At 74.0% G+C, this 115,343-nt stretch carries 99 protein-coding genes, 1 pseudogene and 1 riboswitch (2 of these 101 running past the window's edge); of the genes and pseudogenes, 47 read left to right on the top strand and 53 right to left on the bottom strand.

Annotated features, from left to right (window positions below):
* Positions 1 to 703 carry the 5' portion of a helix-turn-helix domain-containing protein gene (locus FHX81_RS01485; protein WP_141974850.1) on the bottom strand. It extends 140 nt beyond the left edge of the window, so only the first 703 of its 843 coding nucleotides appear in the window; the start codon lies at positions 701 to 703; its stop codon lies beyond the left edge, outside the window.
* A gap of 75 nt (positions 704 to 778) precedes the next feature.
* On the opposite strand from FHX81_RS01485, the gene FHX81_RS01480 reads away from it, so the two are divergent.
* From FHX81_RS01480 to FHX81_RS01460, 5 genes are all read left to right on the top strand, one after another.
* Positions 779 to 2,098, top strand: coding sequence for a DegT/DnrJ/EryC1/StrS family aminotransferase (locus FHX81_RS01480; RefSeq protein WP_141974849.1), 1,320 nt, complete (start codon positions 779 to 781; stop codon positions 2,096 to 2,098).
* Positions 2,099 to 2,190: 92 nt separating this feature from the next.
* Positions 2,191 to 3,246, top strand: coding sequence for a winged helix DNA-binding domain-containing protein (locus FHX81_RS01475; protein ID WP_342787152.1), 1,056 nt, complete (start codon positions 2,191 to 2,193; stop codon positions 3,244 to 3,246).
* Positions 3,247 to 3,276: 30 nt separating this feature from the next.
* Positions 3,277 to 3,798: a TetR/AcrR family transcriptional regulator gene (locus tag FHX81_RS01470; RefSeq protein ID WP_141974848.1), complete on the top strand. Its 522-nt coding sequence runs from the start codon at positions 3,277 to 3,279 to the stop codon at positions 3,796 to 3,798.
* On the top strand, positions 3,795 to 4,922 hold the full coding sequence (locus tag FHX81_RS01465; RefSeq protein ID WP_141974847.1) for an FAD-dependent monooxygenase: 1,128 nt from the start codon (positions 3,795 to 3,797) through the stop codon (positions 4,920 to 4,922). Before FHX81_RS01470 ends, FHX81_RS01465 begins: the two co-directional genes overlap by 4 nt.
* A gap of 50 nt (positions 4,923 to 4,972) precedes the next feature.
* The gene (locus tag FHX81_RS01460; RefSeq protein ID WP_141974846.1) at positions 4,973 to 5,287 is read left to right on the top strand and encodes a hypothetical protein; all 315 of its coding nucleotides are present in this window, start codon (positions 4,973 to 4,975) and stop codon (positions 5,285 to 5,287) included.
* On the opposite strand, the gene FHX81_RS01455 is transcribed toward FHX81_RS01460, so the two are convergent.
* Entirely contained in the window at positions 5,277 to 6,257 is a 981-nt protein-coding gene (locus FHX81_RS01455) for a hypothetical protein (RefSeq protein WP_246107565.1), read from the bottom strand. The genes FHX81_RS01460 and FHX81_RS01455 overlap by 11 nt on opposite strands.
* Positions 6,258 to 6,721: 464 nt before the next feature.
* Between FHX81_RS01455 and FHX81_RS01450 the strand changes: the two genes are divergently transcribed.
* The 10 genes from FHX81_RS01450 (at position 6,722) to FHX81_RS01410 (ending at position 13,396) form a co-directional block, all read left to right on the top strand.
* Positions 6,722 to 7,384, top strand: coding sequence for a choice-of-anchor K domain-containing protein (locus tag FHX81_RS01450; protein ID WP_141974845.1), 663 nt, complete (start codon positions 6,722 to 6,724; stop codon positions 7,382 to 7,384).
* A gap of 5 nt (positions 7,385 to 7,389) precedes the next feature.
* Positions 7,390 to 8,046 carry a maleylpyruvate isomerase N-terminal domain-containing protein gene (locus FHX81_RS01445; protein ID WP_141974844.1) on the top strand — a complete coding sequence of 219 codons (657 nt, stop codon included), beginning with the start codon at positions 7,390 to 7,392 and terminating at the stop codon, positions 8,044 to 8,046.
* 68 nt (positions 8,047 to 8,114) lie between these two features.
* Complete coding sequence (locus FHX81_RS01440; RefSeq protein ID WP_170231880.1) at positions 8,115 to 8,564, top strand: GNAT family N-acetyltransferase; 450 nt, start codon at positions 8,115 to 8,117, stop codon at positions 8,562 to 8,564.
* 70 nt (positions 8,565 to 8,634) lie between these two features.
* Entirely contained in the window at positions 8,635 to 9,723 is a 1,089-nt protein-coding gene (locus FHX81_RS01435) for an epoxide hydrolase family protein (RefSeq protein WP_211363346.1), read from the top strand.
* Positions 9,720 to 10,808: a winged helix DNA-binding domain-containing protein gene (locus FHX81_RS01430; RefSeq protein ID WP_246107564.1), complete on the top strand. Its 1,089-nt coding sequence runs from the start codon at positions 9,720 to 9,722 to the stop codon at positions 10,806 to 10,808. Before FHX81_RS01435 ends, FHX81_RS01430 begins: the two co-directional genes overlap by 4 nt.
* Before the next feature lie 47 nt (positions 10,809 to 10,855).
* On the top strand, positions 10,856 to 11,296 hold the full coding sequence (locus tag FHX81_RS01425) for a MarR family winged helix-turn-helix transcriptional regulator (protein ID WP_141974842.1): 441 nt from the start codon (positions 10,856 to 10,858) through the stop codon (positions 11,294 to 11,296).
* The gene (locus tag FHX81_RS41700) at positions 11,293 to 11,496 is read left to right on the top strand and encodes a hypothetical protein (RefSeq protein ID WP_246107563.1); all 204 of its coding nucleotides are present in this window, start codon (positions 11,293 to 11,295) and stop codon (positions 11,494 to 11,496) included. The genes FHX81_RS01425 and FHX81_RS41700 overlap by 4 nt, the downstream gene beginning before the upstream one ends.
* Complete coding sequence (locus FHX81_RS41695; RefSeq protein ID WP_246107562.1) at positions 11,478 to 11,726, top strand: zinc-binding dehydrogenase; 249 nt, start codon at positions 11,478 to 11,480, stop codon at positions 11,724 to 11,726. The genes FHX81_RS41700 and FHX81_RS41695 overlap by 19 nt, the downstream gene beginning before the upstream one ends.
* 85 nt (positions 11,727 to 11,811) lie before the next feature.
* Positions 11,812 to 12,168, top strand: a complete 357-nt coding sequence (locus tag FHX81_RS01415; RefSeq protein WP_141974841.1) for a YciI family protein — start codon at positions 11,812 to 11,814, stop codon at positions 12,166 to 12,168.
* Between the two features lies 1 nt (position 12,169).
* Positions 12,170 to 13,396: an RNA polymerase sigma factor gene (locus FHX81_RS01410; RefSeq protein ID WP_141974840.1), complete on the top strand. Its 1,227-nt coding sequence runs from the start codon at positions 12,170 to 12,172 to the stop codon at positions 13,394 to 13,396.
* 39 nt (positions 13,397 to 13,435) lie between these two features.
* Here FHX81_RS01410 and pcaB read toward each other — a convergent pair whose 3' ends face one another.
* Both pcaB and FHX81_RS01400 read right to left on the bottom strand, forming a co-directional pair.
* Positions 13,436 to 14,791: a 3-carboxy-cis,cis-muconate cycloisomerase gene (gene pcaB / locus FHX81_RS01405; RefSeq protein WP_141974839.1), complete on the bottom strand. Its 1,356-nt coding sequence runs from the start codon at positions 14,789 to 14,791 to the stop codon at positions 13,436 to 13,438.
* Positions 14,792 to 14,886: 95 nt separating this feature from the next.
* The gene (locus FHX81_RS01400; RefSeq protein WP_281291773.1) at positions 14,887 to 16,797 is read right to left on the bottom strand and encodes an FAD/NAD(P)-binding protein; all 1,911 of its coding nucleotides are present in this window, start codon (positions 16,795 to 16,797) and stop codon (positions 14,887 to 14,889) included.
* A 741-nt stretch (positions 16,798 to 17,538) separates the two neighbouring features.
* Here FHX81_RS01400 and rox point away from each other — a divergent pair.
* Positions 17,539 to 18,960, top strand: coding sequence for a rifampin monooxygenase (gene rox / locus FHX81_RS01395; RefSeq protein WP_141974837.1), 1,422 nt, complete (start codon positions 17,539 to 17,541; stop codon positions 18,958 to 18,960).
* Positions 18,961 to 18,968: 8 nt separating this feature from the next.
* Here the strand turns inward: rox and FHX81_RS01390 are convergent, their stop codons facing one another.
* Complete coding sequence (locus FHX81_RS01390) at positions 18,969 to 20,012, bottom strand: threonine aldolase family protein (protein ID WP_141974836.1); 1,044 nt, start codon at positions 20,010 to 20,012, stop codon at positions 18,969 to 18,971.
* Between the two features lie 96 nt (positions 20,013 to 20,108).
* Here FHX81_RS01390 and FHX81_RS01385 point away from each other — a divergent pair, with 96 nt between their 5' ends.
* The 7 genes from FHX81_RS01385 to FHX81_RS01355 all read left to right on the top strand — a co-directional run bounded on the left by FHX81_RS01385 (position 20,109) and on the right by FHX81_RS01355 (position 27,888).
* The gene (locus FHX81_RS01385; protein WP_211363345.1) at positions 20,109 to 20,657 is read left to right on the top strand and encodes an antibiotic biosynthesis monooxygenase; all 549 of its coding nucleotides are present in this window, start codon (positions 20,109 to 20,111) and stop codon (positions 20,655 to 20,657) included.
* Positions 20,658 to 20,667: 10 nt separating this feature from the next.
* A complete protein-coding gene (locus FHX81_RS01380; RefSeq protein ID WP_141974834.1) occupies positions 20,668 to 21,243 on the top strand; it encodes a pyridoxamine 5'-phosphate oxidase family protein in 576 nt (191 codons plus the stop codon).
* A gap of 51 nt (positions 21,244 to 21,294) precedes the next feature.
* Positions 21,295 to 21,798 (top strand): riboflavin biosynthesis intermediates N-glycosidase, encoded by a 504-nt coding sequence (locus tag FHX81_RS01375; RefSeq protein ID WP_141974833.1) that lies wholly within the window; start codon positions 21,295 to 21,297, stop codon positions 21,796 to 21,798.
* 134 nt (positions 21,799 to 21,932) lie between these two features.
* A complete protein-coding gene (locus FHX81_RS01370) occupies positions 21,933 to 23,216 on the top strand; it encodes a hypothetical protein (protein ID WP_246107560.1) in 1,284 nt (427 codons plus the stop codon).
* On the top strand, positions 23,213 to 24,175 hold the full coding sequence (locus FHX81_RS01365) for a glutamate ABC transporter substrate-binding protein (RefSeq protein ID WP_141974832.1): 963 nt from the start codon (positions 23,213 to 23,215) through the stop codon (positions 24,173 to 24,175). The genes FHX81_RS01370 and FHX81_RS01365 overlap by 4 nt, the downstream gene beginning before the upstream one ends.
* Positions 24,176 to 24,399: 224 nt before the next feature.
* The gene (locus FHX81_RS01360) at positions 24,400 to 26,916 is read left to right on the top strand and encodes a serine/threonine-protein kinase (RefSeq protein WP_246107559.1); all 2,517 of its coding nucleotides are present in this window, start codon (positions 24,400 to 24,402) and stop codon (positions 26,914 to 26,916) included.
* A 3-nt stretch (positions 26,917 to 26,919) separates the two neighbouring features.
* Positions 26,920 to 27,888 (top strand): PP2C family protein-serine/threonine phosphatase, encoded by a 969-nt coding sequence (locus FHX81_RS01355; protein ID WP_141974831.1) that lies wholly within the window; start codon positions 26,920 to 26,922, stop codon positions 27,886 to 27,888.
* A gap of 156 nt (positions 27,889 to 28,044) precedes the next feature.
* Here FHX81_RS01355 and FHX81_RS01350 read toward each other — a convergent pair whose 3' ends face one another.
* Complete coding sequence (locus FHX81_RS01350) at positions 28,045 to 28,776, bottom strand: dienelactone hydrolase family protein (protein ID WP_141974830.1); 732 nt, start codon at positions 28,774 to 28,776, stop codon at positions 28,045 to 28,047.
* A gap of 680 nt (positions 28,777 to 29,456) precedes the next feature.
* Here FHX81_RS01350 and FHX81_RS01340 point away from each other — a divergent pair.
* Positions 29,457 to 29,942, top strand: coding sequence for a MarR family winged helix-turn-helix transcriptional regulator (locus FHX81_RS01340; protein ID WP_141974829.1), 486 nt, complete (start codon positions 29,457 to 29,459; stop codon positions 29,940 to 29,942).
* Between the two features lie 12 nt (positions 29,943 to 29,954).
* Here the strand turns inward: FHX81_RS01340 and hrpA are convergent, their stop codons facing one another.
* The 4 genes from hrpA to FHX81_RS01320 all read right to left on the bottom strand — a co-directional run bounded on the left by hrpA (position 29,955) and on the right by FHX81_RS01320 (position 36,176).
* Positions 29,955 to 33,872: an ATP-dependent RNA helicase HrpA gene (gene hrpA / locus FHX81_RS01335; RefSeq protein WP_141974828.1), complete on the bottom strand. Its 3,918-nt coding sequence runs from the start codon at positions 33,870 to 33,872 to the stop codon at positions 29,955 to 29,957.
* A gap of 41 nt (positions 33,873 to 33,913) precedes the next feature.
* Positions 33,914 to 34,729, bottom strand: coding sequence for a thioesterase family protein (locus FHX81_RS01330; protein ID WP_141974827.1), 816 nt, complete (start codon positions 34,727 to 34,729; stop codon positions 33,914 to 33,916).
* 34 nt (positions 34,730 to 34,763) lie between these two features.
* Complete coding sequence (locus tag FHX81_RS01325; protein WP_246107558.1) at positions 34,764 to 35,522, bottom strand: isocitrate lyase/PEP mutase family protein; 759 nt, start codon at positions 35,520 to 35,522, stop codon at positions 34,764 to 34,766.
* Positions 35,523 to 35,741: 219 nt separating this feature from the next.
* Complete coding sequence (locus FHX81_RS01320) at positions 35,742 to 36,176, bottom strand: YybH family protein (protein ID WP_141974826.1); 435 nt, start codon at positions 36,174 to 36,176, stop codon at positions 35,742 to 35,744.
* Between the two features lie 120 nt (positions 36,177 to 36,296).
* Here FHX81_RS01320 and FHX81_RS01315 point away from each other — a divergent pair, with 120 nt between their 5' ends.
* The 5 genes from FHX81_RS01315 to FHX81_RS01295 all read left to right on the top strand — a co-directional run bounded on the left by FHX81_RS01315 (position 36,297) and on the right by FHX81_RS01295 (position 40,154).
* On the top strand, positions 36,297 to 36,671 hold the full coding sequence (locus FHX81_RS01315) for a YciI family protein (RefSeq protein WP_141974825.1): 375 nt from the start codon (positions 36,297 to 36,299) through the stop codon (positions 36,669 to 36,671).
* A complete protein-coding gene (locus tag FHX81_RS01310) occupies positions 36,668 to 37,873 on the top strand; it encodes an RNA polymerase sigma factor (protein WP_141974824.1) in 1,206 nt (401 codons plus the stop codon). The genes FHX81_RS01315 and FHX81_RS01310 overlap by 4 nt, the downstream gene beginning before the upstream one ends.
* A 117-nt stretch (positions 37,874 to 37,990) precedes the next feature.
* Positions 37,991 to 38,962, top strand: a complete 972-nt coding sequence (locus tag FHX81_RS01305; RefSeq protein WP_141974823.1) for a hypothetical protein — start codon at positions 37,991 to 37,993, stop codon at positions 38,960 to 38,962.
* A complete protein-coding gene (locus FHX81_RS01300; RefSeq protein ID WP_141974822.1) occupies positions 38,959 to 39,675 on the top strand; it encodes an MBL fold metallo-hydrolase in 717 nt (238 codons plus the stop codon). Before FHX81_RS01305 ends, FHX81_RS01300 begins: the two co-directional genes overlap by 4 nt.
* 113 nt (positions 39,676 to 39,788) lie before the next feature.
* Complete coding sequence (locus tag FHX81_RS01295) at positions 39,789 to 40,154, top strand: VOC family protein (protein WP_141983651.1); 366 nt, start codon at positions 39,789 to 39,791, stop codon at positions 40,152 to 40,154.
* A 7-nt stretch (positions 40,155 to 40,161) separates the two neighbouring features.
* Here FHX81_RS01295 and FHX81_RS01290 read toward each other — a convergent pair whose 3' ends face one another.
* The gene (locus tag FHX81_RS01290) at positions 40,162 to 40,470 is read right to left on the bottom strand and encodes an ArsR/SmtB family transcription factor (RefSeq protein WP_141974821.1); all 309 of its coding nucleotides are present in this window, start codon (positions 40,468 to 40,470) and stop codon (positions 40,162 to 40,164) included.
* A gap of 86 nt (positions 40,471 to 40,556) precedes the next feature.
* Here FHX81_RS01290 and FHX81_RS01285 point away from each other — a divergent pair, with 86 nt between their 5' ends.
* A complete protein-coding gene (locus FHX81_RS01285) occupies positions 40,557 to 41,711 on the top strand; it encodes a site-specific integrase (RefSeq protein WP_141974820.1) in 1,155 nt (384 codons plus the stop codon).
* A 330-nt stretch (positions 41,712 to 42,041) separates the two neighbouring features.
* On the opposite strand, the gene FHX81_RS01280 is transcribed toward FHX81_RS01285, so the two are convergent.
* From FHX81_RS01280 to FHX81_RS01270, 3 genes are read right to left on the bottom strand one after another with little or no spacing between them, the layout of a single operon-like run.
* Entirely contained in the window at positions 42,042 to 42,737 is a 696-nt protein-coding gene (locus FHX81_RS01280) for a histidine phosphatase family protein (RefSeq protein WP_141974819.1), read from the bottom strand.
* Between the two features lie 10 nt (positions 42,738 to 42,747).
* Entirely contained in the window at positions 42,748 to 43,572 is an 825-nt protein-coding gene (locus FHX81_RS01275) for an undecaprenyl-diphosphate phosphatase (RefSeq protein ID WP_141974818.1), read from the bottom strand.
* Complete coding sequence (locus FHX81_RS01270; protein ID WP_141974817.1) at positions 43,569 to 44,618, bottom strand: LLM class F420-dependent oxidoreductase; 1,050 nt, start codon at positions 44,616 to 44,618, stop codon at positions 43,569 to 43,571. Before FHX81_RS01270 ends, FHX81_RS01275 begins: the two co-directional genes overlap by 4 nt.
* A gap of 130 nt (positions 44,619 to 44,748) precedes the next feature.
* On the opposite strand from FHX81_RS01270, the gene FHX81_RS01265 reads away from it, so the two are divergent.
* Complete coding sequence (locus FHX81_RS01265; RefSeq protein WP_141974816.1) at positions 44,749 to 45,714, top strand: aldo/keto reductase; 966 nt, start codon at positions 44,749 to 44,751, stop codon at positions 45,712 to 45,714.
* Positions 45,715 to 45,867: 153 nt separating this feature from the next.
* Here FHX81_RS01265 and FHX81_RS01260 read toward each other — a convergent pair whose 3' ends face one another.
* The gene (locus tag FHX81_RS01260; RefSeq protein ID WP_141974815.1) at positions 45,868 to 46,122 is read right to left on the bottom strand and encodes a hypothetical protein; all 255 of its coding nucleotides are present in this window, start codon (positions 46,120 to 46,122) and stop codon (positions 45,868 to 45,870) included.
* Between the two features lie 186 nt (positions 46,123 to 46,308).
* A complete protein-coding gene (locus FHX81_RS01255; RefSeq protein WP_141974814.1) occupies positions 46,309 to 47,376 on the bottom strand; it encodes a M48 family metalloprotease in 1,068 nt (355 codons plus the stop codon).
* 172 nt (positions 47,377 to 47,548) lie between these two features.
* Between FHX81_RS01255 and FHX81_RS01250 the strand changes: the two genes are divergently transcribed.
* Entirely contained in the window at positions 47,549 to 48,511 is a 963-nt protein-coding gene (locus tag FHX81_RS01250) for a YncE family protein (protein ID WP_211363344.1), read from the top strand.
* Positions 48,511 to 48,723 carry a DUF5703 family protein gene (locus FHX81_RS01245; protein ID WP_202918717.1) on the top strand — a complete coding sequence of 71 codons (213 nt, stop codon included), beginning with the start codon at positions 48,511 to 48,513 and terminating at the stop codon, positions 48,721 to 48,723. The genes FHX81_RS01250 and FHX81_RS01245 overlap by 1 nt, the downstream gene beginning before the upstream one ends.
* A gap of 185 nt (positions 48,724 to 48,908) precedes the next feature.
* Here FHX81_RS01245 and FHX81_RS01240 read toward each other — a convergent pair whose 3' ends face one another.
* From FHX81_RS01240 to FHX81_RS01225, 4 genes are all read right to left on the bottom strand, one after another.
* Positions 48,909 to 49,382, bottom strand: coding sequence for a hypothetical protein (locus tag FHX81_RS01240; protein ID WP_141974811.1), 474 nt, complete (start codon positions 49,380 to 49,382; stop codon positions 48,909 to 48,911).
* Between the two features lie 73 nt (positions 49,383 to 49,455).
* Positions 49,456 to 50,553, bottom strand: coding sequence for an SWIM zinc finger family protein (locus FHX81_RS01235; protein WP_141974810.1), 1,098 nt, complete (start codon positions 50,551 to 50,553; stop codon positions 49,456 to 49,458).
* Positions 50,550 to 53,297, bottom strand: a complete 2,748-nt coding sequence (locus FHX81_RS01230) for a DEAD/DEAH box helicase (protein WP_141974809.1) — start codon at positions 53,295 to 53,297, stop codon at positions 50,550 to 50,552. The genes FHX81_RS01235 and FHX81_RS01230 overlap by 4 nt, the downstream gene beginning before the upstream one ends.
* A gap of 24 nt (positions 53,298 to 53,321) precedes the next feature.
* Positions 53,322 to 53,903 (bottom strand): PadR family transcriptional regulator, encoded by a 582-nt coding sequence (locus FHX81_RS01225; protein ID WP_141974808.1) that lies wholly within the window; start codon positions 53,901 to 53,903, stop codon positions 53,322 to 53,324.
* 284 nt (positions 53,904 to 54,187) lie between these two features.
* Between FHX81_RS01225 and FHX81_RS41690 the strand changes: the two are divergent.
* Together FHX81_RS41690 and FHX81_RS01215 are read left to right on the top strand one after the other, a co-directional pair.
* A pseudogene (locus FHX81_RS41690) lies at positions 54,188 to 54,529 on the top strand (DNA glycosylase AlkZ-like family protein); the annotation flags it as partial.
* Positions 54,526 to 55,449 (top strand): GNAT family N-acetyltransferase, encoded by a 924-nt coding sequence (locus tag FHX81_RS01215; protein WP_141974806.1) that lies wholly within the window; start codon positions 54,526 to 54,528, stop codon positions 55,447 to 55,449. The pseudogene FHX81_RS41690 and the gene FHX81_RS01215, both read left to right, overlap by 4 nt.
* 15 nt (positions 55,450 to 55,464) lie before the next feature.
* Here FHX81_RS01215 and FHX81_RS01210 read toward each other — a convergent pair whose 3' ends face one another.
* Both FHX81_RS01210 and FHX81_RS01205 read right to left on the bottom strand, forming a co-directional pair.
* Complete coding sequence (locus tag FHX81_RS01210) at positions 55,465 to 56,220, bottom strand: putative protein N(5)-glutamine methyltransferase (protein WP_141974805.1); 756 nt, start codon at positions 56,218 to 56,220, stop codon at positions 55,465 to 55,467.
* Between the two features lie 142 nt (positions 56,221 to 56,362).
* On the bottom strand, positions 56,363 to 57,145 hold the full coding sequence (locus tag FHX81_RS01205) for a TetR/AcrR family transcriptional regulator (protein ID WP_141974804.1): 783 nt from the start codon (positions 57,143 to 57,145) through the stop codon (positions 56,363 to 56,365).
* A gap of 77 nt (positions 57,146 to 57,222) precedes the next feature.
* On the opposite strand from FHX81_RS01205, the gene FHX81_RS01200 reads away from it, so the two are divergent.
* A complete protein-coding gene (locus tag FHX81_RS01200) occupies positions 57,223 to 59,484 on the top strand; it encodes an ATP-binding cassette domain-containing protein (RefSeq protein ID WP_141974803.1) in 2,262 nt (753 codons plus the stop codon).
* 355 nt (positions 59,485 to 59,839) lie between these two features.
* A complete protein-coding gene (locus tag FHX81_RS01195; protein WP_342787151.1) occupies positions 59,840 to 61,720 on the top strand; it encodes a S8 family peptidase in 1,881 nt (626 codons plus the stop codon).
* 52 nt (positions 61,721 to 61,772) lie between these two features.
* Here the strand turns inward: FHX81_RS01195 and FHX81_RS01190 are convergent, their stop codons facing one another.
* The 6 genes from FHX81_RS01190 to FHX81_RS01165 all read right to left on the bottom strand — a co-directional run bounded on the left by FHX81_RS01190 (position 61,773) and on the right by FHX81_RS01165 (position 72,724).
* The gene (locus FHX81_RS01190) at positions 61,773 to 62,921 is read right to left on the bottom strand and encodes a cellulose-binding domain-containing protein (RefSeq protein WP_141974801.1); all 1,149 of its coding nucleotides are present in this window, start codon (positions 62,919 to 62,921) and stop codon (positions 61,773 to 61,775) included.
* Positions 62,922 to 63,057: 136 nt separating this feature from the next.
* Entirely contained in the window at positions 63,058 to 65,895 is a 2,838-nt protein-coding gene (locus FHX81_RS01185; protein ID WP_246107557.1) for an AfsR/SARP family transcriptional regulator, read from the bottom strand.
* 470 nt (positions 65,896 to 66,365) lie between these two features.
* Positions 66,366 to 68,747: a PEP/pyruvate-binding domain-containing protein gene (locus FHX81_RS01180; protein ID WP_141974800.1), complete on the bottom strand. Its 2,382-nt coding sequence runs from the start codon at positions 68,745 to 68,747 to the stop codon at positions 66,366 to 66,368.
* 22 nt (positions 68,748 to 68,769) lie between these two features.
* Positions 68,770 to 70,074, bottom strand: a complete 1,305-nt coding sequence (locus tag FHX81_RS01175) for an MFS transporter (protein ID WP_141974799.1) — start codon at positions 70,072 to 70,074, stop codon at positions 68,770 to 68,772.
* Positions 70,071 to 71,018: an alpha/beta hydrolase gene (locus FHX81_RS01170; protein WP_141974798.1), complete on the bottom strand. Its 948-nt coding sequence runs from the start codon at positions 71,016 to 71,018 to the stop codon at positions 70,071 to 70,073. The genes FHX81_RS01175 and FHX81_RS01170 overlap by 4 nt, the downstream gene beginning before the upstream one ends.
* A gap of 32 nt (positions 71,019 to 71,050) precedes the next feature.
* On the bottom strand, positions 71,051 to 72,724 hold the full coding sequence (locus FHX81_RS01165; protein WP_141974797.1) for a fatty acyl-AMP ligase: 1,674 nt from the start codon (positions 72,722 to 72,724) through the stop codon (positions 71,051 to 71,053).
* A 291-nt stretch (positions 72,725 to 73,015) separates the two neighbouring features.
* Here FHX81_RS01165 and FHX81_RS01160 point away from each other — a divergent pair, with 291 nt between their 5' ends.
* Positions 73,016 to 79,093, top strand: a complete 6,078-nt coding sequence (locus FHX81_RS01160; RefSeq protein WP_141974796.1) for a type I polyketide synthase — start codon at positions 73,016 to 73,018, stop codon at positions 79,091 to 79,093.
* Positions 79,094 to 79,908: 815 nt separating this feature from the next.
* Here the strand turns inward: FHX81_RS01160 and FHX81_RS01155 are convergent.
* The 3 genes from FHX81_RS01155 to FHX81_RS01145 all read right to left on the bottom strand — a co-directional run bounded on the left by FHX81_RS01155 (position 79,909) and on the right by FHX81_RS01145 (position 83,584).
* The gene (locus tag FHX81_RS01155; protein ID WP_141974795.1) at positions 79,909 to 81,090 is read right to left on the bottom strand and encodes a S8 family peptidase; all 1,182 of its coding nucleotides are present in this window, start codon (positions 81,088 to 81,090) and stop codon (positions 79,909 to 79,911) included.
* A gap of 114 nt (positions 81,091 to 81,204) precedes the next feature.
* On the bottom strand, positions 81,205 to 82,143 hold the full coding sequence (locus FHX81_RS01150) for a DMT family transporter (RefSeq protein ID WP_141983649.1): 939 nt from the start codon (positions 82,141 to 82,143) through the stop codon (positions 81,205 to 81,207).
* A gap of 181 nt (positions 82,144 to 82,324) precedes the next feature.
* On the bottom strand, positions 82,325 to 83,584 hold the full coding sequence (locus FHX81_RS01145; RefSeq protein WP_141974794.1) for a cytochrome P450: 1,260 nt from the start codon (positions 83,582 to 83,584) through the stop codon (positions 82,325 to 82,327).
* A gap of 76 nt (positions 83,585 to 83,660) precedes the next feature.
* Positions 83,661 to 83,800, top strand: a riboswitch (cobalamin riboswitch).
* A 92-nt stretch (positions 83,801 to 83,892) separates the two neighbouring features.
* On the opposite strand from FHX81_RS01145, the gene FHX81_RS01140 reads away from it, so the two are divergent.
* Genes FHX81_RS01140 through FHX81_RS01120 form a run of 5 tightly spaced genes read left to right on the top strand, consistent with a single transcriptional unit; the run spans position 83,893 to position 89,572 of the window.
* Entirely contained in the window at positions 83,893 to 85,197 is a 1,305-nt protein-coding gene (locus tag FHX81_RS01140; RefSeq protein WP_141974793.1) for a prenyltransferase/squalene oxidase repeat-containing protein, read from the top strand.
* A gap of 37 nt (positions 85,198 to 85,234) precedes the next feature.
* Positions 85,235 to 86,089, top strand: coding sequence for a hypothetical protein (locus FHX81_RS01135; RefSeq protein ID WP_141974792.1), 855 nt, complete (start codon positions 85,235 to 85,237; stop codon positions 86,087 to 86,089).
* Complete coding sequence (locus FHX81_RS01130; RefSeq protein WP_141974791.1) at positions 86,086 to 87,138, top strand: CbiQ family ECF transporter T component; 1,053 nt, start codon at positions 86,086 to 86,088, stop codon at positions 87,136 to 87,138. The genes FHX81_RS01135 and FHX81_RS01130 overlap by 4 nt, the downstream gene beginning before the upstream one ends.
* The gene (locus tag FHX81_RS01125; RefSeq protein ID WP_141974790.1) at positions 87,135 to 88,736 is read left to right on the top strand and encodes an ABC transporter ATP-binding protein; all 1,602 of its coding nucleotides are present in this window, start codon (positions 87,135 to 87,137) and stop codon (positions 88,734 to 88,736) included. Before FHX81_RS01130 ends, FHX81_RS01125 begins: the two co-directional genes overlap by 4 nt.
* A complete protein-coding gene (locus FHX81_RS01120) occupies positions 88,733 to 89,572 on the top strand; it encodes an ECF transporter S component (RefSeq protein ID WP_141974789.1) in 840 nt (279 codons plus the stop codon). Before FHX81_RS01125 ends, FHX81_RS01120 begins: the two co-directional genes overlap by 4 nt.
* Here the strand turns inward: FHX81_RS01120 and FHX81_RS01115 are convergent.
* The 3 genes from FHX81_RS01115 to FHX81_RS01105 form a co-directional block, all read right to left on the bottom strand.
* Positions 89,517 to 90,188 carry a hypothetical protein gene (locus tag FHX81_RS01115; RefSeq protein WP_141974788.1) on the bottom strand — a complete coding sequence of 224 codons (672 nt, stop codon included), beginning with the start codon at positions 90,186 to 90,188 and terminating at the stop codon, positions 89,517 to 89,519. The two genes, FHX81_RS01120 and FHX81_RS01115, sit on opposite strands and share 56 nt — an antisense overlap.
* 99 nt (positions 90,189 to 90,287) lie before the next feature.
* Positions 90,288 to 90,860 carry a hypothetical protein gene (locus FHX81_RS01110; protein ID WP_141974787.1) on the bottom strand — a complete coding sequence of 191 codons (573 nt, stop codon included), beginning with the start codon at positions 90,858 to 90,860 and terminating at the stop codon, positions 90,288 to 90,290.
* The gene (locus FHX81_RS01105; protein WP_141974786.1) at positions 90,857 to 91,987 is read right to left on the bottom strand and encodes a sugar efflux transporter; all 1,131 of its coding nucleotides are present in this window, start codon (positions 91,985 to 91,987) and stop codon (positions 90,857 to 90,859) included. The genes FHX81_RS01110 and FHX81_RS01105 overlap by 4 nt, the downstream gene beginning before the upstream one ends.
* Between FHX81_RS01105 and FHX81_RS40205 the strand changes: the two genes are divergently transcribed.
* Complete coding sequence (locus tag FHX81_RS40205; RefSeq protein WP_170231879.1) at positions 91,974 to 92,114, top strand: hypothetical protein; 141 nt, start codon at positions 91,974 to 91,976, stop codon at positions 92,112 to 92,114. The two genes, FHX81_RS01105 and FHX81_RS40205, sit on opposite strands and share 14 nt — an antisense overlap.
* A gap of 8 nt (positions 92,115 to 92,122) precedes the next feature.
* On the opposite strand, the gene FHX81_RS01100 is transcribed toward FHX81_RS40205, so the two are convergent.
* From FHX81_RS01100 to FHX81_RS01060, 9 genes are all read right to left on the bottom strand, one after another.
* Positions 92,123 to 93,706, bottom strand: coding sequence for a methyltransferase (locus tag FHX81_RS01100; protein WP_141974785.1), 1,584 nt, complete (start codon positions 93,704 to 93,706; stop codon positions 92,123 to 92,125).
* Positions 93,707 to 93,780: 74 nt separating this feature from the next.
* A complete protein-coding gene (locus FHX81_RS01095) occupies positions 93,781 to 95,157 on the bottom strand; it encodes an acyl-CoA reductase (protein ID WP_141974784.1) in 1,377 nt (458 codons plus the stop codon).
* Positions 95,154 to 96,224: an acyl-CoA reductase gene (locus FHX81_RS01090; RefSeq protein ID WP_141974783.1), complete on the bottom strand. Its 1,071-nt coding sequence runs from the start codon at positions 96,222 to 96,224 to the stop codon at positions 95,154 to 95,156. The genes FHX81_RS01095 and FHX81_RS01090 overlap by 4 nt, the downstream gene beginning before the upstream one ends.
* A gap of 865 nt (positions 96,225 to 97,089) precedes the next feature.
* Positions 97,090 to 97,446, bottom strand: coding sequence for an ArsR/SmtB family transcription factor (locus tag FHX81_RS01080; RefSeq protein ID WP_141974782.1), 357 nt, complete (start codon positions 97,444 to 97,446; stop codon positions 97,090 to 97,092).
* Entirely contained in the window at positions 97,436 to 97,867 is a 432-nt protein-coding gene (locus FHX81_RS01075) for an SRPBCC domain-containing protein (RefSeq protein ID WP_141974781.1), read from the bottom strand. Before FHX81_RS01075 ends, FHX81_RS01080 begins: the two co-directional genes overlap by 11 nt.
* A 94-nt stretch (positions 97,868 to 97,961) precedes the next feature.
* A complete protein-coding gene (locus FHX81_RS40200; RefSeq protein ID WP_170231878.1) occupies positions 97,962 to 98,306 on the bottom strand; it encodes a hypothetical protein in 345 nt (114 codons plus the stop codon).
* The gene (locus tag FHX81_RS40195; RefSeq protein ID WP_170231877.1) at positions 98,303 to 98,512 is read right to left on the bottom strand and encodes a hypothetical protein; all 210 of its coding nucleotides are present in this window, start codon (positions 98,510 to 98,512) and stop codon (positions 98,303 to 98,305) included. Before FHX81_RS40195 ends, FHX81_RS40200 begins: the two co-directional genes overlap by 4 nt.
* 316 nt (positions 98,513 to 98,828) lie before the next feature.
* The gene (locus FHX81_RS01065; protein ID WP_141974780.1) at positions 98,829 to 99,071 is read right to left on the bottom strand and encodes a hypothetical protein; all 243 of its coding nucleotides are present in this window, start codon (positions 99,069 to 99,071) and stop codon (positions 98,829 to 98,831) included.
* Positions 99,068 to 99,820, bottom strand: coding sequence for an AfsR/SARP family transcriptional regulator (locus tag FHX81_RS01060; protein ID WP_170231876.1), 753 nt, complete (start codon positions 99,818 to 99,820; stop codon positions 99,068 to 99,070). The genes FHX81_RS01065 and FHX81_RS01060 overlap by 4 nt, the downstream gene beginning before the upstream one ends.
* Positions 99,821 to 100,204: 384 nt before the next feature.
* Between FHX81_RS01060 and FHX81_RS41680 the strand changes: the two genes are divergently transcribed.
* A complete protein-coding gene (locus tag FHX81_RS41680; protein WP_246107556.1) occupies positions 100,205 to 102,007 on the top strand; it encodes a Crp/Fnr family transcriptional regulator in 1,803 nt (600 codons plus the stop codon).
* Between the two features lie 6 nt (positions 102,008 to 102,013).
* Here FHX81_RS41680 and FHX81_RS01050 read toward each other — a convergent pair whose 3' ends face one another.
* Entirely contained in the window at positions 102,014 to 103,237 is a 1,224-nt protein-coding gene (locus FHX81_RS01050) for an FAD-binding protein (RefSeq protein WP_211363342.1), read from the bottom strand.
* 89 nt (positions 103,238 to 103,326) lie between these two features.
* Between FHX81_RS01050 and FHX81_RS01045 the strand changes: the two genes are divergently transcribed.
* A complete protein-coding gene (locus FHX81_RS01045; protein ID WP_141974778.1) occupies positions 103,327 to 104,910 on the top strand; it encodes an outer membrane protein assembly factor BamB family protein in 1,584 nt (527 codons plus the stop codon).
* Here the strand turns inward: FHX81_RS01045 and FHX81_RS01040 are convergent.
* Genes FHX81_RS01040 through FHX81_RS01000 form a run of 9 tightly spaced genes read right to left on the bottom strand, consistent with a single transcriptional unit; the run spans position 104,903 to position 115,034 of the window.
* The gene (locus tag FHX81_RS01040) at positions 104,903 to 105,313 is read right to left on the bottom strand and encodes a carboxymuconolactone decarboxylase family protein (RefSeq protein ID WP_170231875.1); all 411 of its coding nucleotides are present in this window, start codon (positions 105,311 to 105,313) and stop codon (positions 104,903 to 104,905) included. The genes FHX81_RS01045 and FHX81_RS01040 overlap by 8 nt on opposite strands.
* 12 nt (positions 105,314 to 105,325) lie before the next feature.
* Positions 105,326 to 106,813, bottom strand: coding sequence for a class I adenylate-forming enzyme family protein (locus FHX81_RS01035; RefSeq protein WP_141974776.1), 1,488 nt, complete (start codon positions 106,811 to 106,813; stop codon positions 105,326 to 105,328).
* A complete protein-coding gene (locus FHX81_RS01030; RefSeq protein ID WP_141974775.1) occupies positions 106,810 to 108,207 on the bottom strand; it encodes a CoA transferase in 1,398 nt (465 codons plus the stop codon). The genes FHX81_RS01035 and FHX81_RS01030 overlap by 4 nt, the downstream gene beginning before the upstream one ends.
* Positions 108,204 to 108,971 carry a class I SAM-dependent methyltransferase gene (locus FHX81_RS01025; protein WP_342787150.1) on the bottom strand — a complete coding sequence of 256 codons (768 nt, stop codon included), beginning with the start codon at positions 108,969 to 108,971 and terminating at the stop codon, positions 108,204 to 108,206. Before FHX81_RS01025 ends, FHX81_RS01030 begins: the two co-directional genes overlap by 4 nt.
* Complete coding sequence (locus FHX81_RS01020; protein ID WP_246107555.1) at positions 108,968 to 110,521, bottom strand: class I adenylate-forming enzyme family protein; 1,554 nt, start codon at positions 110,519 to 110,521, stop codon at positions 108,968 to 108,970. The genes FHX81_RS01025 and FHX81_RS01020 overlap by 4 nt, the downstream gene beginning before the upstream one ends.
* Positions 110,518 to 111,828 carry an NAD(P)/FAD-dependent oxidoreductase gene (locus FHX81_RS01015; RefSeq protein WP_141974773.1) on the bottom strand — a complete coding sequence of 437 codons (1,311 nt, stop codon included), beginning with the start codon at positions 111,826 to 111,828 and terminating at the stop codon, positions 110,518 to 110,520. The genes FHX81_RS01020 and FHX81_RS01015 overlap by 4 nt, the downstream gene beginning before the upstream one ends.
* Positions 111,828 to 112,751, bottom strand: a complete 924-nt coding sequence (locus FHX81_RS01010; protein ID WP_141974772.1) for a UbiA family prenyltransferase — start codon at positions 112,749 to 112,751, stop codon at positions 111,828 to 111,830. Before FHX81_RS01010 ends, FHX81_RS01015 begins: the two co-directional genes overlap by 1 nt.
* A gap of 10 nt (positions 112,752 to 112,761) precedes the next feature.
* A complete protein-coding gene (locus FHX81_RS01005) occupies positions 112,762 to 113,889 on the bottom strand; it encodes a DegT/DnrJ/EryC1/StrS family aminotransferase (protein ID WP_141974771.1) in 1,128 nt (375 codons plus the stop codon).
* Complete coding sequence (locus FHX81_RS01000) at positions 113,886 to 115,034, bottom strand: DegT/DnrJ/EryC1/StrS family aminotransferase (RefSeq protein ID WP_141974770.1); 1,149 nt, start codon at positions 115,032 to 115,034, stop codon at positions 113,886 to 113,888. Before FHX81_RS01000 ends, FHX81_RS01005 begins: the two co-directional genes overlap by 4 nt.
* Positions 115,035 to 115,273: 239 nt before the next feature.
* On the opposite strand from FHX81_RS01000, the gene FHX81_RS00995 reads away from it, so the two are divergent.
* Positions 115,274 to 115,343: the start of a Gfo/Idh/MocA family protein gene (locus FHX81_RS00995; protein ID WP_246107554.1), read on the top strand. Its footprint extends 953 nt past the window's final position; 70 of the gene's 1,023 nt are visible here — the first part of the coding sequence; it begins with the start codon at positions 115,274 to 115,276; the stop codon falls past the right edge of the window.

The following is a 115,343-nucleotide window of genomic DNA, read 5'->3' as shown; positions in this document are numbered from 1 at the left end:
GTTGCGCCGCCACCCGCACCTCGCAGCCGCAGTCCAGGTACACCTCCAACGTCCGCAGCAGCACGTCGGACAACCCGGCCAGCACCTCGTCCGGCGCCGCGCCGAGCAGCAGCCGGTACGCGCCCAGCTCCGACCACCGCACCAGGTCGGGCAACGCCGGGTCCAGCCGCGCCAGCTCCGCCGCCGCCAACGCCTGCCGGTACGCCGCACCCGCCCGGTCCGGCGGGTGCGCGTCGCTCACCCCGACGTGCCCCGGCAGGTCCGGCAGGGCGTCGCCCGCGGGCACCGTGCGCACCACCCGCGGCTCCAACGCCACCACCACCCGCACCGGCGTCCGCTCACCCGCGGGCACCCGTGCCGCCAACGCCGCCAGCCGCTCACCCAGGTCCAGGTCCGGCACGTCACCGAGCACCCACAGGTAGCCGACCAGCACCCCGTTGTGCCGCAGCGGGAACCCGACCCGCTGCTGGAACCCCAACGCGGCGTTCGGCGGCACCCGGACCGGGCCCGCCGCGGTCGCGATGCCGTGCTGCTCCTGCCACGCGGCGACGTCCGCCGGCACCCGCCGGGTCAGGATCGCCCGCACCCGCGCCGGGTCCACGTCGTCGGTCTGGGCGCTGTGCGCGACCACCCGGCCCGCCACGTCGTCCAGCGACACGCCCCGGCCCAACACGCGGGACAGCTCGTCCAGCAGCTCCTGCATTCCGACAACTGTAGGAACAACTCCAGTCCCCGGACGGTCGCCCCACCCGCCGCCGACGCCCTAGCGTGCTCGGTCGTGACCAACAGCAGGATCGCACCCTGGGCCTCACCGCGGGCGCAACGCCGGCTCGCCGACGTCGAAGCCTCCGTCGCCGCCGACCTGACCGCCGCCGGCGTCGCGGACACCGTCCGCAAGGCGCTCGACGCGCACGCCACCCAGGTCGACGACGACGGGATCGTGCTCTACGCGGGCACCAACGTGCTCAGCCCCGCCGCCGCGGCGGCCCTGCGCGCGTCGGTGTCCAGCCGGCCGAGCATGGGCTGGCCCGGCGAGAAGTACCAGGTCGGCCTGGACCACCTGGACACCCTCGAAGTCCTCGCGCCGATGCTCGTCGCCGAGCTCATGGAAGGCCGGTTCGCCGAGGTCCGACTGCAGAGCGCCACCCTGGCCAACCTCGCCGTCTACACCGCGTTCGCCCGCGCCGGCGACAAGATCGCGGTGCTGCCCGAGTTCGCCGGCGGCCACGCCAGCCACCACGCCCAGGGCGTGCCCGCGATCCGCGGCCTCACCGTCGTCGACCTGCCCTACCTGCCCGACGAGCTCGACCTCGACTACGACAAGCTGCCCGGCTTCCTCAAGGTGCACCGGCCCCGGATCGTGGTGATCGGCGCGAGCCTCATGCTGTTCCCGCACGACGTCGCCGCCGTGCGCGCGGCGGCCGACGAGGTCGGCGCGATCCTCGTCTACGACGCCTCCCACATGGCCGGGCTCGTCGCCGGCAGGGAGTTCCAGCGGCCGCTGCACGAGGGCGCGCACCTGATGACGTTCTCCACCTACAAGTCGTTCGGCGGCCCGTCCGGCGGTTGCGTCGTCACCCGCGACCCCGACCTGGCCGAACGCGTCTCGAACGTCGCCTACCCCGGCATGCTCGCCAACTACGATGCCGGACGCCTGGGCGCGCTCGCCGTCACCGCCGCCGAGCTGGCCGAACGCGGACCCCACTACGCGCGTGCGTGCATCGCCAACGCCCAGGCGCTCGGCCACGCGCTGGCCGACAACGGGTTCGACGTCGCCCGCCACGACGGCGTGTTCACCCGCTCCCACCACCTCGCGATCGACGCCCTCACCCTCGGCGGCGGCGACGCGGCGGCCGTGCTGCTCGGCGAGGCGGGCGTCTACCTCAGCGGCATCGGCCTGCCGTGGCAGCGCATCGACGAAGGGCTGCGCGGCCTGCGCATCGGCACCCAGGAGATCACCCGCCGGGGCTTCACGCCCGAGCACCAACCCGCCGTCGCCGCCCTCCTGCGCCGCGCCCTGATCGACCGCGAACCGCCCGAACGCGTCCGTGCCGACGCCGTCGCCCTGCGCCGGGAGGTCAACGCCACCGCCGGGTAGGTCGGCCGGCGGTGGCGTCGAAGCGGTGGCCCGAACTCGACCGCCCGTCATCGAGGACCGGAGCTGTCCTCGATGACCGCTAGCGTGGGGTCGTGATCGAGACGCTGACGACCCGGGCGTTGAGCCGGGCCACCCTGCACCGCCAGTACCTGCTCGACCGGGTGGACCGGCCCGCCGAGGACGTGGTGGAGCACCTGGTCGGGATGCAGGCGCAGGAGCCGTTCTCGCCCTACTACGGCCTGTGGTCGCGCATCCGCTCGTTCCGGCCGGACGTGCTCGCCGCCCTGCTGCTGGACCGGCGCGTGGTCCGGGCGTCGCTGCACCGCGCCACGATCCACCTGGTCACCGCCGCCGACCACGGCCGGTTCGAACCGCTGCTGCGACCGTTCCTGCACCGCCGGTTCGCGTCCTCGCCGTTCGGGTTCGTGCTGGACGGCCTGGACCCGGACGACTTCGCCGAAGCCGTCACCGCGCTGCTGGAGGAACCGCGCACCCGGCGCGAGATCGGCGACCTGCTCGGCGCGCGGTGGCCCGACCGAGACGCCAACGCGCTGGGGTACGCGGGCAGCTTCCTCGTGCCGACCGTGCAGGTGACGCCCCGCGCGGTCTGGGGACGGTCCGGCGCGGCGAAGTGGACGACCGCCGCCCGCTGGCTCGCCGCCGCCGGACCCGCCGCGCCCGTGCAGGAGTTCGTGCGCCGCTACCTGGCCGCGTTCGGACCCGCGTCGGTCAAGGACGTGCAGACCTGGGCGGGCATGAGCCGCCTCAAGCCCGTGGTCGAGGCGATGGACCTGCGCGTCTTCACCGACGAACGCGGCCGCACCCTGTACGACCTGCCCGACGCGCCCCGGCCCGACCCCGACACGCCCGCCCCGGCGCGGTTCCTGCCCGAGTTCGACAACGTGCTGCTCGGCCACGACGACCGCACCCGCGTCATCTCCGACGAGGACTACCGGCGCGGGATCATCATCGGCGGCAAGCCGACGCTGCTGGTCGACGGCTTCGTGCAGGGCACGTGGAAGATCGCCGACGATGGGCTCGACCTCGACGTGTTCCGGCCGCTGACCCGCGCGCAGAAAGCCGACGTGGAAGCCGAAGGCGCCCGGTTGTTGCAGTTCGCGGGTGTCGAGGGGGAGGTCCGCCTCTAGTTTTGGACGATCGTCCAGTACGATCGTCCAATGACGGTTCGCGAACGGCTGCTGCACGCGGCCACGGAACTCATCGCCGAGAAGGGCTGGGGCGCGGTCAGCACCCGGATGCTCGCCGAGCGCGCCGGCGTCGGCTCCGGCGTCGTGCACTACCACTTCGACTCCACCCAAGCGGTGCTCGTGCAGGCCGCCGTCGGCGCGCTGCGGACCGCCGTGGACGGCCTCGCCTCCGTGCTGGACCAGGCCGACACGCCGTACGACGCGTTGGAGCTGCTGCTCGGCGCGTTGGACGGGCACGGCGGGCAGGAGCTGTTCACCGAGACGTTCCTCGCTGCCACCCGCAACGACGAGCTGCGCCACGCCGTGGCCGAGGTGCTCGTGCAGTTCCGCCGCACGCTGGCCGCGTGGCTGGCGTCCCGAGACGTGCCGACCCCGGTCGAGACAGCCGCCGTGCTGGCCGCCGCCGTGGACGGCGTCCTGCTGCACCGCGCCCTGTCACCCGACCTGTCCGCGGCCGTCGTCGTGCCCGTCCTGGGGCGGGTGCTGCGGTGAAGGTGCTGATCAGCGGCGCGGGGATCACCGGGCTGGCGCTCGCCCACCGGGCGGGGGCGCTCGGGCACGAGGTCGTCGTGCTGGAGCGGGCCACTCGGCCGCGCACCAGCGGCTACATGATCGACTTCTTCGGGCCGGGCTACGACGCGGCCGAGCGGATGGGCGTGCTGCCGCGTCTGCTGGAGCTGGGCTACCGGGTCGACGAGGCCGCCTACGTCGACCCGAGCGGACGGCGGGTGGCGGGACTGCGGTTCGACCGGCTGGCCCGCGCGGTGGACGGGCGGCTGGTGAGCGTCATGCGGCCCGACCTGGAGCGCGCGTTCCGCGAAGACCTGCCCGCCGGCGTGGAGCTGCGGTTCGGCGCCCGCGTCGTCGGCGTCGAGGACGGCCCGACCGGCGTCGACGTGCGGCTGGCGGACGGCACGACGGTGTCCGGAGATCTGCTCGTCGGCGCGGACGGCGTGCACTCCGCGGTGCGCCGGCTCGTGTTCGGCGACGGGCACGTGCGGTACCTGGGCTTCCACACCGCGGCATTCACGTTCGACGATCCGTCGGTGCACGCGCTGGTGGCCGACCGGTTCTGCGTCACCGACACCGTCGGCCGCCAGGTCGGCTTCTACGGGCTGCGCGACGGGCGGGTGGCGGCGTTCACCGTGCATCGGACGCCGTCGCCGGACCTGCCCAACGATCCGCGCGCGGAGGTCGTGCGGACGTACGGGTCGCTGGGGTGGGTCGTGCCGAGGGCGTTGGCGCGGTGCCCGGAGGACATCTACTACGACCAGGTCGCCCAGGTGGAGCTGCCGCGGTGGTCGTCCGGGCGGGTGGTGCTGGTGGGTGACGCGTGCGGCGCGGTGTCGTTGCTGGCCGGGCAGGGAGCGTCGCTCGGCATCGGCGGCGCGTACGTGCTGGCCGGCCACCTGGACGACCTGGCCGGGTACGAACGCGCGTGGCGGCCCGTGGTGCAGGAGAAGCAACGGGTGGCCCGGTCCGGTGCGCGCTGGTTCCTGCCCGAGTCGCCATGGCGGCTGCGGGCGAGGCGCGTGGCGATGAGGCTGTCGACCCTGCCCGGCGTCGACCGCGTGGTGGCCACGCGCCTGGTGGGCAAGCCGGTCGTGCTCGGCTGAGTTCGTGGAACGGCGGGGAGAACACCGCGGCACGGCCCTGCGATCACGAGATGACGGACGTACCGCGGGCCGCACCCGAGGTGTCGTGGACCAGGTCCGCGGTGGGTGCGGAGGTCGTCGGTGTGCTGTCCGCCGTGGCCGTGGCCGGTGTCGCCCTGTACGGGGTCGTGGTCAGCGGCTCGTGGTGGCTGTCGGTGATCATCGGCGGATGCGGTGCGGTGGCGGTCCTGGTCGTGGTGGGCATGGCCGTCTCCGTCGAACACCGGTGCACCCACTGGGCCTGCGCCGAAGCCACCCGGCGGTCAGCGGCCACGCGATCGGTGATCGTGGACCCGACCACCCGCGCCTGGGCCGTCATCCACTGACCTCTGGTCGTTGCGGACCGGCCGCCCGCAGCGCGTCCAGCTCCGCTTGCAGCCGGTCGAGCTGGCTCTCCGCGCGTTCGGCGCGGACCAGCGTCTGGGCGCGGGCCTGTTCCAGGGCGTCGAGGCGTTCCCGGGCGGCGCGTTCGACCTGGTCGAGCTGCGCTCGGTGGGCGTCGCGCTGGTCGGTCAGCTCGGCTCGGGCGCGGTCGAGTTCGGCGCGGGCGTCGTGGGCGGACTGCTCGGCGCGTTCGGCCTTGACCCGTGCCTCGTGCGCGGCGTCGGCTTCGGCGCGGGCGGCGGCCTGTGCCTGCTCGATGCTCGCCTTGGCCTCGGTGACGGCCTGGTCGACGCGGGCCCGTGCTTCGGCCCGCGCCCGGTCGACCTGGGCCTGGGCGTCCCGGCGGGCTTGGTCGATCCGGGTTTGTGCGTCCGCCCGGACCTGCTCGGCTTCGCGCACGGCCTGCCGGCGGGCTTGTTCGGCGTGCGCGACCGCATCGGCTTTCGCCTGGTCCACCTGTGCCTGGGCGTCCCGCCGGATCTCTTCCACCGCCGCCCCGGCCTCCACGCGGATGGCGGAGATCTCCTGCTCGGCCCGGAGAACGGCGGCGTCGGCCTCGGCCCGTGCGGCGTCGCGCTGTTCGTAGGCGGAGGCGGCGTCGAGCTCAGCCTGTTCGGCGGCACGCACCGCGTCCTCGGTCGTCGCCTCGGCGGCCTGCCGTGCCTGCTCGGCGTCCCGCCGCCGCCGTTCCGCCTTCGCGACCGTCGCCTCCGCCTCGGCGACCCGCCGCGCCGCCTCCGCCTCGACTGCCTGCACCTGGCTCTCGGCCACGCTCGGGTCGGCGATCGCGGACAACTCGGCCACGGCACCGGTCAGCGTGGTCGACAACTGCTCCGTCAACACCCGGAACCGCTCCAACAACTCTTCAGCCCTGATCTTGCCCGCGGTGATCCCCTGCGGGCCTTTCGTCACGGTGACGACCTCCTGCTCGCCCTCCGCTGCCTGTGCCAGCCGCTGCCTTTCCCGCCATGCCCGCCACCGGGTGTGTTCCGGCAGGTCGCAGTACTCGGCCGGCCTACCCGGTCCACCTCCTCGGATCACCGGTCGCGTACAGCCGGGGTAGTTGCAGGTCAGCGCAGAGCTCTCGGTCGTCGGCACGGCAATATCGTAGCAGAGTTACGTTTTTACAAACGTTACTGGGCACAACGCAACGCTATCGACGGGTGAGAGGCTGACTTCCGATAAGTGAACCTTATCGGAAGTCAGCATGGTGATCGGTTCCGTGCCGGACCTCGTGGCGCGCAGAGCAGCACCGATCACGCCGACGGGACGGGCCGGTCCTCTGCGGCGGCCACTTGGTCGGCCGGGCCGATGCCGAGGACGTCGCACGAGAGCCGGGTGCGGGAAACCAGGCGGTGGACCCGGGAGCGTCCTAGATGATCACCCGTTCGGTTGATGCGGATGCGCTCGCGCACGCACCACTGTTGGCGCGTACCTCGTTTGTGGAGAACCCCAAGCGCAAGGAGCGCCTCGTGGTGGATCAAATTCGCACCATCGGCAAGTGGATCTCGGTCGATCCGAACACGCCCGAGATGAAGCTCGACGGTCTGGGCAGCGATCACATCAAATGGGGCGTCCCGGCCACGGGTGACCCGAACGCCGGGCGGAGCGAGTACGAGTTCACCGGCGCCCTCGCTCACACGAAACACGACGGCAGCAACAAGTTCGAGGTCACGCTGGGCACGTTCACGCACCACAACTACGTGATCTTCATGGGGCAGCAAACGGAATTCCAGGCGACTCTCGAGATCGACATCGAGTTCAAGGACGACGGCACCAAGCACAAGTGCACCGTCGCTTTCTCTCACGTCGAAACCGTCAACTCGCCCGGCTACGTGGACGACAAGGTCAAATTGCCGGAGGTCTCCGGCAACGAGATCGTGCACATCGAAGGTGTCGAGTACAAGGTATCGATCGTGGGTTTCCTGGTGGGCGGTCACGGCGAACCGCTGCCCCAATTCCTCAGCGCCGAGGGCAGGCACAACGAGGCCGACATCATCGCCAGGTTCGAGCGGACGAACCCGTTGGTCGGTGGCTGAACCGCGTGGATCTCTTCTCACGCTCGTGGACGGCGTTGCGGGAAGCGGTGGCCGGGTTGGCGGACGAGGACTTCGAGCGGCCGTCGGGGTGTGTCGGCTGGCTGGTGCGGGACCTGGTGTGCCACCTCGTCATCGACGCCCAGGACGTGCTGATCACCCTGGTGACGCCGGCCGGAGGTGAGCCGACGCGGGACGCGGTCACCTACTGGAACGTGACCTCGACGCCGCCGTCCGGTGAGGACCCGCTGGACGCGTTGACCGTCCGGCTCGCCGCCGCCTACGGCGAACCGCGGCTGCTGAAGTTCCACCTCGACGACGTCGGCGCCGCGGCGGGACGGGCCGCCGACCTCGCCGACCGCACGGCCCGTGTCGGCACGCGCGACGAAGTCCTCACCGCGGGCGACTACCTGTCCGCGTACGTCATGGAGTGGACGTTGCACCACCTCGACCTGGTCGCGCACCTCCCCCACGCGCCCCGCCCGCCCGTCGAAGGCCTCGCCGGAGCGCGAGCCATGCTGGAACGGATCGCGGGCGAGGCGTTCCCGGCGTCCTTCTCCGACACCGACGCGCTGCTGGTCGGCACCGGACGGCGCGCGCCCGCGGACGCGGAAGTGGCCGAGCTGGGCGGGTTGGTCGCGCGTTTGCCGTTGGTGCTGGGCTGATCGGGCGAGTTCCGCGGGTCACCGGCCGGGGTAACCGGCGGATCACCCCGTGGGAAAGGATGGCCCGCATGATCGTCCCCTTGGACCTCACCGACGACGAGACGGTGAAGGCCGTGCACCGGATCGCGCAGTTGTCGTACGCGGTCGAGTCGGAGTTGATCGGCAGCACGGCGATACCCGGGCTGCACGAGTCGGTGGACGACATCCGCACGCTGCCGCTGCGGTGGCTCGGCGGGTACGTCGACAACGACCTGGTGGCGTTCGTCGGGTTCACGAAGGTCGACGGCGTGCTGGACATCGACCGGCTGTGCGTGGCGCCGAGCCACTTCCGGCTCGGGTTCGCCAGACGCCTGGTGGAGCAGGTGCTGGCCGAGGGCGGGCTGGCGATCGTGTCGACGGGTGCGGCGAACGCGCCCGCCATCGCGTTGTACGAGGGCCTGGGGTTCCGGTTGGTCGACACGGTGGTGGTGGAAGGCGGGCTGCGGATCGCCCAGTTCGGGCATCCCGGGTTGATCTAGCGGGGCGGGTCCTGCCTGCGGACGCGATCTAGGACGTTTCCTGTCCTACTCGGCTCCTACGGTCGACACCGTGACCGAGATCCGAGAGTTCCGCATCGCCGTGCCGCAGACCGACCTGGACGACCTCGCCGACCGGCTCGCCCGGGCCCGCTGGGTGGAGTCGCTGCCCGGTGAGGGGTGGCAGCGGGGTGTGCCGGTGGACTACCTGCGGGAGTCGGCCGAGTACTGGGGTGGCGGGTTCGACTGGCGGGCGCACGAGGCGCGGCTGAACGCGTTCCCGCAGTTCATCACCGAGGTTGACGGGCTGGACGTGCACTTCCTGCACGTCCGCGCCGAGAACCCGGACGCGTTGCCGTTGTTGCTGGTGCACGGGTGGCCGAACACGTTCGTCGAGTTCGTGGACGCGTTGGGGCACCTGCGGGACTTCCACGTCGTCGTGCCGAGCATCCCGGGGTTCGGGTTCTCCGGGAAGCCGACCGGGCCGTTCGACGTGGCCCGCGCGGGCCGCATGTTCGCCGGGTTGATGGCGCGGCTGGGGTATGGGCGGTACGGGGTGCAGGGCGGTGACCTCGGCGCGTACATCGCGCCGGAGGTGGCGAAGGCCGCGCCCGGGCACGTGGTGGGCGTGTTCGTGAACGGCGGTCTGGGGTTCCCGACCGAGGAGGACCTGCCGGCGTTGACCGAGGACGAGCGCGAGGTCTACTGGCAGGTGCGGGAGTGGGCCGGTGCCGGGGTGGACCACCACGCGTTGCTGCGGGCCGCGCCGCAGACCTTCGCGTCGGGGTGGCACGACTCGCCGGTGGCGTTGCTGGCGTGGTTGCTGCAGAAGTTCCAGGAGTTCACCATCACGGTGGACTCGCCGGAGCAGGCCATCGACCGTGACCTGCTGCTGGTCAACGCCACGTTGTACTGGCTGACCGGCACGGCGGGGTCGTCGTCGTGGTTCATGTACGACACCGAGCGGTTCGCGTGGCCGGAAGGGCAGGGGCTGGTGCCGACGGGCGTCTACAGCGGTCCTCCCGCTATCCGGCGGCTGGCCGAGCGGCACAACGACATCGTGCACTGGCCGGCGGCCAAGCCGGGCGGGCACTTCGTGGCGCTGGAGGTGCCCGGGTTGTTCGCCGGTGAGGTGCGCGAGTTCTTCGGGAAGGTGCGGTGAACCCGGTGATCGGCCGGCGGTTGCGGCGGCACTCGCTGCTGGAGCCGTCGACCGACCCGGTCGCGGTGGTGCGGGCGATGTGCGGCGCGCACGCGCAGGTGATGTCGGCGGCGGAGTTGTCGATCGGGCTGCGCACGACGCTGACCCGGCAGCAGGTGCGGGACGCGGTGTGGGTGGATCGGACGTTGGTGAAGACGCGAGGGCCGCGCGGCACCGTGCACCTGCTGCCCGCGGCCGACCTGCCGATGTGGACGGGCGCGTTGTCGCGGTTGCCGCACCGGTCGCGGCTGCTGACCGAGGAGCAGTCCGAGCAGGTCGTGGCGGCGATCGCGGAGGCGTTGCGCGACGCGGAGCTGACCGGTGACGAGTTGACCGGGGAGGTGGTCGCTCGCACCGGTCCTTGGGCGGGTGAACGGGTGATGGAGGCGTTCGGCGGGACGCCGTGGCCGCGCTGGGTGGAGGCGATGGGCACGGCGTCGAACCGGGGCGCGATGTGCTTCGCGCCGAACAAGGGCCGCAAGACCGCCTACACCAGCCCGCAGCGGTGGTCGCCGGGGTTCACCCCGGACGAGGCCGGCGATGTGGAGTTGCTGCACGCCTACCTGCGGTCCTACGGGCCGGCGACGCCGGCGCACTTCGCGAGGTGGTTGGCGGCGCCGAAGCGGTGGGTGGACGGGGTGTTCGCCCGGGCCGATGTGGAGCAGGTCGAGGGCGGCTGGGTGGTGCGCGGCGACACGGCGTGGCCGGACGAGCCGCCGGGCGGGGTGCGGCTGCTCCCCTACTTCGACGCGTACGTGGTGGGCAGCCACCCGCGTGAGGTGGTGTTCCCGGGGCGGGCGTACGAGCGGGCGTTGTCGGGCGGGCAGGCCGGGAACTTCCCGGTGGTGCTGGTCGACGGCCTGGTGGCCGGGGTGTGGCACCAAAAGCGGTCGGGTCGGCGGATCGTGGTCACGGTGGAGCTGTTCAAGGCGTTGTCGCGGGCGCGGTCGGCGGAGCTGGAGCGGGAGGTGGTGCGGCTCGGCGGGTTCCTGGAGGGGCGGCCGGAGCTGACCGTCGGCCCGGTGTCGGTCGGCGGGCACGCCTGACTCCTCTGATCGTTGGTCTGGCCAACAAGTGGGTAGACTGCGGTCGCATGGAGACCTCGGGCGCGCCCCAGCGGCTGCGCGGGACGACCAGTTGGCTGCTGGGGCAGACCACCACGCACGCGCACCGGCTCGTGTCGGAGGCGTTGGGCGCGGTGGGCGCGCGGCGCTACCACTACTCGCTGCTGGCCGCGTTGGACGAGTTCGGTCCGGCCAGCCAGGCCGACCTCGGCCGGCGTGGCGGGTTGGACCGCAGCGACGTGGTGGCCACGCTGAACGAGCTGGAGGGCAAGGGGTTCGTCGAGCGTCGCCCCGACCCCGGCGACAAGCGCCGCAACATCGTGACGATCACCCCGGCGGGGATGGCCCACCTGCGGCACCTGGACCGGGTTCTGGGGCAGGCTCACGAGTCGTTGCTGGCGCCGTTGTCGGCGGCCGAGCGGGAGGAGCTGGCGCGGATGCTCAACGCGGTCCTGGAGCACCACGGATGACCGGGTCGATGCGGGCGGTCGTGCTGAGCGGGCCCGGTCCGGTGGAGAACCTGGCCGTGGCGGAGCCGCCGGTGCCGCAACCGCCGCCGGGGTGGGTGCGGGTGCGGGTGGGTGCGTTCGGCCTGAACCGTTCGGAGCTGCACACCCGGCTGGGCCGGCCGACGGCGTCACGTTCCCGCGCGTGCCGCGCGAGGTGCTGATCCCGTTCGACTCGGACCTGCCGTGGGCGGTGCCGGAGACGTTGCGGACCGCGTACGGCGGGGAGAGCTCGGACCTGCCCGCCGAGGTGCTGCAGCGGTTCCTGGACCGGGTCGCGGGCGGTGAGGTGTCATGGGGCCCGACGGCGGCCTACCGGTTGGACGACATCCGGCAGGCGCACGACGACCTGGAGCACGGGCGGCGGGTCGGCGAGCTGGTCGTGGTCGTCTGAGAATTTCCCTCGGTGCCGTGTCGATGTGGTGCCCCGCCGTTCGTGTAGGGGGTGCGGAGGTTCCGCGACCTGTGAGGAGCACGAGATGACCCAGTACCTGATCAGCGTGATCGAGCCGACCGGTTACGGCATCCCCGAGCCGGAGGTCCTGGAGAAGATCATGGAGGACGTCCAGGCGGTGGACGCCGACATGCGGACGGCCGGTGTGTGGGTGTTCGCGGGCGGTCTGCACGCGCCGGAGACGGCGACCACGTTGCGCCCGCAGGACAACGGCGAGATCGCCGTGACCGACGGCCCGTTCACCGAGAGCAAGGAGCACATCGGCGGGTTCAACATCATCGACGTGCCGGACCTGGACGCGGCGCTGGAGTGGGGCCGGCGGATGAGCGTGGCGTGCACGCTGCCGGTGGAGGTGCGGCCGTTCCAGGACTTCGTCGTTTGACGTGACGGCGGTCGAGCGGGTCTTCCGGGCGGAGTACGGCCGGGCGGTGGCGGTCCTGGTCCGCGTCTTCGGTGACATCGACGTCGCCGAGGAGGCGGTCCAGGAGGCGTTCGCCGAGGCCGTGCGGCGGTGGCCGGAGGCCGGTGTGCCGCCGAGCCCGGTGGGCTGGATCATCACCACGGCCCGCAACCGGGCCATCGACCGGCTGCGCCGGGAGTCCACGCGGGACTCCCGGCAGGCGCAGGCGGCGCTGCTGCACGCCCGGGACGAGGTGGTCGAGGTGGGGGCGGTGGGTGACGAGCGGCTGCGGTTGATCTTCACGTGCTGCCACCCGGCGTTGCACCGGGGTGCGCGGGTGGCGTTGACGTTGCGGCTGCTGGGCGGGTTGTCCACGGCGGAGATCGCCCGGGCGTTCCTGGTGCCGGAGGCGACGATGGCGCAGCGGTTGGTGCGGGCGAAGGCGAAGATCCGGGACGCGCGGATCCCGTACCGGGTGCCGGGGGCGGCCGAGCTGCCGGAGCGGCTGCGTGCCGTGCTGGCGGTGGTGTACCTGGTGTTCAACGAGGGCTATTCGGCCAGTTCCGGTGGAGCCTTGGTGCGCGAGGAGCTGTGCGCGGAGGCGGTGCGGCTGGGGCGGGTGCTGGTGGAGTTGCTGCCCGACGAGCCGGAGGTCGTCGGGCTGTTGGCGTTGATGTTGTTGCTGCACGCGCGGGGTCCGGCGCGCACGGGCCCGGACGGCGGTCTGGTGCGGTTGGCCGAGCAGGACCGGTCGCGGTGGGACCGGGCGATGGTGGCCGAGGGCCGGGAGCTGGTGCGGTGGTGCCTGCGCCGCAACCGGCCCGGTCCGTACCAGGTGCAGGCGGCGATCAACGCGGTGCACAGCGATCCGCCGCCGACGGACTGGGGGCAGGTCGTCCAGCTGTACGACCACCTGATGGTGTTGGCACCGAGCCCGGTGGTGGCGTTGAACCGGGCGGTCGCGGTGGGCGAGGTCCAGGGGCCGGGGGCGGCGTTGGAGCTGGTGGACGAGCTGGGTTCGGGCCGGTCGCCGTTGGCGGGCTACCACCTGTTCCACGCGGTGCGCGCGGACCTGCTGCGCCGGCTGGGGCGGGACGCGGACGCGGCGCGGGCGTACCGGCGGGCGTGGGAGCTGGCGGGCAACGACGCGGAACGCGACCTGCTGCAGCGCGGGCTCGACGCGGTGGCGGGGCGTCACGCCGGGAGCTGACGACGGGGCGGACATCGTCACCTCGGCGCGACGGCGTGGTCACCGCGTCGCCCGGTGGCGGTCCAGGACGCGGTCGACGAGCCGGAGCGAGGCACCCAGGTAGGCGTTCGGGTCGCACAGCTCCTTCCAGCGGTCGAGGTCGGTGTCGTGCCCCCGGGCGCGCAGCGCGTCCACGAGTGCCGCGGCCACGTCGCCGGTGGTGGCGGTGACCTCGGTCAGGACCTCCTTCGCGGTGGTCTTGCCGAGCAGGGGGGTGAGCACCGCGCCGAGGCGCTCGGAGACGATGGCACCGCCGGTGAGGCGGAGGTTCGCCGCCATCTTCTCCGGGAACACCGTCAGGCCCGCGGTGAGATCGGCCGCGTTGCGGGCCGCGCCCGCGGTCAGGCGCAGTGCTTCGCGCAGCGGTTGCCACTCGGCGTGCCAGCCCCCGGCGGAGCGCTCGTCGGGGACGACCATGCACTGGTGCAGCACGGAGACCAGGGCGGGCACCTGGCGGGCGGCGGTGAGGATGGCGGTGGTGTGGACGGGGTTGCGTTTCTGCGGCATGGCCGAGGAGGCTCCGCGGCCCGGCGCCGAGGGCTCGGCGACCTCGCCGATCTCGGTGCGGGTCATCACCTCCGCGTCTGCCGCGACCTTGCCCAGCGTGCCGGTGATCAGGGACAGGGTGTTCGCGACGTCGACGATCGGCAGGCGGGCGCCGTGCCAGGGGATCAGCGGTGCGGTGAGGCCGAGGGCGGCCGCGAACGGTTCGACGAGGTCGAGGCTGTCGCGTTCGGTGAACTCCTGGTAGGCGGCCAGGGTGCCGGCCGCCCCGCCCAACGAGACGGGCAATCCGCCGGTGCGCAGGTGGCGCACGCGGTCGAGCAGGTCGAGGACGGCGTTGAGCCAGCCGGCGCACTTGAGGCCGAAGGTGACGGGCACGGCGTGCTGGGTCAGGGTGCGGCCGGCCATGGGGGTGCCGCGGTGGTCGCGGGCGAGTGCGGCCACCGCGTCGGCGGTGCGCCGGAGGTCGTCCAGCACCCGGTCGAGCACGGTGCCGCAGATCAGCATGGTGGCGGTGTCGAGGATGTCCTGGCTCGTGCTGCCGCGGTGGACGAAGTCCGCGGCACGCGGGTCGATCGCGTGGACGAGCCCGGTCAGCTGGCCGACGAAGCCGACGACCGGGTTGCCCGTCTCACGGACCCCGTTGACCAGTGCGGACCAGTCGAACAGGTCCGCGTCGATCCGGTCGAGCACCGCCGGCACGTCGGGCGGCACCATGCCGATCCCGGCCTGGGCCCGGGCCAGGGCGGCTTCGACCTTGATCATCGCGGTCAACCAGGCGCGGTCGTCGAGCAGGTCGTCGATCCCGGTGCCGGCCCACCCGGGCGAGAGCAGTCCGCTGTCTCCGGTCATGTCGATCCTCAGTGTGTTCCGTGAGCGTGCCCTTGGGAGGGCTCCTGGTGGCGGTGGCCCGGCGGCGGGCGTCGCCGCCGGGGTTCCGGGCCGGTTCACGTGGTGGCGCCCGTCACCGCGTGAGCGGGCAACCCCAGGCTCACCCGGGCCAGGGCGTCGGCGTCCCCGAGGATCACCGAGTTGACTCCGGGGCGCACCCCGGCGGCGGTGGCCCAGTGCACGGTCTCGGTGGGCACACCGAACGCGAAACGTCGTGGGTGCGGTCGCCCTCGGGCGTCGAGCACGGAGTAGGGCCGGGTGGAGACCGCGATGCCGCCGGTCTCGTACGCGCCGGCGGTGCGGTTCGGGATCCGGTTGAGGGCGCAGTCACCGCGGGCGAGCAGCCTGGTCAGCAGGGGGTCGGTGGTGCGGCGGGCGTCGACCTCGGGCAACCGCGCCTCGACGAGCGTGCGGGCGTGGTACTCCGCGCCCGGGATCGACGGGCTGCGCATGACGAACCCCGGCCGGTCGCCCGCCAGGTCGACGACCACCCGGGGTCCGACGACGGTGAGGACACCCGCCTCGATCAGGGCCGCGGCCTCTTCGATGCGGCGCGCCGGCGGGCCGATGGACAGGAAGGCGTTGAGCGGCGTGTACCAGTTGTCGAGGTCGTCGCGGTAGGAGTCGCCGGTGATCCCACCGTGGTCGACCAGGAGGCGGACCTCGTTGCGCAGGTCGCGCAGGACGTCCAGGGCGGCTTTGAGCGGGCCGCGGACGTTGCCCAGGCGCGCTTCGCGGACGTCGGCGTCGAGGTGGGCGAGCAGCCAGTCGCGAAAAGCCCGGGGGGTGGGGAACGTCCTGCCGCGGTGGGGCGTGGCGACGGTCTGCCAGTCCCAGCGCGGTGTGGCCCCGAACCCGAACCCGCGCAGGAGCTCGTCCTCCGGCCCCCCGGTCCCGGGTGAGGACTCGACCCCGGCGCGGAACTCCCGCAGGAAGCGGTCGCGCTCGGCGTCGCCCGACCGGTTGCCCACGATGGTGGCGTAGTACACGGCGCGGACTTCCCGGTCGATCCACGGCCAGATGTCGGTGCGGAACTCCAGCGGTCCGGACGCGCGCAGTGCCTCGATGCGCCGCGGTGTCAGGAACAGCGGGATGTGCCTGCCGGTGGCGCCCTTCTGGTTCTCCCCGCGGGCGTGGTAGGGCACTCCGCGGCGGGACCCGGCGATCACGTGCGGCTCGTCGCCGGAGCGCTCGTAGCGCAGGCGGCCGTCCTCGTCGCGGCGGAACACCCCGCCGCGGCCGCTGGTGAGCAGGGCGAGGTGGTCGAAGAAGTTCAGGCCCATGCCGCGCAGGATCACCGGTTCGCCGCCCTCGACGTCGCCGAGGTCGACGTCGGCGGGGTTGTCGGGCGGCACGTAGCGCAGGCCGTGGCGGGCCGCGTGGACCTGCCAACGCCGCTGCGCCGGGGTCGGTGCGACCCCGACGTGGCCGAGGGCGAGCACGACGGCGTGCAGCCCGGCCAGCCGGGTTCCGCTCGCCAGGATCGCGGTTTGGGTGCCGCCGTCCTCGTCGACCAGGTCGACCGCCTGCTCCGGGTGCCGGCTGATCAGCAGGTTGTCCGGCGCGTGGGTGATCAGGTGCCGCAGCACCCAGATGAGGTAGTGGCCGTAGAACGCCCTGGTCGGGTAGGAGTCGGGCCCCAGCGCCGCGGCTTCGTCCCGCACCCGGTCGGGGAAGTCGTGGAACGGGTCGAAGAGGACGACGACGCGCGCCCACTGGTACAGGCTGGGACCGTGCACCACCGGGCCGGCGCACTCGACGCTGTCGTCGACGAACAGGGTGATCTGGGACGCGACGGTGTTCATCAGCAGGTGCCCGGACTGGTCCGACCGCCAGACGTGGCCGCCGACACCGAGCCGGGGGTCGACGAGGCGCACGCGAATGTCGCGGCGAGGGCTCTCACCGGCGTTCGCGCACAACCGCTCGAGCACCGACAGGCCGCGCGGACCGACTCCGACGAGGCATATTTCGAGTGGCGCCTCCGGGTCCGGGGAATGGTCCGGGTACGCGCCGGCGGCACTCGGGTGGTGACCGCTCATCACAATGGTGTCCGGGGTGGTCGAGGGCCGAGGATCGTCGATGCGTGCACAGCAGGATTCCCCCGTCTTCGTTAAGCGAGCGGACGAAGCCGATGACGCCATCCTGGCCTGTCCCCGAGGCGCGTGTCCGGTGTCGTGAAAGAGGAACCATCGGCCGCTTCGGCCCGGCAGGGCGACGCGGGGTGCGCATCGGCGCTGGTCGTGGGCGGTTGCCACCGACGGCGATCGGGAAGACGTCGCTTCGGGAAAGGTTCGCTTCCCTGACTTCCTCCGCGCTCGTGCCGGCCGGTTCGAATTAACGGCGTCGTCGCGGCGCGGTAATGCGGTGGATACGCGTCGAGGCACGGGGTGACGGCTGCGGGAGGGCACCCGAAGACGGGGCGGATCGGCAGCGAGGGGAATTCCGCCTGGGTCCGATCACGTCGGGAAGGAGTGGTCGCGCCGGTCGGAGGAACCGGAGGCGTCGGCCGACCGCGAGGAGCCGCAGGCGCTCGTCGCCCCTGAGGTCTACCGGGCGACGGCGAAGGGAAAGCCTTCCCTCGCCATGCCCAATTTATAGCGCACCCAGTGTCTTGCGGCAAGACCGGGGTGGTGCCGCAGAATCTGCGCCCTATGCCGACGTCTGCGGACAAGAGCATTCGTTCGGTCTTTTCTTCGACGGGGGATTTCATGGTCGACGTGATCGTGGCCGGTGCCGGGCCGACGGGGTTGATGCTGGCCGCCGAGCTGCGGCTGCACGGCGTCCGGGTGCTCGTGCTGGACCGGGAGCCGGAGCCGACCGGGGTCGTCCGCTCGATGGGCCTGCACGCGCGCAGCATCGAGGTGATGGACCAGCGCGGTCTGCTTGAGCGTTTTCTGGAGCACGGCCGGCGGCACCCCCTCGGGGGATTCTTCGCCGGTATCGACAAGCCCGCGCCGGAACGGCTGGACACCGCGCACGGCTACGTCCTGGGCATTCCCCAACCGGTCACCGATCGGCTGTTGGGCGAGCGTGCCGCGGAGCTGGGCGCGGAGATCCGGCGGGGCCGCGAGCTGGTCGGGGTGGAGCAGGACGAGGACGGGGTGACCGTCGAGCTGGCCGACGGGTCACGGGTGCGGTCGGGTCACCTGGTCGGGTGCGACGGTGGGCGCAGCACGGTGCGCAAGCTGCTCGGCGTCGGCTTCCCGGGTGAGCCGGCGCGGGTGGAGACGCTGCTGGGCGAGATGCGGACGGACGTGCCGCCCGAGGCGGTGGCGGAGGTGGTGGCCGACGTCCGGCGGACCCGCGAGCGGTTCGGCCTGGTGCCGCTCGGGGCGGGCGTGTACCGGGTGGTCGTGCCCGCCGAGGGCGTGGCCGAGGACCGGTCGGTGCCGCCGACCCTGGAGGAGTTCCGGCAGCGGCTGCGGGCGGTCGCGGGCACCGACTTCGGCGTGCACTCGCCGCGGTGGCTGTCCCGGTTCGGCGACGCCACGCGGCTGGCCGAGCGCTACCGGTCCGGGCGGGTGCTGCTGGCGGGTGACGCGGCGCACGTCCACCCGCCGACCGGCGGGCAGGGGCTCAACCTGGGCGTGCAGGACGCGTTCAACCTGGGGTGGAAGCTGGCGGCCGAGGTCGCGGGCTGGGCCCCGGAGGGGTTGCTGGACACCTACGAGGCCGAACGGCGTCCGGTGGCCGCCGCGGTGCTGGACAACACCCGGGCGCAGATGGAGCTGATGTCCACCGAGCCGGGCGCGCGGGCGGTGCGGCGGCTGGTGGCGGAGCTGATGGACTTCGAGGTGGTGAACCGGCACCTGATCGGGAAGATCACCGCGCTCGGGGTGCGCTACGACTTCGGCGAGGGGCACGAGCTGCTGGGCCGGCGCATGCGGGACGTGGGGTTGCGGCGGGGGCGGCTCTACGAGCTGACGCGCTCGGGCCGCGGGCTGCTGCTGGACCAGACCGGCCGGTTGTCGGTCGGGGGGTGGGCGGACCGGGTCGACCACGTGGTGGACGTGAGCCAGGAGGTGGACGTGCCCGCGGTGCTGCTGCGTCCGGACGGTCACGTGGCGTGGGCCGGCGAGGACCAGCGGGGCCTGGTCGAAGGGCTGTCCCGCTGGTTCGGCGCCGCCTGAACGGCGGCTCAGCGCAGTTGCCGGATCAGGTCGGCGACCTCCTGCGGGGTGAAGTCGAGCGACACGACGCCGATGGTGAGCTCGATGCTGCACCGCGTCGGATCGGTCGCGGACCTGGGGCGTTGGGGCAGTTCGACGCCGGTCTCCTCGAGGATCCGCTTCGCCGCGGCGGCCACGGCGTCCTTCGGCGCGGGGATGTGGACGTGGAACAGGGGTGTCCGCGGCACTTCCGGGCGGGTGGTGGCGTAGCCGTCGGCGTTGATGGCGGCGGCCACGGCCACCGCGTGGTCGCGGAACTCGGCCATGCGCGGCAGCACCTCGTCCAGTCCCATCAGGGCCGTGACGGCGGCCGGCCACGAGTCGGGGGTCGCGCCGCCGAGCCTGCGCCGCCACACCGAGGCGGCGTCGACGGTGTCCCGGTCCCCCGCCAGGACCGCGCCGCGCACGCCTTCGAGGCCTTTGTAGAGGGAGACGTAGACGGTGTCGAACAGGGCGGCGATCTCGGCGAACGACCGGTCGTAGCCGGTCTGCGCCTCCCACAGCCGGGCGCCGTCCAGGTGCGCGGCGGCGCCGCGGTCGTGGGCCCAGGCCGTCTGGGCGACCAGCTCGTCCCAGGTGGGCAGGAGGCCGCCGAGGTCGCGTTGGGGCAGTTCGAGCAGCAGGGCGGCGATCGGTTCGCGGACGTCGGCGAGGTCGTCGAGGGTGATCAGGTGCTCGCGGTCGCCGACGGCGTGGTGGCGCAGGCCGTGCACGGCGCTGTAGCCCTGCTCCTCCCAGACCGCGAGGTGGGTCTGGGGGTGTGCGGCGAAGGTGCGGCGGCCGGTGCGTTCGGCGTGCACGCGCAGCGCGGTCTGCTGCGCCATCGTGCCGGTGGGGAAGAACAGGGCGGCGGGTTTGCCGAGCAGGTCGGCGATGCGCCGTTCGAGTGCCGCGGTCGGCTCGTCGAGGCGGGTGCCGGGGGTGACGCGGTCGAGCATCCGGCGCAGCACCGCGTGCGGGTCCTGGCGGAGTGCGGAGTGCTGTACCAGGGAACGGCTGATCTTCGGGCTCATGCCGGGAGTCTGGACTTGTCGCCAATAATGTGCAACAAGGTTCACCGGTCACCTGACGGATTCGGGCACGGGCGTCGCGCGCCTAGCGTCGCCGGCATGGAGCTGACCAGACCCGATGCCGACCACGTCCTCGTCCACCGCGGCCGCGTGCCGTTCGACCCGCGCCCGGACGGGCTGCTGGACGCGCGGTGGCTGCGGGAGGTGGACGGTGACGGGGTCGTGACGTATTCGCAGTGGTCGCGCCCGGTGGACGCGGACGGCGCGGTGGACGGGGACGGCGCGGTGGCCTACCGCCGGTACCGGTCCGTCGGGCGCGCCTCGGCGGACCGGCCGGTCGGGTGCGTGGTACTGGTGTCGGTGCGGTTCGACCGGTCCGGGGTCGCCGAGGAGTGGGTGGACCTGGTGCTCGCCGCGCTGGCTGCCGAGGACGAGCCGGACCCGGGTGGGATCTCGGCGCACTTCCACGTCGGCGTGGACGGCACGCGGGTGCTGAACTACGCGGAGTGGACGTCGGCGCGGGCGCACGTCGACGCGATGGCGCGGGGTGACGGGGCGGTGGGCCGGTCGCCGCTGTGGCGGCGGGTGCGGTCGTTCCCCGGCCTGGCGAGCAGCGACGTCCGCCGGTACCGGGTGGTGGGTGGGTGATACTTGCCTCATGGGGAAGACCTACGAACGGATCGAAGGACGCCTGCGCGAGTTCATCGAGGCGCAGCCGGTGTTCTTCACCGCCACCGCGCCGCTGGCCGCCGACGGGCACGTGAACCTGTCGCCGAAGGGCCGGCGCGGCACGTGGCGGGTGCTCGACGAGCAGCGGGTGGCGTACCTGGACTTCGGCGGCAGCCACGCCGAGACGATCGCGCACCTGCGGGAGAACGGGCGGATCACGCTGATGTGGTGCGCGTTCGACGGTCCGCCGAACATCGTGCGCGTGCACGGCACGGGCGAGCCGGTGTTCCGGGACGACCCGCGGTTCGCGGAGCTGGTGGCCGGGTTCGGTGACGCGGACGGTCCGGCGCTGCGGGCGGTCGTCGTGGTGACGGCGAAGCTGATCAGCGACACCTGCGGCTTCGCCGTGCCGTTCCTGGACTACCGGGGTGAGCGGACGCTGCACGCGGACTACTTCGGCCGCAAGACCGACGAGGAGTTCTCCGCGTACTGCGAGAGCAAGGACTTCAACGCGGTGAGCATGGACGGGCTGCCCGCCCTGCCACTGCCCCTGCCGCCGCGCTAGTCGGCGAAACGGTGTCGTGCCGCGGCCGGTGCGTGTGGCACGGTCCGCGGCATGACGGAGTACCTGTTCTTCTGGGGGCACGAGGCGCGGCCCGGCGCGCCGGTCGGCAAGCAGTGCCTGAGCCAGTGGTGGGAGGCGCCGTTCACGGTGGACGGGCTGACCTTCCGGACCGCCGAGCACTTCATGATGCACGGCAAGGCGTTGGTGTTCGGTGACGAGGAGACCGCGCGGCGGGTGCTCGCGGCGCGCACGCCCGGTGAGGCGAAGGCGCTGGGGCGCCGGGTGCGCGGCTTCACCGAGGACGTGTGGGTGGCCGAACGGCTCGACGTCGTGGTGCGCGCGAACCTGGCCAAGTTCGGCGCGCACGACGACCTGCGGGAGTTCCTGCTGGGCACCGGGGACCGGGTGCTGGTGGAGGCCAGCCCGGTGGACCGGGTGTGGGGCATCGGGCTGGCCGCCGACGACGAGCGGGCGGCCGACCCGGCCCGCTGGCCGGGGCTCAACCTGCTGGGCGAGGCCCTGATGGAGGTGCGCGCGCGACTCCGCTCGGGGTGACGGTGTCACCCGATGAGCTCGACCCGGTGGGCGCCCACCGGCCGGACGGGTCCGGTTGCGTCCCGAATGGTCGATTTTCGATCTACGCTGTCCGAGCGGCGAGTGGCGCCGATCACCTCGGGAAGGGGGCGGTCGTGCTGGTCGATGCCCGGCGGAACCGCGGTGCCCTGCGCCGGGTGACGGGTCTGGCCCGCAGCACGCCGGGCAGGCTGAGCCTGCTGGCGCTGCTGCTGATCGCCGTGGCCCTGCTGGTCGGGGCGGTGACCGCGACGTCGGTGCAGCGCCGCTCGGACGCGCTGGAGGCGTTGGCCGACCGCAGCGAGCCGCTGGCGTTCGCCGCCCAGGAGGTCTACCGGGCGATGGCGGACGCGGACGCCACCGCGTCGAGCGCGTTCCTGTCCGGCGGGGTGGAGTCGGCGGCGTTGCGCGGCCGGTACGAGGCGGACGTGGCGAAGGCCGCGGCGGCGTTGTCGGCGGCGACGAGCCAGAGCACCCGCTCCCCCGAGCCGGCCGGGGCGCTGTCGACGCTGTCGGGCCAGTTGCCGGTGTACACGGGGCTGGTCGAGACGGCCCGCGCGCACAACCGGCAGGGCAACCCGGTGGGTGCGGCGTACCTGCGCGAGGCGTCGGCGTTGATGCAGACGCGGCTGCTGCCCGCCGCCCGTGAGCTGTACGGGGTGGAGACCGGCCACGTGATGCGCGACCTGGAGGACGCCGGGTCGTGGCCGTGGCTGGAGTTCCTGCTGGGCGCGGCGGCGCTGGCGGTGCTGGTGTTCGCCCAGCGCTACCTGACCCGGCGGACGAACCGGCTGCTCAACCCGGGCTTGGTGGTGGCGACCGCGTTGAGCCTGGTCTCGCTGCTGTGGGTGCTGGTGGCGAGCGTGCTGGTGGTCTACAACGCCTCGGCGAGCAAGACCGAGGCCACGCTGGTCGACCTGCTCGCGCGGGCCCGGATCGCGACGCTGACCGCGCGCGGTGACGAGACGTTGACGTTGGTGGCGCGCGGCAGCGGCACGACCTACGAGGAGGAGTACGTCGAGGCCGACCAGGTGCTGGAGGACGTGCTGGGCCGGGTGCGGGCGATGAGCCCGACGCCCCCGGTGGTGGAGGCGGTGGAGCACCACGCGCGGTGGCAGCGGGCGCACCGCGAGATCCGCCGGGCCGACGAGGCGGGTGATTTCACCGAAGCGGTGGAGTTGGCGCTGGGGCCGGACCCGCGGGGCGCGGCGACGGCGTTCGACGCGTTGGACTCGAAGCTGGTGGAGGCCATCGGCGCGGCGCGGGCGGAGCTGACCGACGCGATCGGGCGGGCCCGGGCCGGGTTGCGGGGCGTGGTGCCCGCGGTGGTGGCGCTGGCGTTGCTGGCGGCGGCGGCCTCGTCGTCGGGGTTGTGGCAGCGGCTGAAGGAGTACCGATGAGACGGCTGCTCGCGGTCCTGGTGCTGGTGGCGACGGCGGCGTGCGCGCCGGTGCCCAGCGCCGCGCCGCCGATCGGCGGTGGCTCGCCCGCGCCGCCGCGGCCGGCCGACGCGGTGGAGCTGACCGAGCCGCCCAGCGCGGCCGACGTGCCACCCGCGTCGTGCGACCCGACGGCGAGCCTGCGACCGACCGGTCCCCTGCCGCCGCCGGGGCAGATGCCGGCCGGGTCGACCATGGCACGCATCCAGGCGCGCGGCCGGCTGATCGCGGGCGTGGACCAGAACACCTACCTGATGGGGTTCCGCAACCCGTTCTCCGGCGAGCTGGAGGGGTTCGACGTCGACCTGGCGCGGGAGGTCGCGCGCGCGGTGTTCGGCGACCCGGACGCGATCCAGTTCACGGTGCTGACCTCCGAGCAGCGGATACCGGCGCTGGAACGGCGCGAGGTGGACATCGTGGTGCGCACCATGACGGCGACCTGCGACCGCTGGCAGAAGGTGAACTTCTCGACCGTGTACCTGCAGGCGGGGCAGCGGGTGCTGGTGCCGTCGGGCTCGGACGTGACCGGCATCGAGTCGCTGGGCGGGAAGCGGGTGTGCGCGACGAAGGGGTCCAGTTCGCTGGCCAACGTGGCGACCGCGGCGTCCCGGCCGGTGCCGGTGTCGGTGCCGAACTGGACGGACTGCCTGGTGATGCTGCAGCAGGGGCAGGTGGACGCGATCTCGACCGACGACACGATCCTGGCCGGGTTCGCCGCGCAGGACCCGTACACGAAGGTGGTGGGGCCGCAGTTCACGGCCGAGCCGTACGGCATGGCGTTCCCGAAGGCGGACGAGGACTTCGTGCGGCTGGTCAACGCGTTGCTGGAACGGCTGCGGGCGGACGGCACGTGGGCGCGGCTCCACGAGCGGTGGCTGGGCGAGCCTCCGTCGCCGCCCGCCGCCGTGTACCGGGACTGACGTGCGGAGCCGCCGGCGGTACCGGGTGACGACGTGGCCGGGGCACTCGACGGGCTGCGGGGACGTTTCCCGGGTGTGGCGGAACCGGCCGTGAGGGCGGCGGTGCGGCCGGTGCCGCACCGATGGGCGAGGGACGTGCGGTCCGGCGTGCCGTGCGGCCCGAATGCGGGCACGGTGGCGGTGCGGCGGTACCAGCGGGCGGTGCCGGCCAGGACGGAGGGCCGATGAGGACGTGTCCACGTGCCGGCTGTGGCGGCGCGATCGACGACGACGGCTCCTGCGACGTGTGCGGCGCGGAAGCGCGAGCCCTGGCCACCACCGGCACGCCCGCCGGCAGTGGTGCGGGCGCGGGTGACCTCGGCGCTCCGGGAGGGGGCGTGCGCCGGGACTCGCCGGGCGACGCCGGTGGCGGGGTGACCGGGGACGCGTCGGGTGGCCGGTGCGGCGAGGTGACCGGGGATTCCCTCAGCGGGCCCGCGACCAGGCTGGACACCGGGGTCCGTGCGGGTCGCACCGGTGGCGGGGCGAGCGCGGGCGGGCCCGGCGGAGTCGATGAGGGAACCGCGACGGGGGCGTTCAGCGGGCCGGTGACGGGGCCGGACAGCGGTCCCGGGACGGCTCCGTGGTCGGGTGGGGCGTCGGTGGCGCGGTCGCGGCGGGCCTCGGCGTCCAGTCGGCCGTCGAGCCGCGGGCGGTTGGGGGCCGGGTTGGTGGAGGTGCCGCGGGTGCCCTACCGGGATCCGAAGGCGGCCGTGCTGACCGACCCGGAGGTGCCGGAGGCGAAGCGGTTCTGCTCCAGTTGCGGGAAGGAGGTCGGGCGCGGGCGGGATGGCCGGCCGGGGCGGGTGGAGGGGTTCTGCGCGCACTGCGGGCACCACTACTCGTTCACGCCGAAGCTCGTGCCCGGCGAGGTGCTGCACGACCAGTACGAGGTGCTGGGCTGCCTGGCGCACGGCGGGCTGGGCTGGATCTACCTGGCGGCCGACCACGCGGTCAGCGACCGGTGGGTGGTGTTGAAGGGCCTGCTGGACTCCGGTGACGCGGACGCGATGGCGGCGGCGATCGCGGAGCGGCGTTTCCTGGCCGAGGTGGAGCACCCTACTATCGTCAAGATCCACAACTTCGTGCGGCACGAGGACCGGGCCAGCGGGGAGCTCGTGGACTACATCGTGATGGAGTACGTGGGCGGCACGTCGGTCAAGGACATGATCAAGCAGTTGCGGGCCGAGGGCACGGGGACGGAGTCGTTGCCGGTGGCGCAGGCGATCGCCTACGCGCTGGAGGTGCTGCCCGCGTTGGGCTACCTGCACGGCGTGGGGCTGCTGTACTGCGACTTCAAGCCGGACAACGTGATCCAGACCGAGGAGCAGCTCAAGCTGATCGACCTGGGCGCGGTGCGGCGCGTGGACGACCGGCACTCCCCCATCTACGGCACGATCGGCTACCAGGCGCCGGAGATCGGCACGGACGGCCCGTCGGTGGCCTCCGACCTGTACACGGTGGGCCGGGCGTTGGCGGTGATGAGCTTCCCGTTCGACTTCCGCGGCCGCTACCGGGAATCGTTGCCGGACCCGGAGGAGCAGCCGCTGCTGCGTCGGCACGAGTCGTTCCACCGGTTCCTGCTGCGGGCCGCGCACCGCGACCCGGAGCAGCGGTTCGCCTCGGCGGAGGAGATGGCCGAGCAGTTGACCGGTGTGCTGCGGGAGGTGCTGGCGCAGCAGGACGGTGTGCCGCGGCCGGGTGTGTCGCGGCAGTTCACGCCGGAGCGGCGGGCGTTCGGCACGGAGGGCGGGTTGGACGTGCGGGCGGCGGCGACGGGGCTGCCGGTGCCGCAGGTGGACACCTCCGACGCGGCGGCGGGGTTCCTGGCGACGGCGGCGACGACGGGTGACCCGGACCAGGTGGTGGCGGCGTTGCGGGTGGCGCCGGTGCAGACGGTCGAGGTGCGGTTGCAGGTGGTGCGGGCATTGATCGAGGCGGGCCGGGTGGACGAGGCGGTGGGCGAGCTGGACGCGTTGGCGTGGCCGTTCGACCCGGACGACCCGGACGACCCGGAGACCCCCGCGCCGGACGACTGGCGTCCCGGCTGGTACCGGGGTGTGGCGGCGCTGGTGAGCGGCCCGGACGGGGCGCGGCGGGCGCGGGCGGCGTTCGAGCAGGTCCGTGACGCGTTGCCGGGCGAGGCCGCGCCGAAGCTGGCGGTGGCGGTGTGCGCGGAGGCGGTGGGCGACCCGGACGCGGCAGCGGCCGGGTACGAGGTGGTGTGGCGCACCGACCACGCGTACGTGTCGGCGGCGTTCGGGCTGGCCAGGGTGTTGTCGGCGCGGGGTGGGCGGGACGCGGCGGTGCGGGTGCTGCACTCGGTACCGGACACGTCGATCCACCACGTGGCGGCGCAGGTGGCGGCGGTGCGGGCGCAGCTCGGGGCGGCCCGGGAGTGCGCGGGGGCGGAGGCGTTGGCGGAGGTGATGGCGGCCGGTGCGAGGCTGTCGGGGTTGGAGTTGGACGTGGCGAGGCGGGCCGGGTTGACCGTGGAGTTGTTGGGTGTGGCGTTGGAGTCGTTGCCCGGTGGCGGGGCGCCGCCCGCGGCGAGGCTGCTGGACTGCGAGGTGAGCGAGTCGGGGCTGCGGTTGGGCCTGGAGCGCTGGTACCGGCAGTTGGCGCGGTTGGCCGACACCCCCGAGGAACGCATCGCTCTCGTCGACCGCGCGAACGCGGTCCGGCCCAGGACGTTGGTGTAGATCATGGAAACCTGTCCCGAGTGCGCGTCGCCGGTGACGTCGCAGGACCGCTTCTGCGAGGCGTGCGGGCGCAACCTGCGGGTGCAGCGGACACCGGTGGGTGGTCCGGGGGCGCAGTGGCCGCCGATGTGCGCGTGCGGTGGCGAGGAGTTCGACGCGGACGGGTTCTGCGAGCAGTGCGGTCGGGCGCGGCCGTCGGCGCGGGACCGGGTGGAGTTCGTGCTGCCGGGGCTGGCCGGGGTGAGCGACCGGGGCAAGCGGCGGCAGCGCAACGAGGACTCGATGGCGTTCGGCCGGGTGCGCGGGCGTGGTGTGGCGGCGGTGGTGTGCGACGGGGTGGCGTCGTCGGAGCGGGCCGAGCAGGCGTCGCAGCAGGCGGTGGACACGGCGGCGGACGTGCTGCTGACGGGATTGCGGTCCGGGATGGACGCGGAGGCGCTGACCACGGACGCGGTGGTGGCGGCGAACGAGGCGGTGGGCCGGTTGGCGCGGCCGGAGGCGGCCGAGGTGGCGCCGTCGTGCACGTTCGTGTCGGCGGTGGTGACGGACGGTTCGGCGACGGTCGGGTGGGTCGGTGACAGCCGCGCGTACCTGGTCGGGGAGGCGGGCGCGGCGCGGTTGACCACGGACGACACGTGGGCGGCGCAGCTGGTGGCGGAAGGGGTGCTGACCGAGGAGGAGGCGCTGACCGACCGGCGGGCGCACGTGCTGTCGCGGTGGTTGGGCGCGGACTCCGGTGTGGACGCGCCGCAGACGGTGACGTTCAAGGTGGAGACGCCGGGGCTGCTGGTGCTGTGCAGCGACGGGCTGTGGAACTACGTGCCCGAGCCGGAGGACCTGCTGGAGGTGCTGCCCCGGGGCGTGCCGCCGGTCGAGGTGGCGCGCGAGTTGGTGGAGGTGGCGCTGAAGGCGGGCGGGCACGACAACATCACGGTGGTGGTCGTCCAGCTGCGGGGTGCGCATGGCGCTTGACGTCTGGCGTTGTCGGGGCGCGAGGTGCCGACCGGTGGGCGGTGGTGGAGCCGGGTGACCGGGTGCACGTGGGCGCCTGGACCACGATCACGCTGCACCGCGAGGACGACCTCCGCTCATCGGGGACGGCCGGTCCCCGATGAGCGGAGGTGCTGGTCAGGTCAGGTGCCGGGCGAAGAACCGGTTGGCGTCGTCTGCCTCGAACCGCGGGACGCCGGTGTGACCGCCCGTGTTGGCGTGCAAGGTCTTCTCCGGTGAGCCGAGGGCGTCGAACAGGTCCAGTGCCATCCCCCGGTCGTTGTGCTCGTCGTCCCACTGCAGCAGGACCAGCAGCGGGACGGTGACCTTCCGGGCCTCCTCGACCACGGCGCGGGGCACGAAGCTGCCGGCGAACAGCACGGCGGCCTTGACCCGCGGTTCGACCGCGGCCAGCCGCACGCCGATGGAGATCACCCCGCCCGAGTACCCGACCGGGCCGTCGATGCCGGGCAGGTCGAGCAGGGCGTCCAGGGCGGCGCGCCATTCCGGGACGGCCCGGTCGACCAACGGGAGGACGAGCCGGTCGACGATGTCGTCGGTGACCGGCTCACCGGCGGCCAGCGCCCGACGCAGGTCGGCCCGGGCGCGGTCGGCGGCGGCGTCGCGGGGTCGGTCGCCGGCGCCGGGCAGTTCGAGGGTGGCCGACGCGTAGCCCTCCGCCGCGGCGTGCCGGGCCCGGTCCGCCAGTCGCGGGTACATGCCCCGGAGGCCACCGGGGTGGCCGAGCAGGATCAGCGGTGCCGGTCGGGCGGCGGGTGCGGGCGTCCACAGGACGCCGGGGATGTCGCCCAGGGTGAACTCGCGTTCGAGGATGTCGTCGGCGAGGTGTCGTTCCGAGGTGAAGCGCACGGTCGTGCCTTTCGGGAGTGCTCGTGAACGGCGCCCCCGGACGACCTATCGCCCGACCGTGACCCCGGAGGGGAGCACCCATGTCACCACGGTCACGGGTACCACCTCCTCGGTCTCTCGCACGGCCGCCGGAAAGCTAGCAGGGCGCCGCGGGGTCCGCCACGGGATTTCGCGCACGGGGTCGGGGTCGTGGACAGGTGGGTGTGGTCGGCGGCCCGGTCGACGACGGTGCGGCCCGCTCCCCTGGCGTAGCGGTCCATCAGACCGTGGGCGAGGGCGGGCGGAGCGCGGCAGGTGCCCGAGCGCGTCGCCAGGACCGCGGCCCGGAGCTGTAGGCGCCGATGAACTCCTCACTGACCGGGGCGCCGGGCGGCTGCGACGACGCTGAGCTGGCGTTGTCGGCCGACTCCCCGCGGCGCACTGCGGCGTTGGGGCGAACGGCGACCGACGGGTCGGCGCAGCAGTGGCACGGCGACCGGACGCCGGTGCTGGGCCGGGCGCGCGGTCGGGGGTGGGCCGTCGCGCCGGTTTTCGCCGGGACGCCCGCGCGCGTTGTCGATCACGAATACGGTTGGGGTCGTGCGGATCAATGGGGGGCCCGCGATTCCGGGTGCACGGCTGTCACGTCACGGCGACCGCGATGTCGGCGCGCCGCCCGGGTCGACGCGTCGGGAGGTGTGATGGCGGACGCGGTCGACCTGGTGCTGGCGCAGTGGTCGGTGCAGCGCCCGGACGTCGACACCTCGCCGATGGCGGTGCTGTCGCGGGTGACGCGGCTGGCGCGGTTGCTGGAACGCGAGCTGCGGGAGTTCGTGGGCCGGTTCGACCTGGAGCCGGGCGAGTTCGACGTGCTGACCACGTTGCGGCGGGCGGGGTCGGCGCAGGGCATGACGGCGGGGGCGTTCCTGTCGGCGTCGCTGGTCACGGCGGGCGCGATCACCAACCGGATCGACCGGATGGCGGCCAAGGGCCTGGTGCGGCGGGTGCCCGACGCCGCGGACCGGCGGGTGGTGCGGATCAAGCTGACCGACCGCGGGGCGCGGCTGGTGGACGGGATGCTGGCCGAGCACATGCGGCACTACGCGCGGCTGCTGGAGCCGTTGGACGGCGAGACGAAGGCCGTGGTCGCCGACGCGTTGCGGGCGCTGCTGGAGCAGTGCGAGTGACGCCACCCGCGGTCAGCGGGGGACGGCGTCGAGGGCTTTGAAGATGCGCTTGTCGGAGACGGTGTAGCGGGTGCCGATGGTCTGGGCGAAGTAGCTCAGGCGCAGTTCCTCGATCATCCACCGCACCTCGTCGAGTTCCTCGTGGGGCTCGTCGGCGGGCAGGGCGGCGCGCAGTTCGCGGTACTCGGCGTGCACGGCGTGGACGCGGTCCATCCACTCCTGGTCGCGGCGGACGTTCTCGGGCAGCTTCTCCAGCCGGCGGGCGATGCCCTGCAGGTAGCGGTGCACGTCGCCGAGCCGGTCGGCGCCGGCTTCGGTGACGAAACCGGCGTGCACGAGCCCGGTGAGCTGGGCCCGGACGTCGGCCAGGGACTCCTCGAACACCGGGCCGCGCACGCCGTTGACGCGCAGTTCGACGTCCTGGGCGGCTTCCAGGACGCGGCGGACCCGGTGCACGACGTCGAACGTGGTCTCGCCGAGGCCGCGGCGGACGTGGTCGAGGAGCTTGGTGAACGCGGCCTCGGTCCACACCGGTCCGCCGGCGTCGCGCAGGAGCTTGTCGACGGCGGCGGAGATGCAGTCGGCGAGCAGCGGGGCGACGCCGCCGTGCGGGTTGCGGGTCAGGGCGAGCTTCTCGGCGTTGTTCAGGCCGCGTTGCAGGGTCTTGACCGGGGAGGGCGCGTTGAGCAGGAGCAGGCGGCGGGTGCCGCGCCACATGGCCTGCCGCTGCCGACCGGGGGTGTCGAGGATCTCGACCGCGACCGTGTCGCCCTTGTCGACCAGGGCGGGGTAGGCGGTGACGACGATGCCGGAGCGCTGCCGCTGCACGGTGCGGGGCAGGTCGCCGATGTCCCAGGTGGTCAGGCCGGTGCGGGCGAGGTTGCTCGCGGCGGCGGCGAGGGTCTGGCGCAGCTGTCCGCGCAGTTGGGCCTTCAGCGCGGCGAGGTCCTTGCCCTGGGCCAGTTCGCGGTCGTTCTCGTCGACGATGGTGAAGGTGAGCTTGAGGTGCTCGGGCACCTGGTCGAGCTGCCACTCCTCGCGCGGCACGACGACGCCGGTCAGCCTGCGCAGCTCGCGTTCCAGCGCGGGCAGCAGGGGTTCGTCGGGGTCGATGCCGGACAGGGCGGCGGCGGCGACGTCGGGCACGGGCACGAAGTTGCGGCGCACGGGTTTGGGCAGCGACCGGATCAGCGCGATGACCAGGTCCGTGCGCAGGCCGGGGACCTGCCAGGACAGCGAGTCGTCGGGCAGGGTGGTCAGCGCGGGCAGGGGCAGGGTGACGGTGACTCCGTCGACCGCGGCGCCCGGTTCGAACCGGTAGGTCAGCGGCAGGGTGAGGCCGCCGCGGCTCAGCTGGTCGGGGTAGGCGTCGGGGGTGACCGCGGCGCGGTCGTTGACCAGCATCGCCTTGTCGAAGGTGAGCAGGTCGGGCTGGGTGTGGCGGGCCTTCTTCCACCAGGTGTCGAAGTGCCGGGCGGACACGACGTCGGCGGGCACGCGCTGGTCGTAGAAGTCGTAGAGCGTGTCGTCGTCCACGACGATGTCGCGGCGGCGGGCCCGGTTCTCGAGCTCCTCGACCTCGGCGAGCAGTTCCCGGTTGTGGTGGAAGAACCTGTGGTGGGTGGTCCACTCCCCCTGCACCAGCGCGTGGCGGAGGAACAGGTCGCGGGACAGCTCCGGGTCGATGCGCCCGTAGTCGACCTTGCGGGAGGCCACGATGGGCACGCCGTAGAGGGTGACCTTCTCCAGGGCGACGACGGCGCCGCGCTTGGCTTCCCAGTGCGGTTCGCTGTAGGTGCGCTTGACCAGGTGCCCGGCGAGCTTCTCGGCCCACTCGGGTTCGATCTTCGCGACCGTGCGGCCCCACAGCCGCGACGTCTCGACCAGTTCGGCGGCCATCACCCACTGGGGTGGTTTGCGGAACAGGCTGGACCCGGGGAAGATCGCGAACTTCGCGTTGCGGGCGCCCAGGTACTCGGTGGCGGCGCGCCTGCCCGGTTCCCCCTTCCCGGATTGGCGCAGGGGCACGTCCTTGACGCCGATGTGGGACAGCAGCCCGGACAGCAGCGACACGTGGACGTTGCGCGGGTCGGCGGGCTGGTCGTTGACGTGCACGCCGAGGGTCTTCGCGACCTGCCGCAACTGCTGGTAGATGTCCTGCCACTCGCGCACGCGCAGGTAGTTGAGGAACTCGGCGCGGCACAGCCGGCGGAACTGGTTGCTGGACAGCTCCTTCTGCTTCTCGCGCAGGTACTGCCACAGGTTCAGGAACGCGGTGAAGTCCGAGTCGGGGTCCTTGAAGCGGGCGTGGAACTCGTCGGCGGCCTGCTGCTTGTCCGAGGGGCGTTCGCGGGGGTCCTGGATGGACAGGGCGGCGGCGATGACCATGACCTCGCGGACGCAGCCGTTGCGGTCGGCCTCGATGACCATGCGGGCCAAGCGGGGGTCGACGGGCAGTTGGGCGAGCTTGCGGCCCAGCGGGGTGAGCTTCTGCTCGGCGGGCAGGATCGCGCCGAGCTCCTGCAGCAGCTGCACGCCGTCGGTGATGTTGCGGGCCTCGGGCGGGTCGATGAACGGGAACGCGGCGATGTCGCCCAGGCCGATGGAGGTCATCTGCAGGATCACCGAGGCGAGGTTGGTGCGCAGGATCTCCGGGTCGGTGAACTCGGGTCGGGCGTCGAAGTCGTCCTCGCTGTACAGGCGGACGCAGATGCCCTCGGAGACGCGGCCGCAGCGGCCCTTGCGCTGGTTGGCCGAGGCCTGCGACACCGGTTCGATGGGCAGCCGCTGCACCTTGAGCCGGTGGCTGTAGCGGGAGATCCGGGCGGTGCCGGGGTCCACGACGTACTTGATGCCGGGCACGGTCAGGGACGTCTCGGCGACGTTGGTGGCCAGCACGACGCGCCGCCCGCGGTGGGGTTGGAACACGCGGTGCTGCTCGCCGAACGACAGCCGCGCGTACAGCGGCAGGATCTCGGTGTCGCGCAGCTGCAGGGCGGCCAGGGCGTCGGCGGTGTCGCGGATCTCGCGTTCGCCGGACAGGAACACCAGCACGTCGCCGGGCCCTTCGGCCTGCAGTTCGCGCACGGCGTCGCAGACGGCCTGCGTCTGGTCGCGGTCGGGGTCGGCGTCGGGGTCGTCGGGGTCCACGATCGGGCGGTAGCGGACCTCGACGGGGTAGGTGCGGCCGGAGACCTCGATGATCGGGGCGTCGCCGAAGTGCCGGGAGAACCGCTGGGGGTCGATGGTCGCGGAGGTGATGACGACCTTGAGGTCGGGTCTGCGGGGCAGCAGCTGCTTGAGGTAGCCGAGCAGGAAGTCGACGTTGAGGCTGCGTTCGTGCGCCTCGTCGATGATGATCGTGTCGTAGCGCGACAGCATCCGGTCGGTCTGGATCTCGGCCAGCAGGATGCCGTCGGTCATGAGCTTGACCAGGGTGTCGTCGCCGGACTGGTCGGTGAAGCGGACCTTGTAGCCGATGGCGCCGCCCAGCGGGGTGTCCAGTTCCTGGGCGACCCGCTCGGCGACGGTGCGGGCGGCGAGGCGGCGGGGCTGGGTGTGGCCGATCTGGCCGAGCACGCCGCGGCCGAGTTCGAGGCAGATCTTGGGCAGCTGGGTGGTCTTGCCCGAGCCGGTTTCGCCGGCGACGATCACGACCTGGTGGTCGCGGATGAGCGCGGCGATGTCGTCCTTGCGGGCGCTGACGGGCAGCTCGGGCGGGTAGGTGATCTTCGGCACGGCTTCGCGGCGCAGCGCGACGCGCAGCTCGGCGGCCTCGACGTCGGCCTCGATCTCGGCGAGGACGGCGGCGCGGGCGCGGTCGTCGCGGACCTTGCGGGCGCCGTCGAGCCTGCGTGCCAGCCTCCGCTGGTCCCGCGACATCAGATCGGACAGGCGTTGACGCAGGTCAGCGTGCGACATCTGGTTCATTTGGGTCAAGGATATCGAGGGTGGGCCGGTGGGGCTGCCGATTATCGGCCGGCGGACACGGCGAGTTGGCGTGACCGGGCCACCAGCCGCCCGGTCGTGTCCCACAGCTCGACGTCCTCCTCGTAGTAGCCGCCCGCGAGGTGGCGGGTGGCGGCGCGGACGGCGAGCCAGGCTGCGGCCGTGCCGTCCGGGGTCGGGCGGGCGCGCACGTGGACGGTCAGCTCGACGGTGGAGGACTCGGTGACGCCGAGTTCGAGCACCGCGGGCGCGACGGTGTCGACCAGGGTGGCCAGGCTCGCGGTGTCGGCGGGGCGGCCGTCGGCGAAGCGGAGCCAGAACTCGGCGCGCGGGATGCCGGTGGGCCGGCCCTTCGCCCAGCCGAACGGCTTGGGCGCGCGCACGTCGACGCGGTCGGAGACGGTGACGCCGGGCAGGCGCAGGCCGCCGTAGGCGTCGACGCACTCGTCCGGCGGCGGCAGGTCGGGCGCCTCGCCGAGCACGAGGTCGGACCCGGTCGCGCCGGTGCCGCCGGCGAGGTCGGCGTAGGAAGCGACGACGCGCAGCACTTCGCGGTCGCCGCAGGTCAGCCGGGCCTCACCGGTGGACAGCCGGCGTCCGGCCCGCACGAGCTCGGTGTCGACGCGGGCGGGCCCGACCACGCCGGGCCGCAGGAAGTGGGCGCCGACCACGAGCGGGTCGGCGTGCGGCAGCACCTCGCCGAGCGCCCGCAGGCAGAACGCGACGAGGTAGCCGCCGTTGGGCCGTCCACCGGCACCGGCCCACCGGTCGGTGAGGTGCGCGGCGAACCGCCCGTCCCCCGTCGCGTCCACCCGCGTGTCGGTGTCCCACTCGTACATGGGGTCACCCTAATGGGTGTTACCGGCGGGTAGTTCAGCCGCGGTACGGGCTTCCGCCGTCGAGCATGTCGGTGGCCATCTTCTTGAGCTGCTTCATCATCAGCACGTTGTGCAGACCCGGTCCGAAGCTGACCCGCGCCACGCCCAGCGGCGCCAGGTCGTTCGGGGTGGGCGCGCCCGGCCCGTGCGCGATGTTCACCGGCCGCCGCCCGACCGCCTCGACGAACTCCGCGACCCGGTCACCGGGCAGCCGCATCGGGTACACGCAGTCCGCGCCCGCCTCGAAGTAGGCCTGCGCGCGCCGCACGGCGTCGTCGAACGACTTGCCGCCGTTGAGGAACTCGTCGATCCGGGCGTTGATCACCAGCTCGGGGTTGGCGGCGCGCACGGCGGCCAGGAAGTCGGCCTGCTCGGCCACGTCCACCATGGCCTTGGAGCGCGGGTCGGAGTCCTCGAGGTTGCAGCCCGCCGCGCCCACCTCGGCCAGCCGCTCGCCGACCCGGGCGGGCGGCAGGTCGTAGCCGCGCTCGATGTCGGTGGTCACCGGCACCTCGACGGCGGCGGCGATCCGGCGCACGGCGTCGAACGCCACGTCGGCGGGCATGTCGTGCCCGTCCTGGAAACCTAACGCGGCGGCCACGGCGACACTGGTGGTCGCCACGACCGGGTGGCCCGCCTCGGCGAACACGCGGGCGGACGAGACGTCCCACGCGTTGGGCACCACCAGCGGGCTGCCCGGCACGTGCAGCGCGCGCAGCGCCTTGGCCGCCTCGGTCACATCGGTCCTGGTCACATCGACTCCCGTCACGACTGGGGCCGTCGTCGCGCCGCGACCCGACCCCGTTCCACGTGGTGATCACTCGATCAGCGCCGCCAATACTGCCAGTTCGCCTCCCACCGAACACCGCGCTCCCTTGCCCTCCCACCACGGCACGAGTCGATTTCCGACGTGCCGCGAAGTTGATTCCCCGATGTCCATTTCGACGCCTTTCGCGGAATCCGCCCGCGGTGCCTACGGCGTGAGGTCCAGCGCCGCCGAGAAGCTGCCGTCCATGTGGAACGGGGTCGACGTGTGCTCGTGCGCGATCCGCCACGCACCGCCCACCCGCCGCAGGCACACCGTGGCGCGGAACCACAGGTCGAACGCCTCCCCGTGCCCCCGCGGCACCGCCGACACGCGGTTGAGGCTGTGGCCGAACGCCAGGTCGCCCTCGACGGTGACGTGCAGGTCGCGGACCTCGTAGTCCACCGCCGAGTCGAAGCCCGCGAACCACTCCCGCATCCCCTCCGGGTCCCCGACCTCGGGCGCGGTGTGCTTGAGCGGCGGCGCGAGGGTGAACGTCACCGCGTCGGGCAGGTAGTCGGCGACGAGGCGGTCCGCGTCCCCGGACCGCATCGCGGCGGCACGCTGGTCCAGCAGGTCGCGGATGTCGTCGGACTCGCTCATGGTGGTGTTCCTCTCCGCCGGGGCACCCCCGTCGGGCACCCGTCACGGGGGACGTAGAAGCTGGGCACCCGTTCTCGACATCCCCGGACCGGCTTTCTCGGATTTCCTCGGAGGGTTCTGGTGAAGTACCTGGTCCTGATCTACAGCAACCCCGAGTCCCGCGCGATCTGGGACCGGATGGCCGACCAGGACCGGGCGACCGGCCTGGACGCCTACGCCGCGCTCGACGAGGAACTGGCCGCCTCCGGCGAACTCGTCGTCTCCGAGGCGTTGACCGACCCCGCCCGGACCACCCGGATCGCCGTGCGCGACGGGCAGGTCCTCACCACCGACGGGCCGTTCGCCGAGGCCAAGGAACTGCTCGCCGGCTTCTACCTGGTCGAGGTCGCGACCCCGGACCGCGCGGTGGAGATCGCCGCCCGCATCCCCGAGGCACACCTGGGCCTGGTCGAGGTGCGGCCCGTGCGGCCGTCCCTCGACGACTTCCTGCGGTGACCGGCATCGGCCCGCTGCTGCGGGAACTCGCGCCACGCGTGCTCAGCGCCCTGCTGCGCCACCACGGCGGCTTCGACGCCTGCGAGGACGCCGTCCAGGAAGCCCTGCTCACCGCCGCCACCCGCTGGCCCGCCGACGGCATCCCGGACAACCCCGCCGGCTGGCTCATCACCGTCGCCTCACGCCGCCGCATCGAGATCCACCGCGCCGACACCGCGCGCCGCCGCCGCGAGGAGACCGCGTTCGCCCTGACCCCACCCGACACCGAACCACCGCCCGGCGTGGACGACACCCTCACCCTGCTGACGCTGTGCTGCCACCCGGCACTGACAGCCCCGTCCCAGGTGGCGCTCACCCTGCGCGCCGTCGGCGGCCTCACCACCGCCGAGATCGCCCGGGCGTTCCTGGTCCCCGAAACCACCGTCGCCCAACGCATCAGCCGCGCCAAGCAGCGCGTGAAAGCCACCGGCGCCCGCTTCGACCCGCCGCCCGACACCGAACGCGACACCCGCCTCGACGCCGTCCGCCACGTCCTCTACCTGATCTTCACCGAAGGGCACACCGCCAGCTCCGGCGCCGACCTGCACCGCGTCGACCTCTCCGGCGAAGCCGTCCGCCTCACCCGCGAACTGCACGCCCGCCTGCCCCACGACGGCGAAACCGCCGGACTGCTCGCCCTCATGCTGCTCACCGACGCCCGCCGACCCGCCCGCACCGACCCCGACGGCTCCCTCGTGCCCCTGGCCGACCAGGACCGCACCCGCTGGGACACCGCCATGATCGCCGAAGGCACCCGGCTGGTCCACCACGCCCTCACCACCACCGCCATCGGCCCCTACCAGCTCCAAGCCGCCATCGCCGCCCTGCACGCCGAAGCACCCACCACCGCCGACACCGACTGGAAGCAGGTCCTGGCCCTCTACGACCTCCTGCACACCATCGCGCCCGGCCCCATGGTCGCGCTCAACCGCATCGTCGCCGCCGCCATGGTCCACGGACCCACCACCGCCCTGGCCCGCCTCGACGACGCCGCCACCGACCCGGCACTGGCCGGCCACCACCGCGTCGACGCCGTCCGCGCCCACCTGCTCGACCTCGCCGGCGACCACGACACCGCCCGCGCGCACTACGCCCGCGCCGCCCGTGCCACCCTGAGCCTGCCGGAACGCCGCTACCTCGAGAACCGCGCCGAACACGGGTAGCCGGCGTGCCGTCGCCCCAACCACAAACCGCCGTTCGGCGGCTGGCGCGGCGGCACCCCGGCCGATGAGCTGGACCACGCGATGAGTCGGGGGACGACCCATCGAGGGGGAGTTGGCTTGTTCCGACCCGTGCCGGTGCCCGTGCTGCCGCCCAGCACCGCACTGGCCGACCTGGCGACCGCCGGCGAGCACCACGCCTGGCTCGCGGGCACCACCGGCGTGTTCACCAGCCGCCCGACCGCGCCACTCGTGCTGCGCTGGACCGGCGAGACCTGGCAGGTCGAGCCGCTGCCCGAGCTGCCCGCCCCGGCCAGCCTGTCCGGCGTCTCCGCCGCCGCACCCGACGACGTCTGGGCGGTCGGCAACAGCGACGGCCGCCCGCTGCTCCTGCACTACGACGGCACCACCTGGGACATCGTCCCCACACCCCGCATCACCTGGGCCAAAGCCGTCGCCGCCACCGGCGACGACGTCCACGTCGTCGGCACCGGCCCCGACACCCTCCACTACGACGGCACCGCCTGGCGCCTGCGCACCGCCCTGTCCTCGGCCCGCGAGAGCCTCCAGACCATCACCGCCGCCGGACCCCACGACCTCTGGGCCGGCGGCGGCGGACTCGCCGGCGCCGGCCCGGCCACCTACGAGTACCCCGTGCTCGTCCACTGGGACGGCCACGCCTGGACCGAGGTCACCGGACCCCGCACCGAACGCGGCCACGTCGCCCGCCTCGCCGCCACCACCCCCGACGACATCTGGCTCGGCCACGTCCGCGACACCGACGGCCTGCGCGTCCACCGCTGGGACGGCGAGCAGTGGACCTCCGTCCCGGCACCCCGGGACACCGGCCGCCTCAGCGTCCACGGCGTCGCCGCCGGCTGGACCTGGGGCGTGCGCGCCGGCCACCGCTCCTTCGAGACCCGCCCCGCCTTCCACCGCTGGACCGGCGACCGGTGGACCACCGTCGCCCTGCCCGACGACCTCGCCCGCGCCTCCGCCTCCCACGTCGGCCTCGCCACCACCGGCACCACCACCTGGGCCTACCTCAAAACAGCGGCGGGCGTGCACGTCCTGCGCCACACTGCCCCGTGACCTTCCGCCTCACCGTCCTGGGCACCGCCACGCCCTACCCGCGCCCCGGCAACCCCTGCTCCGGCTACCTGCTGCGCACCGAGCACACCGCCGTCTGGGTCGACGCCGGCCCCGGCACCCTCGCCGAACTGCAACGCCACCACCGACCCGACCTCCTCGACGCCGTCTGGATCTCCCACACCCACGCCGACCACGCCGCAGACCTCCTGCCGTACTACTACGCGCTGCTGTTCGCCGACCAACAACCCCGCGCCCCCATCCCCCTCTACGGCCCACCCGGACTCGCCGACCGGCTCGAAACCTTCCTCGAAGGCGCCGCACCCAACCCCGCCGCCGCCGCGTTCGACGTCCACGAACTGCACGACGGCCACCGCGCCGACATCGGCGACCTCACCCTCACCAGCCGCGCCGTCCACCACGGCCTGCCCGCCTTCGGCCTGCGCGCCACCCACCACGACACGACCTTCGCCTACTCCGGCGACACCGGCCCCTGCCCCGCCCTCGACGACCTCGCCACCGGCGCCGACCTGGTCCTCTGCGAAGCCGACGGCGCCGGACCACACCACTGCACGCCCGAGGACGCCGCTGCGGCCGCCCGCGGCGCCCGACGCCTCCTGCTCACCCACGTCGGCCACACCCTCAGCACCGCCGAAGCCGCCGAACGCGCCCACGCCCCCGTCGCCCGCCCCGGCGAGACCTTCACGATCAGGTGAAACTCCACGCCGCCGCAGCACGGCCACCACGACACGGCGGCACCCGCGACCCGGCCCGGCCCGGCCCGGCCACACTGCGAAGATCACCCTGCCGGGTGAAAATCAACAGTGTGCTGAAGCTGACCGCGACGGTGCTCGACGCACCCGACGCCCAAGCCCTCGCCCGCTTCTACCGCGACCTGCTCGGCTGGCCGCTGCGCGACGACGAACCCGGTTGGGCCACCCTGCGCCCGGCCGACGGCGGGGCGGGGCTGTCGTTCCAGACCGAACCCGACTACCAGCGCCCCACCTGGCCCGCGGCCGACGGCAGGCAGCGGATGATGGCGCACCTCGACATCCTGGTGGACGACCTCGAGACCACCGGGGCGCACGCGGTCGCGCTGGGCGCCACGCTCGCCGACTTCCAGCCGCAGGAGGGCGTGCGGGTCTACCTCGACCCCGCGGGTCACCCGTTCTGCCTGTTCCTGGAAGGCTGGTGACCGGCCCTCAGGGTGCTTCGATCGCGCTGGTGATGGAGTCCAGCACGCCGGGGAACCGGCGTTCCATCTCGTCGCGCCGCAGCTCGTGCTTGCGGTAGCTGCCCTGCGGCGTCACGCGCAGCACCCCGGCCTCGCGGAGCACCTTCAGGTGGTGCGACAGCGTCGACATGCTGACCGGCACGTCGAAGTCCCCGCACACGATCCCACCCGATCGTGCGAGCTCGGCGACGATCCGCAGCCGAACCGGGTCCGCGAGCGCGCTGAGAACGGTGGGGAGCCGAAGGTCCTCCACGTCCGGGTGTTGTAGAGCGCGCACGGTTTCGCATAGTAGCGACCCTGGTTAAGAGGTCTATTACTCCACACTGAAGATATCAAGCATCCCGAAGCTGTTACGGTGGCGCGGTGACCTTGCCGGAGCCGGTGCGCGCGGAACTCGACCGCGTGCGGCACGCGGCGCTGGTGGACTTCGCCGCGCTGGAGCAGGTCCGCCGCCGGTTCGACGCGGAGCAGGCCGACGCCCTGGCCGGCTACCTGCGCGCCGCCCAGTCCGCGAACACGCTGCGCGCCTACCGCTCCGACTGGGTCGGGTGGGCGGCGTGGTGCGAGGCCGAGGGCCGCACGGCGCTGCCCGCGGACCCGGTGGACGTCGCGGTGTACCTGGCGGTGGCGGCCGACGCGACGAAACCCGACGGCTCCCCCGCGTTCGGGCCGTCCACGTTGGAGCGCAAGGCCGCGGCCATCGCCGCGGTCCACGCGGCCGGCGGGCTGCCCTCCCCCACGCGCTCGGACGTCGTGCGCTTGACGTTGCGCGGTGTCCGCCGCACCCGGCAGGCGCAGCCGCGGCGCAAGCGGCCGGTGCTGCTGGGCACGCTGGAGGCGTTGCTGGCGGAACTGCCGCCGCCCGGTTGGCCCACCGGGGTGGCGCGGCGGCGTGACGCGCTGCTGCTGCTCGTGGGGTTCGCGGGCGCGTTGCGGCGCAGCGAGCTGGCGGCGGTGGCGCTGGAGGACGTCACGGTGGACGTGGACCCGCGCACGCACGAGCCGTTGCTGCTGGTCGAGCTGGGCGTGACGAAGACCGACCGGACGGGCGCGCACCGGCAGCGCGTGGTGCTGCCCCGCGGCGCGCGGCGGCCGACGTGCCCGGTGTGCGCGTTCGCGGACTGGGTGGACGTGCTGACCGCGCCGGACGCGCGGGCGCTGCTGGAGGACGAGGGCGGGCCGGCGGCCACGCACCGCTGCCACTCCTACCGTCCCGACCCGGCACGCGGACCGCTGTTCCCGTCGGTGAGCAAGCACGGCCGGCTGGGTGGCCGGTCGATGTCGGACCGGGCGGTGTCGGACGTGGTGAAGCGGTACGCGGCGCGGGCGGGGCTGGACCCGGCGCTGTTCGGCGGGCACTCGCTGCGGGCCGGGTTCGCCACGCAGGCGGCGCTGGGCGGCGCGAGCGACCGGGAGATCATGCGGCAGGGCCGCTGGACCAACCCGCGGACCGTGCACCGCTACATCCGCACGGCGAACCCGTTGGAGGACAACGCCGTCACCCGCCTCGGACTGTGATCAAGAGCGCACGGTGGGTTGTTAACTTCTAACACGCCCGGTCCGTCCGGGCGGAACCGAACGGGCTAGCCGGTTGGCGCGCCAGGGCTCTTGCGCGGTTTGTTTCGGCGCTGTTTCCACCCCTGTTGAGCTGGGCTTTTGGCTGCGGGCTCGGGCGAGGCGGGCGGGCTGACCTGCGCGGGTGCCGCGACACCGCCGAGCGGTCCGCGCGTCGCGGGGCGTTCACCGGCGCGTCCGCGCCAATACGATCGTCGGCACGAGGTCGCCCGCCCCGGCCAAGCGCACCGTGACCCCCGGACTACCCTGCACTGTCCGGGGGTCACGCGCTGCTCACGCGCCGGTGCCACCGCCCACGACCGCGTCGGAGGACGGCGGTTCCCCCGCCTTCTCCGGCGGCGGCACGAGGGCGGACAGGTCGCCGCCGTTGTCGTTGACGCGCAGCACGAACGGCCGGTGCTCGGTGTACTGGACGACCGACACCGACGCCGGGTCGACCACGATGCGCTGGAAGCCGTCGAGGTGGACGCCCAGCGCGTCGGCCAGCACGGCCTTGATCACGTCACCGTGGCTGCACGCGACCCACACGGCGCGCGGGCCGTGTTCGGCGGTGACGCGGGCGTCGTGGGCCCTGATGGCGGCCACGGCCCGCGACTGCACGGTGGCCAGGCCCTCGCCGCCGGGGAACACCGCGGCGGAGGGGTGCTGCTGCACGACCGACCACAGGGGTTCCTCGAGCAGGTCCTTGATCTCGCGCCCGGTCCACTGGCCGTAGTCGACCTCGGCGAGGTCGGGTTCCGCGGTGGCGTCCAGGCCGAGCCGGTCGAGCAGGGGCGCGAGGGTCTCCCGGCAGCGTTGCAGCGGCGAGGTGACGACGGCGGCGACCGGGATGCCGGCGAGCCGGTCGACCAGTGCCGCGGCTTGCTCCACGCCCCGTTCGGACAGCGCCACGCCGGGTTGGCGCCCCGCGAGCACGCCCGCTCCGTTGGCGGTGGAGCGGGCGTGTCGCAGCAAGATCACGGTAGCCACGGGGTCAACCCTATGTCGGGTTGATGAGGCCCATCGACAGCAGCCCCATCAGGACGATGCCCAGCAGCAGCCGGTACCACACGAACACCGAGTAGCTGTGCTTGGAGACGTAGCGCAGCAGCCACGCGATCGTGGCGTAGCCGACCCCGAACGACACGATCGTGGCGACGATCATCTGCGGCACGGAGGCGGCGTTGGGCTCGGCGCGTTCGAGCACGTCGGGGATGCTGAAGATGCCCGCGCCGAACACGGCGGGCAGGGCCAGCAGGAACGAGTAGCGGGCCGCGGAGGCGCGGTCCAGGCCGAGGAACAGGCCCGCGGTGAGGGTGCCGCCGGAGCGGGACACGCCGGGGATCAGCGCCAGCGCCTGGGCCAGGCCCATGCCGATGGCGTCCTTGAGCTGGAGCTTGGTGCGGATGTGCTGGGCGAACTGGTCGGCCAGGCCGAGCAGCAGGCCGAACACCACCAGCACGGTGGCGGTGATCCACAGGTTGCGCAGCGACGACCGGATCTCGTCCTTGAACAGGTAGCCCAGCACGCTGATCGGGATCGACCCGATGATCACGTACCAGGCCATGCGGTAGTCCTCGGTCTTGCGCGCGGCCTTGCTGAACAGGCCGCGGAACCAGGCACCGATGAAGTTGCCGATGTCCTTGGCGAAGTAGATCAGCACCGCGACCTCGGTGCCGAGCTGGATGACCGCGGTGAACGACGCGCCCGCGTCGTTGCCGAAGAACAGCGTGGAGACGATCCTGATGTGACCCGACGAGGAAATGGGCAGGAATTCCGTGAGTCCTTGGACGAGTCCGAGGACGATGGCCTGCAACCAGCTCAACTACCCACTCCTGCCAGATCCAGAGCTTCGATCGCCGTGCGGAGCGCGGCGATCCCCTGATCGAGATCTTGCAGCATGGGCGAAAGGGTGAGCGTGGTGACCCCCGCTTCGGCGAACGCGCGCATCCGGTCGGCGATGCGCTCCTTCGGGCCGAGCAGGGCGGTGGCGTCGAGGAAGTCCACGGGCAGGGCGGCCATCGCGCCCTCGTAGTCCTTGGCGAGGTAGCGCTCCTGGACCTCGGCCGCCTCGGCGGCGAAGCCCATGCGGGCGGCGTTGTCGTTGTAGAAGTTCTTCTTCCGGCTGCCCATGCCGCCGACGTAGAGCGCGGTGTAGGGGCGGATGACGTCGGCGCAGGCGCGCCAGTCGTCGCCGACGACCAGGGGGACGGTGGCGGCGATGTCGAACCCGTCGAGGGTCTTGCCCGCCTTCTCCCGGCCCGCGCGCAGCGACGCCAGCACGTCGCCGGAGTGCTCGGGCGACAGGAACAGGGCCAGCCAGCCGTCGGCGATCTCCCCGGCGAGCTCGACGTTGCGGGGGCCCATGGCGGCCAGGTAGACGGGGATGTGCTCGCGCACCGGGTGCACGGTCAGCGTGAGCGCCTTGCCGGGGCCGTCGGGCAGCGGCAGCGTGTAGTGCTCGCCGGCGTAGCTCAGCCGCTCGCGGCGCAGCGCGGCGCGGACGATGTCGACGTACTCGCGGGTGCGCCCCAGCGGCTTGTCGAACCGCACGCCGTGCCAGCCCTCCGACACCTGCGGGCCGGACACGCCCAGGCCCAGCCGGAACCGGCCGCCGGACAGCGAGTCCAGGGTGGCGGCGGTCATCGCGGTGGCGGCCGGCGTCCGGGCCGGGATCTGCAGGATCGCGCTGCCGACGTCGACGCGCTCGGTCTGCGCGGCCACCCACGCCAGGACCGTGGGCGCGTCGGAGCCGTAGGCCTCGGCGGCCCACACCACCGAGTAGCCCAGTCGGTCGGCTTCCCTGGCCAGTTCGAGGTTCGCGGCGTCGTTGCCCGCGCCCCAGTACCCGAGGTTCAGTCCCAGTCGCACGACCCGGGACCCTACCGGTCGGTAACCTGGTTCGCCAGGGCGGGTGTGCCCCGATCGTGACGGGATTGGGCCTCGACCCCGCGCGTGCCACGACCCACCGGCAAGTCGATCACCCTTTAGGCTCCCCCGCGTGGAACAGCGATACCTCGGGCGCAGCGGACTGCGGGTCTCCCGGATGGCCCTGGGCACGATGACCTGGGGCCGGGACACCGACGCGGACGAGGCGGCCACCCAGTTGCTGGCCTTCGCCGAGGCCGGCGGCACCCTGGTGGACACCGCCGACGTGTACGTGGAGGGCGAGAGCGAGCGGATCCTGGGCGGCCTGCTGGGCGAGGTCGTGCCGCGCGAGGAGCTGGTGATCGCGACGAAGGCGGTGGCGCGGCGCAACGACGGTCCGTTCGGCGGCGGCGCGTCCCGCGGTGCGTTGCTGCACGCCCTGGACGGCTCGCTGCGCCGGTTGCGCGTGGAGCACATCGACCTGTGGCAGCTGCACGCGTGGGACGCGAACGTGCCGCTGGAGGAGACGCTGTCCGCGCTGGACGCGGCGGTCACCTCGGGCCGGGTCCGGTACGCGGGCGTGTCGAACTACTCGGGCTGGCAGCTGGGCACGGCGGCGGCGCTGCCGGGCCACACGCCGCTGGTGTCGACGCAGGTGGAGTACTCGCTGCTGGAGCGCGGCGTGGAGCGGGAGGTGGTGCCGGCCGCCCAGCACCACGGGATCGGGCTGCTGCCGTGGGCGCCGCTGGGCCGGGGCGTGCTGACCGGCAAGTACCGCAACGGCACGCCGTCGGACTCGCGGGGCGCGTCGGCGCACTTCGCCGGGTACGTGGAGCAGCACCGCACCGAGCGGGCGGCGCGGATCGTGCAGGCGGTGGCGACGGCGGCGGACGGGTTGGGCACGAACGCGCTGTGCGTGGCGCTGGCGTGGGTGCGGGACCGGCCGGGCGTGGTGGCGCCGGTGGTGGGCGCGCGGGACACCGTCCAGTTGCTGGGGTCGCTGGCGGCCGAGGAGCTGACGCTGCCCCCGGCGATCCGGGCGGCGTTGGACGACGTGAGCGCGGTGGAGTTCGGTTACCCGGAACGGCCGATGGGGTGAGCCGGCCGGGCGGGTGAGCGTCGTGAGGGCGGCGCACGCGGGATCGCGGGCGGGTTGCCGGCCCGGACCGGTGGGTCGTCCGGCCGGGGTGGGGCTCGGCCGCCCGCCGTTCCGCCACGACCCCCGGGCCGCGGCGGAACGGCGGGCCGTGGGTCAGCCGGCGTAGGTGCCCCGGTAGCCGACCGGGCCCTCGCCGGGGAACTGCGCGCTGCCGGAGAAGGTGGCGCCGTTGTCGAAGAACGTGACGCTGCCGTTGCCCTGGTCGCCGCTCCACGTGACGGTGGTGCCCGTCCCGGGTTTGCCGTCGGCGGGCACCACTTGCCCGCGGTTGGCGATCTGGACGGTCAGGTCGGCGTCGGGCTGCCAGCCACCGCTGCCGGTGCCGATCTCGGTGTTGTACGTGGCCATGATGGTCCTCCCTCGATGAGCGCGGGCGGTGTCGTCACCCGCACCCGGATCGCACCAGCGGCGCGGCGGCACGGGTGGGCGGTGGCCGCGAACCAGGCTCGCGGGTGAACCGCGCCACCCGGCCGTGTCGGCTGTGGTCGCGACCCGTTCGCGGCGGCTGAGCCGTCCGGGCGATGCGGTGCCGCGTCAGCGGAGGGTGTCGGCGACCAGCCGGAACCACTCCCGCACGTCGCCGAGCCGGTCCTCCAGCCAGGTGGCGGCGTCGGCGGCGAGGTCGAGGGCGCGGGGTGTGCGGACCTGCCCGGCGAGGTGCTCGACCAGGGTCTGGATGCGGCGCACGGGCGGCGGGTGGTTGCCCGCGAACGGGACGGTGAGGCCGAGCTCGTCGGCGAGCCGGTCGGTGACCTCGTGCAGGAACAGCACCAGCAGCACGGCCGCGACCAGGTACGGCTCGTGCGCCTCCAGCTCGCGGTGCCCGAGGTCGTCGAGGCTGCGCAGCATGATCACGGCCGCGATCCGGTCGGCTTCGTGCTCGCGGCGCCAGCCGACGGACTGGGCGTCCAGCGCACCGACCGGCGTGCCGGGGTCGGTGCGGCGGCGGGCGTGCGCCAGGTGCCCGGCCAGCACGTGCCCGAACTCGTGGGCCAGCACGAACTGGGTGGCGCGCCGAGCCATCAGCGAGACCAGCGCGGCGCGCTGCCCGGACAGCTCGGGCAGCGGCCGGGCCTGGACCGCGCCGTTGCCGTACAGGTGGGCGTTGACGGCTTCGGCCAGGGCGAAGGACGCCTGCTCGCCGCTGAGCAGGGGCGGTGTGCCGTAGTTCGGCAGGGCGCCGGTCATGGTCTTGAGCACGGCGCCGAGCAGGTCCGGCAGCGCCGTGTCGACCAGGACGAGCACGCCCCGGCCGGGCACGGGGACGCTGAGGGTGTCCAGGGTGCCGGTGGGGAACACCCCGGCGAGCACGGGCGTGGCGGTGTCCCAGCCGGCGGCGCGGGCCAGGTGCAGCACCTCGGGCTGGAGGGCGTCGAGCGTGCGTTGTTGGCGGTGCAGGTGCGCGGGCCGGTACGCGCGGGGCCGCACCCGCGCGTCGACCAGCCGGCCGAGCAGGTCGGGCAGCGGTTCGGCGGCCACCTGGGTCCAGGTGTGGTAGCGCGCGGCGGTGTCGGCGGGGTGCGCGGGCGGGCCGAGGTGGTCGACCACCCGCCGGTCCCGCAGCAGTCGCACGTGCCGGTCCCGCAGCTCCTCGACGGTCATCGCGACGCCTCCCCCGTTCACTGGGGTTAGTCGCCGAGGGCGGCCGAGGGGTACGGGTGGCGGCCGACTATCACCTGCCCAGACCAACGACAACACCCGCCCCCTGCGTGACGATGGTGGTTCGGTGATGGATGCTGGGAGGGCTGAACGGGGTCGACTGGGAGGTCCGACGTTGCGCCGACTGGCGGCGGTAGTGCTCACCGGGGTCGCGTTGGTCTCGGGCTGTGCGACCGAGGAGAACCCGGCCGATCCGCTGCAGCTCGCGGCGACGTTGGAGCCCGCGCGGCCCGCGGTGTCACCGGATCAGGCGACGGCCCCGGAGGGCCGCGTCGTGCCGTCGGGTCGGGCGACGTCGGTCGCGGTCGCCGGCGGGCGGGTGGCGGTGGCGCTGGCCGAACCGCCGTCGGTGGCCCTGTACCCCCTCGACACGCTGAGCGACCCCGTCGTGGTGCCGTTGCCCGGTCCGGCGGAACGGCTGGTGACCGTCGGTGACGTGGTGGAGGCCGTGGTGCCCGCGGGTGTCGTGGTGACCATCCGCCCGGACGGGACGTCGTCGCAGCGCGCGGTGGACGGCGCGCCGGTGGACACCGCGCGGGTGGGCGACCGGACGTTGGTCGCGCAGCGCGACCTGCGGCAGGTGTCGGTGGACGGGCACGTGGTGCGCGGCATCTCCAGCCCGGACCGGCTGGTGGCGGTGGGTGGCGCGGCGGTGGTGCTGGACCGGCCGCGCAGCGCGGTGTTCGACCTCGACCCGGCGGCCGACGGCCCGGGAGCGGGGCTGCGGGCGGGCGAGGGCGCGACGAACGCCGTGGCCGACCGGTTCGGCCGGGTGTTCGTGGTGGACACGCGAGGCGGTGAGCTGATGGCGTTCTCCACCGGTCCGCTGATCATGCGGCTGCGCTACCCCGTGCCGGGCGAGCCGTACGGGATGGCCTACGACGAGGCGCGCGACCTGGTGTGGATCACGCTCACCGGGCGCAACGAGGTGGTGGCGTTCGACGTGGCCGGCGCGGAGCCGGTGGAGCGGCACCGGTTCGCCGCGGTCCGCCAGCCGGACTCGGTGGCGGTCGATCCAGGCAGCGGGCGCGTGTTCGTCGCGTCCGGGGACGGCGCAGGGATGCAGGTGATCGGATGATGGGCGAAGGGGTGGTCGACGGGGACTGGGAGTACCGGCCGCTGCGGCTGCCGGCCGGTGTCTCCCGTCGCACGGCGACGACGCAGCTGGCGATCCACGCCGAGTTCGCGGGGTGGGAGTTGTCGCGGACGCTGCTGTTCGGCGACGGTTCGCGGAAGGTGTGGCTGCGCCGCAAGCGGACGGCCGCCGTGATGCCGGGCGTGATCACCTAGGGCCGTCCGGCGGGGCGGGTCCTGGTGGGCGTCACCGTCCGGGCGGTGGCGGCGGTGCCGTTCGGTGCGGGAGTGCCAGGGGGGGATCGACTCGGACGACTACCACAGGTGTGGTACCACAGGTGTGGTGAAGCGGGCTTGACCTGCGATTTCAACCCTGAATGGTCCTGTGTGGACGATCCGGCTCAGTGGACCACGGCCCAGGTGCGGACCTCCGGGTCGACCAGGACGTCGAGCACCGGGTCGGGTCGCTGGGCGGCGGTGACGCACGTGAGGTCGTCGCAGCGGTGCTGGACCTGGAAACCGGTGCCGCCCGGCGGGGTGATCCACAGCGTCAGCAGGTAGGCGGTGGTTTCGCCGTCGTCGATGTACTCGGCCCCGACGACGGCCGCGCGGGACGGCACGGCGGTGGCGCGGAGCGCGGCGCTCGCGCGGGCGTCCTCGGCGGCGCTCGCGCCGATGCTCACCGCGATGAAGAGCACCAGCAGGGACGCGGCCACCCACAGCGCGACTTCCCACCACGTGTCCGAGCGCGCCACCGTGATCGTGCCGCCGACGAGCACGGCGACCGCGACGACGGCCGCGAGGGTCTTCTGCACGCGGGCCGAGCGCGGGCTGGTCAGCCGCACCTGGGTGGGGTTCGGTGGTGAGTCGACCACCTCGCGAGCGTAGGCCACCCTCCCCCGGCGCCGGGTGCTTTTCCGCGAGCCGCCGCTTCGGGTGGGACCGGGGTCAGTCGGCGTCGGTGAGGGCCGCCGTCGGGTCGCGGTGCGGGGTGCCGGTGGGCCACCAGTCGCCGTCGACGGAGCGGTAGGGGTACCAGCGGCCGTCGCGGCCGTAGCGGAGTTGGCGGTCGTGGACGGTCCAGCGGTTGCGCCACACGGTCGGTTCGGGGAGTTCGCCGCTGTCCCAGGCGGCGCGGGCGCGGGCGGTGTCGGTCCTGTCGGGTGTCCAGGGTTGTTCGAGGACGTCGAGAGCCGTGAGGCCGCCCTGCCGCCAGGCGCGCACGGCGCGGGGGTCGGCGTCGAGGCGGTCGCGCAGGGCGGGGTGGGCGGCGGCCATGCGGATGTGGTCGCGGCGGTCGTCGGGTGCGGGCCACCGGCCGGTGGCGAGGACGTCGCGGGCTTTGGCGGCGGCGTCGGCGACGAGCAGCCGCAGCACGTCGACGTCGAGGCCGGGCGCGGGTTCGAACTCGGGCAGCGGGCCGGGTTCGCCGGGTGGCGGGTCGTCGGGCAGGTCGGGAACCGGTCGGGCGTAGGCGGCGGTGGCGAGCACGCCGCTGGCGGGTCGGGCGCCGGCGACGACTTCGTCCTGGTCGCGGCCCCGCAGGAGCAGCAGCAGCCAGGGGTCGGCGTCGATCAGCCACGACGCCTGGTGGCACAGGGCGGCGGCGTGGCGGCACGGCAGTTCCCAGCCGGGGCAGGTGCACTCGGGGTCGAGGTCGCCGATGCCGGGCAGCAGCGGCACGCCCGCGTCGGCGGCGGCGTCGGCGAGCTCGCGGGGCATCTCGCGGTCCAGCAGCGCGGCGAGGTGGCCCGCCTTGACGGCGATCTGGCCGAGGAACCGGTTCCACTCGCCGTCGGTGAGCTCGGTGACGCGGACGACGGTGTGGTGGGTGTCCTCGGTGTCGTAGACGGTCGCGGCGAGGCGGCCGGGGCTGACGGTGATGGTGCCGACGAGGCCGGCGTGGGCGTACTTGCGGCCCTGGCGCAGCGGCGCCTGGTCCAGCGAGGTGTCCTCCAGGGCTTTTAGCCACGCCTTGCCCCACCAGGAGCGGGCGCGGCGCACGCCCTTGCCGAACGCGGGGAAGCCCTTCACGCGGTCGCTCACGTGCCGCTCCTGAGTTCGACCAGGTTGCCCAGTTCGTCGTCGGACAGTTCGGTGAACGCGGCGTCGCCGCGGGCCAGGACGGCGTCGGCGAGGTCGCGCTTGGCGCGCAGCATCGCGGCGATGCGGTCCTCGATGGTGCCCTCGGCGATGAGCCGGTGCACCTGCACGGGCCGGGTCTGGCCGATGCGGTGGGCCCGGTCGGTGGCCTGGTCCTCCACGGCGGGGTTCCACCACCGGTCGTAGTGCACGACGTGGTCGGCGCGGGTGAGGTTGAGGCCGGTGCCCGCGGCTTTGAGCGACAGCAGGAACACCGGGCACTCGCCGTCCTGGAAGCGGCGGACCATGGCGTCGCGGGCGGGGACGGGCGTGCCGCCGTGCAGGAGTTGGCTGGTGACGCCGCGGCCGGTGAGGTGGCGTTCGATGAGGCGGGCCATGGCGACGTACTGGGTGAACACGAGCACCGCGCCGCCTTCGGCGAGGATCGTGCCGAGCAGCTCGTCGAGCAGCTCCAGCTTGCCCGACCGGCCGGCGAGCTTGGGCGAGGTCTCCTTGAGGTACTGGGCGGGGTGGTTGCAGACCTGCTTGAGTCCGGTGAGGAGCTTGACGACCCGGCCGCGGCGGGCGATGCCGTCGGCCTCGCGGACCTCCGCCATGAGCTCCCGCACGACGGCCTCGTAGAGGACGGCCTGTTCACGGGTGAGCGCGACGGGCTGGTCGGTCTCGGTCTTGGGCGGCAGCTCGGGCGCGATGCCGGGGTCGGTCTTGCGGCGGCGCAGCAGGAACGGCCGCACGAGCCGGGCGAACCGCTGCGCGGTCTCGTGGTCGTGGTCGGCTTCGATCGGGCCGGCCCACCGTGCCTGGAACCGCGCCCGGGTGCCGAGCAGGCCGGGGGTGGTCCAGTCGAGGATGGCCCACAGCTCGGACAGCGTGTTCTCCACCGGGGTGCCGGTGAGGGCGACGCGGGCGCGGGCGGGGACGCGGCGCAGCGCCTTGGCCGTGTCGGAGGCGGGGTTCTTCACGTGCTGCGCCTCGTCGGCGACGACCAGGCCCCAGTCGACGTCGGCGAGCCGGTCGGCGTCCAGGCGCATGGTGCCGTAGGTGGTGAGCACGAAGCCCTCGTGCGCGACCTCGCGGCGCGGGCCGTGGAAGCGGCGGACGGGCACGCCGGGCGCGAAGCGCTCGATCTCCCGCTGCCAGTTGCCCATCAGCGACGCGGGGCAGATCACCAGGGTGGGGCCGGGGTCCCGGTGGTGCCCGACGGTGCTGTTGCGGTGCAGGTGCAGCGCGATGAGGGTGATGGTCTTGCCCAGGCCCATGTCGTCGGCCAGGCACGCGCCGAGGCCGAGCGAGGTCATCCGGTCCAGCCAGCGCAGGCCGTGCAGCTGGTAGTCGCGCAGGGTCGCCCGCAGCTCGGCGGGCTGGGCGAGGGGCGTGCCGTCGAGGTCGGCGAGGCGGGACCTCAGCTCGTCCAGCCAGCCGGTGGCGGCGACCTCGACCTCGACGCCGTCGACGTGGGTGGTGCCGGTCAGCGCCGCGCCGAGCGCGTCGATCGCGGTGACCGGCTTGAGGGCGCGTTCGCGGGCGCGGCGGGCGAGTTCGGGGTCGACGAGGGTCCAGCGGTCGCGCAGCCGCACCACGGGCCGGGTCGCCTCGGCGAGGCGGTCCAGCTCGTCGGGGGTGAGCGGGTCCTCGCCCAGCGCGAGCTGCCAGTTCACGGAGGTGAGCTGGTCAGGGCCGAAGAACGCGGGCCGGTCGGCGGGCCGTTCGCCGATGACGACCTTCGCGGTCAGGTCGCGCACGAGGTCCTTGGGCCAGTGCACGTCCACGCCCGCGCCGGCCAGGCGGACCGCGCCGGTGGCCAGCAGGTGCGCGATGTCGGAGTCGAGCAGGGCGACCTCGTCGGGCACGGCCTGGTCGAGCAGCCGTTCCAGCGGCGGCCAGGCACGGGCGGCGCGGCGCAGGGCGATCACGGCGTCGGCCCGGGACCGCTGGTTGGCCGACGCCCACAGCTCGGCGGCGTCGACCACGCGGGCCGGGTCGGCGAGGCTGTGGACCTGCACGACCGCGCGGAACGGGCCGAAGCCCTCGATCCGCAGCGAGATGCGCACGCCCTGGTCGGCCCAGTCACGCAGGTGCGGCACCTGCTGGGGCGCCATGGAGGCGAACGCGGGAGCACCGGCGGCGTGCACGGCCGCCGCGCCGCGCGGCATGGTGTCGGCGACGGCGTCGAGGAAGGCGCGCAGCAGCGGTTCGGCCTCGGGCAGCTCGAGCGGGTCGGGGCCCGGCAGCGGCACCGCGCGGGCGTGCGCGGGCATGGCGTCGGCGAGGTCGCGGACGCGGGCGTGGTCGGCGGCGTCGAGCGGGCCGAGCAGCCACGCGTCGAAGTCGCCGTCGGTGACCGCGGGCCGCACCCGGCCGCGGGCGACGAGCTGCAACGCCACCACCACCGCCGCGCCCCAGAACGCGGTGGCGGGGTGGGCGTGCGGGGTGCGGCGGGCGCGGCTGAGCAGCGGGACGGCCTCGGACACGGGCAGGCGCAGCGCGGGCACGGTCCGCCGCACCCCGTCGGGCGTGGCGATGGTGAGCCGGTCGGACCCGGGGACGCCGAGGGGTGCGGCACCGGGCCGCGTACCGGGTGTCCGCTGGTCGGTCCCGCTGTCGTCGGCCGGGTCTTCGGCGTAGAAGGCGACGGTGGACGTGCGTGGCGGGTCGGCGACCTCGAAGACGGCCGCGTACCGCTCCAACCCTGTGTTCAGCGCTCCCCCTCGCTACTCAAGTTTGAGTATAGCCCAACTGCCGGGCGCACCCGGCGATCCCGGCTCCCCGGCCATCGGGTAAGCGCCCGCTTCGAGGCGTTCGACCAGGCCGCGCGTCCACTCCGCACCGGTGGCCGCCGTGTGCTCCCACAGCCCGTACAGCTCCTTCACGTGCGTCGGCTCCCGCCACTGCCCCGCCTGCTCACGCGCCGCGTCACGCCTGGCCTCCAACGCCGCCAGCCGTTCACCCAGCAGCCCCACCGCCTCCGCGCGGGTCAACGACGGCAGCAGCGCCAACCCCGCGGCGAGCAGGTCGGGCCGCGTCTCCGGCCGCCGCAACGCGTCCCTGAGCAGCGTGCGGTACTCGGCCTCCCCCTTGGCGGTGATCCCGTAGTCCGTGCGGCCCGGCGGCACCAGGTCGTCGACCAGGCAGCCTTCCTTGGTCAGCTGCTTGAGCGCGTGGTAGATCGAGCCCCACTTGACGTTGGCCCACTCCCCCGCGCCCCACGACATCAGGTCGTTGCCGATCAGGTAGCCGTGGGCGCGCCCGTAGCCGCGCACCACCCCGAGCACCAGCAGCCGTGTTGCCGACATCGCGTCCTCGTCCAGCGGGGTCCGGGTCGCAGTCCCGGTTTCGCCGGTCAGGGTAGATCGCCGAGGATGAGCCGGTGACGCCCGCCAGGATCGACGACGCCGGACGCCGGGCCCGCCCGGGCGTCCGCCACCTGCTGTCCACCCGCGCCGCCCGGGTGGAGGACGTGGTCGACGCGCTCGTCGGCCTGCACGCCACCGACCCCGCCACGGTGTTCCTGTCCGCGTGCGCCCGCCTCGACCAGCCCTCGGTCGCCGCGGTGGAGGCCGCGCTGTACGAACGGCGAGACCCCGTGCCCGACCCCGAACCGTGGGCCGCGCTGCTGCCGGCACTGGATCCCACACCGATGGGATGGCAGGCTCGCGACTGGTACCTGCCCGCCCGGCACCGGCCCCGCCTGTTCGACACCGCGGGCAACGTCGGCCCGACCGTCTGGTGGAACGGCGAGGTCGTCGGCGGGTGGGCCCAGCGCGCCGACGGCGAGGTCGTGTGGCACCTGCTGCACGACGTCGGCGCGGACGCGGAAGCGGCGATCGCCCGGGAGGCGGACCGGTTGACGTCCTGGATCGGCGGGGTGCGCGTGATCCCCCGCTTCCGGACCCCGTTGGAGAAGGAGCTGGCGCGATGATCGCGTTGCGGAAGGTGGACGACGCCGCCGTGGAACGACTGCTCGGCCTCGCGGTGGCCGACGCCGACCCGGCCGACGTGATGCCGCCGGGCTGGACGCCGGCCCGGCCCGACGAGTTCCGCGAGTTCTACCGGGGCTTCGCCGAGGACGCCTACGAGATCGTGCGCGACGACCGCACCGTCGGCATGGTCCGGCTCACCGCCAAGGGCGAGACCGGCATGTGGCTCGCCCGCTGCGCCCGCGGCCGCGGCGTCGGCCTGGCCGCCCTGCGCCGCGTCATCGAGGAAGCACCCCGGCGCGGGGTGACCACCCTCGTCGCCGACACCACCACCGGCAACACCGCCGCCCTGACCGTCCTGCGCAAGGTCGGCGCCACCCTCGAGATCGACGGCACCCGCGTCTACGCCCGCGTCACCGTGCCCGCCGAGCCCCCACCCGACACCGCCGACACCCGCGACCTGCTCCTGTCCTACCTGGACTTCCACCGCGACGCCGTGCTCCGCGAGATCGACGGACTCTCCGAGGACGAACTGCGCACCAGCCGCCTGCCCAGCGGCTGGACCCCGCTCGCCATGCTCAAGCACCTCGCCCACGTCGAACTGCGCTGGCTGCGGTGGTGCTTCCGCGGCGAAGACGTCGAACGACCCCACGGCAACCCCGACGTCGAGAACGCCGAATGGGTCGTCGAGGACGGCGACACCACCGACGGCATCCGCGCCTTCTACCTCGACCAGTGCGCCCGCTCCCGCGCCATCACCGCCGAATCCGCCCTCACCGACCGCGCCGCCCGCTGGGACCGGCCCGACGCGCCCCGCGGCACGCTCGCCTGGATCCTGTTCCACCTGCTCCACGAGTACGCCCGCCACCTCGGCCACCTCGACATCGCCCGCGAACTGGGCGACGGCGCGACCGGGACCTGACCGGCCCCCGCCGACCTACCGCGAACCCACCACCACCGTCGCCGACAACTCCTCGTCCGACACCACCTCCGCGCGCAACCCACCCCGCGCGAACGCCGCCACCGTCCCCGCCGCCTGCCGCGCACCCGTCTCCACCAACAACCGCCCACCCGGCGCCAACCACCGCGCCGCACCCGCGATCACCCGCCGCTGCACGTCCAGACCGTCCACCCCACCGTCCAACGCCACCAGCGGCTCGTGCTCACGCGCCTCCGGCGGCATCATCCCGATCGACCCGGTCGGCACGTACGGCGCGTTCGCCACCAACACGTCCACCCGACCCGCCAACGACACCGGCAACGGCCCGTACAGATCACCCTCGTACACCCGACCCGCACCCACGTTGCGCCGGGCACACGCCACCGCCACCGGATCCACGTCCACCGCGTACAACTCCACCCCCGGCACCCGGTCCACCACCGCGGCACCCACCGCACCCGACCCGCAACACAGGTCCACCACCACCGCACCCGGCCCCGCCACACCCACCGCCACCCGCACCAGGAACTCCGTGCGACGACGCGGCACGAACACCCCCGGCTCCACCACCACCCGCAACCCGCAGAACTCCGCCCACCCCACCACCTGCTCCAACGGCAACCCGGCCACCCGCCGCGCCGTCAACAGCTCCAACTCCTCCGGACCACGCGCGGCCTCCACCAACACCCGCGCCTCGTCCTCGGCGAACACGCACCCGGCCGCGCGCAACCGCGCCACCACATCAAGATCCACGACGACGAACGCCTCTCGCGAGAAACCCGCGGGCGCCCCTCACACCGCCACGACACGGCCGGGAGCGACCCGATGCACACCAGCAGAAATGGGTCCCACCTCCCTAGTCCGCGCCAACCGGCACACCGTACAACACCCCCGCTCACCCCCCGCGCGCACGCGACACCGCCGCCTCCACCCCGTCCAACAACACCTCCAACCCCGTCACGAAGTTCCGCACCGCGTCCCGCTCCAAGTACGGCACGCACTCGTCACCCTCCACCGGCGGCGGCTCCTCCGCGCCCACCCACGCCGACAGCGGAAAACGCTCCGCGAAGTCCGGCGCCACCTCCTCGAACACCCCCGCCCGCGAGAACCACCACTCCTCGTCGGTCATCCCCGTCTCCCGCGCCGCCCGCCGCGCCTCCGCGATCACCCCCGCCGCACCGCGCACGAACTGCACCACCGCGCCCACCACCCCCGGCAACACCGACAACCCCAACCCCGTCGGCCGCAGGATGCGCAGCAACGCCTCCACCATCGCGAACTCGTTCGGACCCAGCACCGGCCGCGCCTGCGACACCTGCAACACCCACGGGTGCGCCAGATAGCACTCCCGCACATCGCCCGCCCACGCCCGCAACGCCGCCCGCCACCCCCCGTCCACCGGGTAGTCCGACGGCAGCTCACCCAACACCCGGTCGCACATCAGGTCCAGCAGCTCCGCCTTGCTCGGCACGTGCGTGTACAGCGCCATCGCCGAACGACCCAACCGCTCCCCCACCGCCCGCATCGACAACGCCCCCATGCCGTCCCGGTCGGCCACCTCGACCGCCGCGTCCACGATCGCGTCCACCGACAGCCCCGGCCCCGACCCGCCACCCGGCGCACGCCACAGCAGCCGCATCGACCGATCCGCGTCACCCTGCCCCGCGAACACCGCCACTTGCCGCCCCTTTACGCCGTAAAGTACCGTGCCCGCGAGCACCTTACGGCATAAACAAACCAGGGGGAAAGCCGGCGATGGCCGCACCAGCAGACAGCCACGACGTCATCCAAGTCCGCGGCGCCAGGGAGAACAACCTCGCCGACGTCTCCGTCGACATCCCCAAACGACGCCTCACCGTCTTCACCGGCGTCTCCGGCTCCGGCAAATCATCACTCGTCTTCGGCACCATCGCCGCCGAGTCCCAACGACTCATCAACGAGACCTACACCGCGTTCATCCAGTCCTTCATGCCCACCCTCGGCCGACCAGACGTCGACGCCCTGCGCAACCTCAGCGCCGCCATCATCGTCGACCAGGAACGCATGGGCGCCAACTCCCGCTCCACCGTCGGCACCGCCACCGACGCCCACACCATGCTCCGCATCCTCTTCAGCCGCCTCGGCCACCCCCACGTCGGCACCTCCGGCGCCTTCAGCTTCAACCTCCCCGAAGGCATGTGCCCCACCTGCGAAGGCCTCGGCCGCGTCTCCACCGTCGACGTCGACCACCTCGTCGACCGCACCAAATCCCTCACCGAAGGCGCCATCACCGTCCCCGGCTTCACCGTCGACAACTGGTACGTCCAGACCTACGTCCACTCCGGCTTCTACGACCCGGACAAAAAACTCCAGGACTTCACCGACGAGGAATGGGACGCCTTCCTCAACCGCGAAACCACCAAGGTGAAGATCGGCAAGACCAACGTCACCTACGAAGGCCTCCTGGTCAAGGTCCAACGCCTCTACCTCGGCAAGGACCGCGAGAACATGCAACCCCACATCCGCGCCTTCGTCGACCGCGCCGTCACCTTCACCCGGTGCCCCGCCTGCCACGGCGCCCGCCTCAACGCCGCCGCCCTCTCCTCCAAGATCGACGGCCTCACCATCGCCGACTGCTCCACCATGCAGATCAGCGACCTCGCCGACTGGATCGCCAAGCTCGACGACCCCTCCGTCGGCCCCATGCTCACCACCCTCAAAGAACTCCTCGACAACCTCGTCGAGATCGGCCTCGGCTACCTCAGCCTCGACCGACCCGCCGCCACCCTCTCCGGCGGCGAGGCCCAACGCGTCAAGATGGTCCGCCACGTCGGCTCCGCCCTCACCGACGTCACCTACGTCTTCGACGAACCCACCGTCGGCCTGCACCCCCACGACATCCAGCGCATGAACGACCTCCTGCTCCGCCTGCGCGACAAGGGCAACACCGTCCTCGTCGTCGAGCACAAACCCGAGACCATCGCCATCGCCGACCACGTCGTCGACCTCGGCCCCGGCGCGGGCGTCCACGGCGGCCACATCACCTTCACCGGCACCGTCGCCGAACTCCGCGCCTCCGACACCCTCACCGGCCGCCACCTCGACCACCGCGCCCGACTGCGCGACCAGGTCCGCACACCCACCGGCCACCTCCCCATCACCGGCGCCACCCTGCACAACCTCAAGGGCGTCGACGTCGACATCCCCCTCGGCGTCCTCACCGTCGTCACGGGCGTCGCAGGCTCCGGCAAGAGCAGCCTCATCCACGGCTCCCTCGGCCGCCGCGACGACGTCGTCACCGTCGACCAGTCCCCCATCCGCGGTTCGCGGCGCTCCAACCCCGCCACCTACACCGGCCTGCTCGACCCGATCCGCACCGCCTTCGCCAAGGCCAACGGCGTCAAACCGGCGCTGTTCAGCGCGAACTCCGAAGGCGCCTGCCCCAAGTGCAAGGGCATCGGCCTCGTCTACACCGACCTCGCGATGATGGCCGGCGTCGCCTCGGTCTGCGAGGAGTGCGAGGGCAAGCGGTTCACCGCCGAAGTCCTCACCCACACCCTGCGCGGCCGCGACATCAGCCAAGTCCTCGGCATGTCCGTCACCGAGGCGCGCGAGTTCTTCACCGAGAAGCAGGCCAAGGCCATCCTCGACCGGCTGGTCGACGTCGGCCTCGGCTACCTGTCCCTCGGCCAACCCCTCACCACCCTGTCCGGCGGCGAGCGGCAGCGGCTCAAGCTCGCCATCCACATGGCCGAGAAGGCGTCCACCTACGTCCTCGACGAACCCACCACCGGCCTGCACCTCGCCGACGTGGACCAGCTGCTCGGCCTGCTCGACCGCCTCGTGGACGACGGCAACACCGTCATCGTCATCGAGCACCACCAGGCCGTGATGGCGCACGCCGACTGGATCATCGACCTCGGCCCCGGCGCGGGCCACGACGGCGGCCGGGTCGTCTTCACCGGCACCCCCGCCGACCTGGTCGGCCACGCCTCCACCCTGACCGCCCAACACCTCCGCACCTACGTCGGGCGCTGAGCATCCGGGCGGTTTTCATCGTCGTCTCCTTCCGGTGCCACGTCGGTGCCGGAAGGAGACTAACTTTAGTCGACACTGAAGTTATTAAGATTATTGGCCAGTGGGGCGGGCTCACCTGATCGGTGGCTGCCGTTCGGAATACCGCAGGTCGTTCCCACTGCCGGCCGATTGTCCGGTCCGGGGCGGTCCTCTAACGTTGCCGATCACGTCCGCGCGAACGTGATCGCAGAACCTCCACTCCCCGGCCGACCCACGCCGCTCCCGGGTCTGCCGGAACCCCTGCACGAGGGAGAACCCTGCAATGGGAGACGTTCGCGGATCCAGACGCGCCCTGATCGCGTTAGCCGCCGCCGCGGTGACCGCCGCGGCCCTGGCCACCGGCGCCACGCCCGCCGCGGCCGAAGGCGGCATCATCGGCGCCGACAACCCGACCGCCATCGAGGACAGCTACATCGTCGTCTACGACCAGATGTCCACCCAGAGCGTCGACGCGCTCACCGCCGACCTCAGCGCCAAGTACGACGCCCAGGTCGACTTCACCTACCGCCACGCGCTCAAGGGCTTCGCCGGCACGCTGTCCGAACGGGACGCCCGCCGCCTCGCCGCCGAGCCCGGCGTGGCCTACGTCCAGCAGAACGGCGAGGTCAAGGCCACCGGGACGCAGCCGAACCCGCCGTCGTGGGGCCTGGACCGGATCGACCAGCGCGACCTGCCGCTCGACTCGTCCTACACCTACCCGAACGACGGCACCGGTGTCACCGCCTACATCATCGACACCGGCATCCGGACCACGCACTCCGACTTCGGCGGTCGCGCCTCCTGGGGCACGAACACCGTCGACTCCAACAACACCGACTGCAACGGCCACGGCACGCACGTGGCGGGCACGGTCGGCGGCACGGCGTACGGCGTCGCCAAGGGCGTGCGGCTGATCGCGGTCAAGGTGCTCAACTGCGCCGGCTCCGGCTCGTTCGCGGGCGTCGCGGCGGGCATCGACTGGGTCACCGGCCACCACACCTCCGGCCCGGCCGTGGCGAACATGAGCCTCGGGGGCCAGGGCAGCGACGTCACCGGCGAGACCGCGGTCCGCAACTCGATCGCCGACGGCGTGACCTACGCGATCGCGTCGGGCAACTCCAACGCCGACGCGTGCAACTTCACCCCCGCCCGGGTCGCCGAGGCGATCACGGTGAACGCCTCGACCAACACCGACGCCCGCGCCTCGTTCTCCAACTGGGGCACGTGCTCGGACATCTTCGCGCCGGGCCAGAACATCACCTCGGCGTGGATGACCAACGACACCGCGACCAACACCATCAGCGGCACGTCCATGGCGGCGCCGCACGTGGCGGGCGGCGCGGCGGTACTGCTCGGCGCCACGCCGTCGTTGACGCCCGCGCAGGTCGCCTCCGCGATGATCACCAACTCCACCGCGAACAAGATCACCAGCCCGGGCAGCGGCTCGCCGAACCGGCTGCTGTTCGTCAACACCGGCGGCGGCCCCGGCCCGGGCGACCCGGCGATCACCCCGCCGGGCAACCAGACCGGCAGCGTCGGCACGGCCACCAGCCTGCAGCTCAAGGCGTCCGGCGGCACGCCGCCGTACACGTGGTCGGCCACCGGCCTGCCGCCCGGCCTGACCATCGCCGCGGCCACCGGCCTGATCTCCGGTACACCCACCACGGCGGGCACCTACAGCGTCACGGCCGCGGTGACCGACAGCGCGGGCAAGGTCGTGCGCGCGACGTTCACCTGGACGATCACGCCGCAGGGCGGTTCGTGCACCGCGCCCGGTGAGAAGGTCGTCAACGGCGGCTTCGAGAGTGGCACCGCCGGCTGGTCGAACGCCACCTGGACCATCGGCCCGTGGACCGGCGAGGGCGCGCCCCGCACCGGCAGCCGCTCGTCGTGGATCAGCGGCTACGGCTACAGCAACACCGAGACGCTGGCCCAGACCGTCACCATCCCGGCGGGCTGCGCCAACACCACGCTGTCGCTGTGGCTGAAGATCAGCACCGCCGAGTACGAGCCGGAGGTGTTCGACACCTTCACCGTCTCGGTGGCGGGCACCACGCTGGCGACCTACACCAACCTCAACCCGTCCGGCTACGCGGTGCGCACCTTCAACCTGGGCGCGTACGCGGGCCAGAGCGTCACGCTGAGCTTCACCGGCGCGGAGGACTGGTCCTACCAGACCTCGTTCGTGCTGGACGACGTCTCGGTGAACGCCGCCTGACCACGTGCGTGGGGGCCGGTCGGGTCGTCGACCGGCCCCCACGCACGTCAGCTCAGCACGCGATGGGCGAGGAACCGACCGCCACGTCGTCGTACCAGAGGGTGTTCGCGCCGTCGCCGTAGCTCTCCCAGCCCAGCCGCAGGTCGGTGACCGCGGGCCGCCAGTTGGTCTTGCGCAGCCACTGCGAGTCGACGTCGGGCGTGGACACGCCGTCGGCGACCAGGCCCTCGACCACCGAGCCGTTGAGCGAGGTGGAGATCCGGCCCGCCGGGTCGACGGTGAACTGCACGCAGTTCCACTGGCCGGTGGGCAGCGGCTTGCTCTTGGACACGCCGGTCGGGCTCTGCTCGGGCAGGGTCGCGTCGTCGGACTCGCGGTTCCACTGCAGCGCCGCGCTCTGGCCGCCCATCCGCAGGTCCTTGCCGCCGTCCGCGGAGTCCTTCATCGCCATGAACGTCACGTGCTGCTGCGGGAGCGCCGTGGTGTGGCGGACGTAGAACCGGCCGTGCACCACGCTCGTGCCGCTGATGGGCGTGCCGAAGAAGATGTGGTTGCAGTAACCGGACGCGCCGTTGACCCGCACCGACTTCGAGCCGCTGTGCGCGACCGAGTTGTCGATGGCGACCGTGCCCTGACCGGTGCAGTTGGCCGCGCCGACGGTCCAGCGGCCGCTGGGGGCGGACCCGGTCTGCTGCTCGAAGTCGTCGCAGACCGTCGCCGTGCCGCAGCCGACCGGCGGGTTGTCAGTCGTCGTAGTGGTCGTGGTGGTGGTCGTGGTCGTGGTGGTGGTGGTGGTGGGGCCGTCACCGCTGCACGACACGCCGTTGAACGCGAAGTCGGTCGGTACGGCGTTCGTGCCGCTGTAGGTGGCCTGGAAACCGAACTGGGCGCTCGCGCCCGTGCCCAGCGTCCCGTTCCACGGCATGTTGGACGCCGTCACGACGGCGCCGGACTGCTTCACGTCGGCGCTCCAGCCGGAGCTGACCGACTGGTTGCCGGCGAACGTCCAGGTGAGCTTCCACGAGGTGACCGGAGCGGACTGGTTGGTCACGGTCACGTTGGCGGTGAACCCGGTGGCCCACTGGTTGAGCTTGTAGTCCACGGCGCAGACGGGAGCCGCACCCGCAGTGCTGGCCCCGCCGATCACCACCAACCCGGCTATCGACACCACAGCGGCCACCGCCGCCAGCAGATTTCGCACAACAACCCCTTCGTTGTCGTTTCTGGGAGCGTTCCCAGAAACAGACTGTAACGATTCCGTCACCCGAACGGAATAGGCCGCTTGCCGCAACGGCCGTTCGAACGAAGGCGGGCCGACCGGGCTGAGGCGGGACCGGTCAGCCGACCACCAGCGAGGTCGGTCCGTCGAGCTGCCGCCGGACGCGGTCGACGTCGTCGTGGCGTCCCTGTTGCCGGTAGAGCTCCCTCGCCTCGCGCCATGCCGCGCGCGCCTCGGTGTGCCGGCCGAGTGCCGTGCACGCGTGGCCCATGAGGTCGCGGACCACGGCTACGTAGTAGGCGTCGCCCGCGTCGCGGAGGAGCGTGAGGGCTTGTCGGCAGCGGTCGAGGGCCCGCTCGTGCTCACCGGCGAGGTTGTCGACGTACCCCAGGTTGGCCAGCGCGTGCGCCTCGCCGGTGGGGTTGCCGTGACGTCGGTGCAGCGCGAGGGCGGCTTGGCAGTGGGCGCGGGCCGTGTCGTGGTCGCCGAGCCGGGCGGTGTGCCAGCCCACCTGGTTGAGGGCGTCGGCCCGCCACACCGGGTAGTCGTCGTCGTGCGCGACCACGAGGTCCAGGGCACGACGGGAGTGCTCCAGGGCTTCCCGCAGGTCGCCGCGCCGCTCCGCGGCCCACGCCAGGTCGAAGAGGATGTGCCCCTGGTGGACCACGTCGTGGTGGCGTGCGGCCCGGTCCAGGGCCTGGTGGAGGTGTTCGGCGGCTTCCGCGTGGCGTTCGACCTCGGCGTGCGCGAGGCCGAGGTGCCGGTGGATGGCGATGTGCGCGGTGGGATCGGTCAGGTGGGTGGCGACGTCCAGCGCCGCCTGCCACCCGGCGAGTTCGTCGCGCAGGCGTCCCCGCCGGGAGTGGAAGGTGTTCAGCGTCCAGGCGATCCGCCACACCGCGTCGTGGTGCCCGGCGGTGACGGCGGTGTGCTGCGCGGCGAGCAGGTTGGCGTGCTCGGTGTCGAACCACGCCAACGCGGCCGGCACGTCCGGCAGCGGGTGCGGTCGGACGCCCGGTCCCGGCGTCCCGAGCGGGACCGGCAGGCGGTGGGGGTACAGCAGTCGGTCGGCGGCGTGCGCGGTGTGGGTGTAGAAGTCCAGCACCCGCCGCAACGCCGCCTGCCGCGCCTCCTCGGGCAGCTCGGCGGCGAGCCTGGCGGCGCGGGCTCGGACCAGGTCGTGCATCCGGTAGCGGCCGGGGGTGTCCTGGACGACCAGCGACGCCTGTTCGAGGACCCGCAGCACGGCCCTGGTGTCGTTCGGGCACAGGCCGGTGAGGCAGGCCGCGGCCGGGACGCCGATGTCGGGTCCGGGTGCGGTGCTCAGCAGCGCGAACGCGGTGGCCTGGTCGGCGGTGAGGGCTCGGTGCGACCAGGAGAGCACGGCCGGCAGGCTCGCGGCCGGGTCGCCGCCGTCGAGCGCCTCCAGTCCGCTGTCGCGCAGCTCGGCCGCGATGGCGGCCAGCGACAGGTGCGGGTGGCTGTGGGCGCGGCCCGCGATGATGCTCAACGCCAGCGGGAACCCGCCGCACGAGCGCACCAGGTCGGCGACCGCGGCGGGTTCCGCCTCGGCCCGGGCGGCGCCGAGCCGCGCGGTGAGCAGGCGGCGCGCCTCGGCGTGGTCGAGGACGGGCAGGGCCAGCAGGCGCGCGCCGTGGCCGGCGACCAGGCCGGGCAGGAGGTTGCGGCTGGTGACCAGCACGGCGCAGGAGGCGGTGCCGGGCAGCAGCGGGGTGACCTGGGCGGCGTCGGCGGCGTTGTCCAGCACCAGCAGCACCCGCTTGTCCGCGACCAGGCTGCGGAACAGGGCGGTTTGGGCGTGCGCGTCGACCGGGACGCGGCCGGGCTCGACGCCGAGCGCGTCGAGGAACCCGCGCACCGCCACCGCCGGGTCCAGGGGCGGTCCGTCCGGGCTGAACCCGCGCAGGTCGACGAACAGCTGCCCGTCCGGGAAGCGGTGCGCGTCGCGGTGCGCCCAGTGCAGCGCCAGCCACGTCTTGCCGATGCCGCCCGGCCCGGCGACGATCGAGACGACCGCGGTCGTGGCCTCGCCGGCGGTGGTCGTCAGCGCGGCGAGTTCGATCGCGCGGCCGGTGAAGTGCGGCGGCGCGGCCGGCAGTTGGCGGGGCACCGGGCGCGGGACGGCCGGCGCGGGCTCGGTCGCGGTGAGCGCGGCGTCGGCGGTGAGGATGCCCTCGTGCAGCGCCCGCAGCTCCGGACCGGGATCGGCACCGAGTTCCTCGGCCAGCCGCGTCCGCACCGCGTGGTAGTGCGTCAGGGCGTCGGCCTGCCGGCCGCACCGGTACAGCGCCACGAGGTACTGCGCGGCGACCCGTTCGTCGAGCGGGTGCTCCCGGGCGCGGGCGGCCAGCACGGGTAGCACGTCGGTGTGCCGGCCGGCACGCAGCGCGAGGTCGGTGTGGTCCAGCTCGGCGGCCCGGCGGCGCTGCTGCAACGACTCCCGGACGGAGTTGATCCAGGGCGTGTCCAGCCCGGTGAACGGCTCGCCGCGCCACAGCGCCAGCGCCTGCTCCGCCACCGCCGCCCCCGCCGCCGGGTCCGGCGTGCTCCGCGCCCGGACGAGCAGGCGCCCGAACCGGTGCAGGTCCACCGCGTCCGGGTCGACCTGGAGTTCCCAGCCGCCCGAGCGGCGCACGATGGTCACGTCCCGCAGCTCGGACAACGCACGGCGCAGTCGGGACAGGTAGGCGTACAGGGTCTCGCGGCCCTTGGCCGGGACGCGCTCGCCCCAGGCCCGGTCCAGCAGCTGGTCGGCGCCGACCACCCGGTTCGCGTCGACGACCAGCGCGACCAGGACGCACTGCTGCCGGGCGTGCCCGACCTCGACCCACCGGGCGCCGGCCCGTGCCCGGACCGGGCCCAGCACCCGCAACTCCCCCACGACCGCGTCCCCTCGTCGGCGGAACCCCTCCCGGTCCACCGATAGCAGGACCACCTGCCGATTTCAGGATCTCCGCAAGGTTCGTACCCGGACGGCCCACCACTGTCGCCCGAAGGAGACCCAGGTCCCGCCGGTGTCGCGGCGACGTTCGCCGCGGTGCTGATCGCCCCTCACCCGCCCCCCGCCCACGCGACGGACGATGGGGTGAGGGTGACCGACGCCGACGTGAGCGGGTGGAGGTGCCGCAACGCGTCGAGCACCGCCGGCGGCGTGTTCCGAGCGACCGACATCCACCGGGACGACCACCGCGTGGTCGTGTCGCGGGTGCTGCGGAGCGACCGGGATCCGCTACGAGATCGCCGACTCCGCCGGCAGCCGGGCCCGCCACTGGCACCACCGGCAGCGCCGACCCGCGGTCGACCGCAGCACCCGGACCCCGCCCGGCCACAGCTACCAGTGGAGGTCCCGCCATCGCACACGCGGTGTGGGGGCACGTGCCTGCCACGCCGGTTCCGACGGCGCGATCATCCACCGCGGGTCGACGTGGCACCGAGCACGGTCACCGTGCCCCGCCCGCCGTCCACCCGGAGCCGGTCGCCGGTGGTGATGCGGGTGGTGGCGTTGCCGCAGCCGACGACGGCCGGGATGCCCAGTTCGCGGGCGACGACGGCGGCGTGCGACAGCGGCGCGCCGACGTCGGTGACCACGGCGGCGGCGCGGGGGAACAGCGGCGTCCAGCCGATGTTCGTCACCGTGGTCACCAGGACCTCGCCCGGTCGGAGGTCCGCGCCGTCGGCGACGTCGTGGATCACCCGCGCCACGCCCTCCACCACGCCCGCCGCGCCGGGGAAGCCGGACACGTCGTCGCCGAGGGGTGCGGCGGAGGCGTCGTGGACGTCCGGGCGGCGGTTGGGGTCGGCGGCCCACGCCTCGGGGTCGAACCGGCCCCGGATCACCGTCGGGTACGGCGGCAGCGCGCGGTAGCGGTCGTAGGCGGCGCGGCGGGCGGGCACCGCCGCCAGCGGGGCCACGTCGCCCGCCAGGACGCGCAAGGTCTCCTCGATCGGCAGGAAGAACACCGCGTCACCGTGTCCGGTGACCTCGCCCGCGCGGACCAGGAACGCCCGCAGCACGGCGAACGTGCGGGCGAACTCCGAGCGCGCCCGTTCCCGCTCACGGGCCAGCGCGGCGAGCTCGTCCACTTCACGGCGCAGCCGCGCGGCCTTGCCGGGGTGGGCGGCACGCAACCGTTCCCACGCCGCGTCACGCACGGCCGCCTGGCGGGCCAGCAGCTCCTCGGGGTCGACACCGCCGTCGTCCGGGCGGGGCCACGCCGGGTCCTCGGCCGGGCGCGGCGCGGACACCTCGAACTCGTCGGCGAACCGGTGCCCGTACTGCCGCGCGTACGCCTCGCGGGTGATGTCGCCACGCTTGAGCCGCGCCAGGCCGAGCACCGGGCCCAGGCTCTCCAACTCCCCCGCCGCGCCGTGCGCGCCGGTCAGCAACGCGGTCGTGTCGTCCTCGCCCACCAGCTCCACGAGCTTGCGGCGCAGCCTGACCGACGACATCGAGCCGGTGCGCGCGCCGGAGTCGAACACCTTGGCGTCCACGTGCAGCACCTCGTCCACATCGGACTCCCACAGGGCGAGCAGGTCGGCGGGCGTGGTGGCGGCGCGGAAAGCGGCGCAGAGCCGTTCGGCCCGGGCGGGCGAGGACGCCAGCAGGCCGTCGATCTTCGCCCGGAACTCCCGGCCCTGCCGCAGGAACGGCAGCGCCGCACCGATCGCCGCACGCAGCACGGCCCAGCGGGACAGCGGCAGCCGCGGCACCCGCACGCCCGGCGGGATGCGGCCGAAGTACAGCTCGACCGTCCGCCGCAGGAACCCGCCGCGGGTCAACCCGAGGGCCTGCCCGACGGCCAGCGCGGCGCTGAGGTTGAGGTAGAACCGGCCGCCGATGTTGCCCGAGGTCGGGTGCCCGGCGATCGGTGGCTGGGCGAGCGCCCGGGCGAACGACCAGGTCGCGGGCGTCATCACGCTCGGCACGGCCTCGCGCAGGTTCGCGCACGTCCACAGGTAGTCGCCGCGCAGGGTGTCGTTCCAGACCTCGGCCAGCGCGGTGATCGGCCGGGCCTGCAGCACCGCGACCCGGTCACCGGCCACGGCCCACTCGACGTCCACCGGCACGCCGTGCAGGTCCTGGATCCGCGCGCCCAGCGCGGCCAGCTCCCGCACCCGCTCGTCGGACAGCAGCGCGCCCCCGGTCCGGCGCACCCGACCGTCGGCCGTCACCACGTACTCGTCGGGCGTGACCGTGCCGCCGACCAAGGCCTCACCGAGCCCGGGCGCGGCGTTGACCACGGTCTCCGTCCGCGCGCCGGTGACGGGGTTCGCGGTGAACAGCACCCCGGCGACGTCGGCGGGCACCATCTCCTGCACGACCACGGCGAGCGCGACGTCGGTGATGCCGTGCCGGGCGCGGTAGGCGGTGGCGCGGGCGGTCCACAGCGAGGCCCAGCAGCGCTTGACCGCGGTGAGCACCTCCGCGCCGGACACGTCGAGGACTGTGTCGTGCTGGCCCGCGAACGACAGGTCCGGCAGGTCCTCGGCGGTCGCCGACGACCGCACCGCCACCGGGCCGGGCGGGAGTGCCGCGCGGATGGCGTCGGCGATGTCGTCGGGCATGTCCCGGCTCTCGAACGCGGCGAGGACCGCGGCCTCGTCGCCCAGTGCCCCCGGGTCGAGGCCTTCGGTGAACCGGCGGTAGGCGTGCGTGGTCAGGTGGAAGCCGCCGGGCACGGGCAGGCCCGCGGCGGCGAGCCTGGCCAGCGACGCGCCCTTCCCGCCGACCGTCTCGAGGTCGGCGTCGGGATCGGCGAGCGGCAGCACCAGCGCGGAGGTCCCCATGGGCCGATCCTGGCACCGGCGGTCACGCCTCGTGGCGCGAACGCCTCGACCGCGCGGCCAGGGCGAGTGTGATCCCCAGCGCGACCGCGACCGCGCCGGCGGCGACGACCGACGCGGCGGCGTGACCCGCCGACGTGAACGCGAGGCCGATGACCGCGACGCCGAACCCGCCCGCCAGTTCGCGGCTCGCGGTGACGGTGGCCGAGGCGACGCCGGCGGACCGCTCGTCGGCGGCGTCCAGCACGGCCGCGGTCAGCGGGGTGGTCAACGCGGAGCCGAAACCGACCACCACCAGGCACGCCGCCAGCACCGGCGGGGTCGCCCACGGCATCGCCGCCAGCCCGGACGTCACCGCGCCCAGGCCGCACGCCGCCGTCCGCCACGGCCCCAGCCGGTCGACCAGGACCGGCACGACCGGTGCGCCCGCGATCACGGCCAGCGCGGCCGGCACCAGGAACAACCCGGTGCGCAGCGGCGTGAAGCCCTCGGCGTGGTGCAGGTGCAGGGGCAGCACGAACAGCACACCGCTGACCGCGAGCCCCCACAACGCCTGCGCGACCGTGCCGCCGACGAACACCGACCGCACCGACCCGGCCGGGAACAACGGGTGCGCGGCCGACCGCTCCACCGACGCGAACAGCAGGCACGCCGCACCCGACAACGCGGCCAACGCCGCCACCGGGCCGTCACCGCCGACGCTCAGCACGGTCGCCGCGACCAGGAAGACGGCCGCGGTCAACGCCACCGTGGACCGGACCGGCAGCGGTGTCGGCCGCGTGCTCCGCCGGGCCGGCAAGGCCCCGGCGAGCACGGCCGCCGCGACGGACAGCGGCACGTTGCCGAGGAAGATCCACCGCCAGTGCGCCGCCTCGCTCAGCAGGCCGCCCAGCGCGGGCCCGACCGCGAGCGCCACGGCCAGGGCGCCCGTCCACGCCGCGATCCCCGTCCGGCGGTGCGCGGCGTCGAGGTGGGTGCGCAGCACGGCCAGCCCGGTCGGCACGATCGCCGCCGCGGCCGCGCCCTGCGCCGCCCGCCACAGCGCCAGCTCCCAGCCGTCGTGGGACGTGCCGCAGCCCAGCGACGCGGCGGCGAAGCCGAGCAGCCCGGCCACCAGCACCCGCCGGTGCCCGAACCGGTCGCCCGCCGCGCCCGCGCCCGGCATCAGGCTCGCGAAGACGAGCATGTAGCCGACCACGGCCCACTGGAGCCCGGTCGTGGACAGGCCGAGGTCGCGGCCGATGGTCGGCAGCGCCACCATCAGGACGCTGTTGTCCAGTGCCGTGACGAAGGCCGCGAAGCACGCCACCGGCACCGCCGCGCGGTTCACGTGAGCGCGGACATCAGCATCGGCCAGGACGCCCGCAGTTCGCGTTGCCAGTACTTCCAGGTGTGCGTGCCGCCGCCGTAGGCGTTGACCGTGATCGGGATGCCCAGGGACCGCATCCGGGCCACGAAGTCCGGTGAGGTGGTGCCGACGATCGTCTCGAACGGGTCGTAGGACCACCAGTCGGTGTCCAGCGCGCCTCGGAACCCGTTGCCGTAGGACATGTAGAGCCGGAGGCCGCGCAGGTCGGCCGCGAGCTGCCGGGGGTTGTGCGCGGACCAGATCGCGGGCACCAGCGACTCGCGGCCCCACGGCCCGTACGGGTCGAGCCCTTCGCGCAGCACCGTCGTGTAGATGAACTGGGGGACGCCGACGAACTGCGTCGACAGCAGGCCGCTGTAGGACGCGGCGGCCCGGAACATGCCGGGGTGCTTGGCCGCGTACCCGAACGCGCCCGTGCCGCCGGCCGACAGTCCCGCGACGGCGCGGGCCGTGCCGCCGCGGTAGTTCCGCTCGACGAGCTGCGGCAGTTCGCCGGTGTGGAAGGTCTCCCACCGGGGCGTGCCGCCGCGCCCGCCGTTCCACCAGTCGGTGTACCAGCCGGCACGTCCGCCGTCGGGCATGACGACCAGGACGTCGTGGGTGGCGCTGAGCTCTTCGACGTCGGTCTCCCTGGTCCAGGAGGTGTAGTCGTCGCCGACGCCTTGGAGCAGGTAGAGGACGGGCCAGGTGCGCGACGCGGTCGGCGACCAGCCCGGTGGGGTGAGGACGCGGACGGGCACCTGGCCGCCGACGGCGGGCGAGGCCACGGTGAGGTCGACGGTGCGCCCGTCGAGCCACCTCTCCCCCACCACCCGCGCCCCGTCGTCGGCGGTGGCGGGCGCGGCCCGGGCGGGGACGACCACCAGGGCGACCGCGGACAGGACGAGCAGCATCACGCGCAACATCACTTCTCCCTGGTCGATCAGGAGACGGGGGGTCAGGAGACGGGGAGATCGCCGGCGAGGTAGCGGTCGCGGCAGGCCGAGCGGGAGAGCTTGCCGCTGGACGTCCTCGGCACCGAGCCGGGTTCGACGACCAGGACGTCGCGCACCCGCACGTCGTAGCGCCGGGACACCGCGGCCCGCACGCGCGCCCGCACGCGTGACTGGTCGACCGACTCGCGGGGTGTCCGGGCGGTTCGTTCGGCGACCACGACCAGCGCCTCACCGCCGTCGGACGGCACGGCGAACGCGGCGACGTGGCCCCGGCGGATCACGTCGTCGGCCTCGGTCGCGGCGGCCTCCACGTCCTGCGGGTAGTGGTTGCGGCCGTCGATGACGATCAGGTCCTTGATCCGGCCCACCACGTACAGCTCGCCCGTGCGCAGGGCGCCCAGGTCACCGGTGCGCAGCCACGGCCCCGCCGGCAGGCCGGGGACGTCGAGCCGGGCGCCGAACCCGTCCTCGCCGGAGCGGGCGCCGGACCAGTAGCCCGGCGAGACGTTCTCCCCGCACACCCAGATCTCGCCGACCCGGTCCCCCGCCACCGGCGCGCCCGTCACCGGGTCCACGATCGCGAGGTGCTGGTCGACCGCCCCGCCGCAGCCGACCAGCACGCTCGCCCGCTCCGGGTCCTCCGTGGCCACCACGCGTCCTCGGGCCAACGCGGCACGGTCGAACCCGGTGGTCGTGGGGCGTGACGCCGCCGTCACGAACACCGTCGCCTCGGCCAGGCCGTACGACGGGCGCTGGGCGTCCGGCCGCAGCCCGCACGGCTCGAAGGCGTCCTGGAACCGCGCCACGGTCGCCGCGAGCACCGGCTCCGAGCCGTTGATCAGCGCGACGACCCCGCCCAGGTCCAACCCGGACCGGTCGGCCGCCGGCACCCGCCGCACGCACAGGTCGTAGGCGAAGTTCGGCCCGGCGCTGATCACGTCACGCCGCCCGCTCATGGCCCGCAACCACCGCGACGGTCGGTACAGGAACGCCAGCGGGTCCATCAGCACCGCCTCGGCCCCGGTCGTCAGCGCCACGCCGACGCCGAGGACCAGCCCCATGTCGTGGAACAGCGGCAGCCAGCTCACCGGGGACGGCGTCACGTCGGCCAGGCCGTACGCGGTGAGCGCCTGGCGCACGTTGACCCGGAGGTTCCGGTCGGTGACGACCACACCGGCCGGGGTGCGCGTCGAGCCGGAGGTGTACTGCAGGTAGGCCGGACCGCCGAGCCCCGGTGCGGGCGGTTCGGCGGACGGCGGCACGCCGCCGACCACCACGACGTCCAGCCCCAGGTCGACGGGGGCGCAGGTGAGCGCGAGCTTCGGCGCGCAGTCGCGCAGGATGCCGTCGAGGCGTTCCCGGTGCCCGTCGCCGGCGATCGGGAACAGCGGCACGGCGAGCACGTCGGCGTACAGGCAGGCGACGAACGCCACCACGTAGTCCAGGCCCTGCGGCAGCAGGAGCAGCGCGCGGTCACCCGGGGCGCACCGGCGGCGCAGCTCCCCCGCCAGGCCGCAGGCCCTCGCGTCCAGCTCGGCCCACGTGATCGACACCGGCACGCCCCGCGGGTCCGCCTCGTGGTCGAGGAACGTGAAGGCGGCGTGGTCGGGCCGTTCGCGTGCCCAGCGCCGCACGGCGTCCACGACCGTGCCGGCAGTGGTCGCGGTGACCGTCATGAGCACCCCCTCCTCTGCGCGATGACACATTTCCGAAATAGGTTTTGTGCGGTTGTCACAACTTTTGCCGAAGTGATTCGCAGCATGTCGGCCGCCGAAGCTACCGATGAGTACAAGAGCTGTCAACGACTACTCCACGCCCTCTTCGTTAACCCGATCGGCGTATTGTTCACAGACGTTCACCCAGGCCACGATCGGTCGCGCTCCGCAGCGACTCGGACTGCGGGCCTTTTGTCCTAATTCTCGAAAACTTGTCGAGAAAGTGTGCAGGAATCGCAGGAAAGGTGGCCCATGACCGGCCTCGGCATGCCCGCGGAAGCGGAACTCCGCGCGTGGTTGGCGCACCGGGTAGCGGAACTCGCCGACCTGCCCGAAGGCGAGGTGGACGTCGACCAACCCCTGGCCGAACTCGGGCTGTCCTCGCGCGACGCCGTCGTGCTCGCCGGTTCGCTGGGCGAGTTCCTGGACGTGCCGCTGCCCGCGACGGTGTTCTACGAGCACCCGACGATCGCCCGCCTGGCCCGCCACCTCGCAGGCCCGTCCGCCGCGTCGGACACCGCACCCGCCGGCCCGTCCGCCGAGGGCGTCGCGGTCGTCGGCGTGGGCTGCCGGCTGCCCGGCGACGTCGACGGGCCCGACCGGCTGTGGGACTTCCTGCGCCGCGGTGGTGACGCGGTCGCGCCCGCGCCGCCCGACCGGTGGCCCGGCCTGCCGGACGGCACGCCCCGGTTCGGCGGCTTCCTGGCCGACATCCGGGGTTTCGACGCCGAGTTCTTCGGCATCGCGCCGCACGAGGCCGCGCTGATGGACCCGCAGCAACGGCTCGTGCTGGAGGTCTCGTGGGAGGCGCTGCACCACGCGGGCATCGCACCGGACGCCCTGCGCGGCACCCGGACCGGCGTGTACGTCGGCATCTCGACCGGCGAGTACGGCGCGGCGGGCGCGGCCGACCTGGGGCGCGTCGAGCCGTGGACGGCGACCGGCGGCGCGCTGAGCATCGCCGCGAACCGGCTGTCCTACCTGCTCGACCTGCGCGGGCCGAGCCTGGCGGTGGACACGGCGTGCTCGTCGTCCCTGGTGGCGGTGCACCACGCGTGCCAGAGCCTGCGGGCGGGTGAGACGGACGCCGCCGTCGTCGCCGGCGTCAACCTCCTGCTCGGACCGGCCGTCACGCTCACCTTCCACCGGGCCGGCCTGCTGTCGGCCGACGGGCGGTGCAAGCCGTTCGACGCCGCCGCCGACGGCATCGCCCGCGCCGAGGGCTGCGCGGCGGTCGTGCTCAAGCGGCTGTCCGACGCGCGCCGGGACGGCGACCGGGTGCTGGCCGTGATCCGGGGCAGCGGCGTGAACTCCGACGGCCGCTCGAACGGCCTGATGGCGCCGAACCCGCAGGCGCAGGCCGACCTGCTGCGGCGGGTGTACGCGGACGCGGGCGTCGACCCGTCCCGGGTGGACTACGTCGAGGCGCACGGCACCGGGACGTTGCTCGGCGACCCCATCGAGGCGGGCGCGCTGCGTGAGGTGCTCGGCCGCGGGGACGGCCCGTTGCTGATCGGGTCGGCGAAGTCGAACTTCGGGCACGCCGAGTCGGCGGCCGGGCTGGTCGGGCTGGTGAAGGCGGTGCTGGCGGTGCGGCACGGCGAGCTGCCGCCGAGCCTGCACTTCCACGCGCCCAACCCGCACATCGACTTCCGCGGCCTGCGCGTGGTGACCGCGCCGACGCCGTGGCCGCGCTACTCGGGCCGCATCACGGCCGGTGTGTCGTCGTTCGGGTTCGGCGGCACGAACGCGCACGTCGTGCTGGAGGAGCCGCCCGCGCCGGACCCGGTGGACCGCCCTGGCGGCCCGGCGTTCCTGGTGGTGTCGGGCACGTCCGAGGGGCGCGTGCGGCGGCACGCCGAGAACCTCGCGCGGTGGCTGGAGACCACGCACGCCGACCTGCACGACGTCAGCGCGACCCTGGCCCGGCGTCGCGGGCGTGAGCCGCACGCGGCGGTGGTGACCGGGTCGGACCGGGCCGCCGTCGTCACCGGGCTGCGCGCCCTCTCCTCCGGTGAGCGCCCGGTGGACCGGGCGGTCAGGCGGGACGGTGCGGTGTGGGTGTTCTCCGGGTACGGCTCGGGCTGGGCGGGCATGGGACGTCGGCTGCTCGCCGCGGAACCGGTGTTCGCCGCGGCCGTGGGCGAGGTGGACCGGCTCATCGCGCCGCACTCGGTGCGGGCCCTGCTGGAGACGCCGTCGGACACCCTGGGCGACGGCCAGCTCGCGCTGTTCGGCGTGCAGATCGCCCTGGCCCGGTTGTGGGAGTCGCGCGGGCTGCGCCCGGCGGCGGTCATCGGGCAGTCCGCGGGCGAGGTCGCCGCCGCGGTCGTGAGCGGCGCGTTGTCCCTGGCCGACGCGGCGCTGGTGATCACCACCCGGGCGCGTTTGCTGGACGTGGTCGACGCGTCCGGCGACGGCGGCATGGCGGCGGTCGAGCTGCCCGCCGACGAGGTCGACGACCCGGCCCTGTCGGTGGCGGTGCACGCCGCGCCGCGCCGCTGCACGGTCTCCGGCCCGGCGGACCGGCTCGCCGCGCTCGTCGCCCGGGTCGAGGCGGACGGCGGCCTGGCGCGGGTCCTGCCGCTGCGCACCAGCGGCCACTCCCCCGCCGTCGAGCCGGTGCTGGCGGAGTTGACGGCGGCGCTGCGGCACGTCACCGGGCGGCGCGGCGACGTGCCGCTCTACGGGACGGTGCTGGCCGATCCGCGGTGCGCGCCACCGTTCACCGCCGACTACTGGGCCGCGCACCTGCGCCGACCGGTCCGGTTCACCCAGGCGGTGACGGCCGCGATCGAGGACGGCCACACCGCGTTCCTGGAGGTCTCGCCGCACCCCGTCGCGCTGCCCGCGATCGCCGAGCACGCACCGGACCTCGTGCTGGTCGGTTCGCTGCGCCGCGACACCGACGACGTGGCCACCTTCCACGACAACCTGGCGTCGCTGCACCTGCACGGCCTCGGGCCGGCCCGAGGCGTCACCGACGTGCCGACCGCGCCCTGGGAGCACCGACCGCACTGGACCGCTCCCCCGTCCCGCCGGGCCGGCCACCCGCTGCTCGGCGACCACGTCGAACTGCCCGACGGCACGCACGCGTGGCAGGCCGACGTGGGCCTGGCCGCGCTGCCCTGGCTGGGCGACCACCGCGTGCAGGACACCGCCGTGCTGCCCGGGGCGGCCTACGTCGAGATGGCGCTGGCCGCGGGCGCGCAGGTGACGGCCGGTCCCCTGTCCGTGCGGGACGTCGTGTTCGAGTCGCTGCTCGCGTTGACCGACGAGGTGCCGGTGAGCACCACGGTCCGGGACGGCCGCGTCGAGGTGCACGCCAAGACCGCCGACGGGTGGGTGCGGCACGCCACCGCGACCGTCGTGCCCGGCGAGGCGGCCGGCCCGCCGCCGCCGCCGGTCCACAGTGGACTCCGGCCCGTCGACCTGTACGGCCGGTTGGCCGACGTGGGCATGGACTACGGTCCGGCGTTCCGGGGCGTCCGGTCCGCCCGGGCCGCGGCGGGCGCGGCCAGTTGCCTGGTCGACCGGCCCGACGGCCCGGACCGCGGGTGGCGGCTGCCGCCGACGCTGCTCGACTCGTGCCTGCACGCCCTCGCCGCCGCCGCGCTCGACCTCGCCTCCGGCGGGCCGTACTTGCCGGTCGGCATCGGGGCCGTGCGGCTGCACGGCGACCCACGGCGGGCCGACCGGTGCGAGGCCGTGGTCCGCGAGTCGGGTGACGGGGTGATCGGGTCGGTGTGGCTGTACGACGACGCGGGCACGCTGCTGGTCGAGGTCGTGGACGTGCGGGTGCGGCCGGCGTCGTCGGCGCTGTCCGGGTTGGCGCTGGAGACCCGGTGGGAGCGGCACGACCTGCCCGCCGCGGACCACGCGCGCCGGACCTGGCTGCTGCTGTCGGACGACCGCGACCTCGCCGACGCCCTGGTCGACGCCGGGCAGCGCGTGACCACCGATCCCGCCGCCCCGGCCGACGGGATCGTGTTCGGCCCCCGCGGTCTCGAGGAGGACCTGGCGCGGCTGTCGGCGTTGGCGGACGACACGCGGCGGCTGTGGATCGTCACCCGGAACGCGCTGTGCGTGCGGGACGGCGAGGCGGGCGTGCCGGACCAGGCGGCGTTGCGCGGTGCGGTGCGGGTGCTGGCGTTCGAACGGCCCCGGTCGCGGGCCACGGTCGTGGACGTGGACGACGTCACGGCCCTGCCCCGCGAACTCCTCGCCGACCAGGCGGACGACGAGGTGGCCTGGCGTGACGGCGTGCGGTACGCGGCGCGGTTGCGGCGGGCGGAGGTCGACGTGCCCGCGACGGGGTCCGCGGTCGACCCGGCCGCGTACCTGATCACCGGCGGGCTGGGCGGGTTGGGGCTGGTCATGGCCCGCTGGCTGGCCGAGCGGGGCGCCGGGCGGATCGTGGTGTGCGGTCGTCGCGGCCCGTCGGCGGACGCGCGGGCAGAGGTGGCGAAGCTGCGGGCGCTCGGCGCGGACGTCGTCGTGGTGACCGGTGACGTCGCCGAACCCGGGGTGGCCGACCGCGCGGTCGCGGCGGCGGTGGACGGTGGAATGCGGCTGTGCGGTGTCGTGCACGCGGCGGGTGTGCTGGCCGACGCGCCGGTCGACCGGCTCGACCCGGCCGACGTGCGGCGCGTGCTGCGGCCCAAGGTCGACGGCGCGCTGCGACTGCACGAGGCCACGTCCGGGTACCGGCTGGACTGGTTCGTCGTGTTCTCCTCGGCGGCGGCGCTGCTCGGCTCACCCGGTCAGGCCGCGTACGCGACGGCCAACGCGTGGCTGGACGGCTTCGCGAGGTGGCGGCGCGCGGCGGGGTTGCCCGCGACGACGATCGAGTTCGGTGCGTGGAGCCGGGTGGGGTTGGCCGAGGACAACGACAACCCGCTGCTGCGGCCCCTCTCGCCGGCCGAGGGCGTGCAGGCGGTGGAGGCCGTGCTGCTGTCCGGTCGGGTCGCCACCGGCGTGGTGCGGTTCGACCGGCGGCGGGTGGCGGAGCTGTTCCCCCGGCTCGCGCGGCGGCCGTTCTTCGAGGCGTTCCTCCAGCCGCCTTCGGACGTGCCGGAGGCGGACCGGCTGAGCGCGATCGTGGCCCGGGTGCTGGGCGGCGCACCCGATCCCTCGCTGCCGCTGACGTCGCTCGGGCTGGACTCGCTGATGGCGATGCGGTTGCGCAACGCGGTCGAGCACGACGTCGGCGTGCGGCTGCCCGTGCCGTTGCTGCTGCGGGGCGCGAGCCTGCGTGACGTGGAACGGCACATCTCGGGGCTCGCCACCGAGGCACCGGCCCGGGTCGAGCCGCGCGACCCGACCGAGCGGTGGGTGTTCGGGTTGTGGGCCGAGGTCCTCGGACGGCGGGACTTCGGTGTACGCGACGACTTCTTCGCGCTCGGCGGGTCGCGGGAGCGGCTGCTGGCGGCGGTCCGCCGCCGGGTCGCGGCGGACGGGTCCCTGTTCACCACGCCGACCGTGGAGGCGATGGCCGAACGGCTGCGCGCGGCGTTCGAGGACGCGGGCGGACCGGTGCGGGTGCTGCGCGCGGGCGGGGCGCGGCGGCCGCTGCACCTGTTCCACCCGGCGGGCGGGCCGACCAGCGTGTACCAGCCGCTGGTGGGGCTGCTGGCGGACCGGCCCTGCTACGGCTACGAGCGGATCGACGACGTGCCGGACATCCCGGCCAAGGCGGCGCGGTACGCGGAGCTGGTGCGGTCGGTGCAGCCGGCCGGGCCGTACGTGCTGGGCGGATGGTCGTTCGGCGGGTGCCTGGCGCACGAGGTGGCGTGCCTGCTGCAGGACGCGGGCGCGGAGGTCGGCCCGGTGGTGATGATCGACACGGTCCGGCCGCTGCCCGCGCCCGACGTCACCCCGGCCGACCTGGTGCGGCACCGGTTCACCCGGTACGCCCGGCACGTCGAGGAGGTCTACGGGACACGGGTCGAGCTGCCGTGGGAGTCGTTGTCCGCGCTGGACGACGAGGGGCAGATCGACGCGGTGCTGGCGGCCGTCGCCGGCTTGGGCATCAGCCCCGGCGCGCTGCGCCACCAGCGCACGTCCTACCTGGACGCGCGGGCGGCCGAGCGGTACGCGCCGCGGCACTACCCCGGGCGGGTCGTGTTCTACCGGGCGACCGACCGGGAGACGCTGACCACCGTGCTGGACCCGCGCTACCTGCGCCGGCAGGACGACGACGACCTCGGGTGGGCGGACGCCTGCGGCTCGCTGGAGGTCGTCCCGGTGCCGGGCGACCACCTGTCCATGGTGGACCTGCCGCACGTGTCCGTCATCGCCCGGCACCTGTCGTCGGTGCTGGACGACTGAGGCGGGTGCGGTGGTCGGCCGCGGTCGATCCCTGTCGTGGTGCCGGTGGTGGGGTGTTCTTCCCGCGCTTGCGCGGTGACGTCACGGGTTTCCAGGCAGCCGCGGCGAGCACGGGGGTGCTCGACCCGGTGAGTGCGCCGCAGTCCTCGACCCGGGCGCCGAGGCTGTGGATGAGGGTGACCTCGACCTCCACCGAGTGGTCGTCGGTCCGGTGGAGGAGGCTCCGGTCGACCTCGTCGCCGGCGCGCTCGATGGCGAAGTCGGGCCCGGTCGGGCCGGCCGTGAGCCGGTCGCCGACCTTCGCCGGTCCGTGGTGACACCGCCGGTGCCGGGCAGGCCCGAGGTGAAGCCGGGCGGCACGGTCTCCCCGCTCACCGGGACCGGGACGCGTTGCAGGTCGTCGACGCGCACCGGCGCGGGCGCCCCGTAGGCGACGTGGCCGTCGCGCACCACCGGCAGCGCCGGCTCGGGACGAGTCGACGGGGATTCGGCAGGTCGGCGTCACGGGACGGCCTGCTCGGGCACCGGGTCGGACGTGGGCCGCGCCGCCGGACCCGCGGGTGGTCCGGGCTGCGCCCGCGGTCTGCGGGACACCGCCGTGACCGTGAGGAGCGCGCCCACGACCAGCCGAGGTGCAGCGTTCCATCACCCATCACCCATCACCCATCACTTCCACGAGACGACCGGGGGTACCGACGAGGTCGCTCGCCCGGGCCGCCCAGTCACGCCTGATGGGTCAGGGCCGGCACACCGGTCACCGGAGAGGTTCCCCGGCGCGCGGGGTGAGGGCGTCGACGCCCGCGCGCCGGGGAGGTTCACAGGCCGTTGGTGAACAGCAGGCGGTTGGCCGTGCCGCCGGTGGCGCCGCCGCCGACCACGCCCGGCGTGGCCGAGGAGTTCAGCCAGTTGTGCACGGTGGCCGACGACTGGTCGCCGAACCGCTGCTTGTAGAGCGCGGCCACGCCCGCCACATGCGGCGTCGCCATGGACGTGCCGCTCTTCGCGCCCGAGCCGCCGGTGGGCAGGGTCGAGATGATCGAGCTGCCGGGCGCGTAGAGGTCGACGCACGCCCCCGTGCTGGAGAACGACGACCTGGCGTCGGTGTTGGTCGAGGAGGCCACCACACTGGCCGTCTCCACCTTGCGCGGCAGGCGGTCGCACGAGTTGCCGCCCGTGTTGCCCGCCGAGGTGGCCAGGAAGACGCCCGCCGCGATCATGGTGCGGATCGCGGTCTCCAGGCTGGCCGACGCGGTGAAGTTCCACGACGTGTTGGCCACGGCCGGCTTGGTGTGGTTGGCGGTGACCCAGTTGATCGCGTTGAGCGCCGACGAGGTGGTGGCGCTGCCGGAGCAGTTCATCATCTTCACGCCGTGCAGCCGCACGCCCTTGGCGACGCCGTAGGTGTTCGAGCCGATCGTGCCGGCGACGTGCGTGCCGTGGCCGTGGCAATCGGTGTTGTTGGTGTCGATGCCGTTGTAGTCGAACGTGGCCCGGCCGCCGTAGTCGGCGTGGCCCGGCGTGATGCCGGTGTCGATGATGTAGGCGTGCACGCCCGCGCCGGTGTAGTTGTAGGTGAAGCTCTTCGACAGCGGCAGCGCGCGCTGGTCGACCCGGTCGACGCCCCAGGACGGCGGGTTGGCCTGGGTGGCGTCGAGCGCGTCGGTGACCAGCACGTCCTGCTCGATGGTGGCGACCGCCGGGTCGCGGCTGAGCTTGCGCACCTGGGCCGGGGTCAGCTTGGCGGCGAAGCCGTGCAGCGCCTTGTCCCAGACGTGGGTCGGCGTGACGCCCGCCGTGGCGGCCACGCTCGCACCGCCGCGGGCGGTGGCGTTGAGCGAGACGATGTAGGAGTCCTTGATCGGGTGGACGGTCGCGGAGGCCGTCGCGGTGATCACGTCGGCCTGGTGCGGGGGTTCGGCCGAGGCGGCGGTGGTGGTGAGGCCGACGGCGGTGGTCGCGGCGGCCAGGACGGCGAGTGCTCGGTACGCAGGACGCACGGGTTGGCTCCTTCGGCGGAACCCGGGCGAGCGCGCCCCGACGCAGGGTTGACGGGGCGGACGGTCACTCGCACGAGGTCCAGACCAGCAGCCTGACCAGCGGTTATGCCATGGTCAACGGTGGTCGGCCGAACGGCCGCCCGGCCCGTTACCCTCGGTGGACATAACGGACAACTGGTAATGCCCAGGTCGCTCGGCCGGGCGCTTGTCCGCCGCCGACCGGGCCAGGGCCAGCCGGGTCAGCGCGACACCGGCCAGGACTACGGCCATGCCCGCGACGACCCGGGGCGTCAGCGGCTCGCCGAGGACCAGCGCGCCCAACCCGACCGAGACGACCGGCAGCAGGTAGCCGACCGTGGCGGCGCTGGTCGGGCCCTCGTCCTCGATGATCCGGTAGTTCAGGATGAAGGTGAAGCCGGTGCCGAAGACGCCGAGCACCACGACGGCCACGACGGCCGTGACGTCGGGCGTGGCCGGTGTGCGGTCGAGCGGGATCATGAGGGTGCTCAGCGCGGTGGCGGCGAGGAGCTGCGCCGCGGACACCGCGACCGGACCGCCGTGGCCGACGAGCTTGCGCCCCATGTAGGCGAACGCGACCGCGTAACTGGCCGCCGCGCCGAGCAGCGCGAGCGCGCTCAGGCTCAGCAGGCCCGCCTCCTCCCACGGGGCGAAGATCAGCGTCACGCCGGCGAACCCGACGAGCAGGCCGAGCACCCGAACCGGCGTGACGGGACCGTCCGTGCCCAGGGCGAACCCGATGATCAGGGAGAACAGCGGGGTGGTCGCGTTGAGCACACCGGCCACACCGGAGTCGACGGTCTGCTGACCGACGGCGAACAGCAGGAACGGCAGGGCGTTGCAGAAGAACGCGGCGACCACGAGCCGCCCCCACAGCCGGCGCGGCAGCCGCTGGCCGTTCACCCGCGCCATCACCAGCAGCGTCACCGCACCGAGGGCGCAGCGGCCCACCGTGATCGACGTCGGCGACAGTCCGGTGAGGGCCAGCTCGATCCACAGGAACACCGAGCCCCACAGCAGGGCCAGCGCACCCATCCGCATCACGCCGCGTCCGATCACGGGACCACCGTCCCCCATGACCGACTTCAAGAAAAGTGAAACCCCATGACGACGCGTTAAGCAGCACTTCAAGATCCCGACCTGGATGCAGCACCCCCGCGAGAGTCCTACATCCAGGTCCCGTGAGTCCTACGTCCAGGACCCCTGAGTTCAACGCTCAGCGCGTGTGGACCAACAGCGAGTCGACCCCGTGCACGATGGACGCGGTCCGGAACGCCGGCCGCGCGTCGGCGAGCCGGAGGTTCGGGAACCGGCGCAGCAACGCCGGGTACGCGGCCCGCAGCTCCATCCGGGCCAGCTCCGCGCCGACGCACCGGTGCGCGCCGTGGCCGAACGCCAGGTGCGACGACGCCGCACGGCCCGCGTCGAAGTCGGACGCCTCCTCGCGGTTGGCCGCCGACAGCGACACCACCACCACGTCGCCTTCCTCGATCTGCTGCTCACCCACCCGCAACGCGTGCCGGGCGAACCGGGGGAACGCCACCTGCACCACGCTCAGGTGCCGCAGCAGCTCTTCCACCAACGGCGCGGCGGCCGCGTCGTCGTCACGCATCGCCGCCCGCGCGGCGTCGTCCTTCAGCAGCACGATCGCGCCCAGCGCGAGCATCGACGCCGTCGTGTCGAACCCGCCGGTCAGCACGCCGTCGGCCAACCCGGCCAGCTCCACGTCGCTCACGTCGTCGCCGTGCTGGCGGATGATCGAGCCGATCAGCCCGTCACCCGGCGACCGGCGCTCACGGCGCACGATCTCCTCCATGTAGGACAGCGACTCCGAGATCGCGCCCAACGCCTGACCGGCGCCGCCGAACAGGTCGAACCGCGCCGCCGCGAGCTCCTGGAACCGGTCACGGTCCTCATAGGGCACGCCGAGCAGCTCGCAGATCGTCAGCGACGGGATGGGCAGCGCGAACTCCTGGACCAGGTCGACCGGCCCGTCCGCGGCCTGCATGGCGTCGAGCCGTTCGGTGACGATCGCGTCGATGCGCGGCACGAGCCGCGACAGCCGGCGCATGGTGAACTCGGGCGTGAGCAGCTTGCGCAGCCGGGTGTGGTCGGGCGGGTCGGCGAAGCCGAGGCCACCGGGCGACTGCTCCAGCCGACCGACCGCCGCGCCCAGCCGCGCGTAGTCGTTACTGAACGCGCCTGTGTCGGAAAGCACCTTCTTCGCTTCGTCCTGACCGGTGACCAACCACACGCGCAAGCCGAACGGCACCGGGATCCGGTGCACCGCGCCGGCCTCCCGCATCCGCTCCAGCTCGGCGACCGGCACCACCCCGTCCCGCTTCAGCGGAACCAGCGCACGGTCCGGGAGCAGCGCGAACGCCCGCGAACCGATCTTGCCCAACACCCACCGCGTCGCCGAACGCCGTGCGACCCACGCCACCAAGCCGTCGCGCACGGACGCCAGAGTCGTCATCGAACACCCCTCTTCCCCAGATCGAATCGCCCGACGGTAACCGTACGTAGGGGTGAGCAGCATCGCGCCAGAGGCGGATTGACACGCCGGGGTCGGTGACAGACGATCGGCAATCGCGCGTGAAACGGGGGAAGCCGGTCGAAATCCGGCGCTGACCCGCAACGGTAGGTCCCGGCCGGGACGAGCCCGAACACCCGTCGCGCGTGCCACGCTCCCGACACCGTCGAGGTCAACGGGTCGGAGCCCGGGGGAAGTCGTTCACGGCTGTCCGGGGTCCGCCCGCGCCTCGCGCCCCGGAAAGGTCGACCATGTCGTTGAGACGGACCGCCGCTGTCCTCGCCGCCGCGGCGGTCGCCGCCCTCGTGTCGGCCCCCGCCGCCCAGAGCCGGGTGCCCGCGGGGCCGACGACCGACGTGGGCGACGCGGCCGCGGGCTGGCTGGCCCGGCAGCTCGTCGACGGCGACCACTTCGAGACCGTCCTCGACGGCGTCGCCTACCCCGACCACGGCCTCACGCTGGACGCGCTGTTCGCGTTCACGGCGGCGGGCGTCGCGTCCGACAGCTCCGACCGGGCCGCCGCCTGGCTCGCCGAGCCGGAGGTCCTCGCCGACTACCTCAGCTACGGCGACCCCGCCCAGTCCTTCGCGGGCGCGCACGCGAAGCTGGCGCTGGCCGCGCAGGTGCGCGGCCAGGACCCGACGGCGTTCGGCGGCGTCGACCTGATCGCCGGGCTCACCGCCTTGCAGGCGCCGAACGGACGGTTCCAGGACAAGTCGCAGTACGGCGACTACTCCAACGGCTTCACGCAGGCGTTCGCGGTCCTCGCGCTGGACCGGTGGCGGGGCGCGCCGAAGGCCGCGGTGGACTACCTGGCCGGCACGCAGTGCGGGGACGGCGGGTTCCCGCTGATCCTGGAGGCGACGCCGTGCGTGTCGCACGTGGACGCCACCGCGATGGTCGTGCAGGCGTTGCTGGCGGCGGACCGGACGGACCCGGCGGGCAAGGCGCTCGACTGGCTGCACGGCGTCCAGCAGGCGAGCGGCGGTTTCCTCGACGAGAAGGCGACCGGCGAGGGCAACGCCAACAGCACCGGTCTCGCGGCACAGGCGTTGCGCGCGGGCGGTCGGACGGCCGACGCCGACGAGGCCACCGCGTTCCTGCGGTCGTTGCAGGTCGACTGCTCGGCCCCGGAGGCCGCTCGCGGCGCGATCGCGTTCGACCGGACCGGGTTCACGCAGGCCACGTCGCTGCGGGCGAGCGCGCAGGGCGTGCTGGGCCTGGTCGGGGTGAACTTCGTGGACCTGACCGCGGACGGTGGCCGCTCCGGCGCGCCGGTGCTGGACTGCCCGGTCACCAGCACGTCGCCGACGTCGTCCACTTCGGACACGACGACGACGACGACCACCACCACCGCCGCGACGGCCACGTCCGACACCACCGCGACCAGCACCACGACGGCAGCGGCGGTGGTGGCCGTGACGAGCCGGCGCGACCCGCTCGCCCGCACCGGCGCCCAGGTCGGTCCGATGCTGTGGGTCGGCGCGTTGCTGCTGGTCGGTGGCGTGCTCGCGGTCGTGCTGGCGCGCCGGCGGGTCGCGGAGGCGCGGAAGTGACGGCACGGGTTCGCGGCGCCGCCCGGCCCGTCGCGTCGTGACGGGCCGGGTGCGGCGGGTCCTGGCGGCGTGCGCGGTCGCGGGGCTCGCGTCGATGTGCGCGCCGCCGACCGCGCGGGCCGCGGACTGCGGCGGCGTGACGGTGGTCGTGGACTTCCGCTCGTTGGGCGGCGGCGTGCGGACCGGGTGCGCCCCGGGCGATCCGGCGTCGGGGACGGCCGCGCTGACCGCCGCCGGGTTCGGCTACACGTTCGCGTCCCGGCAGCCCGGGTTCGTGTGCCGGATCAACGGCGAGCCGAGCAGCGACCCGTGCGTCACCACGTCCCCGACCACGGCGTACTGGGGGTACTGGCACGGCCGACCCGGCGGGTCGTGGGTCTACAGCAGCACCAGCGCGAGCGCGTACGACCCCGCGCCGGGCAGCGTGGAGGGCTGGTCGTTCGGGGCGGGGGAACAGCCCGGCATCGCGCCGCCCGCCCCCGCGCCGCAGCCGACCCGGCCCGCGCCGCAGCCGCCCGCGCCCGGACAACCGGCACCAGGGCAACCGGCGCCCGGACAACCGGCGCGAGGCCAACCGGCACCGACCCGGCCCGCGTCGGGTCACCCGGCACCACCCGCGCCGGGTGACCCGACGCAGCCGACCTCCCGACCGTCCGGGACGCCGGCGTCGACCACGAGCGGGACGACGACCGAGCCGCGGTCATCGGCGACCACGGCCGGCCGCGGAACCTCGGGTTCCGCGGCACCGACGAGTTCGGTGGCCGTGGAGCCGACGGCGGGCACGTCGTCGTCCGGTGGCACGGTCGGCCTGGTCGTCGGGATCGTGGTGATCGCCGCGCTGGCGGGCCTGGGCCTGTGGACCGCGCGGCGGCGCGCGAGGGCGACGGAGTGAGGTCGCACCCCGGCGCGTGGTGGCTGTGGGCGTTGGGCCTGGCCGTCATCGCCGGCCGCACCACCAACCCGGTGCTGCTGGCACTGGTGGTCGTCGTCGCCGGGTACGTGGCCGTGTCGTGCCGCGAGGACACGCCGTGGGCCGGCGCGTACGGGGTGTTCCTCAAGTTCGCGTTGGTGGTGCTGGCGATCCGGGTGGTGCTGCACGTGCTGCTCGGCGGGGTGGGCGGCCCGACGGTGCTGGTGACGTTGCCGGAGATCCCGTTGCCCGAGTGGGCCAAGGGCATCCGCCTCGGCGGGCCGGTCAGCGCCGAAGGACTCGCTTTCGCGCTGTACCAGGGGCTCCAGCTGGCGACGTTGCTGTGCTGCGTGGGCGCGGCGAACGCGCTGGCCAACGCCAAGCGCCTGCTGCGGTCGCTGCCGGCCGCGTTGTACGAGGTGAGCGTGGCGGTGGTGGTGGCGTTGACGGTCGCGCCGCAGCTCGTGGCCAGCGCGCGATCGGTGCGGCGCGCGCGGGCGTTGCGGGGTGACGTGGTACGGGGGGTGAAGGCGGTGCGGGTGCTGATGGTGCCGGTGCTGGAGGACGCGTTCGAGCGGTCGCTGGTGCTGGCCGCGGCGATGGACTCGCGCGGGTACGGCCGGACGGCCGGGCTGCCGAAGCGGGCCAGGGTGGTGACCGGCGCGCTCGTGCTCGGCGGGTTGCTGGGGCTGTGCGTCGGCGCGTACGGGCTGCTCGGCGGCGGCGCGCCCGCCACGCCGATGCTCGTGGTGGGCGCGGTGCTGGCCGTCGCGGGACTGTGGAGCGGGTCGCGCCGGGTGCGGCGCAGCCGGTACCGGCCCGACCGGTGGGGGCCGCGGGAGCTGCTGATCGTCGCGTCCGGGGTGGTCGCGGCGCTCGCGACGGTCCTCGCGCCGGACGGCCTCGGCGGCTCGGCGTTGACCCCGGCCACCGTCCCGCTGACCGTGCCCGAACTGCCGTTGCTACCCGCCGTCGGCCTGCTGTGCGCGCTCGCGCCCGTCGTCATCGCCAGGAACGGGGTGAACCCGTGATCCGGTTCGAGAACGTCTCCGTCACCTACCGGGACGCGGACGCACCCGCGGTGGCCGGGGTGGACCTGCACGTGCCCGAGGGCGAGCTGTGCCTGGTGGTCGGGCGGACCGGGTCGGGCAAGTCGACGTTGCTGCGGGCGATCAACGGCCTGGTGCCGCACTTCACCGGCGGCACGCTCACCGGACGGGTGCTGGTCGCCGGGCGTGACACCCGCACGCACCCGCCGCGCGAGCTGGCCGACGTCGTGGGCGTGGTGGGGCAGGACCCGCAGGCCGGGTTCGTCACGGACTCGGTCGAGGAGGAGCTGGCGTACTCGATGGAGTCGCTGGCGCTGACGGGCCCGGTGATGCGCAAGCGGGTCGAGGAGACGCTGGACCTGCTCGGCCTGGCCGAGCTGCGGCACCGGCCGCTGGCGACGTTGTCCGGCGGGCAGCAGCAGCGCGTGGCGGTCGGCGCGGCCCTCACCGCGCACCCGCGCGTGCTGGTGCTGGACGAGCCGACGTCGGCGCTGGACCCCGGCGCGGCGGAGGACGTGCTCGCCGCGCTGCACCGGTTGGTGCACGACCTGGGCATGACGGTGGTGATCGCCGAGCACCGGCTGGAACGGGTCGCGCAGTACGCGGACCGCGTGGTGTGGCTGCCCGGCGGCGGGGTGCCGCCGGTCGCGGGCGAGCCGGGACCGGTGCTGGCGGACGCGCCGGTCGCGCCGCCCGTGGTGCGGTTGGGCCAGGTGGCGGGGTGGGAGCCGGTGCCGGTGTCCATCCGGGACGCGCGCCGGCTGGCCGGTCCGCTGCGCGACCGCCTCGCGTCGCCGCCGGTCACCTCTCCGGCGCCGGTGACGGAGTTGGTGCGGGTGCGCGACGTCCGCGTGCGCTACTCCGCGGTGGACGCGGTGCGCGGTGTGTCGTTGAGCGTGGGCGCGGGCGAGCGGGTGGCCGTGATGGGGCGCAACGGGTCGGGCAAGTCGAGCCTGCTGTGGGCGGTGCAGGGCACGGGCAAGCGGTCCGGCGGCGTGGTCGCGGTGGACGGCGTGGACCCGGCGGCGCTCAAGCCGGGGCCGCGGCGCGAGGCGGTCGGTCTCGTGCCGCAGCAGCCCGGTGACCTGCTCTACCTGCACACGGTCGGCGGCGAGTGCGCGCAGGCGGACCGCGAGTCGGGCAAGCCGGCGGGGACGTGCCGCGGGTTCCTGGACCGGCTCGCGCCGGGCATCCCGGACGAGCGGCACCCGCGTGACCTGTCGGAGGGGCAGCGGCTCGCCCTGGTGCTGGCCGTGTCGCTCACCCCGTCGCCGCGGGCGGTGTTGCTGGACGAGCCCACGCGGGGGTTGGACTACCCGGCCAAGACGCGGTTGGCGGCGGCGTTGCGGGACCTCACCGACGACGGCCACGCGGTCGTGCTGGCGACGCACGACGTGGAGTTCGTCGCCGAGTACGCGACCCGCGTCGTGGTGCTGGCGGACGGTGAGGTCGTGGCCGACGGCCTGACCGCCGAGGTGGTCACCGCGTCACCGGTCTTCTCCCCTCAGGTGGCGAAGGTGCTCGCGCCGGAGCCCTGGCTCACGGTGGCGGACGTGAGCGCGGCCCTGGCGGCCCGATGACCGCGCACTCCCCCATCCGCGTGAAGCCCCGCGCCTCGCTGGCCCTGGCCGTGGCGGCGGCGATCAGTGTCGTGGCCTTCACCTGGCCGTTGCTGGTGTCCGCGGACGCCCCGATAGCGCAGGGCGCGACCGGGCCGTGGACGTTCGCGCTGGTCCTGCCGCTGGTGCTGGCCGTGGTGCTGGCCGAGCTCAGCGAAGGCGGGCTCGACGCCAAGGCCGTGGCGATGTTGGGCGTGCTCTCGGCCCTGGGCGCGGCGATCCGGCCCCTCGGCGCGGGTACCGCGGGCATCGAGACGGTGTTCTTCCTGCTCGTCCTCGGCGGCCGGGTGTTCGGGCCCGGCTTCGGGTTCGTGCTCGGCAACACGATGCTGTTCGCGTCCGCCCTGCTCACCGGCGGTGTCGGACCGTGGTTGCCGTACCAGATGCTCGGCGCGGCCTGGGTGGCGCTGGGCGCGGGGCTGTTGCCGTCCTGGCGCGGCAAAGCCGAACTCGCCCTGCTCGCCGCGTACAGCGCCGTCGCGTCCGTGGTCTACGGGCTGCTGCTGAACCTGTCGTTCTGGCCGTTCGCGTTGAGCGCGGGCAGCACCTCGCTGTCGTTCCAGCCCGGCGCGCCGATCCTGGACAACCTGGTGCGCGTGGTGGCGTTCAGCCTGGCCACGTCCCTCGGCTGGGACATCGGCCGGGCCGTGACCACCACGATCCTGGTGCTCGCGACCGGCCCGGTGCTGCTGCGCACGCTGCGCCGGGCAGCCCGGCGCGCGTCGTTCGGCGACCCGGTGGTCATCGGGGCAGTTGGGCCGCCACCTCCGCCAACGCGTCCAGCACCTCCGGCGTGACGTACCCGGTGGCGACCTCCGCCTCGGCGACGGCGACCGTGGTCCGGTCCCGGTCCGAGCCGTAGTTCGCGCCGGTGAACGCGACGTCCGGCAACCCGAGGTGCGCCGTGCCGAGCGCCTTCACGTCACCGGTGCCGGGCGCGTCCACGAGGTCCTGGAACGCCTGCGCGTCGCCACGCGAGTCGAACCCGACCCAGGCCACCGCGATCACCGCCGAGTTCCCCGCGTCGTCGCCGACGGTGAACAACACCCGGTCCATCGACGTGCACGCGTGCCGCCGCAGGAACTCCCGCACGCCGCCGAACGCCGCGTCCACGCACTCGGTCCGCTGCTTCTCCGTGCGCTTCAGCCCGCGCAACCCCATCCGCCGCCACGCGCCGTCCGCGTCACCCCGTCGGGCCAGCTCACCGCCCGCGTCCCGGCGGTCCTCGACACTGGGCCCCGGACCGCCGCCACCGGCCGCGCCACCCGTGCTGAGGCCGACCGCTCCCCCGTAGCCGACCGCGCTGAGCGCGATCAGCCCCGCCAACAGCGCCGACCTGCTGCGCCTGCCACCGCCGGCGACCAGCCGCACCCGCACTCGGCCGCGGTCGTCGGTGTAGAAACCCTTGGGCACGTCAACCTCCTCCCCCTGAGGAAGGTTTAGCAACGCCACGGGCGCCGAGACCCGAATTTCGCGGAGATCCGCTCGAAGAGCGCAAACCAAACGGTCGGTTCACTGACCGTGCGTAGCCCGCCACCGGGCGGAGAACCCGGGTGTCCGAACGTTGTCCTCCAGCACCGCCCGGTAGACATCGACACCGCGGTAGTCCGGCCGCGAGTGCTTGATCAACAGGATCGCCGCCCGCGCCTCCGGCGTGATCCGGGCCGGCAGCGCGCGCACGTGCCCGAGGTCGGGTTGGCGGTCCGGCTCGTCGACGAACCAGATGTCGGCGTTCCACTCCGGTTCCCCGCCGTGCCCGTCCCGGTACTTCACGCCCAGGTACAGCCCGTCCGGGTACGCGTCCGGCTCGGTGTTCCACCGGCCGGAGTCCTTGCGGAACTGCACCACGCGCACCCGCTCGTGCCGGGCGAGCCGACCCGCGAGCGCCACCACGGCGTCCACGTCGAGCACCGGGCACACCACCGTGATGTCGATGTCCGGCACCACCATCAGGCCCAGCGCCGAACTGCCCGTGCGCACCGGATCGCCCAACTCGGCCAACGCCGCGTCCAGCCCCAGGTCCGCCACCACGGCGTCCGCGCCCGCCTGCAACTCCCCCTGCCGCCGCAGCAGCTCGTCGATCATGCCGCCAGTATCGCGTCCTCGCGGCGCGCCGCGAACAGCAGCGCCACGCCCAGCGCCGACATGGCCAACCCCATGCCGTACGCGGTCCGGAAGCCGAAGTGCTGCGCGAGGCCGACCAACGGCCCGGTGAGCATCGCGCTGGTCTTGTAGGTGTTGGTGAACAGCGTGCTGGCGTACCCGGGCCGGTCGGGCGCGAGGTCCTGGAAGTAGGAGATGCCGACACCCATCACGGCCGAGATGACCACGGCGTGCAACACCTGCGCCGCCATCACCTGCCAGGTCGCCTGGGTGAACAGCATGATCGTGTAGTAGACCAGCGCGACCGCGCCGCCCGACAGCACGAGCGCCCGGTGGTCGACCCGCATCGCCAACGCGCCGAAGCCCAGCATCAGCGGGATCTCCAGCGCCGCGCACAGCCCCAGCACCAGGCCCGCGTCCCGCGTCGTGCCACCCAGGCTCTCGGTCACGAACAACGGCATCGCCGTCACGCCGACCGTCGTCGCGCCCTGCAGCAGCACGAACGCCAACGCCGCGAGCACCACCTCCCGCCGCAACCCCGACCGCCGCGCCACCTCGCGCGTCGGCGGTGCGGCCGGACCCGGTTCCGGCAACCACGTCAGCGCCACCACGACGGCCAGCACGTAGATGGCCGCGCTCACGCCGAACAGCCAGGTGAACCCGCCGCCCCCGATGAGCAGCGCGCCCAGCGGCGGACCTCCCACCCAGGCGATCGACATCGTCATCCGCAGGCCGCTCATCGCGAGCGGCGCCTTCGCCGAGCCGCTGCGCTCCAGCAACTGCCGCGCGTACGCGTACATCTGCGGGATCTGCGAGGACGACACCGCCCAGAACGTGACCGCGACCACCAGCAGCAGCCAGTAGTTCCGCAGCGCGGAGAACAGCACCCAGCCCACCGCGCCGGACACTCCGGCCACCACGAGCAGCGTGCGGCGGATCGCCCGCGCGTCGGACAACCGCCCGACCAGCGTGCTCACCACCATCGACGCCAACGCGCTGATCAGGAGGAACGCGCCGACGGCGACGGGTCCGGCCTGGACTTCCTTGATCAGGAACAGCGAGAGGAACGGGCCCGCCAACGCGTAGCCGACACCGGTGAGCAAGCTCATCGACACCAGCGGGACGAACGAGGGGGATCGCGGTGGGGCGGGCGTTTCGCTCAGGACGGGCACGTGGGCGATCCTCGTCGCCCGAACGAGCGACGAGGAAGCCGATTTCCACCATCCGGACCGGTGAGAGCGCGCTCACACCGTCGCGCGCGCCACCAGCACCGCCATGTCCAGCGGCAGCTCGCGGATGTCCGCCAGCTCGAACCCGTTGGCCGCCAGGAGGTTCCGGTGCTCCTCGGTCGTCCGCTCGCCGCCCTGGACGGTGTTGACCATCATGTGGACGTTGAACGCCAGCGGCAGCAACGTGCGCGGGTCGTCCTGGATCGGGCGTTCCACCACGGCCAGCGTCGCGCCCTCGGCCATCGCCGCACGCACGTTGCGCAGGATCGTCGAGCAGCGCTCGTCGTCCCAGTCGTGCATGATCCGCGACAGCAGGTAGAGGTCCGCGCCCGCGGGCACCGGGTCGCGGAAGAAGTCGCCCGCCACCACCGACGCCCGCGCACCGTGCCGCGCCAGCACCTCGGCCGCCGCGCCGATCACGTGCGGCCGGTCGAACAGCACGCCCCGCAGGCCGGGCCCGGCGGCCAGCACGAGGTCGAGCAGCCGCCCGTCGCCGCCGCCGACGTCGACCACCGTGCCGGTGTCGGGCAGGTCCAGCAGCCCGGGCACCAGCCCGAGGAACGCCGTGCCCGCCGCCATCGCGCCCTCGAACAGCCGCGCGTCGGCCGGGTTCGCGGCGAAGTGCTCGAACGGTTGCGCGCCGTAGACGTGGCGGAACCCGCTCTCCCCGGTGCGCACGGCGTGCTCCAAGCCGCTGAACGACCGGTAGAACAGGCCGCCGTAGATCCGCGCGAGGTCCCGCTGCGACCCCGCCACGTCACCCCGCAGCAGCGCGCCGACCTCAGTCAACGACCACCGCTCGCCGTCACGGGCCAGCACGCCCAGCCCGGCCAGGTAGGCGAGCACCCGGCGCAGCTTGTCCGGGTGCGAGCCGGTGCGGGCGGCCAGGTCGGCGGTGTCGAGGGGGCCGTCGGCGAGCAGGTCGGCGATCCCCAGCTCGGCCGCCGCCGCCACGGCCCGGGTGCGCCACGCGCCGGTCATCAGGTCGAGCATCGAGCGCCGCGGCTGGTCGGGCCGTCCGACGTGGTGCTCCAGCGCGTCGGCGTGGTGGCCGGGCGCCTGCACCGCGAGGCGGGTCGTGCCCCGGAAGTACAGCGTGGTGTCCTGCCCGTCGTAGCCGCCGCCGTCGGGCGTGAGGCCCGACTCCCGCAAAGTCGCGCACACCCCGCGCAATACCACAGCGTCGTCGTCCCCGAGGCGGAACGCGACGTGCGACTCGGCCTCCCGTTCGGCCTCGGACATCCCCTCCTGCGGCACGAGCAGCCGCACCTCGCGTGACCCGACCGCGCCACGCACGACCCGCACGTCGAGCTCCTGCCCGGCACGGCCGCGCACCACCCGGCCCGGACCCGGTTCCCGCGCGTCCACCCCCAGCCCGGCCAGCACCCCGATCAGACCGGACGGCGGTGCCGCCGCCACGAACACCGCCGCGTGCCCGAACTCCAGGTGGCGCACCAGGCACGCGGGTGGCTCACCGCCCACCACCGCGGCCAGCGCGTCCCCGGTACCCCGGTCCCGCACGAAGGCCACGGTCTCCGCCAACCGGCGGAGGTCTCTCTCGCCGAGCGCGCCGGGCGCGCCGCTCACCGTCACGGTCATTGCTGATCCTCCCCAGAGGATGGCCGTGCCCCGCCCGCGGGCGGGGCACGGCGGACTCGTCACCCCGGGCGGGGCTAAGGTCTGTCGAGCTCCGGGTGGAGCTCGACGTCGCACCAGCGCACCAGGCCGGCGATGCGCGGCTGCCCGTCGTGCCGCCACACCATGGACGGCTTGGTCATCGAGCCGGGCGCGGACACCCGGCTCGCGCCGAGCACGGCCAGTTCCCGCGCGGTGCGCCGGAACTGCTCGCCGACCGCGCCGAGGCCGACGTTCTGCAGGTGCTTCGCGAACGGCCGCATCGCGTCGACCGCGGCGTCCACGTCCGGCACGGCCACGATCCGGGCGACCCGGTTGCCCGCGCCGCTGAGCGGCATGAGCGCGTCGTCCAGCACGACCGTCCACTCCAGACCGTCGGGCGCCCAGACCTCACTGGCGTCCGACGTAGCCGCACGCCACTCGGCCACGAGCCGGCGGTGTTGGAGCACGGTGGCGTCCTGCGCGTCGATCGCCCCGGGCGGGCTGTCCCGCGCCTCGCGCCGCATCGCGGTGGCCAGGTGCTCGGCGATCGCGCGGGCGTGCTCCTCCTGCACCAGGTAGACCTGCGGCGACAGGCAGGCGTGCTGGTCGAACTCGCTGCAGTCCGCGGCGATCTGCCGGGCCACCTCGGCGGGGCCGTGCAGGGCCGCGTACTCGGCGCTGACGATGCCGAACGACAGCTTGTGCCCGTGCTCCTCGTACAGCTGGTGCGACCGCACCCTGGCCCGGATCGCCGCGCACGCCTCGTCGCCGCCGTACGCGATCACGGCGTCGGCCTGGCCCAGCGCGGCGTCCAGCACCTCGTCGTCGTCGCGGTCCCAGTAGGTGGCCACGACGGCGTCGGCCAGCCGCGGCTCCACGTCGTGCAGGGTGCGCAGGAACGCGGCGGTGAAGTGCGGCTCCTTGGCCGGGATCTTGGCGATCACGGACGCCTTCACCAGCAGCGCGCGCACCAGCGACCGGGCCGGGAGGCCGGGGACGTTGCCGGAGAACACCGCCAGCACGGTGCGCGGCCCGACCGCCGTGGTGCCGCCGCGGAACCCGTCGAGCACCTCCGGGTCACCCAGCTCGCGGGTCAACGCGGCCAGCAGCGACTCGGCGCGCAGGTTGCCCAGCTCGGCGTCCAGCGCGCGGTCGATCGTCTCCTCCGACATGCCGGTGACCAGCGCCGCGTCGCGCACCGCGGCCCGACGGGCGGTGAAGTCCCGCTTGGCCCACAGGTCCACGACCGCGTCGATCGCCTCCACGATCCGCCGCACCGGCAGCCGGCGCAGCTCCTCGTGCGCGGCGCGCAGGCCGTCGCCGACCGCGGCCCAGTCCGTCGGCCGCACCCCGCGCCACTCGTGCACACCGGAGGCGAGGGTGAACGGCACGCCGTCGGCCGTCTGCCAGTCGGGCATCCAGGACACCGTCACGCCGCGCCTCCCGTCATCTCGTCCAGGGTCAGCGAGCAGCCGCGGCTCGAGCTGCCCGCGATCCGGCCCGCGATCGTCACGCCTTCCGGCCCGGCGATGCCGAGGTCACCGGTGAGCAGCACGTGCGGCCGGTCCAGCAGGGACAGGTCGGTGACCTCCAGCAGGCCTCGGCCCTCGGCGAGGTGCTCGCGGGTGCGCGGGTCGCGGACCTTCGGCCCACCTGCCGGGTGGCTGCCCTTGGGGCGTTCGCCGAGCGGCCCGACCGGGGTGTCCGAGGCGTCGTAGAGCATGTTGGCCAGCTCGGTCATGCCGAAGATGTTGCCGTGGTGCTCGATGCCGAAGACCCGGCGCACGGCGGCGCGCAGGTCGTCCACGCGCATGATCCGCGAGCGGCCCTTGAACCCGCCGCCGTCGTACATCCGCGAACCGGGCGGCAGCTCCCAGCTCTTCCCCCGCTCCTCCAGCGCGTCGCAGATGTTGACGAACGCGAAGGTCGCGCCGACCAGCACCACCGGCAGCCCATCGGCCACGGCGGCGTCCAGGCGCCGCCCGAGCAGGTCGAAGTCCACCCCGTCGGCCCCGACGACGGCCGTGCTGAGCCCCGGGTCGCCGCACGACTCGGCGACCCGGGCCATGTCGAACGCGATCGCCATCTCCGGCGCGGCCTCCTCCGTCGGCGCGAACGGCAGCACCACCGGCCGCACGCCGTCGTCGGGCCGCAGGTGCCGCTTGGCGTTGGCCTCGATGGCCAGGCGCTTCAGCTCCAGCCCGCGCTCGGAGTAGCGGACCGTGCCCCGGACGCTCCCCGTCGTTCCGCTGGTGCGGAACACTCGCGCCACCGGCGCGTCCGGAAACAGGTGCGGACCCCCGTCTTTGTAGGCGGTGTCGGGGATGCCGACGCCGACCCCGACCTGCTTCCAGTAGCGGGCGACGTCCGGCGAGTTCGCCACGGCGAGCTCGACCAACTGCTCGTGGAGGTCGAGGGGGTCGCCGACACCGTCGCAGACGAGCCGTGCCATGTGGTCGAACAGCCGCGCGACGTGGGGATCGTCGTGGGCAACGGTCATCGAGAATTCCTCCTGCGGTGAAGGTCGAACCCGGAAAGGTCAACAGCGGGTGGACGCGTCGGACAAGGTCCGTCCCCGGAACGGGGTACCGCTGACCGGGGTTCTCCGGGGGCCCAGGATGACTCAGGGAAGCCTTGCGTAGAACCGAACGCGCGCGTTCCGCTTCGGGAAGCGGAACGCTGGGCGGTCCGGTCGGTGCATGCGGATCGACCCGGAACGGCCCGGAACGCGTGCGAACGTCCGTGAACGCCCGACATGTCATCGGGACGGGTCTTGACACACGCGATGACATGCGCGCTGACACGTGTCTGCACGCCCGTTGACATGTCCATCCCGGACTGTTCACCCCGAACAGCGTGGAAGGGGAAGGACGTGGAGTACGCCTTCGAGGCGGAAGGGCTGGTCAAGCGGTACGGCAGCACGACCGCGGTGCGCGTCCTGGCCACGCTGCTCCGGCCGGACGCCGGGCGGGTCGCCGTCGGCGGGCTCGACGTGATCCACCTGGACGAGCCGACCACCAGGCTGGCCCCGGCCAGGCCGGACGACATCTGGAACGTGGTGCGCGCGCTCGTGGCCGAAGGCGCGACCGTGCTGCTGACCACGCAGTACCCGGAGGAGGCGGACGCGTTGGCCGACGAGATCCCGGTCATCGACCGCGGTCGGGTGATCGCGCACGGCACGCCGGCGTCGCTCAAGCGGATCGTCGGCCGGCGGACCGCGCTGGTGCGGCCCGCCGACCCGGCGCGGTTGGCGGAGGCCGACCTCCTACCGCCGGCCCCGGACGTCCACGATGGCGTCGAAGACCTCCTGCGGCGACTCGTCCACGGTGAACGCGGTGGTGAACCCCTGCTCGGTCATGGTGTCCTCACGTTTCGTCGGTGCCGGCCGCGCCACCGCGGTCAAGGTGGTCTTTCAACGCGCCGAGGGGTCCGTCCCAGTCGCGGGCGAGCGCGGCCAGGAACCGCTGCGCGACCTGCATCGGCGCGGACCGCAGCCGGTACCGCACCCGGCGCCGCTCCCCCGGTTCCGCCGTCACCAGGCCGACGTCGGCCAGGAGGGCGAGGTGCTTGGCGATCGCCTGCCGGGTGATGGGCAGGCGATCGGCCAGGTCCGTGGCCGTGGCCGGCCCCCCGGACGCCAGCGCGGCCAGGATGGCGCGCCGGCTCGGGTCGGCCAGGGCGGTGAAGACCTGTTCGGCGACGGTCTCGGCGTCAGGTGCCATGGACGTGGTCGACCAGCTCACCCAGCTCGCTCGTCCAGCCCTCGCTGTGGGCGTCGTAGGCCTTGCGGTGGGTGTCCTCGGGCAGTTGGGCGAACCCGGTCTCGGCCACGGTCAGCCGGGTGCCGGAGCCGACCGGTTCCAGGGTGAACTCGACGTACGTGCGCCGCGGGTCGTCCTCGGGCATCCCGAACACCGGCCAGGTGAAGCCGAACACGGTCGGCTCCTCCACCCGCTCGACCCGCATCTCGACCGTCGGCCCGTCGTTCCAGCTCATCCGCGCGGTCCCACCCGGCCGCAGGTCGATCGTGGCCTCGTGGCCGAACCACGCGGCCAGGCCCTCGGCGGTGGTGATCGCCGCCCACACCGCGTCCGGCGGTTGGGCGATCTCCACGACCCGCTCGATCCGATCCGGGAAACCCATGCCGTCCTCCATCAAGTAGCAACTGATTGGTTGCTACACTATGGCAACCGAAAAGTTGCGTCAACAGGGTGGCACGCGCAGGGGTCGGGCGGTCCTAGGCGCAGGACCGGACCAGGGCAATGGCGTCGGCGCGGTCCAGCGCCACGTCGGTGGCGCAGGCCGGGTCGTACGCGGCGTCGCCCACGTCGGCGCGCAGGCGGTCGGCGAGGCGGACCACCCCGGGGTTGCGCGGGTCCGGCGCACCGCGCAACTGCTCACCCGCGCCCAGCGCCTTGGCGGCGTCGGTCGGGTTGCCGAACCGGGCGCGCACGGCGACCGCGACGTGGGCCGGCACCGGCATGTCCTTGGCCGACATGGCGTGCTCGAACGCCGTGCCGATCGCCGCCTGGGCCCCTTCTGCGTCACCGCGCTCCACGGCGAGGTGTGCGTGCGACGTCACGATCCGCGCGTGGAACTGGGCACCACCAGCGGCTGGTGCTCGAGCGCCGCACGAGCCGCCTCGTACTGCCGTTCCGCCTCGACCGGGTCGCCTCCGTACCGGGCCAGGTCGCCCGGCACGAGTCGGGCGAACGCGACACCGCGCGCCGCCCGCGGCCGCGGCGTCGGCTCGGTCAGCGCCAGGCACTCCGCGCGGGCCCGCGCCACGTCGCCCGGATGCGCGCGCGGCGGCGACCCGGCCGCCCTCAGCCGGCCGGTCCAGGCAGTACTCGCGGATCGTCTCCCCCATCCGGTACCGGGATCCGGCCACGGCCTGCACCAGCGACTTGTCGACCAGGGCGGCGAGCAGGTCGAAGCCCGCCGGGAACACGGCCAGCCGCTCGGCGAGGTCCCGTTCCGGGGGGCGACAGCAGGTCCCAGCTCCAGGCCACCACCGCGCGCAACGCCCGGTGCCGGGGCAGCGCGGTGCGGCTGCCGCCGGTGAGCAGCCGGAACGGGTCGTCCAGGCGGGCCGCCAACTGCTCTACGGACAACGACCGCAGCCGGCCCGCGGCCGGCTCGATGGCCGGCGGCAGACCTCGGCGACCACCTCGGCGTTCTCCGGCGTCACGGCGAACCCGGGCCGCACGGCCACCGCGCGTTCGGCGAGCAGCCGCACGGCCGCGTCACCGTCCAGCGGTGGCGCCGGGCTGACCACCTCCCCGTACACGCCGAGCGGTTCGCGGCTGCCTCGCTGCGGGAGCAGCACGTCCACCAGCCGGGTCATCGGGTCGGCCACCGCCAGGGAGGCGGTCGACCGAGCGCGCCGAGCACGGCCGGCGCGACGTCGTCCGGGTCGGTCACCGACGCGAGCTCGACCAGCCACGCGCCGCCGGGCAGGCGCGCCGCGACCGTGGTGGCCAGCCGGGTCGTGCCCGCGCCGCCCGGGCCGCCCGGGGTGACGAGCCGGTGCTCGGCGAGCTGCCCGACGATTCGGTCCACGTCGGCGGACCGGCCGACCAGGCTGGTCAGCGGTGCGCGCAGGTCTCCGGCCCGGGGCAGGTCCGCGAGGCCGACCGGGTCGGCGCGCAGTTCGGCGGCGAACCGGCGGCGGATCTCCTCGAAGCAGGCCAGCGCCTCGGCCGCGCGACCCGACGCGACGAGGGCGCGCAGCAGCAGCGCCTGGAGCCGTTCGCGCAGCGGGTGGCGTGTGGCGAGGTCGGTGAGCTCGGCGACCGGGTGCTCGGCCCGGCCGCACGCCAGGTCTGCCGCGGCGCCGTCCTCCACGACGGCCGGCCGGATCTCGTCCAGCCCGGCGACGTGACCGACCGCGAACGACACCGGCGACCGCACCGCGGCGACCTCGTCGGCCGGCCGGTCCTCCGGCCACAGCGCGTCGGCCAGTTCCTCGATGGTCACGACCCGACCCGCGGCCACCGCCAACCGGCCCAGCAGCGCGCGCAGCCTGGCGCCGCCGACCTCGATCACCGCGCCGTCCGCCGTGACCTCCAGCGGTCCCGACACCGCCACCCCCACGCGAACACTGTGCCACGGCCGGCGGTGGCGGGCGGCGCAGGCCACCACCGGTAACGGCGGCGGGATCGGCCGCCGGGAAGTCGGAGAACCGAGCGATCCTCCCGAGCCGGCCCGGGGTCTCGCCAAGCACCCGGTCGAAGATGTTCACTACGACAAAGAACTTGCACGGTTTTCCGCAATAGTGCGGATAAGGGTCGGTCATCCGACCATTCGTACCGTAACTATGTCAGGGATGCGCTAACGAATGTCCGGAGCAACCGATATCGCCGCTATGGACGAGGATTCCACTTCGGTGGCACGTGGACCCGCGCCCGAACGCCGTACAGCGGCGTCCGAACGCCGGAGCCGCGCCGTCGCAGACCGAGCAACCACCTGGGGTGCCGGATGAACAGCCGAATGGTCGAACTCGAAGCAGTCCTGGCCCGGTCCGCGCCGGACCGGCAGGCGGCCCGCCGCCTCGCGGTGGACCTGGCGCGCTCGCTGGACGCGCTCAGCGCGCGCCGCGACGTGGACCGCCTGCTGCGCTGCGCCGCCGGGATGACCCGGATCGGCTCGCCCGACGCCGCCGACGCGCTGCTGATCGCCATGCTGGCGCTGGTGGACCCGGCCGGGCCGGAGGCGTCACGGGTGCGCGACCAGCAGGCGTTGGCGTCCGTGGCCCGCGGTCGGCGCGAACCGGGCACGACCGCGCCCCGGCAGGTCCGGCGCAGGCCGCCGAGCACCGCGTTCGGCCGCGGCACGCCGTTGCGCCAGGTGGTCGGCGACTTCCTGGACCCGCTGCCGGTGCCCGACCCCGTCGCGGTCGGCTCGGTCGCGGTGGCCGTGGAGCCCGCGAAACCGGGCGAGACGGGCGCGCTGGAACTGGCGTTACAGCGCAACGCGGCGGTGCTCGGGTCCAACCACCCGCAGACGTGCGTGCTGCGGTTGGCCCTGATGTGCGCCCGGTTCCGGACCGCCCGCGACCACGGTGACGCCGAGGAGGTCGCCGAGTCGCTGACGGACCTGCGCGACGCGACCGACCGCGTGCTCAACGCGCTGGGCACGCACCACCCGAGGGCGCTGGTGGCGGCGGCGAACCTGGCGTCGGCGGAGTTCGAGCTGGCCCGGGTGCGCCGGTCCGCGGAACGGGCCCGGCTCGCGCTGCCGAGCCTGCGCTCGGCGGCCGACCGCACCGCGACCCGGCTGGGCGCGGACCACCCGCACGCGGTGATCGCGACGTCGAACCTGGCGTCGGCCGAGCTGGAGCTCGCCCACCTCGACGGCACGCGGTCGCAGGCGCAGCGGCTGCTGGACGTGGTGCGCGACGCGTCGATGCGGGCGGTGTCGGCGCTGGGCGCGGGTCACCCGGCCGTACGAGCGCTGGACGAGCAGCGACGGGCGTGCGAGGCGTTGCTGTCCGGTGTCGGGCCCGACCCGTCGTTCGAGCGGGGTTACGCGTCGTTCGCCGACGCGGGCCGGTCGCTGGCCACCGCGAAGCCGGGCGCGCCCGCGGTGCGGCAGAGCGTGGCGACGGCGGAGTGGCCGCCGGGCACGCTGCTGGCGCGGCTGCGGGAGAACAGCCGGCACGAGCTGATGTCGCTGGGCACCACGGTCCGCTACGCCGCCGACCGGGAGATCATCGTCCAGGACGCCACCGACACGCACGTCTTCCTGCTGCTCGAAGGCGTGGTGAAGGTGCTGGTCAACGACGCGAGCGGGGACACCGCGGTGCTCACCGTGCGGGTCGCGGGCGACCTGGTGGGCGAGCTGGCGGCACTGGACCACAAGCCGCGCTCGGCGACCGTGATCACGTGCGGTGACGTGACCGCGAAGCTGATCACGAGCGCCGAGCTGCACGGCTTCCTGCACCGCCGCAACGACGGTTTCGTGGAGCTGATCGGCGTCATCGACGACCAGCTGCGGTGGGCGAACCGGCGGCGGCGCGACTTCCTGTCGCACACCGCCGCCGAGCGGGTCGCCCGGGTGCTGGCCGAGCTGGTCGGCGCGCACGGCAGGCAGGAGGTCGGCGGGTGGGTGCTGGGCATCCCGCTGACCAAGGTCGAGCTGGCCTCGATCGCCGGGATGAAGCCGCGCACCGCCGAGAAGGCGTTCGCCGACCTGCGCAAGGCCGGCGTGGTGGTCAGCCACCTGCGGCGCGACGTGGTCGTGCCCGACCTGGACGGGTTGCGGCGGTTCGCGCGGATGTGAGAGCGCTCAACCGGTGAACCAGTCGTCGACCAGCGGGTTGCGGAACGTCCGGTCCGGGTCGAGCCGGTCCCGCAGCTCGGCGAACCGCGCCCAGTTCGCGTACCGCCCGCCGGGGTCGGCCAGCTCGAACAGCTTGCCCCAGTGCGGGCGCGGTCGCCACGGGCTCAGCGCCGCCTCGACCTCGCGCAGCACGGCGCGGACCGCCGCCTCGTCCGGCTGCCAGGTGAAGTGGAACGCCGCGCTCGGCCGGTCGTGCACCGGGCTGAGCCACTGCGCGTCGGCCGCGATCGTGCGCACCTCGGAGGTCAGCAGCACGGGGGCGATCTGAGCCGAAAGGTCGTTGAGCGCCCGCAACGCGTCGGCGGCGTGCTCGCGGGCCACGAAGTACTCGGACTGCAGCTCGCGGCCGACGCTGGGGGTGAAGTCGGCGCGGAAGTGGGGCAGCCGCTCGTGCCACGGGCCGGGCACGCCGAGCTGCGCCGTGCAGTGCGAGGCGGGCTGGCCGGGCACCGGGTGCACCGGCTCGGTGGCGGGCGTCGCGCCGGTCCAGGCCAGGTCGTGCCGGGTGTCGGTGGTGCGGTGCTTGGCGAACACCTGCGCCACGCCCCGCCAGGTGGTGAAGGCGCTGACGCTGTAGGCGCTCGCGAACACCGCGTCCACGTGCTCGACCAGGGCGTCGAACGGCATGTCGCGGTAGACGCGCTGCTCGACCTCGAAGGTCGGCACGACGTCGAGCTCCAGGGTCACGACCACGCCGAGCGTGCCGAACGCCACCACCGCGCCGTCGAACCCGGCGTCCCCCCTGGTCAGGGTTGTGACGCTGCCGTCGGCGGCGACCAGGTCGAGCGAGCGGACCAGGCTCGCGAGCGACCCGACGTCGTTGCCCGAGCCGTGGGTGGCGGTGGCGCACGCGCCGACGATCGTGATGTGGGGAAGCGACGGCATGGCCGGCAGGGCGAGGCCCACGGCGTGCAGCCGCTCGGCGAGCCGCGCCAGCCGCGTCCCGGCGCCCACCCGCACCGTCGCGCCGCGGACCTCGAACACCTCGGGCATGCGGTCGAGGCTGATCAGCGTGCCGTCGGTGTCGGCGATCGTGCTGAACGAGTGCCCCGCGCCGACCACGCGCGCCGACCCGGCGTTCCGGACGACGTCCTGGAGCTCTTCGACGGACGTCGGGTGCGCGGTCCGCGCGGCGGAGAAGGTGAAGGTGCCTGCCCAGTTGGTGCTCACCGGCCCGATTCTGCCCCATCCCCGACCGCCGGCCCGTCGGTGGAACGGATCACCGGCGCGTGCCGTCACACGCGGGGGGAGGTGCCGGGATGCTGCGGTACATGGCGGTGGTGGGTGCGTTGTGCGCCGCGTGCGCGCCGTTCCTGTCGGGTGGCGTGCCCCGGCCGGACGTGGACGCCGCGGTGATCGGAGCGGCGGTGGGCGTCGTGCTCGCGGCGCTGCTCGCGGTCGTGGGCGACCGGGCGGCGCGGGTGGTGGCGGTGGTGGCGGCCGTCTGCTCGGCCGCGGCCGTGTGGTGGCTGCTGGCGTCGGACCTGCTGATCGGCCTGACCGGTGCCGACCTGCCGGTGCTGGCGGTCGGGTCGCTCGCGGTGGCGGTGGGTGCGGTCGGGCTGGTGGGACGGCGACCGGAGGCGGGCGGAGACCGGCGGGGACGGTGGCGGGTGCGCCCGTCCGGTGTGGCGGCGGCCGTCGTGGTGGCGGTGGCGGCGTGGTTCGCGCCGGTCGGCGCGGAGGCGGTCATCGTCCGGTCGGAGACCCGGGACGCCCGGGACTTCGCACCGGAGCCACTGGTGGAGCGGCCGGGTGGTCGGCAGTGGGCGTGGCAGCCGCCCGCCGACGTGGTGGACGTCGCGCCGATCCCGCACGGCGTCGCGGTGGCCACCCGGGACGGGGCCGTGGTCGGCTTGAACGGGACCGACGGGCGGGTCGAGTGGCGGTACGCCCGGCCCGGTGCGCCGGTGGGCGCGGTGGTGGCGTCGGTGGACCGCCGGACCGTGGTGGTGACCTTCCGGTCCGTGCACGACACGCGGGCGCAGTCGGTGGTGGTGCTCGACGCCGACACCGGGACGCCCCGGTTCGGGATGGTGGTCCGGTCCGTGCTGGTGGAGACCGGCCAGGTGCAGCCGGGCGCGCGGTCGTTGACCGTGCGCGACGGCGAGGTCGTCACCGGGTACGACGTCGTCAACGGCGAGCCGCGGTGGCGGTGGTCGCCGCCGGACGGCTGCACGTCGTGGTTCGGCCAGGTGGCGTGGGGCCGCACGACCGTCCTCGTGCCCACGGTGTGCGCTGGGACGTTGGGCGTCACGGCGCTGGACGAGGCGACCGGCGAGCAGCGGTGGCAGCACGAGGTCCCGCGCGTCGAGGCGGACGACGAGCGGCAGGACGTCCGGCTGCACGGCACACCGGACGGGTCCGTCGTGCTCTTCCAGGCCTTCGGCGCGGCGCGGACGCCGGACGCGGTGCCGGACGGGGTGCTGGACGCCGACACCGGCCGGGTGCTGTCCCGGCCGGAACGGCCCTGGACCGTGCGCACCGACGTCGGCGTCACGCCGCTGGTCGAGGACAGCGAAGGCGGCCGGGTCACCGGCCTCGCCGCGCTCGACCCGGCCACCGGCGCGACCACGCCGCTGCCGGTCGACGACTGCCCGCTGCGCACCGCGGACCTGACGACCGCCACCACCTACGTGCGGGCGTGCGCCGACAACGGCCGTGAGCTGACCCTGGTGACGCACCCGCTGGACAGCTCGCCGCCCACGTCCACCCCGGTCCGCCTGGACGGCTCGGGCGCGCGCGGCCGGCCGGACGTCCTGCTCGTCGCCGCGCCCGGCGCGCTCGTGGTCACCCGGACGTCGTTCGGCGGCACCCCGGCCCCGGTGGTCGGCCTCAGGTGAGCCGGGCGCTGATCGCCAGCCGGTTGTGGGCGTTGACGACCGTCGCCACCCACACGACCTGCTGCACCCGCACCTCGCCCACCGCGCGGATCGCCGCGTCGAGCACCGCGTCCGGCACGTGCCCGTCGTGCACCAGCGTGACCGCCTCGGCCAACGCCAGCACGGCCCGTTCCGACCCGGTGAACGCGGGGTCGGTGCGCCACGAGGCGACGTCACGCGTCTCCCCCGCCGCCACGGCCGCGCCGCGGTGCAGCCGGGTGCAGTAGGTGCAGCCGTTGAGCTGCGAGCACCGCAACCGCACGAGTTCGACCAGCCCGACCGGCAGGTCCACGTCGTCCACGGCCTTGGCCAACGCCTCCAACGACGCGAACCCCGGCCCCGCGAACGGATCCAGCCTCAGCACCACCACGACCTCCTACGCGTTTTCGACGGACTGCTCCCCGCGGCCGGCGGCGTGGTGCTCGGCCGCCAACCGGGTCACGGTGGGCAGGCAGACCTTGCCCGTGCGCCCCAACGGCAGTTCCGGCAGCACCACCAGGTGCTCCGGCAGCTTGCGGCGGCTCAGGCCGCGCTCCCGCAGGAACGCGGTCAACTGGTCCAGCGACGGCGCGCGGTGGCCGGGGCGCACGGCCACGCACGCGCACAGCCGCTCCCCCAGGTCGGGGTCCGGCACCGGCACGCACGCCGCCTCCGCCACCACGGGGTGCCCGTCCAGCGCCCGTTCCACCTCGGCCGGGCTGATGGTGAAACCACCGCGGATGACCACGCGCTTGAGGCGCCGCACCACGTGCAAGGTGCCGTCGGCGTCGAAGCGACCCTCGTCCCCGGTGCGCACCCAGCCGCCCGGCAGGCGGTGCCGCCGGTCCAGCTCGGGCGCGTCGACGTAGCACAGCGGCGTCATCGGTCCCCGCGCGCAGATCTCCCCGTCCACCACCCGGATGTCGGTGACCGCCGGATCCGGCCGGCCCACCCCGTGCTCCGGAGTCGCGGTGTGGCAGTTGACGCCGTCCGACGAGCCGTAGACGTTGATCACCGGGCAGCCGAACGCCGAGCGCACGGCCGCCAGCGTCCCGGGCGTCAGCACATCGCCGCTGGACACCACCGCCCGCACGGACGACATGTCCGCTGTGGACGCCAACGCCGCCATCCGGCGCAGCATGGTGGGCACGCCGAACACGTGCGTCGGCCGGTGCTCCGCCACCGCGCGCAACGCCTCCACCGCGTCGAACCGGCGCATCAGCACCACCGTGCCGCCCCAGCGGCACAGCGTGATCGCCGCGCCGAACGACCCGAACGCCGACGCCTGCGGGACCAGCACCAGGTCGCGCGGCACCGCCGTGTCGCCGTGCACCGCCCGCACGTAGTTCCCCCGACCGCCCGCGAAGGCGTTGTGGGAGTAGGCGACCAGCTTCGGCGCGGCCTCCGACCCCGACGACACCAGGATCCGGGCGGGCGCCTCCGGCCCGACCGCGACCGGCGTCCACGGCACGTCCCGACGGGGGTCGGACGCCGCCGCCACCGCCTCCGACACGTCGGTGACGACCGTGCTCACCACCGGCGAACCACCGTCGGGCAGGTGCACCGCCACCCCGCCGACGGCCGCCACCGCCAGTTCCGCCACCACCGCTTCCCGCCCGTTCGGCACGGCAATGCCGATGATGTCGGTGGGGCCGTACCGGCTCAGCGCCCTCGCCTGCCACCGCACCGCCCGGTCCAACGACGCGTAGTCCCACGCCCCGTCGGGGTCGATCACCGCCGTCCGGACGGGGTGCGCGGCCACCCGGTCCCGGAACAGCGAGTACAGGTCCCGGTCGGGGCAGTGCCCCGCCGCGACCCAGGACCGGCGCAGCGCGGCGGGCACCAGGTCGCGCACCACCACCCCGGTCGACGACGTCCAGCTCATCCGAACTCCCACACCGGTCCCGGCACCACGCACCGGTCCCGCACCAGCGCCCGCGCGAACCGCGGGTCACGGGCCAGCGCCGCCAGGTCGGTGCACACCGGCACGCTCAACGGCGCCGTGCACCGCCGCGTCGCCCGCGCGTTCAGCCGCGCGGCCGCCGACAGCAGCGACGACGACACCGACTGCCCCAGGCCGGACCTCATCCGCCCGCCGAGGGCGTCCACCACACCGCGGGCGCACACCACCCCGCCGAACACGTCGACTATCGTCATCAGCGACGGCGGCACCCCCGCGTGCGCCTGCACGACGAAGTCCGTGCCCAGCGGCGGTCGCGGCCCCAAGGCGTCGCCCCAGCCGGACGCGTGGGCGTACACGATCCCGGGCCGCACCCGGGCGACGTCACGGGCCCGCAGCGACCAGGCGGCGGCCTTGCCCGGACCCCAGTTGTGCAGGAACACGTCCGCGCCCGACACCAGCTCCAGCAGCTCGCGCCGCCCGGCCACGGTGGCCAGGTCGACCGCCGCGACCCGCTTGCCCCGGTTGAGCGCGTGGAACCGCGCGGACACGTCCCCCGCCAGCGGCGGCACGCCCCGCAGCGGGTCGCCACCGGGCGGCTCGACCCGCACGACGGTCGCGCCGAGCTGCCACAGCAGGTGCCCGGCCACCGGGCCCTGCACCCTGCGGCACGACTCCAGCACCACCAGGCCCGACAGCGGCAGCGCGCCGGGACGCGGTGCCCCCTCCCCGACCGGCCCGGTGCCCACGCCCAGCGGCCGCACCACGTACGGCGGCACGTCGTCGATCGCCCGGTGCGCCACCGGCACCAGCGTCATCCCGGTCGCCGCGGCCACCCGTTCCAGCCGCACGATCGGCAGCCGCGCGGTCAACCCGGTCAGCTCCGGCGGCAGCGGGCACGTCGCGGTGGCGAACCGGTGCTGGAACGGCCGCCACGCCCGCGCCACCGCGCCCCGGTCGGCGTCCAGCGCCGCCCAGAACCGCCGCCACACCTCGGCGTCGAGCGCCTCGACCTCGAACGCCACGCCGTCGGCGGACAGGAACGGCGGCCCGCCCACGCCCGTCGGCACCGGGTCCGGCTCGTCCGCGGTGGCCGCCGCCAGGTACTGCGTCACCGCCAGCAGCGCCGCCTGGGCCACCGACGTGGCCGCCGACCGCACCGGGACGCCGCGCAGCCGCGCCACGTCCAGCGCCGCCGCGCCGATCGCGTCCAGCTCGGCGGCCAGGATCGACGCGTAGTCCAGCCCCAGCGCCGTCGGCCGGCCGAACCGCCGACCGTGCACGTGCATGAGCCCGCACGCCGCCTGCACGTCCAGCTCGCCGCCCAGCGGCAGGTCCACCGGCCCCGACCACGGCACGGCCGTCAACGTCGACGTCATGCCGGCCGCCGCCCGTGCACCGAGTAGACGACCGGCGACGCGGCCAGGAACCGGCCGTCGGCCAGCAGCTCGCGCACCGCCGCCAACTGAGCGTCGGTCATGCCCGCCTCCACCAGCTTATCCCGCAGCATGTGCGTGGTGTGCGCGAGCAGCCGCACGCCCGGCGACCCGGCCCGCCACGGGTGCACGACCACCCGCGGGTCCACGTCGACCAGCCCGGCGCCGGCCATCGCGCCCGCCACCTTGCGTCCCCACGCGCCGTCCACGCCGAACGCGTCGAACACGCTCTCCTTGACCGCCAGGAACGTCTCGTACAGCTCGGCGGCGTCCCGGGTCGGCGCGAGCAGCACCGGGCTGTAGGAGTTGTCGAACTCGTCCACCTGCAACCAGCCGCCCGGCTTGAGCGCGGCGACGAGCTTGCGCAGCACGGCGTCCCGCTCCGGCAGGTGGCGCAGCACGAGCCGCACGTGGACCAGGTCGAACGCGGCGTCGGGCAGCGGGTCGCACACCACGTCGTGCCGCAGCACGGTGAGCCGGGGCGCGGGCGGCACGTGGTCGGGCTGCACGTCGGTCGCGAGCACCGTCGCGCCGCGCCCGGCCAGCCAGTGCGCCACGCTGCCGCCGCCCGCGCCGACGTCCAGGCACCGCCACCCGGCCCGGACCCCGGTCTGGGCCAGCCGGGCGAAGGTCACCGGGTCGTAGGCGGCGGCCAGGCAGCGGTGCTGCTCGGCGACGTGCGCCCGGTCGAACACGTAGGTGGTCACGTCCACCGCCCGCTGCCGTGGGTCTCGGCGGTGCCGGCCAGCCGGGTGAGCAGGTCGAGCCGGCGCACCTTGCCGGTGGCGGTGCGCGGCACGTCCTCCCACGCCAGCACCTCCGGGTCGGCCATCGGCGGCAGGTCGGCCACCGCGCGCCGCCACGCCGCCGGGTCCAGCGGGGCGGACGTCACCAGCACCGGGAGGGGCGGGCGGCCCGGCGTGCCGAGCACCACGCACTCCACCACCTCGGGCAGCCGGTCCTCGACCAGGTCCTCCAGGCGCAGGCAGCTCAGCCCCGGCACCGAGTCCACCTCGCGGTCCAGCAGGCGCACCGCGCCACCCCGAGTGAGCACGCCCAGGTCACCGGTGTTCCACCACGGCCCGGTGGCCTTGGCGTGCCAACGGTCCTGCTCGCCGACGTACCCGGCGCACCGGGCCGCCGTGCGGGCCAGCACGAGCCCGCTGTGCCCGCGCGGCACGGGCGTGAGCGTGACCGGGTCCACCACGCGCAGCCGGGTGCGGCCGGGCACCGGGCGGCCCAGGTCGCGGGCGTCGGGCGAGCGCTCCAGCGCGCGGCGGGTGAGGAAGCGGAACGTCAGCGGCCCGGTCTCGGTCTGGCCCCAGCCCTGCACCCACAGCGGCCGCCTGCGGCGGGAGGCGTGCAGCATCGCCCGCATCGCCGGCGGGTGCATGGCGTCGTAGGTGCTGACGAACAGCCGCACGTCGCGGAACGGGTTGTCCGGCCGGGCCGCCAGCGGCCGCCACCGCACGTAGGCCGAGGGCAGCGCCTCCACCGTCGTCGGCCGGTGCCGGGCCAGCACGCGCTCGGCCGCGTCCGGGTCGCTGAGCAGCACGACCTTGCGCGGCGCGAGGCAGAACACACTGGCCGTCCAGCAGAACGTGCGGCCGTGCGCGTAGGAGCTCGCGTTGGCCACGACGTCGCCGCGCCGCACGCCGATCACCGGCCAGCGCACCGCCTCGAACCGGGCCAGCCGGTGCACGAGCGTGCGGGTCGTGTGCACGACGAGCTTGGGCACGCCGGTCGTGCCCGAGGTGTGGTTGACCACCAGCGGTTCGTCGTCGTGCCGGCGCCGGGGTGCGGGCACGCGCGCGCCCCGCACGTCGTCCAGCGTCAGCGCGCCCGGCGCGGGATCCCCGAGCGACAGCACCCGCCGCGCCGACCCGGCGGGCGGCACGCGGTCGGTGACCAGCACCGCCGGGTCCAGGCGCTTGAGCAGGATCTCCAGCACGTCGTCGGGCAGGTGCCCGGACAGCAGCGCGGGCACCGCCCCGATCCGCACCGCCGCGCACGCGAGCAGGTCGTAGTCGTAGTGGTTGCGCTTGACCACCGCCACCCGGTCGCCGCGCCGCGCACCCGCCTCGTACAGCCACCCGGCGGCCTCGCGGACCAGCCCGGCCAGTTGCGGCACGGTGTGGTCGACGCCCGGCCCGTGGCCCCCGGGCAGGATGTCGAACGGCCGGTCCAGGTGCACGGTGGTGTGCGTGCCGCGCGCCGCGACCTCGTCGAACAGCGTGCCCATGTCGTGCGGCCTCATGCGTGTTGCCTCCTGTTGCCGGTGTCCGGGGACACGGCGTGGACCCGTGCGGCGGCGGCGCGACCCGAGCGCACCGCGGCTTCGCTGTAGGGGCTCAAGGACACCCAGTCGCCCGCGTAGTCGACGACCCCTCCGAGACCGGACGCGAACTCGCCGCGCAGCGCCAGGGCGCGGGGCGTGGCCTCGGGCAGGCCGTGGCGGAACCGGTGCACCACCGAGCCCGTCACGGCGGCGCGCAGGCCCGGCACGAAGCGCTCGGCCTCGGCGGCGAGTGCGGAGACCACCTCGTCGTCCGGCGCCTCCAGCATCGCCAGCGCGACCAGGGGGTTGGCGATCACGGTGACCAGGCCGCGGCCCGCGGGCGCGCGGTCGGGGTGCTTGAGGTGGTCGAACAGCACCACCGACACCGACGGGCTCTCCGACCTCGGCACGGCCAGCAGGTACACGTCCGGCTCCGGGCGGTGGTCGAGCATGAAGTGCGCCTTCACCATCGGGGTGAACGAGCAGGCGTCCAGGAAGCGCCGCTCGTGCAACGGCGGGTTGACGTACAGCGCGCGGGCGGTGGGCGCGGGCACGGCCAGCACCACCGCCCGGACCCGGAACTCCCCGCCCGGACCGGTGATCCGGGCGTACCCCGGTCCGGCCAGCACCTCGCGCACCGGGAACGACGGGGTGACGTCGAGCGGCGCGGCCAGCGCCCGGGCCGCCACGTCCATGCCGCCGGCGTAGGTCCGCCAGGCCGTGGCCGGGCCGATGGCGTCGAGCAGGGCCAGGAACGGCGCGGCGGCCGAGCGCTCCGGCCGCCACCCGAAGAACCCCGACACCACCGGCTGGCACAGGTACTCCAGCACGTCGCGGTGGTGGGGCGCGCAGAACTCGGCGACGGTGGCGCGACCCGCGCGCGACGCCTCGGGCCGCGCGGTGTCGAGCGCGCCCAGGCCCCGGGTCGCGCGCGCGAAGTCCAGTCGGGCCCGCACGGGCAGCCCAGCACCGGTGACCAGGCCGAGGGGGTGCGCCAACCCGCGCCGGACCCGGCCGTCGCGCCACACGCCGAGCTGCCGACCGATCTTCGGCACGTCCTCGACGCCCAACCGCCGCAGCAGCTCCCACGTGTTCGGGTAGCCGCGGGTGGAGACCTGCTCCGCGCCGGTGTCGATCGCGAACCCGGACTCGTGGCGGGTCGCCATCCGGCCGCCCACGTGGTCGGCCGCCTCGAACACCCGCACCTCGCGCCCCGCCCGGGCCAGCTCGTGCGCGGCGGCCAGCCCCGCGATCCCCGCGCCGATCACGGCCACGTCGAGGTCCATCACCGCACCACCAGGTTCACCACGACGAGCGTCACCACGGTCACCCGGTGCACGTCGATGCCGATCCGCCGGGCCCGCAGGATGTCGCCCCGGCCGAAGCCGACGCGCAACTGCCGGAGCCGCAACACGACCGTGGGCAGCAGGGCGAGCGGGAACCACCACGGGCCGCCCACCAGCGGCAGCGCCAGGACCAGCAGGAACTCGCACACCGACACGGCCCGGACGAACAACCGGTTGCCGCGCGGCGTGGTCAGCGCCGCCACGGTGGGCCGGCCGACCCGCCGGTCCCCCTCGACGTCGTTGGTGTTGGAGTAGACGCCGAACAGCAGCGGCCCGAGGCCGAAGAGGAGCGCCTGCACGACCACCACGCCGTCGAGGTCGCCGGTGGCCAGGCCGTACGGCGCGAGCACCAGCGCCCAGCCGAGCGCGGCCAGGAAGAACTCCTGGAAGCCCCGGTAGCTCAGCTTCACGCCCCACGAGTACTGCAGCGCGAAGAAGTAGGTGACCGCCACCAGCGCGACCGCCCACAGCGGACGGTGCGGTGCGACGGCCAGCGCGCCCAGCCACACCGCCGCGCCGACGGCGGCGGTGACCAGCGCGAACCGCAGCACCTGCGGCTCGGTCAGCGTGCCCGCGACCAGCGGTTTGCGGTTGAGCTTGCGCGCGGGCGCGTCCGGGGCGTAGTTCGCCGCGTCGCTGCCGTCGCGGTAGCCGGTGAGGTCGTCCAGCGCGACCATCGCGACGATCACGAACACCTCGCCGACCAGGAACACGCCCAGGGTGGCCAGCACGCCGGGGTCCAGCCGCGACGCGGGCGCGAGCAGCGCCCACACCACGAGGACGCCGAGGTAGTAGTCGACGATGTCGAGCTTGGCCAGCTTCACGTACGCGCCCGTGGACCCGGGCGTGACGACGGTGGTCATCGAGGTCTCCTCAGCCGTGTGCGCCGGACGTGGCCGCGAACCGGCACACCTCGTCGGCGATGCGTTCCACCTGCGCGTCGGTCAGGTGGGGGTGGATCGGGATGGCCAGTTGGCGGCGCGCGGCCGACGCCGCGGCGGGCCAGTCGCGATCCGGTCGGGCGTGCCGGGCGAACGCGGGCTGGCGCGGGAGCGGCGCCGGGTAGTAGACGTGCGAGCCGATGCCCCGCCCGGCCAGGTGGTCGCGCAGCGCGTCCCGCCGGTCGGCCAGCAGCGAGTAGACGTAGAAGCAGCGGCCGTCGCGACCGGGCGGCGGCGCGAGCACCCCCCGGCCGGCCAGGTCGGCGAAGCGCGACGTGTAGTACTCGCCGATGGCCGCCCGCCGTGCCAGCCGGTCGGGCAGGGTGGCGAAGCGGCGCAACTGGAAGGCGGCCATCACCTCGTCGAACCGGCTGTTGAACCCGACCCGGTGGTGCACGAACCGGTGCACGCCGTCCTGGCCGTGGTTGCGCAGCATCCGCACCTCGCGGGCCAGCGCCGGGTCGCCGGTGACGACCATGCCGCCCTCGCCGGGCATGCCGAACGTCTTGACCTGGACGAACGAGAACACGCCCGCGTCGCCCCAGGTCCCGGCCGCCCGCCCGGCGAGCACACCGCCCTGCCCGACCGCGGAGTCCTCCAGCAGCCGCACGCCCGCCCCGGTGGCGATCCGCCGCAGCGCGGGCATGTCCGCCATCACGGAGAACACGTGCGCGGGCATGATCACCTTGGTGCGCTCGGTGACGAGCTTGTCGACCTCGGCCGGGTCGACCACCACCGTCCACGGGTCCACGTCGGCGAACACCGGGGTCGCGCCCAGGACCAGCGGCGCGGACGCCAGCGGCGCGCACCCGTAGGCGGGCACGATCACCTCGTCACCCGGACCCACGCCCATCGCGCGCAGCGCCAGCGTCAACGCCCCCGTGCCGCTGCCGCAGGCCACCGCGTCCGCGACGCCGAGCGCGTCGCGCAGCACCGCCTCGAACTCCGCCGTGCGCGTGCCGAGGATGAACCGCTGGTCGGGTGCGAGGCCGACCTCCTCGACGACCTCCAGCAGCAGGTCGCCGTCGAACAGGTCGGGCGGGAAGAACGGGATGCTCACGCGCGCTCCCCGAGGTAGAAGGAGCGGATCTCCGCGCACACCCGGTCCACGTCGCCCGGTGGCAGGTCCGGGTACAGCGGCAGCGCGAGGGTGCGCGCGCAGGCCGCCTCGGCGTGCGGGAAGTCCCCCGGCCGGTGCCCGAGGTCGGCGAAGCACGGTTGCAGGTGCAGCGGCGAGGGGTAGTAGGTCTCCGTGCCGATGCCGCGCGCGGCCAGGTGCACGGCCAGGTCGTCACGCCGGTCGACCTCGACCACGTACGCGTAGAACACGCCGCGCACGCTCGCCCGCCGCGGCAGCACGGACGGCAGCTTGCGCACACCCGGCACCCCGGCCAGGCCCTCGGCGTACCGCCGGGCCAGCACCGCGCGGCACCGGATGTCGGCTTCGAGCCGGTCCAGCTTGGCCAGCAGCACGGCGGCCTGGACGTCGTCCATCTTGCTGTTCACGCCGACCGCGCCGGTGCCCGTGGCGATGCCGGGGAAGTTGTCGATCGTGCGACCGAACCGCCCGTGGTGGCGCAGCGCGCTCACCGTCTCCGCGATCCCGGGGTCGTTGGTGATCACCGCCCCCGCGTCGCCGAGCGCGCCGAGGGTCTTGGTCGGGAAGAACGACAGCACTCCCCCCGCGCCGTGCAGACCCGCGTGCACGCCCTGGTAGCGCATGCCGATCGCCTCGGCGCTGTCCTCGACCACGGTCAGACCCAGCCGGCGGGCCACCTCGGCCAGCCCGGTCAGGTCTGCGAGGTGGTGGAACAGGTGCACCGGCACGACGAACCGGGTGCGCGGTCCGGCGACGGCGGCGACCGAAACCGGGTCGAGGCCGTAGCCGTCCGGCTCGACGTCGGCGAACACCGGCCGCCCGCCCGCCAGCACCACCGAGGACGCCGACGCGATGAACGAGAACGCGGGCACGACCACCTCGTCACCGGGGCGCAGGCCGCACGCGCGCAGCAGGAGCACGAGCGCGTCGGTGCCGCTGTTCACGCCGATCACGTGCGCGGCCCCGGTGTACGCGGCCAGCGCGCTTTCCAGTTCGAGCACTTTTCGCCCGTGCGAGTACTTGCCGTTCTGAATCACATCGACAATGTGCCGTCGCGTTGTCGGCCACAATCCGGAAAATGTCGCCGATTGCGTGAAGAATGGCACGGCCAGCGCACTCACCTCCGCGGTCACCGCTTCCGGAGGTGAGCGTATGGCAGGTCACCGGGCCGGCGGCCGACCGCCGGTCAGTTCACTCTTCCTGGTCAACTCACCCGCGCGCGGTTGACATGCCTTCGCTTTTGGGACACCGTCGGGGCCATCAATTGGGAGCGGACACCGCTCATTCCCGATGACTTCGAGACCGGACCGGACAAGACGGGGCTCAACTAGTGCGCACACTCGTCGTGGGACTGGGCCGAGCCGGTGCGGACCTGCACCTGCCGGTACTGGCCAGGGCGCGGACCTCGGTCCGGC

The organism is Saccharothrix saharensis (genome assembly GCF_006716745.1).
GTDB lineage: Bacteria > Actinomycetota > Actinomycetes > Mycobacteriales > Pseudonocardiaceae > Actinosynnema > Actinosynnema saharense.
Note: the sequence above shows the minus strand (reverse complement) of the source record. Positions and strands in the feature narration are given on the sequence as shown.

Excerpts from the sequence above, each read along its gene's own strand:
- FHX81_RS01320 (WP_141974826.1), bottom strand. The coding sequence starts at position 36,176 with ATGAGCGAGTCCGACGACATCCGCGACCTGCTGGACCAGCGTGCCGCC.
- FHX81_RS01180 (WP_141974800.1), bottom strand. The coding sequence starts at position 68,747 with ATGGGGACCTCCGCGCTGGTGCTGCCGCTCGCCGATCCCGACGCCGAC.
- FHX81_RS41680 (WP_246107556.1), top strand. The coding sequence starts at position 100,205 with ATGAACAGCCGAATGGTCGAACTCGAAGCAGTCCTGGCCCGGTCCGCG.
- FHX81_RS01165 (WP_141974797.1), bottom strand. The coding sequence starts at position 72,724 with ATGACGGTCACCGCGACCACTGCCGGCACGGTCGTGGACGCCGTGCGG.
- FHX81_RS01255 (WP_141974814.1), bottom strand. The coding sequence starts at position 47,376 with ATGACCGTCGAGGAGCTGCGGGACCGGCACGTGCGACTGCTGCGGGAC.
- hrpA (WP_141974828.1), bottom strand. The coding sequence starts at position 33,872 with ATGAACCAGATGTCGCACGCTGACCTGCGTCAACGCCTGTCCGATCTG.
- FHX81_RS01470 (WP_141974848.1), top strand. The coding sequence starts at position 3,277 with ATGACGGTTCGCGAACGGCTGCTGCACGCGGCCACGGAACTCATCGCC.
- FHX81_RS01105 (WP_141974786.1), bottom strand. The coding sequence starts at position 91,987 with ATGAGCTTGCTCACCGGTGTCGGCTACGCGTTGGCGGGCCCGTTCCTC.
- FHX81_RS01065 (WP_141974780.1), bottom strand. The coding sequence starts at position 99,071 with ATGACCCGGCTGGTGGACGTGCTGCTCCCGCAGCGAGGCAGCCGCGAA.
- FHX81_RS01100 (WP_141974785.1), bottom strand. The coding sequence starts at position 93,706 with ATGACCGTGACGGTGAGCGGCGCGCCCGGCGCGCTCGGCGAGAGAGAC.
- FHX81_RS01150 (WP_141983649.1), bottom strand. The coding sequence starts at position 82,143 with ATGGGTGCGCTGGCCCTGCTGTGGGGCTCGGTGTTCCTGTGGATCGAG.
- FHX81_RS01075 (WP_141974781.1), bottom strand. The coding sequence starts at position 97,867 with ATGGGTTTCCCGGATCGGATCGAGCGGGTCGTGGAGATCGCCCAACCG.
- FHX81_RS01215 (WP_141974806.1), top strand. The coding sequence starts at position 54,526 with ATGATCGCGTTGCGGAAGGTGGACGACGCCGCCGTGGAACGACTGCTC.
- FHX81_RS01045 (WP_141974778.1), top strand. The coding sequence starts at position 103,327 with ATGCTGCGGTACATGGCGGTGGTGGGTGCGTTGTGCGCCGCGTGCGCG.
- FHX81_RS01355 (WP_141974831.1), top strand. The coding sequence starts at position 26,920 with ATGGAAACCTGTCCCGAGTGCGCGTCGCCGGTGACGTCGCAGGACCGC.
- FHX81_RS01415 (WP_141974841.1), top strand. The coding sequence starts at position 11,812 with ATGACCCAGTACCTGATCAGCGTGATCGAGCCGACCGGTTACGGCATC.
- FHX81_RS01015 (WP_141974773.1), bottom strand. The coding sequence starts at position 111,828 with ATGGACCTCGACGTGGCCGTGATCGGCGCGGGGATCGCGGGGCTGGCC.
- FHX81_RS01450 (WP_141974845.1), top strand. The coding sequence starts at position 6,722 with ATGATCACCCGTTCGGTTGATGCGGATGCGCTCGCGCACGCACCACTG.
- FHX81_RS01145 (WP_141974794.1), bottom strand. The coding sequence starts at position 83,584 with ATGACGACTCTGGCGTCCGTGCGCGACGGCTTGGTGGCGTGGGTCGCA.
- FHX81_RS01170 (WP_141974798.1), bottom strand. The coding sequence starts at position 71,018 with ATGTTGCGCGTGATGCTGCTCGTCCTGTCCGCGGTCGCCCTGGTGGTC.
- FHX81_RS01425 (WP_141974842.1), top strand. The coding sequence starts at position 10,856 with ATGGAGACCTCGGGCGCGCCCCAGCGGCTGCGCGGGACGACCAGTTGG.
- FHX81_RS01340 (WP_141974829.1), top strand. The coding sequence starts at position 29,457 with ATGGCGGACGCGGTCGACCTGGTGCTGGCGCAGTGGTCGGTGCAGCGC.
- FHX81_RS01245 (WP_202918717.1), top strand. The coding sequence starts at position 48,511 with ATGGGCGAAGGGGTGGTCGACGGGGACTGGGAGTACCGGCCGCTGCGG.
- FHX81_RS01365 (WP_141974832.1), top strand. The coding sequence starts at position 23,213 with ATGAGACGGCTGCTCGCGGTCCTGGTGCTGGTGGCGACGGCGGCGTGC.
- FHX81_RS01160 (WP_141974796.1), top strand. The coding sequence starts at position 73,016 with ATGACCGGCCTCGGCATGCCCGCGGAAGCGGAACTCCGCGCGTGGTTG.
- FHX81_RS01120 (WP_141974789.1), top strand. The coding sequence starts at position 88,733 with ATGACCGCGCACTCCCCCATCCGCGTGAAGCCCCGCGCCTCGCTGGCC.
- FHX81_RS01390 (WP_141974836.1), bottom strand. The coding sequence starts at position 20,012 with ATGAGCCCGAAGATCAGCCGTTCCCTGGTACAGCACTCCGCACTCCGC.
- FHX81_RS01090 (WP_141974783.1), bottom strand. The coding sequence starts at position 96,224 with ATGACCGTTGCCCACGACGATCCCCACGTCGCGCGGCTGTTCGACCAC.
- rox (WP_141974837.1), top strand. The coding sequence starts at position 17,539 with ATGGTCGACGTGATCGTGGCCGGTGCCGGGCCGACGGGGTTGATGCTG.
- FHX81_RS01030 (WP_141974775.1), bottom strand. The coding sequence starts at position 108,207 with ATGACGTCGACGTTGACGGCCGTGCCGTGGTCGGGGCCGGTGGACCTG.
- FHX81_RS01330 (WP_141974827.1), bottom strand. The coding sequence starts at position 34,729 with ATGTACGAGTGGGACACCGACACGCGGGTGGACGCGACGGGGGACGGG.
- FHX81_RS01140 (WP_141974793.1), top strand. The coding sequence starts at position 83,893 with ATGTCGTTGAGACGGACCGCCGCTGTCCTCGCCGCCGCGGCGGTCGCC.
- FHX81_RS01200 (WP_141974803.1), top strand. The coding sequence starts at position 57,223 with ATGGCCGCACCAGCAGACAGCCACGACGTCATCCAAGTCCGCGGCGCC.
- FHX81_RS01080 (WP_141974782.1), bottom strand. The coding sequence starts at position 97,446 with ATGGCACCTGACGCCGAGACCGTCGCCGAACAGGTCTTCACCGCCCTG.
- FHX81_RS41700 (WP_246107563.1), top strand. The coding sequence starts at position 11,293 with ATGACCGGGTCGATGCGGGCGGTCGTGCTGAGCGGGCCCGGTCCGGTG.
- FHX81_RS01360 (WP_246107559.1), top strand. The coding sequence starts at position 24,400 with ATGAGGACGTGTCCACGTGCCGGCTGTGGCGGCGCGATCGACGACGAC.
- FHX81_RS01440 (WP_170231880.1), top strand. The coding sequence starts at position 8,115 with ATGATCGTCCCCTTGGACCTCACCGACGACGAGACGGTGAAGGCCGTG.
- FHX81_RS01385 (WP_211363345.1), top strand. The coding sequence starts at position 20,109 with ATGGAGCTGACCAGACCCGATGCCGACCACGTCCTCGTCCACCGCGGC.
- FHX81_RS01020 (WP_246107555.1), bottom strand. The coding sequence starts at position 110,521 with ATGAGGCCGCACGACATGGGCACGCTGTTCGACGAGGTCGCGGCGCGC.
- FHX81_RS01225 (WP_141974808.1), bottom strand. The coding sequence starts at position 53,903 with ATGTCGGCAACACGGCTGCTGGTGCTCGGGGTGGTGCGCGGCTACGGG.
- FHX81_RS01375 (WP_141974833.1), top strand. The coding sequence starts at position 21,295 with ATGACGGAGTACCTGTTCTTCTGGGGGCACGAGGCGCGGCCCGGCGCG.
- FHX81_RS01260 (WP_141974815.1), bottom strand. The coding sequence starts at position 46,122 with ATGGCCACGTACAACACCGAGATCGGCACCGGCAGCGGTGGCTGGCAG.
- FHX81_RS01380 (WP_141974834.1), top strand. The coding sequence starts at position 20,668 with ATGGGGAAGACCTACGAACGGATCGAAGGACGCCTGCGCGAGTTCATC.
- FHX81_RS01460 (WP_141974846.1), top strand. The coding sequence starts at position 4,973 with ATGACGGACGTACCGCGGGCCGCACCCGAGGTGTCGTGGACCAGGTCC.
- pcaB (WP_141974839.1), bottom strand. The coding sequence starts at position 14,791 with ATGACCGGAGACAGCGGACTGCTCTCGCCCGGGTGGGCCGGCACCGGG.
- FHX81_RS01035 (WP_141974776.1), bottom strand. The coding sequence starts at position 106,813 with ATGAGCTGGACGTCGTCGACCGGGGTGGTGGTGCGCGACCTGGTGCCC.
- FHX81_RS01010 (WP_141974772.1), bottom strand. The coding sequence starts at position 112,751 with ATGACCACCGTCGTCACGCCCGGGTCCACGGGCGCGTACGTGAAGCTG.
- FHX81_RS01110 (WP_141974787.1), bottom strand. The coding sequence starts at position 90,860 with ATGATCGACGAGCTGCTGCGGCGGCAGGGGGAGTTGCAGGCGGGCGCG.